Origin of the sequence: Novosphingobium gossypii (assembly GCF_050433305.1) — a bacterium.
GTDB classification, from domain to species: domain Bacteria; phylum Pseudomonadota; class Alphaproteobacteria; order Sphingomonadales; family Sphingomonadaceae; genus Novosphingobium; species Novosphingobium gossypii.
This window is the reverse complement of record NZ_JBNPXM010000006.1, coordinates 229001-321649: the sequence shown is the minus strand read 5'-3', so window position 1 is coordinate 321649 and position 92649 is coordinate 229001. Positions and strand designations below refer to the sequence as shown.

The window sequence follows — 92649 nt, the reverse complement described above, 5'->3', positions numbered from 1 at the left end:
CATCGCTCCCCGCTTTCTTGCGTCAGGGGGAAACCAGCTGTCCGTCCATTCAGGCGACCGCTGCAGAAGCGTGCTTCGCTGCGGTGAAACGGCCTTTAAGCGCCGTTCGTGAGTCGGTCAAACACTAATTTCAAAAATGTTTTCAACAGGGCGAAAGGGCGGCGGCGGCGGCTGCCGCCCCCTCCGGCCGCGTGGGCGGATACGAACGCTGCGGTAGCTCGAACGTGTGGTGCGAGGAGCCGGATGAAAGAAGGGCCGCTGTGCAAGCGGCCCTTTCATGATGATTATTCGGCTTTGTCCGCAGGAGCGGCATTCCGGGGTGCGCGCGCCATGCGCTTGGCCCGTGCCGGCTTGGCCGTAGCTTTGGTCGCGTCTGCATCTGCCGGTGCCGCCGTGGCTTTTGCTTCGTCCTGTTCCGACGCAGGCTTGGCCTCCTTGCCCTTGAACAGGCCGAGCTTGCCGCGGCTCTTGGCTGCAGGCTTTGCCTTGGCTGCATCGGGCGTGCTTGCGGCAGCGGCTACGGGCGCATCGACCTTCTTGGCCGAAGCTTTTGCAGCAGTCGGTTTACCAGTCTTGGCCTTTGCTGCAGTCTTGGAAGGCGTTGCCTTCACCGGCTCGCTAGCAGATGCGGTGCTCGTGGAGGCCGGTGCGTCAGCCTTGGCTGGAGCCTTTGCGGGCTTCGACTTGGTGGGCGCACTGCGCTTTGTCGGTGCGGTAGCGGGAGCGCTCTCCTTGGCGACCTCGGCGTTCGTCGTCTCCTCAGCGGCGGCGGCAGCCTTCCCGGCCAGCTGCTTGCGATTGCCGAGACCGATCTGCTCGGCAATTTCGCGGCGGCGGGCGGTGAAGGTGGGGGCCACCATCGGGTAGCTTGCCGGCAGGCTGTAGCGCTCACGATACTGCTGCGGGGTCAGACCGTTGCTGGCCAGATGCCGCTTTAGCGTCTTGTATGGCTTGCCATCAATCAGGCTGAGAATGTGGTCGGGAGAGGAAAGGCTTTTGCGCACCGAAACCGCGGGCGTGTAGGTCTGCACTTCGGGTTCTGCCGACGCCGGAGCGGCATCTTCGACAAGAGCGGCACGGGTGGTGCGGATCAGCCCTGCAATATCTTCCGCAGCGACCGTGTTGTTCGACAGGTATGCGCTCAGAAGCTGCACGGTCAGACCGGCAATGTCGGAAGTGATTTCGGTTTCAGGCATCGATCGCGCCTCTCTTCTGCGTTGTGTGACCAGGTTCAGCAGTTGCCGGAACGGCAGCTTTCAAGGCATCGCCGCGATTGACCCGCTTTTCAATGAAAAAGATGACAAAACGGCAATGCCTGTTCGTAATATGGACTGAAATTCCGAAAAAAGAGCCGAAGAGCGGTGTCGCGCACATCCGACAGGAGTTGGATGGAACCGCTTTGCGCTATTGCGCTGCTACTTCAGCAAAGCAGCCTGGTGATGCGCTGGCGCATTGCGTCCATCGAGAACGGCTTGGTCAGCACATGCATCCCGGGATCGAGATGGCCGTGGCTGAGCACTGCGTTTTCAGCATAGCCGGTGATGAACAGCACTTTCAGATCGGGCCGGCTCAAACGGGCGGCGTCGGCGACCTGCCGCCCGTTGAGCCCGCCCGGCAGGCCCACGTCGGTGATCAGCAGGTCCACTCGTGCATCGGTCTGTAAAATACGCAGGCCTTCCGCACCATCGCCTGCTTCGACGACGCCGTAACCCAGGCCTTGCAGGATGTCCGCGACGAGCATCCGGATTGCCGGTTCGTCGTCTATCACCAGCACGGTCTCTCCGTCCTTCGCCTGCGGACCGACCGCAGGCTCGGCACTCATCGCTTCAGGCAGAACATCGGCTTCGCCGGCGTGGCGGGGCAGATACATGCAGACCATGGTGCCTTCGCCCAGTTCCGAATAGATCCGGGTCTGACCGCCCGACTGGCGGGTGAAACCATAGATCATCGAAAGCCCCAGACCTGTGCCCATGCCGATCGGTTTGGTCGTGAAGAACGGATCGAAGGCCTTGTCGATCGTGTCCCGGTCCATGCCGGTCCCCGTGTCCGACACGCAGATCGACACGTACTGGCCCGGCTCCATGTCCCGCTCGGCGGCGGTGCGCTCGTCAATCCAACGATTACCAGTTTCGATGGTCAACTGTCCGCCGTCCGGCATCGCGTCGCGCGCGTTGATGCACAAATTGAGCAGGGCATTCTCAAGCTGGTTCGGGTCGACCAGTACCGGCCACAGCCCGGCGGCATTTACGACCTCCACCGCGATGCCGGGCCCCACGGTGCGCTGGACGAGGTCGGTCAATCCATTGACGAGATCCTTCGCGTTGATGGCCTTGGGCGCCAGGGTCTGGCGGCGGGAGAAGGCGAGCAGACGGTGTGTCAGCGCCGCCGCCCGACGCGCCGCCCCGTGCCCGGCCGCCAGGTAGCGCTCGACGTCCGCCACTCTGCCTTGCGCAAGGCGGGTCTGGATCATCTCCAGACTGCCGGTAATGCCCGTGAGCAGATTGTTGAAGTCGTGCGCCAGCCCGCCGGTCAATTGCCCCACCGCTTCCATCTTCTGCGACTGGCGCAGCGCTTCCTCCGTCGCCAGCAGTTCACGGGTGCGTTGTTCGATCTGTCGTTCCAGCGAAGCCGCGAGATCGGCAAGCTCTATCTCGGCACGCCGCCGCTCTGTCGCCACGCGGGTCCGTTCTGCCACTTCGCGAATGAAGGCGAGTTCGTCTTCGGGCCATTCCCGCGCCGTGGCGTGATTGAGGTACAGCAGCGCCACCAGTCCGCCGTGTTCGGTGAGCGGCATGTTGACGACCGCCTGCGCACTGATTGCCTTCAGCGCGGACGCCCCGTTCTTCGTGCGGGGATCGCGTTCGGCGTCAGCGATGATGACGTCTTCACCGCGCTTCAGGTTCTCGATGTAGGAGCCGTAGTCGCGGAAATGGAGCACGCCTGCCAAAGACGCGATACCCTCGGCGTTCCAGTCCCGCTCGATCGTGATGGTTTCGGCGGCAGGATCGATGGAACCGTATCCGGCGCGGCTGACCTCCAGCGCCTCGCCAATGATCCGCGCAGCGGCAAAGGAGATGTCTGCCGGGCTTTCCACGTCCCGGAACACGTCGCTGAGTGCGACGAGCGCCGCGCGCATCCGCTCTGCACGGCGGGCCTCGGTAACATCTGAAGAGACGCCGGCAAGGCGCAGGGGCTTACCCTGCGTGTTCACGAAAGGCTGGCCGCGCGATGACAGCCAGCGCACTTCGCCCGATGGGGTGACGATGCGATAGGTCTGTTCGAAGTCGGCACCGGTGAGCCGCGTTCGCTCGATCGCCTCTGCATTATCGGCCCGGTCGTCCGGGTGAATCGCTGCCATGCGGTCCTGCAGGGAAAACCTCTGGTCGGCATTCAGGCCGAACAGCGTGCGGCAGGCGGGGGAGGATGTGAGTTCGCCCGTCTCGAAATCGATGCTCCAAGTGCCGAACCGCCCTGCCCGCAGCGCAAAATCCAGTTCGCGCTCCTGTTCGCGCTGCCGGTGCAGCCGGTTGGTGAGTTCGGCCATGAGCGCCGCGTTGGATTGCTCCAGCCCGGCAAGCCGTTCACGCTCAAGAGTGACATCGACCTGACTGGCAAAGAAATAGGCCAATGCGCCCGCATCGTCGAAGACCGGCGCCAGCAGCAGGCGGTTCCAGAACGGCTCGCCTGAATTGCGATGGTTACGGATGTCTATCTCGATCGACCTGGCGCCGTGCACCGCGTCGTGGATCGCCCGTACGGCATCGAGGTCGGTTTCCGGCCCCTGCAGGAAGCGGCAGTTGCGGCCGAGGATCGCGTCGCGCTCGTACCCGGTCAGCTTGCAGAAGGAATCGTTGGCAAAGACGACGGGATTGTCGTCCAGACGCGGGTTGGTGATGATCATTGGCATCCGGGTCGCCCGGACGGCTGCGACGAAAGGGTCCGTTCCATTATCGAGGCCAAGCACTTCGGCTTCGATGCGTTCGGCATCCTGGCTTCGGGCGCCGCCGTCTGCGAAGTTCGCCATATAACTCAACCCGGTGGATTATTGTCGTATAGCCGCCAACACGCGGCGTGTGGCGCAAGGAGGGACGATGCGCCGCGTCAATGACCTGAAAAGGTGACACCGGGCCTGCGGATCACCGGGGGCGATCCGCAGGCCAGTTGCCGCCGTCTTTAGCGGACCGAACCACGACGGAAAAGGTTCACGATCGCCAGCAGCACAACGGCTCCCAGGAACGAGACGATCAGCGAACTGAAGCTGTAGTCACCGTTCATGATGTTGCCGCCGCCGATCAGCGGGTTCAGCAGCAGGCCTGCCAGCACTGCACCGACGATGCCGACGACGATGTTCAGGAAGATCCCCTGCTGGGCATCCCTGCGCATGACGAGGCTGGCGAGCCAGCCAAGAACACCGCCAATAATGATCAAGATGATAATGCCCATGATTGTAATCTCCTGTTGACGAGCAGAAAACCTCACTGGGCAAGCAGGGTTCCAGACAAATCTGAGGAAGATTGCTGATGCGACCGGCATCGTCGCCGTTGAGATGGAGGCGGGGCCGTGTTCATTGCGGAATGGACCATGAGATGTGGGAATATTTTACCGCTACGGATCGCTCGCGCATCTTGCCGTAGTGCGTTGTAAAATATGTTAATGTCGAAAAATCGACAATCTGCATGGGGAAATTCCCAGGAGTTTCCAATGCATCCGCCCTTCCATCGTCTTGAAGAATTCGTTCCGTTGTCAGCCCCTGAACTCACCCTTGTCGCCGGGTGGGCGGCGTCTGCGCGGCGGGTCGAGCGGGGCCACAGCATCCGCCGCGAAGGGGATCCGGTGAATGGTGTGTTCTTCCTCATGGAAGGCTGGGTCAGTTCGTCGATGATGCTGCGCGACGGGCGCCGGCAGATCGTCAAGGTTCACCTGCCCGGCGACATGCTCGGCTTTCCCAGCCTCTCGCTGGTGCAGGCCGGGGAAAGCCTTGACGCGATTACCGATGCTCGGGTGTGCACGGTGTCCAATCGGGTGCTCGGCAGGCTGCTTGCCGAGGCGCCGCGCCTCGCCCTCGGCTTGATGCTGAGCACGCAGAAGGAGCGCGTCAATCTCATGCGGCAGCTGTCATGGGTTGGCGCGACGTCGTCCACCGAACGCCTCGCCGCGTTCCTGCTCGACCTGCATGACCGGCTGTCGGCTGCGGGAATGGCGCTGGGCGGAGGCTTCGATTTCCCCCTGACCCAGCAGCAGGTGGGGGAACTTCTGGGCCTCACCCCGGTGCACATCAACCGCACCTTCCGCACGCTCGACGGCACCGGCTATATCAGGCGGTCCAGGGGACGGATCACCATCGCCGATTTTCGTGGGCTGCGAGGCCTGTCCGCCAACGGCACGGCCCCTTTCGCCGGTCAGGCGGCGTGGACCAGGCTGGGGGAACCGGCGCGCTGAAGCGTTTCGGCGTGGCCTGAACGGACACATTGAACAGCCTTCCGGCCATCACGAAAGCAACAGGGTCATGCGGCAGTGAACGCCGGCGGGATCGTACGCGATTGCCGCCTGGCAACCTCGGGCGGCACCCACACCACCTTCGATCAGGCGGCTGCCGAAGCCCCGCCGATCCGGGACGATCACGGCGGGGCCGCCCGCTTCCACCCAGTCCAGATGCAGAGCACCGTCTGGCCCCTCCCGCTTCCACGACACGGTAATGAACCCTTCCTGATTGGAGAGCGCCCCATACTTGATCGCATTCGTGGTCAGTTCGTGGAACGCCATCGTCAGCGCCACCGCCAGCCGGGGGCTGAGCGGCACGTCGTCGCCTCCCACCGCAACACGATCCATCGCCGGCCCCGCCGCCGCCGAGATCGTCTGAAGCACCAGTCCCTTCAGCGACGCCCCTTCCCAGTTGCGCTGGGTCAACAGGTCGTGCGCTCCGGCCAGCGCCATCAGCCGTTCGTCGAAGGACTGCCGCGCCTTGTCCGAGGAAGGCAGCCCGCGGAAAGACTGCGTCGCCAGGCTCTGCACTATGACCAGCGTGTTCTTCACGCGGTGGTGCAGCTCGTTGATCAGCACTTCCTGCTGCTTTTGCGCCTGCACGCCTTCGGTGACGTCGTGCCCCTGCACGAGAATGGCGGTGGCCTGTCCGTCCTCGAAGATCGGCTGATAGATGAAGTCGAGATAGCGCCGCTCCAGCGCAGCGCCGGGCCTGACTTCTAGATCGACCTCGATCGCATGACCGATATAGGCCTGCCCGCTGGTCCGCACGTCGTTCAGCAGGTTGACGAAGCCCTGCCCCACCACTTCGGGCAGCGCCTCGACGATGGGCAGCCCTATCAGGCTCTCGCGCCCGACAAGTTTCAGATAGGCATCGTTCGCCATCTCGAACGTGAAATCGGAGCCGTCCAGAACCGCGATGAAGCCGGGGGCCTGCTTGAACAGGCCGGTCAGCCACGAGCGTTCCGCCTCGAGCGACATGTTGCGCGCCTGCACCGCGCTGGCCCGCCGCACCACGCCCATTTCGTCACGCAACCGGCGCAGGTCGGCTAGTTCGGTGACGTCCACGGTGTGCTGGAGGATGAAGGCAAGGTTGCCCTCTTCGTCGAGCAGCGGGGTATGCGTGGCGCTCCAGTAGCGCTGCTCCATGACACCGTCAGGCGTGCTGATGTCGTAGCGGATCATGGCGATTTCGTCAGGCTGGCGGGTGGCGATCACCCGGTCCAGCGACGCGCGCAGCAGTTCGTGGCTTTCCGAACCCGGCTCGCTGGGGAACGCGTCGAACAGGCGCTGGCCCAGCAGCGCTTTACGATCGCGCATTGTCGACCGCAGATAGGCGTCGTTCGTCCAGACAATCGTCTCGTCCGGTCCAATCACGATGTAGGGACTGGGTGAAAGACCGCACAGTGCGGCAAAATCAATGTTCATGGCGCGGCTTTAACAGCCCTGCCCCCCGTTTGCTCCCTGCAAATACCGGGCGGCTCACATAAGCGAATAACGTGCAGCGGAATGCTCACGCTTCCCAAGCGTCGAGCGCGTCGCGATAGTTTCTTTCTTCCGCCGCGCGCCGCTGCTCCAGCTTGCGCAGGGCAGCATCCCGCTCCTGCCGCAGCGCCTCGCGCTCAGCCCGAAGGGCATCGATCTTCGCTTCGATCGCAGCCAGCCCGGCAGCATACCCTTCGCTCTTGCGCGAGAGGGCAGCCTCGGCGCGGTCCAGGCTGGCCCGGCTGGGCTTCGGCGTCTTCTTCTGCTTCCTCGCCGCAGGAGCGGGAACAGGGGCATTTCGGGCGGACGCATCGGCCCCGCGGCGTGACCTTTTGCCTGCCGCCGCCAGATGTTGTGCGGTGGTCCCGCGCGCGACGCGGATTACCACGCCGGGCTGTGCAAGCGCTGTCTTCGTCAGCTTCGGATCGGTCACCGGCTCGGCGCTGCCGCTGGCGAACAAGTCGGTCGCCGCGCCCCACGCCTCCAGAGCCGCCTTGCGGCTCGTCGCCGCCACGTAGGCATCGTGAAAGCCGATCGCGGTTCGGAACACCTTAAGGGGACGCTTTGCCATCCATCTTCAACGCGCAAAAGGCGGATCGGCGCCCCGTGCGGGAACAAAACCGCGTCTCGCCGGTCCAATCCATCATGCAAACCAAAGCGGACGACGATCGCCCGGACCAGCCGCACGAAGATCTCGACGCGCAGGAAGTGCGCGACGTGGAAGAGCGGAGCGCCGGTTCCTCCCGCGTCGTCCACGAGGTGGTGCGGCTGCAGGGCGAAGAGGAACTGGACCGCCCTGCGCTGGCCCTAACGCTGTCCGGCATCGCGGCGGGGCTGGGCATCGCGCTGTCACTGATGTGCGAGCTGTTCCTGCGTAGCCACCTGCCCGATACGGACTGGGCGCCGCTGGTTTATTTCCTGGGTTATCCAGTGGGCTACCTGATCGTCATCATGGGACGCCTGCAGCTGTTCACCGAAAGCACCGTCACCGCCGTGCTGCCGGTGGCGACCGCGCCCACCGGGGCCAACCTGGCGCGGCTAGCCCGGCTTTGGTCCTGCGTGATCATCGGCAACTTGGCCGGTGTCACCCTGGTCAGCGCGCTGATGGCCGGAGAGGTCATCATAACGCACGAACAACGCCTCATCGCCCTCGACATTCTCGACAAGCTGGAGCTTCAACCCTGGACCCGCACCCTGACGCTGGGCATCCCCGCCGGGTTCATCATGGCCGCAATCGCGTGGGTACTGCCCAATGCCAAAGGCAGCGAGTTCTGGGTGATCTTTGTCCTCACTTACGTCATCGCGCTTGGCGGGTTCGCCCATGTCGTGACCGGATCGTCGCAGGCGACGTTCCTGTGGCTCAGCGGCAGCATCGACGCGCGCGAGGCGTGGCTGGAATTCACCCTGCCCGCCCTTCTCGGCAACATCATCGGTGGCACCGGGCTGTTCGCGGTCCTGGCACATGGCCAGATGCGCAGCGACCTGAGTGGTGATCCATGAGCCTTACGGCAGCATCGAACCTTTTGCGCCCAATCGGCGTTGAGTGAAAAACGACAGGAGAGCGCTCCATGATTTCCCGTTCCCTTCTCCTCATGGCCGTGCTGGGACTTGCCGCGTGTGACGGCCCCCACGAACGCGCCGGAAAGAAGCAGGACGAAGCCGCCGCCACCGCGGCTGGCATGGATTACACAGGCTCAGGCCCGGCCGAGCGTGCGGGCGAAGTCCAGGACAAGGCCGACGCCGCCGCGGCAGAAGCGCGCGACGCCTCTGCAGATGCATTGAAGGCCGACGCCAGGAACCTGGAACGGCAGGCAGACGTCGAAGCCGAAAAGCTGGAAGCCCGCGCAGATCAACTGCGCGACGCCGCCGAAAAGAAAGCTGACGGCCTCAAGCGCGAAGCCGACCAGCTTCGCAAGACCGCCCAGTGACGCAGGAGACGATGGAATGAGCACGATCTCGACAGGCCGGAACAGCGGCGATGGCCAGCCTCCGCACGATGTGGATGCCCATAACGCCAACCAGCGCGATTCGGACAGGGGGCTGGCCGGTGTGGAAGCCAAGCCTTTCGCCGACGCCGCAAAGCGCGCACAGGCGGAGGTGGCCGATGCGGAAGAGAGCGATGCGGCTTCGCAGGAGAACCTGATCTCGGCGCGGCGCAATGCCGGGCGCGACTAGGCTTTCAGCCCTCGCCTTCGATCAGCCCGGCGGCGTACATGCACAACGCGCTTGGCACGGAAAACACCACGGCAGCCGCCAGGAACGGCAGCGCCAGGGCAAATCGCAGTGTCGAAGTCATCGCATCCTCCAGATCATCGTCAGCACGAAACGCGCGCCTGTGCGCAAGGTGCCGAGACTTTGATCCAGTTGGAGAAATTGGCTTTAAGGGCCGAGATTATCAGCTGAGCCGCCGCGCCTCTGCCAGGACCTTGCGGAAATAGACGACGCGCTCGGTCTCTTCAAAATCCAACGCTATGTGCATCGCGTGGGATGCTATGTTTTCCAGCAGGGCGTCGGATGCCAGTTCCATGCATCCCTGGCTGCGTGCCCATGCCTCCACCGCATCGACAAGGCCGCGTCCGATGCCTTGGCGGCGTCGGTCTTCGGCGACATAGAGGCCTTCCAGGAAGGCGACCGGCGATGTCTCGCAGCCGTTTACATAATCGACACGCAGAGCCGCTTCGGCAAAGCCCAACAGCCTGCCGCGCAGGTCTCGCGCCACGAAGCCGACCATACCGTTCGGCTCGGCCAGCAGTTCCAGCAGATCGCTGCGATGGTCAGCCACCGATCCGTCCGGCCACAGTTCCGCACGCAACGTGGCCCATTCATCGACATCTGCGGCGATGCCTGCCGCGATTCTCACGATCATGCGGTTCGATGTCCGGCGCGTGCAGGAGAAGCGGGACGGGGAGCGACGCCGTGGGCGCCGCTCCCCTTTCCACGGTCAGCCGTTGAGCTTGTCCTTCACGCCCTTGGCGGCGGTGAAGGTCAGCTTCTTGGATGCCTTGATGGTCATGGCCTCGCCGGTGGCGGGGTTGCGGCCTTCGCGTTCCGGGCTGTCCTTGACCTTGAACTTGCCGAAGCCGTTGAGCGAGACTTCCTCACCCTTGACTGCGGCGTCGCCGATCGCATCGAAAACGGCGTCGACGATCTTGCGAGCGTCGGTCTTGGTGATGCCATGGTCGGCGGCAATGGCCTCGGCGAGATCGCTGTTGTTCATCAGAAGTTCGTCCTGTCGCTGTGTCTGTCTCTAACACCGCAGCCGGAAAAGACCGAGCTTCGCGGCGTTGGCGTACCATGGATCAACAAAATCAGCGTGCAAGGCCACAAAGCCCGTCACAGGGCCTTGTGCGACGAGTTGTCCACAGCCTGTGGACAGCCTTGGGCCTGATCGGCCGATGGAGGCCACTGCCCAGGCTCCAGAATCGGCATCCGCCCGAACTCGGCGCCCGTCATCAGCACCCGCAGCGCGTGGCAGCCGAACTCGATCCGCTCGTGCGGCACCGCGCGCAACTGTTCGTCGATGCCGGCGAGCCCGCCGGTCGCCACGACGACGTAGCTGACCCGTCCGCTGGCACATTCCAGCAGTGCCTCTACGGCGCGGCCAAGGTCCGTGCCCGACTGGTCCACCACCTTCATCCCGCCGAAGCCGGTGGCAGTGAACAGCGTCGGCGTGGCAGAACGACGACTGGCGGCCTCGGCCGCACGCGCGCCATCCTCATACGCCGACTGCCGGCCCAGCCAGCGCCAGATGCCGATCAGGTTGACCAGCGTCAGGAAGCCGTTGGAGGCCAGCAGATTCATCTGCCCGGACGTGAACCCGACCAGCGACCACGCGACGGAGCCAAGCGTGAACACCACGAAGCCCCAGCCGGTCACGCGGGCGCCCAGGTTGGCTGCCGTCATCATCGCCGCGATCATCGTGGCGGCAGGCGCGACCCAGCCGGCAAGTTCCTCCACGCAACACCTCTTCAACGTTCATCGATGCAGAGCGCAAACGGCGCCGCAGTTCCATGTTCCCGCTCCCGCCCCCAAAGCCGGGCCGGGATTGATCCACATTACGATAGAACCGCGCCCTGCACGACGACGCCGGCAACGTGGACAACATGGATCAGCGCGCCGCGCCCGTGCAGCAACCGGGGAAGGCAGAGCCGGTTGGGCGTCAGAAGTTCACATACCCAGGAGAATGCCCATGAACAGGTTCATCATCGCCGCCGCCGTCAGCCTGACAGCCCTCCCCGCCCATGCCCAGGTCATGAGCGCGCCGGACTACGTCGCTGCCGCAGGTGCCGGCGATCTCTACGAACGCGAATCAAGCCAGATCGTCCTGTCGTCCACCGCCGACCCCAAGCTGAAGCAGTTCGCCCAGACGATGATCGCGCATCATACCAAGAGCACGAAGGACGTCGTGACCGCCGCCAAGGCCGCGAAGATTCCCACCATGCCGCCCAAGCTGACGCCGGCGCAGGCGCAGATGATTGCGCAGCTCAACGCCCAGACCGGCAAGGCCCGCGACATGGCTTACGTGACGCAGCAGAAGACCGCGCACATGCAGGCGCTGACGCTGCATCAGGCTTATGCGAAGGATGGCTCGGCCAAGCCGCTGCGCGATGCGGCAACCACCATCGTGCCGGTCGTCCAGCACCATATCGAGATGCTCAAGACGATGTAAGGTACAGGACAACCGACCGCGCGAGGCGTGCCTTGCGCGGTCGGCCGCCGGATTAGTCTACCAGTGCCGGAGCGTGGGCCGGTGCCAGCCGCATCCCGCCCGCCGGGGCCGACGCAGGCGGCGCCGAATGTTTGGGCAGCACGGTATCGACGGTCACCGGGTCGTCGTTCTTGACTAGCGCCACGGCTTCTGCCTTCGTTTCCACCGCAGGCGGCGATCCGCGCAGTGGCATCCCGGCGGTTTCCTTGACGGTCAGCATCGTAAGGAGGCCGATCGTGGCCGCACCCATCAGGTAATAGGCGGGCATCAGCGGGTCGCCGGTCTTGTCCACCAGCCACGCGGTCAGCAGCGGCGTCGTGCCGCCGAACAGGGATACCGAGACGTTGAAGGCGATCGAAAGCGCGCTGTAGCGCACCGGCGTATAGAACAGGGCGGGAAGCGTCGACGGCATCGAGCTGGTGAAGCAGACCAGCGCAATCCCCAACAGCATCAGGCCCAGGAAGATCAGCATGTCGTTGCCGGTGCCGATCAGCAGCATGCACGGGATAGACAGCACGATCAGCGCGGTGCAGGCGCCGATGATCATCGGACGACGGCCCAGCCTGTCGCTGAACAGCCCGCCGACGATGTTGAGCGGCATCATCACCACCATCACCAGAATGATCAGCAGCAGCCCCTTGCTGGGGGCATATCCCATCGTGACGCTGAGGTAGTTGGGCATGTACGTCAGCAGCATGTAATCGGTGACGTTGAATACCAGCACCAGCCCCACGCACTTCAGAAGCTGGGCGCGGTGAATGCGGAACAGGTCGCTCAGCTTGGAACGGCCCACTTCACGCTTGTCCAGTTCCTCGGAATAGGCGCGGAAGGCGGGCGTTTCTTCCAGCTTCAGACGCATGTAGAGGCCCAGCAGGCCCAGTGGTCCCGCCACCAGGAACGGGATGCGCCAGCCCCACGCCAGCATGTCCGCAGGGGTCAGCAGCATCTGCAGGGCGGTGACCGTGCCCGCGCCCGTGATGTAACCGCCCAGCGTGCCGAATTCCAGCCAGCTGCCCATCAGGCCGCGGCGGCGGTCGGTGGAATATTCAGCGATGAAGGTCGCAGCCCCGCCATATTCGCCGCCGGTTGAAAAGCCCTGAATCAGCCGCGCGGTCAGCAGCAGGATCGGTGCCCAGATGCCGATTTGCGCATAGGACGGGATCAGGCCGATCGCGAACGTGCCTGTCGCCATCATGATCATCGTCAGCGCCAGGATCTTGTGGCGGCCGTAACGGTCCCCCAAGGGGCCGAACACCAGCCCGCCCAACGGCCTGACGAGGAACGCCGCCGTAAAAGTCGCCAAGGTGGCGATCAGCTGCGCAGTCGGGCTGCCCGAGGGGAAGAAGACATGCCCCAGCGTGATTGCGATATAGCCGTAGACGCCGAAATCGAACCACTCCATCGCGTTGCCCAACGCGGCTGCGCCCACGGCACGATTGAGAGTAGAACGATCGACGATGGTGACGTCACTGACGGACAACTGGCTGCTGCGTTTGAACCAGCCGAATTGGGCGCGGAGCGCCTGGCTAGCGGACATATTTTTCTCCGGTTCCGCCGAAAAGCGCGCGCAAGCAATGCACACAGCACATGGCAGATGAGGCCGATTGACGGCCGGGATGGGAAGCGACGCCAAAAAAGGCATCTAGCGGGTCCGAACGCCCTTAGACACATAAGGTTGCAAAAGGGGGAATCTATGGACCAGCCGTGCGCTGGGCGGGACGGACAGAACACCTAGCGCGATTTTGATGGCTTCCGACGACCTCCGTATGTCCTGCCAGGCGCTCCGCCCGGCTTATCCCGGCGCAAGATGTGGGAACGCTTTGCATTCCCCCGGTCTGTCGCAGATAAGCGAAGGAGAACGTATGGACGACGATCGGATCTGGGATTTCGAACGCAGCCTCTGGCTGGGCGACGCGGCGCAGTATCGCGCGCTTGTGGATGACGAATGCGTCATGGTCCTGCCGCAACCGCCTTATGTCTTTACCGGTGCGGCAGCGACCGACCGCGTGAGCGGAACGCCGCACTGGCAGGAAGTCGCCTTTTCCGGCCAGACCGTCATCCGCCCGCAGGAAGGGCTGATTGTCATCGGTTACACCGCACGTGCATCGAGAAAAGAGGGCGAGGACTACGAAGCGCATTGTACGTCCACCCTGCGACGGTTGACCCACGAAAAATGGCGTGTCGTGCAGCACCAGCAGACCCTGTCTGCCGGATCGGTGGGCTGACGACGCATGTTTCCCCCGGGAAACGCGCGTCGCAAAACAGCCTGGTGAAACTGATTCTAGATGTGCTTCGAAAGGTGGGCAGTGTTCTCATCAGCGTATGAGTTGCCGCCAGCGCGCGCTTAACTACCGTTGCGGACCAGCGTCAGGCCGGAGCCGTCGTCTTGTAGACGCAGCCCCGGCTGGCCCGCCACGATATCACGGAAGCTGGCAAAGCGCGGCGGCTTGAGTAGGTAGCCCGCCGCGCCCAGTTCCGCTGAACGGCGCTGGTCGGGTTCGTGGTCCGACCCGCTGCACATGATCACGGTCAGCTCCTCAAGGGCATCGTCGTGCCGGATCTGGTCGAGAAGGCTGAACCCGTCGATGTCCGGCATGTTGATGTCGAGCAGGATCAGGTCGATGTCATTGTCGGGTTCCGACAGGATACGCTGCGCCTCCCGCCCGTCGCGCACGCTGCGCAAGTTGCAGCGCAGGCGGGGGCGGCGAAACAGCGCCATCTCGGTCAGTTCCAGATCGGCTTCGCGATCATCGACGATAAGGACGGTGGCCATTTCATCGTCTTCGGTGGAAGTGCCATCCTCGGTCGCAGCGCCCGCCCTGCCCTGTGTCGCTCCCTGCCCAGATGGTTCGGCATCGGGAAGCGAGAAGTGGAAGGCCGCGCCCCGCCCTGTGTCGGCCCCTGAAGAAGATCGGCAGGCTATCTCGCCGCCGTAGAGCGCGACGATGCGTCGACAGATCGCCAACCCCATCCCGGTGGCCTCGTTGCGGTGAACCAGACGACGGAACGGCTGGAAGATCTGCTCGCGCTGATCCAGCGCAATGCCCACGCCATTATCGCTGACGACAAAGGTGCGCTGTCCATCCGCCATCTCCTGCCTGATGGTGACAGTCACGCCGGGGGCATTGTGCAGAACGGCATTGGTGATCAAATTCTGGAACAGCTGACGCAGATGAACCGGGTCGGCCCTCAGTGACGGCAGGTCGCCATGCACGATCGTAGCCTCCCGCTCGGCGATGATTCGGGCCAAGTTGCCGCGCACGTCGGCCATCACGTCCGCCAGCGGGCACGTGGCATGGTCAAACCGCTCCGGCGCATCGAGGCGCGTATACTGCCCCACCGAATCGATCAGCGCGCCCATCCGTTCGGCAGACTCCCCAATGTAGCGGAGGTACGTGGCCTGCTTCTCCTGCGCCCCTTGCTCTGCTGTTGGCCCTTGCCGCAGCAGTTCGGAGAAGGCGATGAGGGTTCGCACGGGCTCACGCAGGTCATGGGCCAGCGCACGGGTGAAGACGCCCAAGCTGGCGTGCTGTTCGCTGATCCGCAGCTTCTGCTGCTGAAGCGTGTGCACAGCGCCCTGCAGCCGCATGTAAAGCTCGGCGTTCTCCAGCGCCACCGACGTCGTGTCAGCAAGCGCCTGGAGGATCGCCAGTTCCTCCGTAGAGGGTTCGTGATGGTCGGACCAGTAATTGCCGATGGCCCCGATCGGCGCGGTGCGGCGGATCGGGATCATCGCCAGGCTTTTTACGAAAGTGGGCCGATAAGCCTCGACCGGCACGCGCGGGTCGGCGTAGACATCGGGGATCACAACACTGCGCGCATTGAGCATCGCCCACCCGCTGACGCAGGCGCTCATTGGAAAGCGTCGGCCCTTCCACAGCGGCGCGATCGCGTTTTCCTCGACGTAATAGCATTGGTCGCCATCGCGCAGTACGAACGTGGCACCATCAGCCCCGGTCAGCCCTCGCGCTGCATCGCGCGCGACCGCGCTGACGGCGTCGAGATCACGAGCGCGCGAAAGGTCCTGCACGACGCTTACGAGGCTCTCCATCGCTGCCACGTAGAATGTGGAATACGTGACTGAGCTGACATGCGGGGGTGTCGGCGTCCATCGGCGTGTCCTTCGATCTCGCGGAAATGCTCCCAACAGTAGGTCTAGGCTCGGGATCTTGCCCCGGGTTTAATCGCTACTAGGCATTCATGCGGAAGGCTGGCCGCGGACATCTTCCCTTTTCATGAAATGCCAAAGGCTTCCAGCAGGTTAGAATGGTTTTAGGGAATCTGTTACAAAGGTTAGAGCGCTGCGACCTATTGCGACTCGGCACGGATCCTGCGAGTCGCACAATCCTGCTGTTCCCGGAATGTCGAAAGTATGTTCCCGAAAGATCGGCGGTATCGTTCCCGATATGTCGATGCGGTGTTCCCGATAGGTCGACGGCTACGATCGCGGCGTTCCCGAAGTGTCTAAGCGGCAAATTGAAGCCGAATATTTGAATCACTTTTAGCGCCCTCCCGCCCGACGATGTTCAATTGTCGTTCGGGAGGATGGTGATCGAGCAGACGATAGGATGACACGCGACACTTCGGGAACGCCTTCAACCCCGCAACTGGTGGCGATGTTTTGCGTGATGACGTTTCACCCAACCGACGAAAGCACGCTGCCAGTCGGCAGGGGTGCGATCCTGATCGGCGCCTACCCAGCGTTCGAATTCGGCATGGAGCGCGTAAAGATCCCAGCCTGGACATTCGCGGCGCAGGAAGTCGATGGTCTCGTCCGTCATGAACCCGCGCGTCGCATTGTCCGACAGACCTGCGACGGTGGAACGGACCAGCCCGCGGACATCGACGGCGCTGTCCGCTGAGACACCGGACGTCCCGTCATGCCCCTGTGCCTGCCGCCTGACTGCCGAAGGGCGTTTGCGAGCCCCCAAAGCGACCCGCTCTTCGCCCCTTTCGTCGTCCTCCACGTGCGTCTTCGGAGCGGCAGGCAAGGCAATCTCGGCACCCCCCTTCCCGTCCACCCGGCGCATTCGGATCATCGGTTCGCCATCCTTGGCCGTCTCGACGCTCAGCGCGTAGCCGGGCAGGTCATCCTTTTCGGCCAGCTTGAGCATCTCGAACTTGAAACGACGGTATTGTCCTTCCGCCCCGGACTTTTCGAACAGCACGGGCATGGTGATGGCGAAGCCGCCCTCCCCTGCCCCGCCGGCGTGTTTGCGTGCCACGCGGTAGAGCCAGCGTTCGCGCCCACCGGTGATGTCGAAATAGGCGCGGTCGATCGACAGCACGCCGCCCTTCATCATCACGCCTTCCCAGAACCAGTTGGACAGCTCGATGGTCATCCCGCGCGATCGTTCGGTCTTTTCATCGACCAGCTGGGTCCAGCCATCCAGCCACGAGAACGTTGCCTCGCGCCGATTCTCCGCCCGAAGGTTGGTCTTGATCGTGGTGGCGACCAGCCGGTCCAACGCCTGGCCGAGCAATTCGTAAGCCCGTCCGGTAGTTGGCCGACCGATGGCGCGCAGCAGATCATAAGGCATCAGGTGCAGCTTGCGCGGCACATCGTTGACGCCCCGGCGCGCCATATCGGCCAGCACGCTGGCGCAGTAGATCAGGATGTCGGCATCCCAGATCGTCGCCATGCCATAGTCCGGGTTGGCGCTGACATGGACATGCACCTTGCCGTCAGGGCTCGTGTAGTCGATCGGCTTGGCGCGCTTCGTCTTCGCAAGGCTGAAGAACGGCCGCTCCATCATCTCGCGCTGATCGCGCAGAGGCAGGTCGGCTATGTAGGGGAGGAAAAGGTCGAACTGTTCGCTGACCGTCGTCTTCTTGGCGCGGGTCACGCAAGGATGCCTTCAAAGTGTTTCCCCGGGGAAACTTTATTGAAGGCGGCGGGGGAAAATACCGAAGCCATCATCGCAGACCCAGTCACCGTCGCCTTTGCGCGTCCAGAAGCGCTGGTTGCGCATGGCGATGATGAAGGCCCATGGCACCCTGGCGGAACGCTGCGGCGCGCGCGACGTCGCGAGCGGAGGGAGCTCGGAGGCAGCGGCCCTCGCATTACCACTTCCGCTTTCTTCGTCCCGGTCACGCCCGCAATCCCCTGCCTTCGGACTCAAGCTGAGCCAGCAGTTCCCGCACGGCATTGACGGTTTCCTCAAATGTTGCCCCAGACCCCGCGTGCAGGCGCAAGGTCAGCCCCTGCCGGTTTTGCGACTGGAGCGATGCTACCGGCCGACCCGAGCCTTTGTGCGGAATGGAGTGCATCACCGGCTTCTCCTGCTCAGCCTCAGGCGCGGCAAGCAGCGCACGCAGGACATCCGCGGCGGGGAGGGCAGGGCGCATAGCCTCACGGCGGGCAGCCTGTTCCCGGGCGAGGCGCGCGGCTTCCTTGCGAATCGCAGGAGCCTTGTCCTTGTCGTCCAGCGCCTGCGCCAGTGTATAGGCGGGCTTGAGCTGCACGTCAGCGGGGGAGGCGAAGGCGGCGACAACGGCATCGGGAATCGCGGCGACCTTCAGCATCTTGGACAGCCAGCCCTTCGACAGCTTGAGCCGTTCTGCCATGCGGGTGAGATGGTTGCCATAGTGCAGCTTCATTGCATCGGCATAGTTGCGCGCACGTTCGAGGTCGGAGACGTCCTTGCGCGCACGATTTTCTATGTCGGCAATCCGAAAGGCGGCTTCGTCGTCCAACTGCGCCACCTGAGCCACGAACTGCATATCCGGGTAGGAATGCGCCCGCAGCCAGCTGATCGCCCAGTGACGGCGGGTTCCTGCGATTACCTCGTAGTCATATGTGGGATCACCTTCGATCCGCCGCACGATGGCGGGCACCTTCTGGCCGTTTTCCGCGACGATGGACTCGATCAGTTCGCGGCAAGACTCTTCCGAAAGGTGGGCATAGCTGCGCGCGTTGCCGCTCCACGGGCGAACCCGCGCAGGATCGAGCAGCAGCTGGGTTACCTGCCGCACTTCACCGCTGGCGACGCGGGCGAGGGCGCTTTCGCGGCCCAGCAGAGTGGTGCCCCGGGCGCGCTCGGCGCGTTCGATGCGTTCGGGCTCGGCACCAGCACCTGGAGCCACGACGGCGGTGGGAGCTTCCTCTTCTTCGGAGAGCAGGGCGGCGAGATAATCGGATTGCTTGCGGGCCATGACTTTACCTCGGGCGGGGAGATGTGGAGCGGAGGATTTCCCGGCCGCGTTGCGCGCAGGAAGGTGAAAGTTTCGCCGTTTCCAGGAATGTTTCCCCGGGGAAACGCGCGGGGCCGATGGCAGGAACAAGGTCAGCCATTGACCAGCAGCTCCTCGTCTACCTTCTGGCTGCGGCCCCATCCGGTACGAACCAGCTGTTCGATCTGGCCAAGCGCTTCGTCCAGGTTGGCACGGCAGCGTTTGTGCGTGCGGGGCGTACCGATCGGTTTTTCCAGCTCGTAGATCGTCATCATGCGGAGCGCCGCGTGGCTGATCTCGGCGCTTTCCAGAATTGGTACCGGCAGCAGGGCAGGGCCGAACGTCTGCTCCATGATTGCGCGAACCATTTCGTGGCTGGGGTCGTTGCCGTCGAACTTGGAGCAGAGCAGGCGCACAAAGGAATAATCGACCGAGATTCCCGCGCCGGTCAGCTGCTCCAGCACCTGGTCCATCATCGAGAGGAACTGCACGGTCGAGCAGAAATCCGGTGTGGTCGCCGCCAGCGGCACCAGCAGGGCGTTGGCAGCCTGCATCACGGCCAGGCTGATCGTGCCCAATGCGGGTGGTGGATCCAGGATTACCACGTCGTAGTCCCGCGCGAGATCGGTCAGGCCCTGCTTCAGCTTGCGAAAGCGCGCGGCCAGCACCGATTGCCCGTCTGCCCCGGCAGCCGCTAGTTCGTATTCGACGTCAAACAGTTCCAGGTTGGAAGGGATGAGGTCGACGTTCGGCCAAGGCGTGCGCTTTACCGCGTAGAGCAGGTCGGCCTGGGTGGGATCGATGGAGAGATAGGGATAGAGCGTCTCTTCGCGCGTGATGTTGAAGTGCGGGTTGAAGCCGAACAGCGTCGTAGTGGTTGCCTGGCTGTCGCAGTCCACCACCAGCACGCGGTATCCCTGCACCGCGAAGTAATGCGCAAGGTGGGTGGTGACAGTGGATTTGCCAACGCCGCCCTTGAAGTTCTGTACCGCAATCATCGCTGGCACGTCCAACGGTGCGCGGGCAGGGGAAGCGCCCAGCACTTCGCGCATATTCAGCAGCTCCTCCACCGAATATCCAATGCGCCGGCCAGTACCGCTCGCCGGTGGAGGCGGCAGGCGGCCGTCATCCTCGGCCATGCGGATGCGGTTGGTCGAGCAACCGAGCAGCTGCGCAGCCTCGGCGATGCCGAAACGGACGTTGAGCCCCTTGCGACTTTCAGGCAGGAATGCCCGCTTGCGCAGGCGCTCGATCATCTTCTCACCTGCTTGAGCGAGATCACCGATTTGAGACAGGATGGGATGCGAATCCGACAAGACCGGCTCCATTGAATGTTTATGTATTTAATCATTGCATAATACCTTCAAGCGAGCAAGGTGGAGCGTATTTCTTTGCGCATTGAGCCTTACCTGAGCGGTACGTGTGGCCGAGCTAAATGCCGGCCCGAGATATTCGTGAAAGAAGCAGTAGCTGTTCGTGCTTGATGTGTCGTCGTTGGTCGACCAATCCGTACAGAGCGCAAGATGGAAAGGTTTCGAAGGGCGAGTTTGCGGCGGCCGGCGGAGTCAGCCTGCGCTTCATGGTCGAGCTAGCGCGCGGCAAGAGCGACGGTGTAACTACTCAGGTTTCTGGCAGTGGCAGGGGCGCTGGGCTATTCGCTGGACATCGCGCAGCCCGGCTGGTCGAAAGCATATGAGCCTTGCAGTGCATGGTCGCCTAGCGATCTGGCGTACCCACTGCGTGATCGTAAATCTGGCCGTCGATCAAGGCGGGGCCGTGCATGTCGCTTGTTCCCCGGAATAGCAGGCGGACGCCGCCGCGCTGCCGCTTGTGTTCCAGGCCTCGTCGAAGTTAGATGCGCATATCCCGATGCCGTGTTCGACGGCCTGCTGCCCGAAGGGGGCAGCGCACCGCAGTAGAGGCATGGTCAGGTGTGCCGGGCAACAATTTCGTCCACCCGCTTAAAACTCTTGGGGGGACGTTGCAGGTGCGCTATCGTTTTTCCCGATTGGGGAGGTGCCGCCCGCCCCCTGTGAATCACTCTACGCCGGCCATGGACAAGGGCGCGTCTGCCCCGGTGTTGGAGCATCCACGGCGCGCACCTATGTTGGCCTGCGGTTGGACCGTTGCGGCTGCGCAAGATAAGTTGTCCGTGGTGGCGGTGGCGGTGGCGCGCGCCGGCAAGGTATCTATCCGGCTGATTAAGCCAGACTTTTTGCGCTTTCCCGATCCTGCTGCCAAAGAGGCGGCTCGCCCGGCACCGCTTGCGCGGTCAGGCGGGGGGCGGTGCAGGCGGAATAGCGCGCCGCCGGGGGCAAGAGCGCCTGACCCGCTGGTACAACGCCTCACAACCGCTTATCCCGGAATCGCGGGTCGAGCGCCTCCATCAGGAGGATTTTGCCCAAGGCTCTGCGTGCCATGCAACTGCAAGTATGCGACGGAGGTCAACCCGCGTTTCGCAATGCCATCCTTCGCTGCGCTGCGCCATTACCCGTCGAACGTGGGAGGTGCCGGGGCCGGCGAAGTAGTGCTGGCCCCGCTCCACGATACGGTCACAACGCGCGTATGGGATGGACTGTCGCCGCGCCTCGCGAGACGTTTCGGCGGCGCGGGCGGTCGATGAGGAGTGTGCCGGGCCTTGCACGAGAAGTCGCAGCCGACCTCGTCATTACGGCGGTGCGGTAAAGCGCGGTGCTGAAGGCGCATGCTAACGTTGGTCAAGCAGAAGGTCGGCACATTTCCCGACGGGCTGCCGGAAAATTTTTGGCTTGGGAGGCTATCTCAGGCCCAGTCGGCGACGGGTGTGAGTTAGACTATGCTGAACATTCTCAACGCGCTCCAAGGGCTTCTGACGGCATTTTTGCTCTTTGATCTTAGAAAAGCATTTGTGCAGAGGCCGCGTTAGGCTTGCCGAAAGCGCGTGGGAGGAAGAAAGAGGAACTTGCCGTCATCCTGAATGCGCGGCGTGGCAAGGTGGGCGTCACGGGGTCGCAGAACAGGTCGGCCCTGTGATTTTCGACCTCTGCGGCCCAAGGGCATGCCCCGGTTCAGCGTGCCGAAGTTGCCGTATTTGCGACAAAGACTATCGAGCCGTTCTATCCCACGCGTGGGATAATGGTTCAACAATATGTAATGAAACAGGAAATCGTGAATATCAGGTTTGCACGAGGTCCGGCAGCTGCGCCTAGCGCGCGAGTTTCTTCCGGATTTTCGCATCCTCAATCAATGGGCGTAGGGCCGCAAGAATCTCGTCAGTTGAAATATCTGTCGGGTTGAGCGTGAAAGTCAGCCCGCGAGCCTGATTGCGGTCGATCTGGCCGATGCGCGTGCCGTGGGCTTCGATGATGGCCTTCTGCACGCGACCCCGCGACGGGGCGGTGGTCGCCTGGATCAACCGAGCGACGACTTCCGCGCCGGGGATCGGCTCTTCGTCGGCAGACTGGCGGGCCTGCTGCTCCTCGGCGATACAGGTCGCGGCGTCCTCCAAGAGGGGGAGCGCGGCGGGATTTCGTACCAGCGGCAGCAGCTTGTCGCCGTGGCGTACCTGCAGGTCCATCGGTGAGTGGAACGCGCCCACCACGACCGCCGGCAGGTCCGTCAGCCCTATGTAGCGGGCCAGACTGGACTTCGACAGCTTCACCCGCTCTGCCATGCGCGACTGAACCCCATCATAATAGGCATCGACCGCCGCCTTGTAGTTGATGCCCCGTTCGAGGTCGGAGATGTCCTCGCGCTCGCGGTTCTCGATGTCGGCGAGGCGGAAGGCCGCTTCGTCATCGATGTCCTCGATGATGGCGACCAGTTCGATGTCGGGATAATGGTGCGCGTTTAGCCAGCTAACGGCCCAGTGGCGGCGGGTTCCGATCACCAGCTCGTAAGGCAGCGCAGCTTTGGGCGTGCGACGAACGACCACAGGGATGCGGTTGCCGTTTTCCGCCAGGATGGAATCTATGAGGCTGCGCAGGCGGTCTTCATTGAGCAGGGCGTAATCGCGTGCATTCCCCGCCCAGACCGAGCATTCCGCCGGTTTCAGCCTGATCGAGGGTTTCTTGACCATGCGCGATGCCTCCCCGAAAGCGTCGAGGCGCTTGGCGGTAAAGGTCGAGCGCGGCTCTGCTCGGGGGGTATCCTCAGGCACGAGCACCGGCTCTGCCGTGGTGGACGCCAGAGCTTCAGTGATGAGTGAACGCCGGCTCATGCCGCGGCACTCGCATGTTCGGCGACGGGGGCGCCGATGCCGGTGGAGGGCCACTGTTGCCGGATCTGCTGCAGCACTTCGCCGAACACGAGATCGAGATTCTCGCGGCAGCGGTTGTACGTCGCGTGCGAAGCCGAGGGCCTGCTTTCGTAAACCGACCGGAACGCCTGCGTGGCGTTCTTGATCTCTTCGGAGGCCAGGATAGGTTGGCTGAGCAGGAAGTTCGCGTACGTGGCCTGCATCATCCTCCACATGTCATGCTCTCCGGGTTTGCTGGGCGTGTAGGCCGAACAGACGATGCGGATGAAGCCGTAATCGACCGGCGTTCCATGCGCTTCAAGAACCTCGATGTTTTCTGCGATCGTCTCCATGAAATGGATGGTCGACAGATAGTCCAGCTGGCGCGCGGGGACCGGCACCAGCAGGCCAGTGGCGGCCGCCATCACGTTGAGGCCGAGGAAGCCCATCGCCGGCGGCGGATCGAGCAGGATGACGTCGAAGTCCTTTATGACGTCGGACATGCCGATACGCAGCCTTTGCAGCCCTTCGCGCACAGCCTGCCCGCCTTCGCGCAGTGTAGCGGTCAGATCCCACTCGGCGTCCTGCAGGCCAAGGCTGGAGGGAATGATCTTGATCGTCGGCCACGCGGTGTCGCGAATGGACCGACCGAAATCGTCGAAGGTGCTGCGCGGCGACAGGTAGTTGCCCAGCGTCTGCTCGTCGTCGATCAAAGATTCGGGCTGAATGTCGAACATCGTGGTGGTCGACGCCTGCGGGTCGCAGTCCACCACAAGTACCTTGTAGCCATGTAGCGCGAGGTAATCGGCAAAGTGCTTGGTGATCGTCGACTTGCCAACGCCGCCCTTGAAGTTCTGCACGGCAACCACGACGGCGTCCTCGTCCTGAGCCTTTCCGGGCCGGATGCCCAGGGCGTCGCGGATGATCGTGAGGTCTTCGAGGGTGTAATACCGCCTGCCGTTGGCCAGCTGCTTGGGCGGGGCAAGGCGACCTTCCTTCTCCGCCTTGGCCAGCGCTTCAGGTGTGCGACCGACGAGGTCCGCCGCCACGCCGGGACCGAGAGTCAGATCCAGGACCTTGCGATCTTCCGGCTTGAAGACGATCTGCTTCACCCGGTCGCGCATCGCCTCGCACGAGCGGGTGATGGCCCGCAATTTGTTGACGGTGTAGGACATTGCTGCAGCGTACCCTTGAGCGGTCACGAACCGGGGCTTTGGTCCCGGATGGTTCGTGTTCCATGCACCGGATGGAGCGCCGAAGTCAAACTGCAGGTATAGCGCGCGGTCACTCGTCATGCACAGGCCGCGCGCGACAGTCGGCTGCCGGGCCGGCCATATCCGGACGGCCCCGGCCCGGCAGCATTGTCAGTCTCCAGGGGAACCCGAGTTCACGTTGCCGTCCGGCTTCACCTTCCGGTCGCCCAGACGACCGCTGCCGTGATAACCGATGGTGGACTGGCCGCCGTGACCCAGCACAGTGTTGCCCATGTCCTCGCGTTCGGCGTCGGATTTGCCGGTATGGGGATTGGGGTAGGGCGCTCCGGCGTCGCTGCCGTCGGTGGCGTTGAACTGCGCCTGCGTGTTCACGCCGTCAGGCGCGCCGGGGCGACCATCGCGGGGCATCGCCTGGGTCTGGTGCGTATCGGCGGGAAGGGCGGCATCGATGTTCGGCTGATCGGATACCGTCCGGGGCGAAGGAGCAGCAGACGGCTCCTGCGCGCCGTTGCGGTAACGGTCGTACTCCTCGGCGTAGCGGGCCGCGATGCGCTGCTTTTCCTCTTCCGGCAGAGCTTGCGACAGGGCTGGGAGCCAGCTCTTTTCCTCCTGGTACATGTGCTGCTGGAGGGCGCCTTCGATGTGGCGCAGCTTTTCCTGCCACTCCTCGCTCATCGGGTTGATCTTCTCCAGCTTCGCCAGCTGCACCTTGGTCATGGCGTGTTCTTCATAGGCCATGGCAGCATAGGTCTTGGTGTCAAACTCGGAAATATCCGGGTAGACCACTGCTTCTTCCGCCGTCGAATGTGCGGTGAGCACGACGGCAAGCTGGCGCATGCCCTCGGTGCGCGCCTCAGCCGTGTTGGCGTTGATCGCTTCCAGCACCAGGCTTTCGATCTGCTTGTGCTGGTCGACGATGGGGGCGAGCCACGGCTCGGCGGAGGCCAGTTGCTGCACATGGCGGCGCGCTTCTCCGCGCGCTTCGTCGGATGCGGCGGGGGCCACCGCGGCTGCTATCCTGTCGAGGAACGACATGGGAATACTCCATTCTCAAAAGGTTCGAACCGTCCTTGCCGACGGCCGCTCAACCCTTTTTCAATGGGTGGCCGGCGATGCGGGTTTCCCTGACAGCGCGGATCTTGACCGAGATCAGGTTCCGGTACGCGGCGAACACGCGGTGCCCTTTTTTCGCAGTATGGTTGCTTCCGGGTTTGACGTTCAAAGGTCCACATATTACGCTCTGAGGCCATAAAATGGGAGAGGCCTCGCGTACTGACATGCTCCACCAGCGATCCGTTTTTGCACGTTTCGTCCTTGCGTTGCTGGCGGCCGCATTGACGCTGGCTCCTCTGGGCGTAGCGGCCAACGAAGAAGCCGTTGCCGTCGATGCGCCGCTGCTGCTTCCGCAGATGCCGCTGCACGACCCCTGGATCGTCGCGGATCCGCAAAGCCGGACCTACCTGCTCTTCACCCGCAACGAACAAGCGATGACCGGCGATGCGCGGCTGGGCATCATGGCTTATCGCAGCCGCGACCTGAAACACTGGAGCAAGCCCGCCGTCGTCTTCGCGCTGCCACAGGGGACATGGGCGCGCGACGGCGCTTGGGCGCCGGAAGTCCATCGCTGGAAGGGGCGCTGGTACCTCTTCGCCACGTTCCACAACGAAGGCGCGGCGCTGCCGTCCACGGGTGCGCGACAGCTCTACCGCCGTTCCACCGTTCTGGCGGTGGCGGACAGCCCCGCCGGCCCCTTCCGCCTGGAAAAGGGCGGCAAGCCGGTCGCCCCGGCAGAGCGGATGACGCTGGATGGCACGCTCTACGTCAGCCCCGCAGGCAAGCCGTGGATGGTCTATGCGCACGAATGGCTGCAGACCACCGTCGGCACGATGGAAGCGGTGCCGCTGGACGATACGCTGGCCGCCGCAGGACCGCCAGTGGAACTGTTCCGTGCCGACCGGGCCGACTGGGTAAAGGGCCAGAAGCAGCCGGACGGAAGCACCGTCTACGTCACCGATGGTCCGGAGCTTTACCGCACGCGCGCCGGCACGCTGCTGATGATCTGGTCCAGCTATGGCCAGGGCGGCTACGTTCAGGCACAGGCGCGTTCGAAATCCGGCACCATCGAAGGTCCGTGGGAACAGCTTGGCCCGCTGGTTATGCGTGACAGCGGCCACGGCATGCTGTTTCGCACGTTCGAGGGCAAGCTGATGATGGTGCTGCACCGCCCCTTCAACAACGCGCTCGGCAAGCTTTACGAGATGCGTGACGCGGGCGATCGGCTGGAAGTGGTGCGCGAAGCGACCGAACTCGATCTGGAAGCCTATCCCACTCACCCCTGCGCGGTGTCGCGCGGGCCTACGGGGACGCCGATACCGGGCTGTTGAAGGCGCCCAAAGCACGCTCAACGATAACAAGGGAGATCTGGATGTCGAACAAAGCGCTGTTCCTGCCTGCCTGCGCGCTGGCAGCCCTGCTTCCCGGTGCCGCGTGGGCGCAGGCCCCTGTTTCCCAGACCCGCGCGGAAGCGGCCATTCCCGAGCCAAGGCAGGTTCTGGCCCTGCTGGACCGAACGGCGGCGGCGCAGATCGCCATCCTGCGTGCCCGGCAGATGGGCCTCGGCCCCAGTGCGATCGAGGATCCGACCGTCAACTGGGTCTCTGCTGCGTTCTACACCGGGCTGGGCCGACTGACCCGCGTGTCCGATGCATCGGACGGTACGGCGTTCCTGCGCGCGGTGGCGGATCATTACAACTATGGCCTGCGCGGCGATGCGCTGGACCATGCCCGCCTCGACGCCGACAACATCGCCATCGGCGAGATGTACGAGGAACTCTATAGCCGGTCGGCAGAGCCGGGCGCGATCGCGCCGCTGCGCCAGCGGCTGGACTGGACGCTGCCGTACCTGACGGTGGAGCCGGCGCCCAAACGACTGGTCTGGTGGTGGTCCGATGCGCTCTTCATGGCGCCGCCGGTCATGGCGCGCATGTCTGCGCAGACGGGCGATCTGGCCTATCTCGACGCAGCCGACACCCAGTGGTGGCGCGCGCACGACCGGCTCTGGTCGCAGGCGGACGGGCTGTATTTCCGGGACGCGCGCTTCATCGAAAGGCGCTCGCGCAATGGCGCCAAGGTGTTCTGGGCGCGCGGCAATGGCTGGGTCATGGGTGCGCTGCCGCGCATGCTTGAGGCAATGCCTGCCGAGTACCGGTCGCGCGGCCGCTATATCGAAACGCTGCGCACGATGGCCGCCAGCCTTGCCCGGCTGCAACAGGCGGACGGATTGTGGACCGCCAGCCTGCTCGACCCGCGCGATCCTGCCGGGCCGGAAAGTTCGGGCTCGGCGTTCTTCGTCTACGGCATGGCCTGGGGCATCAACCACGGCGTGCTTGACCGCAATACCTACCTGCCGGTGGTCCTGCGCGGCTGGCGGGCGCTGGAAGGCGCGGTCCAGCCGAGCGGCCTGCTTGGCTACGCCCAGAAGACCGGCGACCAGCCTTGGCCCACACAGGCGGCGGACCATGCGCTTTATGGCACCGGCGCGCTGCTGCTGGCCGGGCTGGAGGTGATGAAGCTGGGCCAGCCTGTGCAGGGCTTTCCCGTGGCCGAACCGGCGCTGCCGTCGCGCCGTGGCTGGGGGCCGCCGGTTCAGCAGCCGCCGCGCCCCGGCATGACCGAGGCCGAACTGGCGAACCACCGACGCGGCTTTGCAGAGCGGCAGGCCGTCTACGACCTGGCGTTCGAGCCGGCGCGCGACATGGCAGGGCAGGTCCGGGCTGACGGCGTGGTCAACCCGCGCGTATCGCTGCCACTTACCCCGCCCGCCGATCGCACGGGGCGGGCCAAGGTCAGCTTCGCGCCCTATCGCTACGACGACATCCTGTGGGAGAACGACCGCACGGCCCACCGCATCTACGGACCGGCGCTGGAGGCGTTCGAGCCGCCGTCGACCTCGGGCATCGACGCCTGGGGCAAGAACGTGGTCTGGCCGTTCATGGAGCGCCAGTTGAAGACCGGCAAGCAGCACGACTTCCATGGCGAGGGGATCGACTTCTTCAACGCCGGCACCACGCGCGGGGCAGGGGGCCTTGGCGTGTGGCAGGACCACAAGCTGTGGACGTCGCGCAACTGGGCGAAATATCGCATCCTCAAGGACGGGCCGGACGCGGCGGACTTCACCGTCGACTACGCGCCGTGGCCGGTGGGCACGCAGCGCAAGGTGTGGGAGACGCGGCGCTTCACCCTGCCGCTGGGCACCAACTTCACGCGCATGGTCTCCACGTTCGGGTCTGACGCGAAGAGGCCGCTGCTGGTCACCGTTGGCCTGCAGAAGGCACCGACCGAGCAGGGCAAGGCGACTTTCGTGGCCGACCGCACCAGTGGCCGCTTCACCATCTGGACGCCGGAAGATCCGGACAAGGGCGCAATGGGCGTGGCACTGCTGGTGGACCCGGCGATGATCGCCGACGTCGTCGACGACTTCGACAACCATCTGGTGATCCTGCGCGTCGAGCCGGGCAAGCCCTTCGTCTATTACATGGGCGCGACGTGGAGCAAGAGCCGCGACTTCCACGACCGCGCGGCGTGGGAGGCGTATGTCGCGAAGGAAAAGCCCAGCTTCAAGGCGCCGTGATGAGAGTTCGTCGTCCCGGATCAAGTCCGGGACGACAGAATGCCTTACGGCCTCGGCAACTGCGTGACCGTTTGCCGGTCCACTTCCAGCCGACCTCCGTTCAGCCGCAACTCGGCGATCTGCAGCACTGATCGCCTGCCCCATTCGGGATCGGTTTTCGCTTCGGCTTCGCCAGACTGGTGGACGAAGTAGACGATCCAGGCGCGGTTGCCGGATACCACTACGTCGGGATGCTGGCCCTTCGCGAGGTCGGTAGGCCGCTTGCCCGGTTCGGCCAGAATGTGACCCTCCTGCCGCACCCACGCTTTGCCATCGTGTGAGGACAGGACCAGCAGCCCCTTCCACGCATCGGACACCAGCCACCAGCGGCCTTTCCAGCGAAACGCCTTGGGGCCTTCGCCCGGCGTGGTGGTCAGTTGCGGGCCGGGGGTCCAGTGGACCAGATCGGTGCTGTCGGCCTGAAGGATCGCCTTGTTGCGCCGTTCGTCGTTGAAGTAGAGCCGCCAGCCGCCGCCGGGCCGTGCGATCACGCTGGCATCGATCACCCGGTCCGAGCCGAGATCCAGCCGTTCTGCGCATTGCCATGTCTTCAGGTTGTCACTGGTGAGATGGACGATGAAACGCGGGGCGTTCCAATCGCGAAAGACGCCCGGTACCACCGTCAGCCACATGTGCCAGCGGCCCGCAAAGTGCTGCACTTCGGGTGCCCACAAGGTGTCGCCGGTGCAGGCGCGGGGGATTGCGGCTGTTCCTTCGTAGCGCCAGTGCGTGCCGTCGGTGGATCGCGCGACGCCGATCTGGGTGCCGTGGACCCAGCGCACGTCGCGCTCGTTTTCACGCGGCAGGTCGGCGCGGCGGTTGGTGTAGAACATCACCCATTCGTGCCCCTGCCGTACGATCACCGGATCGGCGGCGCCGTCATGCACCGGGTCGCGATAGAACGGCTGCGCATCGGCAAGGCCCGAGCAGCACAGGGCAAGGAGAGGTAGCAGAAGTCTCATCGGCTGGTCGCCACGCCGTTGGCGCCCCATAGCTGGTCGTAGCGCCAGCCGGAGAGGTCTTCGACCACGGCCTTGGCTTCGGGGGAGGTGGGCTGGCGCTTTCCGGCACGCAAGTGCTCGATCTCGTGCATCAGCACCGCGTGCGTCGCCGGGCCAAGGCGAAAGCGCGTGGAAACCAGCACTCCCAGCGCCAGCATGATGACGGTGCCCAGACCCAGGATCAGGGCGATCACCTGCACGGCATCGGCGCTCTGCACTTTTGCGCCCGAGACGAAGCCGCCCGCCTGCATTAGCCAGCCCACGCCCGCCACGGCGGCGGCCTGGGTGGCCTTGCGGATGAAGGTCATGACGCCTGCGAACGCGCCTTCGCGACGGCGGCCGGTGACGATCTCGTCCACGTCGGCCATGTAGTTGTAGGTCGCCCAGGGAATGTAGTTGATCGCGCCCCGGCCCAGCCCGGCCAGTGCCACCGGCAACCAGATCCATGCGCTGGTGGCGGACAGCCCGGCGCTCCACAGAGCCAGCAGCACCAGCGTACCCACGGCAAAACATCCCGCCGCCGCCTGATAGGCGCGTGCGGGCAGGGTCCGCAGCGAGGCGTTGATCGCCAGCATCACCGCAAAGAACTGGACGATGTACATCGTGCCCAGCAGGCCGGACGCCACCGCCGTCGTCCCCGCCAGCGCAAAGATCACGAAGAAGGTGAAGGCCGCGTTGAACACGTCCTGCGCGATGTAGCCGCCCAGATAGATGCCCAAATGCAGCCGGAACGCGCGGATGCGCAGGGTGGAGAACAGGTTGCGGTAGAGGGCCTTCAGCGCCTGTCCCGCGCTGGATGCTCCGCTGGATCGCGCTGCGTCCAGCGCTTCGGGCGATCCGGGCACGAAGCGTTCCCAGCTGAACGCCCACAGGATAAAGGCGGTGACCATGAACAGCACCGCGAAGATGCAGCCCATGTAGAAGAACGTATCGGCATTGTCCCGGCCCAGCGCGGTGATGAGCCACAGCGGCAGGAACCCGGCCAGGATCGCCGATGCCTGCCCGAACAGGATGCGTGATCCGGCGAACTTGGCCTTGGTGCGGTAATCGGTCGACATTTCTGCGGCCAGCGTTTCAAACGGGATAATCTCCATCGCGTAGACCAGCTCGAACAGGACGTAGCTGACGAGATAGAACCAGAACTCCTGCCCCGGCAGCCACATCAGCGCGAAACTGGGCAGCAGCGGGATTGCGGCAAGGATGAAGAACCGCCGCCGCCCGAACCTGCGGCCCAGAGCGGTGGCGCCGAAGTGATCGGACACGAAGCCGATGATCGGCGATGCAAAGGCGTCCAGAATGCGCGCCACGGCAAAGATCAATGCCGCCTGCCCCGCCGAAAGACCGCAGAACTGCGTGTAGAAGATCAGTACCCAGCCCGAGATGACTGCCATCGACCCCGCGCCCAGCACGTCGTTGGACCCATAGGCCAGATAGTGGCGCAAATGGACCGGTCTTGGGGAAGGGCCTTCGTTCACCGTGTCACTCTCCGGCAGCCTTTTGCGGCTGCATTATCGTTGTTCCGGCTTGTGCCGAAGGGTTCATCCAATCAGATATACGTCCGCAGGAACTCCGCCAGCGCACAGACCGCCAGGCTCTGGCCGTAAGGCATCGAGGTCAGCGCGATGTCCTTGTAGAACTGCAGGGTGTCTCCCATTGCGGTGCCGAAGGACACCTGCTTCAGCTCGCCCGCCGCGTCGATGTTGGCCAGAACGCCTTCGACAGCCTTGATCCCAACGGCCTCGTAGTGGCGCGGCAGATAGCCCTTTCGCACGGCCTTGAGGATACCATAGGCAAAGCCCGCCGTGGCGGACGCTTCCAGATAGCTCGTGGGATCGACGATCAGCGTATGCCACAGGCCGGTTTCGGCATCCTGCGTCTCGGCCAGCGTCTTTACCTGTGCGCCCAGCGTGTCGATCAGAAAGGTGCGGAAAGCATCGCCCGGCTGCAGGTCCAGGATCTCGATGATCTCGGGGATCGCGATCGTCACCCAGCAGTTGCCGCGCGCCCACAGCGCTTCGGCGAAGTTGTGCCGGCCGGTGAAGTCCCAGCCATGGAACCACAGGCCGGTCTTCCTGTCGAACAGGTACTTGATGTGCACCAGGAACTGGCGCTTGGCTTCCTCCACATAGTGCGGGCGATTCAGCAGCAGGCCGATCTTGGCCAGCGGCAGCACGCTCATCATCAGCGTGTCGTCCCAAAGCTCGCCGGGGTTCACGTCGTTGTAGACGATGTGCTGGAAGCCGCCGTCCTCGGTCTTGGGCAGGCCGTCCGGCGCCATGAGCCACTCGGCCCAGGTGTCCAGATAAGGGATATAGCGCGGGTCCGGTTCGTGTTCGTAGAGGTAGGCCAGCGTGATGAAGGGGGCCATGGTATTGATGTTCTTGGTCGGCGTGCCTTCGGCGAAGCGGTCCTCGAACCACTGCTTGATGATGGCGAGCGCGGCCTTGTCGCCGGTTTGCTCGTAATAGCGCCACATGCCGAACAGGCCGATACCGTGAGTCCATTCCCACCCAGCCCAGCCCTTGGTGTCGATCACCCGGCCGTCTTCGAGGCGGAGCAGGAACTCCCCGGTTTCGTCCTTGATATTGACGAGGTTGTCCATGAGCAGCGCGATCGCGCCGGTCACGTCTGCGCGCGGAATGTCATGGGTGAGAGCGGCCAAGGGTATCTCCTGTGTCGGTTATCGGGCGGCTGGCGCGGGCACGAGCCCGTAGTCGCGCGCCATCGTTCGGTAGAGGTCGATGAAATGCGGGTCGGCGTCGTAGCGGCCCCCGTGGTCTTCCGGGGGACGAGGGGCGGGCGGTGCAGCCGAAGGAATGCCTCCCGGAGCCTCGGCCCCGTTTGCGCCCTGTGACAGCAGGTCGGGCTTGGCGCCTTCGCCCGCGTTGACCCCGTTCCTGGTAAAGATCGCCTCCTGGTGGCGGGTCGGCTCCCAGATGAAGCTGCCCCAGCCGTTCGCATGGCCGTGCACCAGATCGTTGAGGTAGCGTTTGCGCGAACTGTATTCGATGGCGAAGAAGCCATGCTCTGGGTAGCGCATCTCGAACTCCGAGAACGTGCGCGCCCAGTCCCCTTGTGCCGCCTGCTGGTAGCAGGAAAAGCCGGTGGCATCGAACGTCACTCCGCGCGACAGCAGGTTGTCCATCCAGTTGCGCACGATCGGCCAGTGGCGACCAAGGTGGTTGTGCAGCGCCAGCTTCGCCTGCGGAGCGCCTTCGCGCGCACCGGCGAGCCCGGCCTTGAGCAGCAGGGCGAACTTGTCGAAACCGCCCGCTCCGGCGACCTTCATGTGGGTTTCGTCCGTCACCGGATTGCCGGTGGGAATGGTCAGCGGCACCCGCCCGTCCGGCCAGAGCATGCCGAAGGTCGTCTCGTTGCCGATTACCACAAGATCGGGCGAGACCCCGGCGCGCGCCATCGCCGCTAGGCTTTCACGCGTGTGGCGGTGCACCGCGTCGACCAGTTTGGCAAAGGGCAGGGCGGCCCATGCCGCCGGCTTGCCCTGCTTTTGCGGATCGGCCCAGGTGTCCGAATAGTGCAGGGTCAGCGACAGGTGCAGCCCCGCCGCCCGGATCCGCTTCGCAAAGCCGATGACGTCCTCTATCCCGCACCACGGCCCGCCAGGCTTGCCTTTTGAATAGCCGTTGGCGGGATCGACGAAAAGGCGCAGCTTGACCGCGTTGAAGCCCGCGCCCTTGAAGATGGCCAGCGGATCGCGACGCACGCCATCCTCGAAATAGGTGGCGCCTGCGGCTTCGTCCTCGGGCACCCAGCTGATGTCGGCGCCGAGCAGATAGGGCCAGGGGCGCGCGCCGCGCTTTGCCGCAAAAGCGGGGGTCGCAAGCCCGCTCAGCAGCAGCCCGGCGGTCCCAGCGCCTAGCGCGCGGCGGGTCAGGCCCGCCCTCACTTCAACTGCCCCGGCGTAGACAGCGCGGCGACGGTGTTGACCGGCAGGCCTCCGCGCACATTGCGCAAGGTGACCAGCTTCACCGCCTCCAGCGCATCGCCCGGCGCGCCATCGGATGTGACGGCCAGCGCCACGCTGTTGCGGCCATGGTGGTTGAGGATGCCTTCTGGCACGGGGAACACGCGCTGCGGGCCGATATGGGCAATGAACTGCCCCATGTTCCAGCCATTGACGAAGACTAGCACGCGATACTGCGCGGCGGACCGGGGTTTCGTGGTGTCGCCGAAGGCCAGTCCGATCGTGGCGTCCTGCCCCTTGGGCACGGCAAGGTCGAAGCTGGTGCGGTACCACGTCGTTCCGGCCTGTGCAGAGCCGGCAGGCAAGGTCGCGCCCTGCCACTTGCGGTCGTCGAAGCCGGGGAGGTGCCAGCCAAGCCGCTCGCCCGCAAGGCCACCGTTGTTGGCGGGGCCGCGTGCGGGATCGGGCAGGTCCTCTCCGCCGCGCGCACCCTGGATCTTCCAGCGCACCGGCACGGCAAAGCTTGGCCCGTCGGGCGCTGCGATGGACGCCTGGATGAGGCCGCGCGCCTCCTTGTGGAAGTCGTCGGCATCCAGATCCCAGTTGTGGCCGCTGCTGCGCACCATCACCGAGACGACATGCTCACCGGGCGCGCGGGCGGCGTCGGGCAGCGGGAACTGCGCCGAACCCAGCGTGATAGGACGTGGCAGGCCGGCGGGCAGTTCGTTCTGGCCGACGAACTGGCCGTCCACCCAGACCTGCACCAGCCCTGCACCGCCGCCGCCGTAGGACAGGCTAAGCTGGCGGGCGGAGGGCGATCCGGTGAATCGTCCGCGGTACCAGACGTCGCCGTCGTGGAAGCCATAGGCGTCCATGCCCATGTCCGGCTGCCCATCGGCCCGCGCGGTCGGGCTGGCGCCCTTGCGGCTGCCGACAATCTGCCAGTCGCCATCGTCGAACGCGGGGTCGGCCTCGGGCGATCCGGCGGCGCTGCGCCAGGCGGCAAGCTGCGGCAGCGCCACCTCCGCAGGAGCGGGCAGGGCAGCGGTGGCCAGCAGCGACCCGGCGCTGCCCTTGCGCGTAGCGACAGCCGCGCCGTTCCAGCTCAAGGAGCGGATCCGGGCGGGGGCCCAGACTTCCAGTGGCTCGGCGGCGGCGGTGTCGCCTATCAGGGCCAGCCTGTCCGCCTTCATCGTGGCCCCTCGCACCAGCGCCGGGCCACGGACCAGAACGTCTTCGGCAGGCCGCCAGTAGCGCGTACCTTCGGCTTCGTCGGCAAGGATCAGGGTCAGCGCCGGGCGCCCGCCGCCTTCCACCCGCACGACGACACGTCCGGCATGGACATAGCGCAGCCTGAGATCACCCCTGGCCCCGTCGAAGGCTGTATCGGCCCTGCCCTCCACAACCGTCACGCGCGGCTGGGACGCATAGCGCAGCACCGTCTCGCCCGGTTCCCCGGCGCGGCCATAAAGCAGCAGCAGCGCGTGGCCGTCGATCGTCTGCGCCGATTGCAGTTCGGACGTGGAATAGACCAGCCTCTGCCCCGCCAGATTGACGCCCGCGACCAGCCATTTGGCGTCGAACCCGTTCAGACGCAGTGGCAGGCTATAGCGACCGTCCGGTAGGTCTGCCGTCACCGTGAAGCTGTCGTCGGACTGGGCGTTGGACGGCTTGTGCGTCACCAGCAGGAACCGCGTATCGGTTTCGGGATTGCGGTTGTGATAGACCTGAATGTTGGGCGAGGAGATCGTCGGCACGCCCGCGGGGATCATGCCTGCCAGATCCGGCACCGACGCGATCAGGCCGCCCAGCTGCTTCATCTCCAGCGCCTTTTCACGCACCTCGCGCGGTTCGGAGATAGCAGCGCCGTAATCGTAGCTTGTGAACACAACCGGAGCCGGCTGCCAGCCCCAGCTGGTGCCGCCATAGGTCATGTAGAAGCTCTGGATACCGATGCCGTTGGCCAGGTTGGTGCCGTAGAACACGCGCTGGAACCGCTTGCCGCGCTGCACCGCGTTGCATTCGTAACCGCCGTTCGATCCCCAGTAATCGAACCATCCGCCGCCGAACTCCGCCAGAAAACCGGGCGTATCGGGAGAAGCGGAGGCTCCGCCTTTCGCGCCGCCCGGGCCGTAGAAGCCCCAATCCGGCGCAGCGACCTCGCGAGTGGGCTTGCCTTCCACGGTGCAAGTGCCGCCGGGATAGCCGTCGAACGCGTACATGTCGTTGGGGCCCTGGACAACGCGGTCCACCTTGGACCCGTCGGGCACCCAGTAGCCGTTGCGACCCTGATCGTTGTGGAAGATCGGCACGGTGATGCCGTCGGCGCGCGCCTTGGCGTAGAGGTGGTCCATGTAGCGCCGCTGCGATGCAGTGGTCTGCGACAGCTCGTTCTCGATCTGGTGAAGGATCACGGTGCCCCGATGGCCCGTTGCACCGCTCTGGCCATCGCCGTTGATCTGGTGGCGCGCGATGATGGCGTTGACCCTGGTCAGCCACTCGTCGGCGGCGGCGAGGTATTCGGGATCGTCCGTGCGCGCGCGCGCCTTCTGGTTGACCAGCCAGCCGGGAAAGCCCCCGCGCGACAGTTCCGCGTTCACGTAAGGCCCGGCGCGGGTGATGACGTAGAGGCCTTCCTCTTCCGCCATCGTCAGCAGGCGGTCGATGTCGCGGATGCCGGAAAAGTCGTAGACGCCCTGCTTGGGGCTGTGGAACCCCCAGTCGAAATAGAAGGCCACGGTGTTGAATCCGGTCGCCTTCATCTTTTGCAGGACATCGCGCCACAGATCGGGCGACGGCAGCCGGAACGCGTGGAATTCACCCGACCAGATGACCTGCCGCTTGCCATCGATGGTCAAAGACCGTGCATCGAAGCCCACGCGGCCGAACTGGCGGGCCGGGGCATCGAAGTTGGCGGTCTGGCGCGCCTGCTGGGCCAGCGCAGGCAGGGGCGCCAGCGCCGTTGCAGCGAGCAGGAGCGCGGCGGTGGAATGAACGGGGCGCATCGGCAAACTCACGCGAGGTGGAACATGGGGACGAGCGGCCATTCGCGCGGGCGATTGTCCGGCTCCACTTCCATCAGCGGGGCCATGTGGTCCCACCAGCGCTTCATCACCGGATGGTCGGGCAGGGCGGCGCGGGTATTGTCCGACGTCAGTTTGAGGACGGCGAACAGCGCCAGCGTTTCCTCGTCGAGGAAAATGGAATAGTCGCGGATGCCCGATGCGGTCAGCAGTTCGGAAAGTTCAGGCCAGATGGCGTCGTGGCGGCGGCGGTATTCTTCCACCGTGCCGGGCCGCAGCTGCATCCTGAATGCCTGAGTCGTCATCCTCAAGGTTTCCTTCCCAATGCGATAATCCATTATGTGGATTTATTGCGCACAATATGGGTATCAAGCCCCGCGTTCGGCGTCAACCGCTGCGTCCTGGGCATAGCATCAATTTCCGGCGGGCGGCGGCGTATCCTGTGTGCGGCTCGGAACGATCGCGACGTCGTTCGAAGACGGCGGATGTCCGGGGTCGAAAGGCGCCGCGATGACATGCCCCGCCAGAGTGGGCACCTTCTCCCGCAGTTCCCGGGCGATCGCGCTGGCCATCAGCCAGGCACCGTAGTTGTCATGGTGCGTACGGTCCTTGCCGTCCATGGCGAAGGCTTCCGGCGCGCGCTGGGGGCCAAGCGCCTGGTAGATCGCGACGCTGGCGCGGTTGAGGTCCAGCACCGGCACCTGCTGCTCTGCGCCAATCTTGCGCACGGCATCTGCATAAGCGCCCAGCGTGTCCGTGATGCGGCCATTGGCATCGAAGTTGCGCCGCTCCGGCGACGTGACGAGCACGGGCACCGCGCCCCGGCGTCGCGCTTCGGCGATATAAGTGCGCAAGTAGGCCGGGTAGGTCCACTGCGGGTCTACATAAGTCTGCGGCCAGTCCGCCTTCTGGTCATTGTGGCCGAACTGGATGAGCAGCCAGTCCCCGGGCCTGATCCCCGCCAGCACCTTGTCGAGGCGCAGGCTGACCAGGAACGATTTCAGCGACGCGCCCGACTTGGCGTGATTGGCAACCAGCACCTTATCGTCCAGCATCGCGGGCAGCATCTGGCCCCAGCTGGCAAAGGGTTCGGCGTATTGATCGGCGACGGTCGAATCGCCCACGATGTAGATCGTCGGCGCCTGTACTGGTTCGATGCGCAGATGAGACACTGCCGGGGCCCCGGAAAATTCCAGTGTCAGCCGGTCGTCCCAGGTCCGCTCGGCACGGTCGCGTGCATCGAGACGGACTTCGGCATTGCTGGGCGCATTGGACGCCGCGTTGGCAGCTGGCGACGGCAGGCCGGGGCGGCGGACATCGACAAGGAAGCTGCGCTCAATCGTCTGTCCCTTGCGCGTTGCCACGTTGCGCAGGACGAGCCGGCGCGCCTCGGCCTTGACGGTTGTGCTGGCCGGAGCCTTGCTGCCGATCCGAAGCGTCACCCGATATTTGCCTTCCCGCAACGGCATTGACAGAATTGCGTCGGAAGCGGTGCTGCCGGGCTCAAACCCGAGTGTCGTACCTGCGTCCTCCTGGCTCGACCCCGGCAAGGCGATGTCCGCATCGACGATGGCTGTACCGGCGGATGTTCCAGCAATGGCCAGACACAGCAAACTTCCCAGCACGGACATCACGAAACCCCCTTCCATTCACCGCGGCCTGCACGACCATAGGGAACGCACATTATTACCACTTGGTGGGCAATGAAATCATATTGTGAGAAAATTGCAGGTCAATGCGATCATTTTGCTTCACATCCGATCGCATCCGCATATAGTCCAACCAAGGTCCACTATATAGGACGATGCTGTGAGAGGGATAAGATACATCAGAACGATGTGCGCCGCTGCAGTGGTGTTGGCGCCATGCTCAGGCATTGCCGCACACGGAGCCGCAGCCACCGTATCCGACGCCATCACCGGTCCCGTGCGGCGCTGGACCGATGCATCAACCGGACGCGAGGTGGTGCAGATCAGCCGCGAGCCGGGCAGCATATCGCTCTATTTCAATTACAACAGCTTTACACCCCAGGCAGACGTCATGGTCATGTCCACCCCCCGCGGGATCGCCGCCGTGCGGCTTTCGGACTGGAGCACGCGGCTGATCGTGCCCGATCGCAAGGCGAAGCTGCTGTTTGCCGGTCGCCGGACCCGCACGGCCTACTTCAGTCATGCCGAACCCGGCGGCGGCTCTACGGTCTTTGCCGCCAGCATCGACACCGGCGCAGTCAGGCGCATCGCGCGTTTGGCGCGCGGTTCGGTGGGCAGCATCAATGCCGACGAAACCCTGCTGGGCGGCACGGTGGCAGAGCGTGACATGCCGCTGCAGCCCGGCGGCGAAGGATCGCGCCCCGGAGAGACCGCCTTCGCAGCGACCGGCCCGGATGGGAAGCCGCTGACGTATGCCGAAGCAAAGGAACTGCGGCTGGACCAGCGGCTGGAGGCGCGCATACCGATGCGCATCTTCACCATCGACGTGCGCAGCGGCGAACAGCGAACCGTGATCGCCTCCACCGACTGGCTCAACCATGTCCAGTTCTCTCCGACCGATCCGACCCTGCTGATGTATTGCCACGAAGGCCCGTGGCACAAGGTGGATCGCATATGGACCGTGCGCACCGACGGCAGCGACATGCGTTCGATCCATCCGCGCACGATGAACATGGAGATTGCGGGCCATGAATTCTTTTCGCCCGATGGAAAGTGGATCTGGTACGATCTGCAGACCCCTCGCGGTGAAGTATTCTGGCTTGCTGGTTACGAAGTCGCCACCGGCAAGCGGCGCTGGCTGCACGTAGATCGCAACTTGTGGTCCGTTCACTACAACCAGTCGCCGGACGGCAGCCTCTTTGCCGGGGACGGATCCGACGCCGAGATGGTCGCCCGTGCGCCGGATGCCAAGTATCTGTACCTGTTCCAGGCCCAGGCCATTCCCGACGTGGCGGGGATCAGGGCAGAAGGTGCCGACAAGTTGATTGTGCCGGGCGTGCTTCAGGCTGAGAAACTCGTGGATCTTCGCCAGCACGACTACCGGCTCGAACCCAATGCAGTATTCACTCCGGACGGCCAGTGGCTGGTGTTCCGCTCCAACATGGACGGGACGACGCAAGTCTATGCGGTGTCCCTGAAGCCGAAGGGCAGGGCCACGACGGTGTCGCACAGGACGAACTGATGAATTTGCGATTGGCAGGTGCCAACGCGATCTATATGTTAGCTCATAAGTCCACAATATGGACATTCATGAAATGGGAGGCAGTGTCATGGAAGGTATTGGGAACCACAAGTTTCTTCTGCGGTTTTGCGCTTCGGCGCTGGCGATAGCCGTATCCGGGGCAAGCGGCGGGGCAGCGCTGGCGCAGGATGCGCAGGGCGGCGCGACCGATTCGTCGGCTGACGCGCCGACGGCGCAGGAGATCATCGTCACCGGTTTCCGTGCATCGCTGCAGGCTGCACTGGCGGACAAGCGCGCCGAGACCGCCGCGATCGACACGATCAAGGCCGAGGACATCGGCAAGTTCCCCGACTCCAACCTGGCCGAATCGATGCAGCGCGTTCCGGGTGTCGCCCTCGCGCGCGGCGACGGTGGCGAGGGCAAGAACATCTCGGTTCGCGGTCTCGGCGCCCAGTTCACGCGCGTGCGGATCAACGGCATGGAAGGCACCGCACAGACCGGCGGCTCCGATATCTATGGCGCCGGCAACACCGGCCGCAGCTTCGACTTCAACGTCTTCCCGACCGAAATCTTCTCGGCCCTGACCGTGCGCAAGACGCCGTCCGCCGATGTAGAGGAAGGCTCGCTTGGTGCCACCGTGGACCTGCAGGCCCCCCGACCGTTCGACAATCCGGACGACCTCGTCATTTCGGGCACCGCGCGCGGCGTCTACAATGAATTGGGCAAGAAGTTCGATCCGCGCCTGTCGGGCCTTGTATCTTACAAGTTCGGCGACAGCGGCTTCGGCATCCTGGCATCGGGCGCCTACCAGAAGCGCCACTTGCGCGAAGTGGGCTATTCCGCGGTGGACATCCTGTCGTCGAATACCAACGGCCTTGATCCCGACGGTGCCGCAGGTGTCGCGCCGGTGATGCCGTTCTGTACGCCTGTCGGCTACCCCATCCAGAGCCCGCCGACCAGCGCGGCCACCGGCGCTAATGCGCTCAACTGCTCCACCGGCAATCCGCGCACCAGTTCGACAGAGGCGTTCAACACGATCTTCAACGCACGCCGTGACGATCTGCCCAATACGCCCGGATCGGGTGCGTTCTTCCCGCGTATTCCGCGTTACCTGAACTCGACCCAGACGCAGGAGCGCATCGGCGGTACCTTGTCGCTGCAATACAAGCCTGATGACGATACCGACATCTCGCTCGACCTGCTCTATTCCCGCTTCAACGTGACGCGTGACGACAATTATCTGGGCGCGATCTCCTTCGCCCGGTCCGCATCGAACCAGGGTCAGCCGATGATGTCGATCCGCGACGTCGAACTAAGCGAAGCCGGTTCCGCCCGTTACGCATTGCTGGACGGCGTGGACGTGCGCTCCGAGGGGCTGCATGCCGAATTCGCCTCCACGTTCAAGCAGGCCAACTTCAACTTCTCGCACCAGTTCAGCGACCGGCTGCGGATTTCGACGAAGTTTGGCCTCAACCGTTCGGTATTCGACGACAGGGTGCGTCTGCAATACTTCATGGACGCGCTCGACACCGACAACTTCAGCATCGACTATGCGGGCAAGTCCACTCCCGCGCTTGGTTTCGGATTCGACGTCAGCAACCCGGCGAATTTCCTCTACGGTCCGACGCCCGGCGCAGGCGTGGTCACCGGCGGCTTCAGCCTGCAGTCCAAGCCCGGCAAGACCACGGTCGACGGCCTGACGGCAGAGTTCAACGCCGACTACGAACTGGCCGATGCGGTCAAGCTGCGCTTCGGCGGCCAGTATCGCCGCAGCCGGCAGGAAGGTATCGACGTCCGCTACTTCACCGCCGATACGCTGGTTCGGCCGTTGCCGGCAGGCACTTCGCTTGCCAGCATCACCAAGCAGATCAGCGGGCTCGACACATTGTGGGGCAACGGCGCACCCGAAAGCTGGGCGTCGCTGGACTGGAGCAAGCTGGCCGATACGTACGACCTGTTCAGTTCGCGCAGTTGTTCGATCCAGTGCGGCAGCACCAATCCGATCGTGCGCGAGGAAGAGTTCGGCGCCTATGGCATGGCCAACTTCGACCTGACCGATGCGGTGGGCTTCGGGCTGCGCGGCGATGTGGGCGTGCGGTACGTGCGCACCAACCAGTTCTCGTCCGGCTACGTCAATCTTTCCAGTGCCGCGTCGCCCACCGGCGTGACCGGGCAGTACAACTCGGTGACGCGCAGCTACGACGACTGGCTGCCATCGGCCAACATCGTCATCGAGCCGGTGGACTCGGTGTTGCTGCGCTTCTCGGCGGCCAAGGTCATGTCGCGCCCCGAACTGGGCGTGCTGACGCCAACCAGCGGCGTCAACCCGGTGACGCGCAGCGGATCGATCAACAACCCGCTGCTCGATCCGATCCGCGCAAAGACCTTCGACGCTGCTGTGGAGTGGTACTTCCGCCCCGGATCGCTTCTGTCGGCCGCGTTCTTCTACAAGGACATCGGCACGTACATCCAGAACGTCACCTCGCAGATCCCGTTCAACCAGCTGGGCCTGCCCGTGGAACTGCTGGAGGGCAGCAATACCCAGCCCGACGAACTTTTCACCATTTCGCGCCCCACGAACACGCCGGGTGGCAAGCTGAAGGGCGTGGAGCTCAACGCGCAGATCCCGTTCAACTTCCTCGACGGGGTATTCAGCCACTTCGGCGTGCTGGGCAACGTGACCTTCGTGACTTCGAAGATCAACTACTGCCTTGCGAGCGTAGGCGGAACCTGCACGGTGACCACGAAGGACGATCTGGTCGGTCTGTCCAAGAAGACCGCATCGGGCACGTTGTACTACGAAGACGCCAAGTTCTCGATCCGAGGCACGGTGAACTATCGCGGGCCGTTCATCCGTGGCATCCCCGCTTCGCCGGGCAGCGACGTGCAGGGCAATGCCTCCACGATCTACGTCGATGCATCGGCATCCTATGCAGTCACGCCCAACGTAAAGCTGATCGTCGAAGGTACCAACCTGACCGACGAGCAGAACCGCCTTTACATCGACAGCACCCGCAAGGACACGCTGTACCAGACGCGCGTTGGCCGCACCTTCACTGTCGGCGTCAACGCTCGCTTCTGACTTTGCGGCGCGCCTTCCTCCACGCGCCCGGCCAGGGCCCACGGCGACTCTCCCGTCGTGGGCCCTGCGGTCTGGCAACCCTGGCGGCGTGCCTGCTGGCCGTGCCGCACGGGGGTGCCCGGGCCGATGACGCAGCCTTGTGGCAGCAGTTCCGCCAGCCTCCAGCGCAAGCACGACCGCTGGTCCGCTGGTGGTGGTTCGGCCCCTCCGTCACCGACGCAGAGCTTGATCGGGAGATCGCGCAAATGCGCGCGGGCGGGTTCGGCGGGTTCGAGGTACAGCCGGTCTACCCCCTTGCGGTGGACGGCACGCCGGGCATTGCGGCCAATGAGCGGTACTTGTCGGAAGGCTTCATTTCGCATCTGCGCCACGCCGCAAGGACAGGGCGTGAGCAGGGGCTGCGGGTGGAGGTGACGTTGGGCAGCGGCTGGCCATTCGGCGGTCCGCACATTCCGCTGCAGCAGGCGTCCGGGCTGGTCCGCATGGAACGCGTACCAGTAGTGCGGGGCGACCCCGTGTCGATCCCCACGCTGAAACCGGGGGAGACCCTGCTGGCGGCGGCTGCATCGGGCAAGTCCATGCTGCGCAGCATAACGCCTGCTGCAGATGCCAGCGTGGTGCCTGCCCAATGGTTGCGCGGCGCCGATGAAGCGCTGTTCTTCATCGCCGGACATACCGGCCAGCAGGTCAAGCGCGCGGCTTTCGGCGCCGAAGGCAACGTCATCGACCATGCCAGCCAGACGGCGGTACAGAGCCATCTCGCCACCGTTGGCGATCGGCTGATGCAGGCTTTCGCGGGGACGCCCCCGCCCGATGCGGTATTCTCCGACAGCCTCGAAGCCTATGGCGCCAGCTGGACGCCTGACCTGCCGGAGCAGTTCCGCCGCCGGCGTGGCTACGACCTGCTGGCGCATCTGCCCGCGTTGTTCCTCGACCTGCCCGACAGCGGCGCGGTGCGCTACGACTGGGCCCACACGCTGTCCGAGCTGGTGGAGGAGCGGTATCTGGCGCCGATCGATGCTTGGGCCAGGGCGCGGGGCACCCGTTTCCGCGCGCAGGTCTATGGTTTCCCGCCGCCGACGCTGTCCAGCAACCGCCTTGTCGCGGTGCCGGAAGGGGAAGGTGCCAACTGGCGCGAGTTCACGTCCACTCGCTGGGCCACTTCGGGCGCGCATCTTTACGGCAAGCCGGTGGCCTCCTCGGAAGTCTGGACCTGGCTGCATTCCCCGGCCTGGGCGGCCACGCCGCTCGACATGAAGGTGGAGGCCGACCGGCATTTTCTGCAGGGCGTGAACCAGTTGGTCGGCCATGGCTGGCCGTACAGCCCGCCTGGCGTGCCCGAACCCGGCTGGGCGTTCTATGCAGCGGCGGCACTGAACGATCACAACCCGTGGTATGCGGCGATGCCCGCGGTCACCGCTTATCTGTCACGCGTGTCGTGGATGCTGCGGCAGGGGCAGGCGGCGAACGGGGTGGCGATCTACCTGCCTGTCGAGGACGCGATGGCAGCGATGACGCCAAGGGAAACGTCCATCAACGAAGCGCTGCATCGACACCTGCCGGACGCCCTGACCCCGGCAGTGCTGGATGCAGGGTATGGTTTCGATTACGTGGACGCAGGCGCGCTGTCGTCGCGGCCCCTGCCTTACAAGGTGCTGGTCCTGCCGCACATGGAGCGCATGGATGCTGCCGCCATGGAGGCGCTGGAGCGCTGGGCCGGGCAAGGCGGAAAGGTGATCGCGATCGGTGCACTTCCAGACCATTCGGGCGGCCTGCAGGACAGCGAAGCCGTGACGCGTCTGCGTGCCGCTGCGGCGCGGTTGCAGCGCACGGATGCTTTGCGCGTGGTTCCGGACGTGGCCGCGCTGCCCGCGGCACTGCATGCCGCCGCGCCGCCGGACGTGACGGTGGAGGGTGCCCATCCGGCGCTCGGCTTCGTGCACCGCCGGACACAGCAGGGGCACATCTACTTCTTCGCCAACACCGGGAACACGCCGCTGCGCACCAAGGTAAGGCCCGGCGACGGGCCGGACGCAGCGCAGTGGTGGGATCCGGTCGAAGGAAAGCGATGGGCTGCGGGGCAGGGCACGTTCGATCTCGATCTGGCGCCATATGAATCCCGCTTCCTCGTGTTCGGGGAGGCGGGCGGAGACGCTGCGGCTCTCGAAGTGTCCGCCCCGCGCGAACTGCCCTTGCACGGCTGGACCATCGCCGCGCCGGGGCAGGCAGCCCGCAAGCTGGACCGGTTTGTGTCGTGGAGCGAAGGCGCCGCGCTGCGTCGGGTGTCCGGGACCGCCGTCTACACCGCACACTTTGAAGTACCGCAGGCGCGCGGTTGCTGGATGCTCGATTTCGGGACTGCTCGCCCGCAGGTTCCGGCTGACGCGACCGTGACCGAGGCGCGTCCCGTTGCGCAACTGGAACCGCCGCTGCGCGAAGCTGCAGTGGTGCGGGTCAACGGCACGCAGGTGGGCACGGTATGGGCGCCGCCCTATCGCTTGGACATCGCCGCGGCGCTTCGCCCGGGTGAAAACAGGCTGGAGATTTCCGTGCCGAACTCTGCCCTGAACAGTTTGAGCGGCAGGCCGCAACCCGATCGCAGCGCGCTGGTCCGCCAGTTCGGAGATCGGTTTACCGATCAGGACGTCCACCGCATCGCGCCGCGCTCATCGGGACTTTTGCAGCCCGTCAGGCTTGTCCGCGGACCGTGCCGCTGATCGGACTGAATGGGTGGTCATGCATCGACGATTGCCTTTTGCTTGCTATTGCCAGCGCTGGCACAATGTGAAACACAAAGACACAATATGCGCAGGAGGGTGATTGAGCCGATGGGCATCAAGGGGGTCATGATCGTCAAGGCATGGCGCATGCTGCCCACGCTCTGGTCTGCAGCGCGGACGATGGCATGGGTCGTCGGCATCGGCGCTTTCTCCTCGCTCACCCTGGCAGCCGACCCGGCACTTGTGCCACAGACCGAAAAGCTGATGCTTTCCGGCACCGGGCCTGATGATGCCGTCCCGTGGGACTTTCACATCGACGGTGGCCAAAAGGCGGGTGAAAACGCCAGGATTTCGGTCCCATCCAACTGGCAGCAGCAGGGCTTCGGCCACTACCAGTACGGGTATGACAAGGGGCCGCGCGCCGCCGACCATGGCAGCTACCGGCGCAGCTTCACCGTCCCCGCCGCATGGAAGGGCCGCACGATCCGCATCGTGTTCGACGCGGTGATGACCGATGCTCTGGTCAAGGTGAACGGCACTCAGGCGGGGCCGCTGCACCAAGGCGGGTTCAACCGCTTCAGCTACGACGTGACTGCGCTGGTCAAGCCGGGCGAGCCGAACACCGTCGAAGTGGAGGTGAGCGAAGCCTCTGCCGCGACCGACACCGACGTGGCCGAGCGGCGCGGCGATTACTGGGTTTTCGGCGGCATTTATCGCCCCGTGTGGCTGGAAGCGGCGCCCGCGCAGTCGATCGCGCAGGTATCCATCGATGCGCGCGCCAGTGGAGCGATCGTTGCCGACGTGGCGCTCGCCGCGCCGCGCACGGTGACGCAGGTGGTGGCGCAAGTGCGCGACGGAGCAGGCAGGTCCGTGGGGGCACCCTTCGCCGGTGTACTCCCGGCGGGCGGGGAAGGTCGGGTGCGGCTTCAGGGGCAGGTCGTCGATCCGGCGCTGTGGTCTGCCGAGACGCCCAGCCTCTATACCCTCGACGTCATGCTGCTGGAGGGGGACAGGCCGGTCCACAAGGTGACCCGCCGCTTCGGTTTCCGCACGTTCGAGGTGCGCGACGGACAGGGCCTGTTCCTTAATGGCCGGCGCATCTTTCTGAAGGGCGTGAACCGGCACAGCTTCACGCCCGAAACCGGGCGCGCCATTTCGCGCGCGCAGGCCTACAAGGATGTGCGCGACATTCGCGCGCTGAACATGAACGCGGTGCGCATGTCGCACTATTCGCCCGAGGAAGCGTTTCTGGAGGCGGCGGACGAGATCGGCCTTTACGTCATCGATGAACTGAGCGGCTGGCAGCATGCCCACGATACCGACGTGGGCCGCAAGCTGGTTCGCGAACTGGTGGAACGCGACGTCAATCATCCCAGCATCCTGTTCTGGACCAACGGCAACGAGGGCGGGTGGAACCGCGAACTGGACGGCGATTTCGCGCTCTACGATCCGCAGCAGCGCCGCGTGCTGCATCCGTGGGAAGAGTTCGGCGGGATCGATACCAAGCACTACCCGCGCTACCCCGACCTGCAGCGCCGCCTTGCCGGAAAGGCGCTGGTGATGCCCACCGAGTTTCTGCACGGCCTGTATGACGGCGGCGGCGGATCGGGCCTCGACGATTACTGGAAGGCAATCACCCAGTCGCCGCGGGGGGCGGGCGGCTTCCTGTGGAACTATGCGGACGAGGGGATCGCGCGGACGGATCAGGGCGGGCGCATCGATACTTACGCCGCCTATGCGCCGGACGGCATCATCGGACCCCACGGCGAAAAGGAGCCGAGCTGGTGGACGGTGAAGGACGTCTGGTCCCCTGTGCAGATCGCTGCGCCCCGTCTCGACGATCGCTTCGACGGATCGCTGGCGATCCGCAACCTCCATGATTTCACCACGCTCGATGCGGTGAAGTTCCGCTGGGAGTGGGTGAAATTTCCCCGGCCGGACGCGCGTACCACCGCCGCCACGATACTGGCCGCCGGTGAACTGTCTGGTCCGCCTGTCGCACCGCAAGGGGAAGGCAAGATCAGCCTTCCCCTTGCGCCCGACAGGGCCGACGCCGATGCGCTGCGCCTGACGGCGCGGCGGGGGGCGGAGACGCTGTGGACCTGGGTCTGGCCCACGCAGCGCCCTGTGGCGCTGCCGACCTCCCGCACGCTGGGCCAGCCGAAGGTGGAGGCTGATGTGCAGGCCATCCGGTTGAAGGTGGGGACCGTCAGCGCCTCTTTCGACCCGGCAACCGGCTTGCTGACGCAATTGCGCCATGGTGCCCGCGCAGAAACCTTCGATGCCGGTCCCCGGCTGGTGCTGGCCCGGCCCAAGGGCAAGGCCGATTCGGCATGGATCGCCGCCGCTGCCCGCGAGGGCGGCATCTACGAACTGGCCACGCCGGTCTTCGCGGACGTCGCGTCGGTCGATCTGGGCACGGCGATAGAGGACGGCTGGGGCGGCTTTGCGCTGGACGTCTCTGCCGACGGTCAGCGGTGGGAGCGGGTCTACGAAGGCGCGCGTACATCCAAGGACGGGCAGGACTATGCCTTTACCCCGCGCATGATCCGGGCGCTTCGCATCAGCGGGCTGAAGGGCGTGCGCGCCACGCCGCAGGTGCGCTCGGTCAGGGTAGCCGGATCGCCAGAACGCTATGCTTCGCCCGCTTTGGGAGCCGTGACGGTGACAACCGGCAGTGGCCGCGATCCCGAAACCGGCCGTCCCGTCGCGTGGGTGGAAAGCCGCAATGCCGCAGGGCTGGAAAGTGCCCGCTGGACCTTGCGCGAAGACGGGCGGCTAACGCTGGATTATCGTTACACGCTATCAGGCCCTTACCTGTACCATGGCATCGGCTTTTCCGGGCGCGACCTTGGGATAGCCTCGGCGCGGGCGCTGGTACGCGGACCATCGCCGGTATGGCAGAACCGCCTGCGCGGCACCGAGCCGGGCGTCTATGACATTGCTGCGAAGGGCGATGGCGCACTGCCTGATACTGCCGTCGCGGGCTACTTCGCGGACCCGCGCTGGGTCAGGCTGACGACCGCCGCCGGGCCGCTGACCGTCGCCAGCGAAGGCGCCCGCTTCCTGCAACTGGGCGCACGGTTGGCCGACTTTCCCACCACCACGGTGGCGTTCCCGACGGCGGACTTCGGGTTCATGGCCGCCATTCCGGCTATGGGGGCCAAAGGGCAGGCCGCCGAGCTCACCGGGCCTGCGGGCGAACCCGCGACTGCCGAGGGCGCCTATTCGGGCCGCCTCACGTTCTCTTTTTGATGAAGGGCAAGCGCATGATCACCGACCCGTCCCGCCGCAGCGTCATGACCGGAGCCCTCGCGCTGGCCGCCGTCGCATCGGCCCGCCCGGCGCTCGCGGCGGCAGGGGACGATTTCGACCGCAAGGCCCGTGCCATCGCCGAGGGCATCAAGCCGCCCCGCATCCCGCGCCGGACCTTCGCGGTAAAGTCCTTTGGGGGGGTCGCGGATGGCCGCACTGACGACAGCGCAGCGATCGCCCGCGCCATCGACGCCTGCCACAAGGCGGGCGGCGGGCGGATCGTGCTGCCTGCCGGGGTCACGCTCAGCGGCCCAATCCGCCTGCGCTCCGCCATGGAACTGCATGTGCCCAAGGACGCCCGGCTAAAATTCGTCACCGATCCGGCGCGCTATCTGCCGCCGGTCCACACCCGGTGGGAAGGGGTGGAGCTGATGGGCTATCATCCCCTTATCTACGCCTTCGAGGAAGAGGACGTGGCCCTGACCGGCGGCGGTGTGATCGATGGTTCGGCCGACGATCGCACGTGGTGGCCCTGGAAAGGCCCGTGGGCCGATCGTTATCGTGATATCCCTGAAAAGGAACGTCAGGCTACCGATCGCGCGCGCCTGTTCGACATGGCGGAGCGCGGTGTACCCGTGGCCCAGCGCGTGTTTGGGCAGGGCAGCCGCCTGCGCCCCGCCTTCTTCCAGCCCTACCGCTGCAATCGCGTGCTGATGGAAGGGCTGACCGTGGAGGCATCACCCTTCTGGCAGGTTCATCCGGTGGACTGCGCTGACGTGACGATCCGGGGCGTCACCTGTTCCAGCCACGGTCCGAACAACGACGGCATCGACCCGGAATCATGCAACGGCGTCCTCATAGAGAACTGCACGTTCGACACCGGCGACGATTGCATCGCCATCAAGTCCGCGCGCAACGCAGACGGTCGGCGGCTGAACAGGCCGTGCGAAAACGTGGTCATCCGCAACTGCCTGATGAAGGACGGCCATGCCGGGGTCGCCATCGGCAGCGAGTTGACGGGCGGGGTGCGCAACGTCTTCGTCCATGATTGCCGAATGGACAGCCCGAACCTGACGCGGGTGCTCATCATCAAGTCCAACAGCTATCGCGGCGGGACGATGGAGGACATCCACTTGCGCCGGATCCGTGCGGGGGCGGTGGACAAGGCCTTCATCCAGATCTGGATGCTGTACGAAGAAGGCGACAGCGGCGGCTTCACGCCCCACGTAGCGCGCGTATCGGCGCAGGACTGCACGGTGGGATCGACCGAGCGGGTGCTGATCGTGCGCGGCCTGCCCCGTGCCCCGGTGCGCGACCTGCGGCTGGCGAACATCAGGGTCGGCACGGAAACCCGGCCCTCCGTCACCGTCGATGTCGATCCGCTGGTGCTGGACGACGTGGTGGTCGGCGGTCGGACGTGGACGCACGATTATCTGCGCAGTCTGCCCGGCGCGGACAGCATCCAATGCGACAAATGGGCGGTGTGCCGATGACCCGTGCTCTTGACCGGAAAGGCACTACGCACATGCGCTTCCTTATGCTGATGCTCGCCACTCTTTCCGCCCTCGTCGGCGCGGCTGCTCAGGCAAAGATCGTGCTACCGGGCGTGTTCTCCGACCATGCCGTGCTGCAACGGGGCAAGCCGATCCGCGTTTGGGGCGCGGCCCGCCCCGGCGAAGCGATCCGCGTGATGTTCCGGGGCCAAATGGCGCAGGCAACGGCCAATTCCATCGGCTACTGGGAGACGCACCTGCAGCCGGAGAAGGCGGGCGGTCCCTTCACGCTGACGGTGGAAAGCCCCGCCACGGGCGAGCGGGTGGAGCGCACCGACATCCTCGTTGGCGACGTGTGGTTCGCGTCCGGCCAGTCCAATATGGAAATGCCGCTGGAAGGCTTTCCCAAGAGCGCCAGCCCGGTGAACGGCGGGGAGCAGGCGATCGCCTCGGCCAGCAACCCCAAGTTGCGGCTGTTGCTGCAGACCCGGCGGGTAGGCATGGCGCCGATGTGGGACACGCAGGATCGCTGGGCCGTCACTTCGCCGCAGTCCGCGCGAGACTTTTCCGCGGTCGCCTACAGTTTCGGGCAGCGGCTGGTGGAGGAGAACAGCGTGCCGGTCGGCCTGATAGAGGCGACCTGGGGCGGCACACCCGCACATGCATGGATCAGCGCCGAGGGGATCGGATGGGCCGGATTGTCCTCCGTCGCCGTCGATGCGGGCGTCGTTGCACGGCAACAGGCGCTGGTGGACCGCGCGCGGGAGAATCGTGCGGTGAACCCCGAGGTGCCCGCAAACACGCCCGCGATCCGCGATCACGCCTATTCCTACATCCCGGCCTCGCTCTACAACGCGATGATCGCGCCTTATGCGGGCTATACGATTTCGGGATGGCTCTGGTATCAGGGGGAGACGGACGCCAACGAGTTGCGGCCGCCTTACTATTCGCGGGTCTTTCCGGCGCTGATCCAGGACTGGCGCAAGCAATGGGGGCAGGGCGCGCTGCCGTTTCTTTATGTGCAGCTTTCCAGTTTCGGTCGGGGCAACGACGCCTGGGGGACGGTGCGCGATGCACAGCGGCGCACGCAGGAACTGGTGAATACCGGGATGGCGGTGACGCTGGACCTTGGTGCTCCGGACAATATCCATCCGCCTGAAAAGTTCACCATCGGGCGGCGGCTGGCATCGATCGCGCAGTCGATGCGACCGGGCGCGAAGAACGCCGGGGAAGGGCTGTCCCCCGTGTTCCTGCAGGCTTCGACCGAAGGCCCCGCAATCCGCGCGTGGTTCGACAATGCGCGCGGGCTGCGCGCGTCCGGTGACGGTGTGGGCGCCTTCGAGGTTGCCGGTGAGGATCGCCGCTTCGTCGCGGCCACCGCCCGGATCGAGCAGGTGGACGGCAGAACGACGGTGCTGGCCCGGTCGCCCGACGTACCCTCGCCCCGCTATGTGCGCTATGGTTGGGCGGCATTCGTGAGCGACTACCTCTACAACGCAGGTGGCGCTCCGCTGGGTACCTTCACGTCCGACAGCGACGCGCGGGCGGACTGAGGATAAGATTGATATGACAAGGCGGTGCAATTGCGCCTGACCGTTTCCTCACCCATGTTATGGCAGCACCTGCGTTCGTGAAAGACCACCCATGGCAAAAGCCGCCTCCCTTGCTGATGAGCTTTACGGCAAACTGAAGGCCGACATCATGTCCGGCGCCATCCTGCCCGGCTCCAAGCTGCCGTCGCAGAAGGATATCGCCGACAGTGAGGATGTCAGCCGCACAGTCGTGCGCGAAGCGGTGGCCCGGCTGGAGGCACAGGGCTATGCCGTGTCGCGGCAGGGGTCCGGCGTCTACGTCTCCGAAGGCGCGCGCTATCGCGCCTTCCAGGTCACGCGCGAGGAATTGACCGAACTGTCGGACATCATCAAGCTGCTGGAGATGCGGCTGGCCATAGAAACCGAGATGGCAGGCCTGGCAGCGGCCCGGCGCGATCAGGACGACGTCGTCGCCATGCGCCTCGCCCTCAAGCGAATGCGCGACGCCAGCGACGACTCCGCCGCCTCTGCGCTGGCGGACACGCAGTTCCACATGGCCGTCGCGCGGGCGACCAAGAACGACTACTTCGTGCGTTTCATAGACTTTCTCGGCGTCCGGCTGGTGCCGCCGCGCAGCCTCTACCTGCGCGACCAGCCCGAACTCGCCCACGCCGACTACGCCTGCAAGGTCCACGGCGAACACGAGGCGGTACTCTCTGCGATAGTGCGCATGGACATCGCCGGGGCGAGAGAGGCGGCGCGGCAGCACATGATGGAAAGCCTGATGCGGCACTCGGAGCTGAGCGACGCTATTGGCACTGCCGACGCTGCGGGCTGAAGCACGGGAATCTATATGACGAATTGACGGGTGCTCCTGCAAGGCACCCGCCGGGTCGTCCGTTTTGCGCCGTTTAACGCGCGGTGACGGCGCGCACGATCACATCGTCCAGCTTGCGCGGATCGATGGAGAGCACCACGTGCGCCTTCTGCTCGCCCAGCCCCGGCTGATAGTGTTCGCGCCAGCTGAGGGTGTCGCCGTAAGTGGCGCCGAACTGGGTGTCGTAATCGACGTAGAGGTCTTCGGCTGACGTTACCACCGAGGGGTCGAGCAGCACTGCGGCGACGATCTCATCCCACAGCGGGAAGCCCGCCTCGAAACTGGAGATGTGCTTGCCCAGCTGCGGCCCGGCTGCCTTTGCGGCGCGGCCCAGAAGCTTGCGGCTCAGCTGGGTGGAGGTGGAGGGATCGACCGGAATAACGGTGATCTGTTTCCACGGCGCGCGGCTGACGATGCTCGCTGCTTCGGGGTCGAGCCGGATGTTGAATTCGCGGCGCGGCGAATTCGCGAACTCGCGGGCGAATTCCACGGCGGAGCGATCGTCCAGCACGCGATGCGGGTTGAAGCTGCCGCCCATGTAGATGAGCCCCCTGGCCAGCTTCGCGAATTCCGGGTCCAGCCGCTGCGCCAGCGCGAGGTTGGTCATCGGCCCACCTGCGACGATGATGATCTGGCCGGGATATTTGCGCACCATCTCGATCATGAAGACGGCCGCCATCTGGGCAGACGCCTTGGTGGTCGGTGCGCCCCAGGGCAGGTTGGTGAGGTCGTCGGGGCCGTAGTAGGGTGGCGTCGACTGCTGGGTGGGCTCGGCCCACTGCTTCATCCATACGCCTTTCCAGGTCAGCTTGCCATACAGAGCTTCCCAGCGCTCGGTCGCCTTTTCGGTGTTGAGCAGCGGATTGATCGCGCCCTGCGCGACCGGCACGTCCGTGCGGCCCATGATCTCCAGTCCGCGCAGCTGCATCGCGGCCCCACGCGGCGCCCACCAGTTGCCGGTGACACTGGTGACGCCCACCACGTCGACCTGCGGTGAATTCAGCAGCATCACGTGCATGAGGGAAAAGCCCTCGTCGTCGATGATGATCTTCTGCGGGGCAGGCCTGGTCACTGGCTCGGCCTGGGCCGGCAGGGCGAGCAGCACCGCCGCCGCCGTCAGCAGCGAAGCGACGGCACGGATAACGGCATTCACGGAGGGCATTGGATTTCCTTGGTCGTCTATGCTGGAAGGGGCGCCGGTTCCAGACCGGCGCCCCTTCGCATGGGTCAGAAGTCGAAGCGGACTTCGCCGCCGATGATGCGCGGTTCGTTCATCATCGCGGTCAGGTTGTTGAAGTCGATCGCGCCGACGATGCGGACCTGGTTGGTGATGTTGCGGGCGAACGCCGCAACTTCGTAACCGCGGCTGTTGTCGCGGTAGCCCACGCGCGCACCGCCTTCGAGATAGGACTTCCCGGTGAACTCGATCGAGTCATACAGGAACAGGTTGATCTTCGAACGATACGACCAGTCGGTGTAGGCGAAGACCTCGTTGTCGTTGCCCAGCGGCACGGCGTAGCGCAGGGTCGCGCTGCCGATCCAGCGGGGTGCCTGCGGCAGGCGGTTGCCGTCGATCGAGGCCAGCGTGGTGCCGCCCACGGTCACCAGCGGATCGGTGACCGTGCAGCCACCGCCGCAGGGCGCGACGAACAGGCTCTTGTCCTTCAGCTCGGTGAAGTTGTAGCTGCCGCCCAGCGTCACCACCAGGTTCTCGACCGGGGTTGCCGACAGTTCGGTCTCGACGCCATAGCCGATCGCCTTGCGGGCGTTCATCAGCTGGGTGACGTTGGAACCGCCACCGACCGCGGTAAGCTGGATATTCTTCGTGTCGAAGTAGTAGCCGTCGATCGAGAAGTTGAACAGGCCCGGCTGCTCGGTCTTGAAGCCCGCCTCGTAGGAGATCGTCGTCTGCGGACGGGCCGTGGTGGCGACGCCGGCGATGGTGTCGTTCTTCAGCGCCGCGCCCAGATAGCCGGAGGCCACGCGGGCATAGAAGCTGGCGAAAGGCGAGACCTTGTAAGTCGCACTCGCATCCCACGACCACTTCGAGCCGCTGGTCGAACCGGTCGAGAAACCGGCGGCGGTGTCGTTCACGTCGTCGCCGTTGACGAGAATCGCATAGCGCTTGTCATGCGACCAGCGCACGCCGCCGCGCAGGATGAGCGAATCGACCGGGGTATATTCCACTGAGCCGAACGCCGCGTAAGTCTCGTTGTCGAGGTGCGAGGCGCTGCTGGGCGTGTAGGCATTGGTGTTCGACCACGAACCGCTGGCGCTCTCCAGGTTCTGGTTGAAGAAGTACCCGCCGGCCTGGAAGCTCACGTTGCCGAACTTCTTCGAGGCGAATCGCAGTTCCTGCGAAAATTCCTTGGGCGTGGTGGTGCCGCCGGTCTGGACCTGGAAAGGCACGATGCCGGGGTAGCCGCCGTCGATGTCCCCGCGTGAGAAGACGCTGGCGCGTTCCCATGCCGTGATCGAGTAGAGCGATCCGAGGCCGTCGAACTCGTAGCTGGCCTGGATATTGGCGCCCCAGCTTTCCAGCGTCTGCGGGTTGGACCCGTTCTGGGCGGTACGCTCGATGTCGAAGCCATCGACCAGGTCATTCGTGCCCGGCTTGATGGCGTTGGCGCGGAACAGGCGCGCGGTGCCCTTCAGCGAACGGGCATGCGCATTGAAGAGGATGTCGAGCGGGCCATCTTCATACTCCAGTTGGAAGCGGCCGGCGTAGTCCTGGTAACCCTCGAACTTCTTTTCGTTGATGGTCTGGGCGTAGTCGTTCTTCACCCAGTCGTCACGGCGCTGAACGAGACCGGCGACGCGGAAGCGCAGCTTGTCTGTCAGCGGGGCGCCGACGGCGGCTTCGAGGTTGACGGTGTTGTAGGTGGCCCACGAAGCGCTGACGTGGCCGTCCAGTTCCTCGGTCGGGCGCTTGGAGGTCAGCTTGACCACGCCTGCAGGGGTGTTGCGGCCGAACAGTGTGCCCTGCGGACCTTTCAGCACTTCGACGTTTTCAAGGTCGAACGCCGGGAACGCCTTGAGCATCGGGCTTTCTAGCGCGACGTTGTCGTAGACCACCGAAACGGGCTGCGCGGCGTCTGCGCTGAAGTCCGTGTTACCAAGGCCGCGCACGTAGAAGCGCGGGAAGGTACGACCGAACGAGGATTCGATCTGCAGGCTGGGCACGCGTGCCGACAGGAAGCGGATGTCCTGGCCGCTGGAATTCAGAACGTCCAGCTTCTCCCCGGCAAGTGCCGACACCGCGACGGGCACGTCCAGCGCGCGTTCCGCACGGCGGGTGGCGGTGACGACGATGCTGCCGTCCGCGCCTTCGTCAGCGGCGGGTGCCGTGGACTGCGCATGGGCCGGCGCGCCGAAGGACGCTGCAACCGCGAATACCGAAACCGCCGTCAGCCGGCGCAGGCGAGAAGAAACCAAGTTTACCCCCTGAGGTAGCCATTTTATGGAATGCGAGCGCCGATAGGCGGCACTTTGCTTTCATTCAACAGCAATGATTCGGACGCGGCGTTGCGAAAAAAAGCGCGGCAATTTTGCAACGCAGCATCCGTTAGAGGGTACCAGGGAGGGCCTAGCCGCGTCCTGCCTGCATCAAGGTGGCGTCGGACGGCAGCAGTTGATCCAGAAACGGCAGGATCGCGGCGCCGATGGCGGCGGCGTCCTCCGCCATGGCGGCGCGCAGAATCGGTGCTCCTGCGCTGCCTGCGCTTGTCGCGGGGAGCCGCATCGCCGCCAGCCGTTCGCCAAGGCGCGCGATCAGCATGTCGACCAGCGCATCGGGCAGCCGTCCGCCGACGATGATCGCGTGCGGGTCGATCAGGTAGTTGATGTTCACCAGCGGCGGCAGCAGCGTGCGGGTTGCATCGTCCAGCCACCGGTCGAGCACCGGGCGGACCTGCGCGTCGGCAATGTCGAGTTCGGACAGGCGCTCCACTGTCAGCCCCGCCGTCGCCAGATAGTGCCGCAGCGCGGAAAGCGAGACGACGTCCTGCACCAGCGCGCCGGGCGTACCACTGGTGTGATCGGGCAGAAGCCCCAGTTCGGCGCTGCGCCGATTGGCCCCTTCCACATAGTGCCGGTCGATCATCAGGCCGCCGCCCAGGCCCGAACTGATGAAGATGTAGAAGAAGCTGGGCAGGGTCAGTCCGGTGCCGGACTGCGCTTCACCGACGGCGGCGGCGGCGGCGTCGTTGTCCACGAGCACTGGCCAGGGCAGCGCTGGCGCCAGAAGGTCGGTAACGGACAGCCCGGCCCACTTTTCAAACGGTTGCGGCCGGCCCGGCAGGGCGATGGCGCCCAGATCGTCCGGTAGCGCCACCCCTACGCCCAGAACCCGCTCGCGGCCGACGCTCGCATCGCGCAGCAGGTCGTCTAGCGCGCCGGAAACGAACGCGACCACTTCGTCGGGAGAGGCATATTCGGTTTCGCGCGTGGCGCGTGCGCGCACCTGCCCTGCCAGGTCGATGGCGACCATGGTGACGTGGTCACGGTCGATGTTGAGGCCGATGGCAACGCATCCCAGCGGTTCGATCGTCAGCTGGATCGCCGGTTGCCCCCGCGCACCCTGAAGGCGGCCGATCTCCTTGACCAGTCCGGCGTCGATCAGGCGGCGGGTGATGTTGGCGATGGTCGGCGCGGTCAACCCGGTGGTGCGGCACAGTTCGGCGCGCGTCGCTTCGCCGATGGTGCGTATGGCCTGCAGAACGACGCGCTGGTTGTAATCCCCCGCGCGCGCCAGGTTGGTGCCGGACAAGGTGACCGACAGCCGGTGGCTGCGCTTTTCGGGAATTACGTCGACTGTCATCGTTCACCTTTCGACACAGGGATAGCAGTTTTGCCGGGTGTGGGCAGCCCTTCAGGGCAGTGCCCTCGCGCCGGCCAGGCCTGCTATCCAGAAGGCAGCGCGGAAGTGTGCTGCCGGTCCTTAGTGTGGCACGGTGCATGCGCAGCATCATAACAAAAAATAATTTAATTTATTGCCTTGTTCATGCCTGTGCAGTGTCATAGCGTTACAAGTGCACGATCAGCCCGAAAGCGGCGTAGCAGGAGAGAAGCCGGGTGGGAAATCCGAAGGATGGTTGCGGTATGAAGGAGGTTGGCCCCGCGCGCCTCTCTGTGTCGCGGCGTGGCCTGCTGGCAGGCGGCTTTGCGGTTGCAGCGCTGGCGAGCGCGCCTGCGGCGTTCGCGGCAGCGTCCGGCAAGGCCCCGGCAAGCCTGCGGCCTGTCGTAGGCAAGCGCGCCTTCACCAGCGTCGCCGTGGAGCGGGAGATCGCCCGCGTCACCCGCCGCATCGCCGACCCCGAGATCGCCTGGCTGTTCGAGAACTGCTACCCCAATACGCTCGACACGACCGTTCGCACCGGCACGCTGGACGGCAAGGCGGACACGTTCGTCATCACCGGCGACATCGACGCGATGTGGCTGCGCGACAGTTCGGCACAGTTGCAGACCTACGTCCACCTCGCGCCCAGAGATGAAGCACTGCGCCAGCTGTTTCGCGGCGCGATCCGGCGGCAGGCACGCTGCATTCTGATCGATTCCTACGCCAACGCCTTCATGCACGACACCGCCGCCCGCTCCAACCTTGGCGCCATCGACGACATGACCGAGATGAAGCCCGGTGTCGCGGAGCGCAAGTGGGAGCTGGATTCGCTGTGCTATCCGCTGCGCATGGCCCATGCCTACTGGCAGGCGACGGCGGACAGGACGCCGTTCCAGGACGAGGAATGGCTGCGCGCGATGCAGCGCGTGGTAGCCACGATGCGCGAACAGCAGCGCAAGACCGGCGACGGCCCCTATCGTTTCGAGCGGGTCAACCGCCACGCCACGGAAACGCTGATGCTCAAGGGCGTTGGCGCGCCCACGCGCAAGGTGGGGCTGATCCATTCGATGTTCCGCCCGTCGGACGATGCCTGCACGCTGCCGTTCCTGATCCCGTCGAACCTCTTCGCGGTGTCGGCGCTGCGCATGCTGGCCACGATCCACACCGAAGCGCGCGGCGATGCTGCCGCGGCGGCGGACTGCACCGCGCTGGCGGACGAAGTGGACGCCGCCCTGCAGGCCTACGGCCTGATGGACGACGGCCATGGAGGCAAGGTCTGGGCGTTCGAAACCGACGGGTTCGGCAATGCCTTCTTCATGGACGACGCGAACGTGCCCAGCCTCTCGGCGCTGCCGCTGCTGGGCGTGTGCAACGTGGCCGATCCGATCTACCAGCGCACCCGCGCGCTGGCGTGGAGCGAGCGCAACCCGTATTTCTTCCGGGGCAGCGCTGCCGAAGGGATCGGCGGCCCGCACAAGGGCCTCGGCATGATCTGGCCGATGTCGATCATCGTGCGCGCCATGACCACCGAGAACGACGATGAGATCCGCCAGTGCCTGCGCTGGCTGAAGTCAACGCATGCCGGGACCGGCTTCATGCACGAATCCTTCAACAAGGACGATCCGTCGCGCTTTTCTCGGTCATGGTTTGCATGGGCCAACGGTCTGTTCGGGGAACTGATCCTCGATCTGGAACGACGCCGCCCGGCGCTGCTGGCCGAACATTACTAAGAACGATCAGGGAGATTACCGCGTGACCCGAACCACCCGACGCCGACTGCTGGCCGGATCGACCCTAGCCGCGCTGGGCATGGGTGCCTTGCCCGCCGCCGCGCGCGCCGCCGGCAAGGCCGCTGCCCCGCAGGCCGCTGCGCCGGACCTGTTCGTCGGCACCGGCGGGCACGGCCACACCTTCCCCGGCGCGACGCTGCCGTTCGGCATGGTGCAGCTTTCGCCCGATACCAACAACTACGGCTGGGACGCCTGTTCGGGCTATCACCAGTCCGACCGCTCGATCATGGGCTTTTCGCACACGCACCTGTCGGGCACCGGCATCGGCGACATGCTGGACGTGCTGGTGGTGCCCACGCGCGACACGCTGAAGCTGGTGCCCGGCACACCGCAGGATCCCGCTGCCGGTTATCGCCAGACTTACACGAACGAACACGCGGAGCCGGGCTACTACCGCGTCCAGCTTGAATCGGGCGTGCTGGCCGAACTGACCGCGACCGAGCGCACCGGCCTGCACCGCTATACCTTCGCCAGGGGCACGGACGGGCGCACCGATGCGCATATCCTGATCGACTTCGCGCACTGCAAGCAGGAAACCGCCGACGAGAAGATCCGCATCGAGGATGCCTCGCTGGCGCTGGGTGACGACGGCGTACTCACCGGCAGCCGTCAGGTGTTCCGCTGGGCCGAGGGGCGGCGCATCCACTTCGCCATGGAACTATCGCGCAAGCCCGACCGCGTGCAGTTCTTCGGAGACGACGATGCCCCAGCAGAAAAGGGCGCGAAGGGCGTCAGCGGGCATCGCCTGAAAGTCGCGCTGTTCTTTGACGACGCGAGTTCCGCCCCGATCGAGATCAAGACCGGCATTTCCGCCGTCGACGTTGCAGGCGCGCGCGCCGCGCTGGAAGAAGCGCCGGGCTGGGCCTTCGACCGAGTGGCCACGGCGGCACGCCGCACCTGGGCGCAGCAGCGCGACGCGGTGCGCGTCAGTGGCGGCACCCCGGCGCAGCGCACCATCATGGCCAGCGCACTCTACCACATCATGATGGGCCCGACGCTGTTCAGCGACCGTGACGGGCGTTATGTCGGCCTCGACCAGAAAGTCCGCACCCTGCCCGCGGGCGAACGGACGTACAGCGCCTACTCGCTGTGGGACACCTATCGCGGGTTCCATCCATTGATGACGCTGATCCGCCCGGACATGGCGCAGCGCTTCGTCAAGGATCTGATCCGCCAGACGCAGGAAAGCCCGTTCGGCCCACCCACCTGGCCGCTGCAGGGGGTGGAGACCGGCTGCATGAACGGCTGGCATTCGGTCGTCGTGCTTGCCGATGCCCATGCCAAGGGGATCGAGGCCGACTATGCCGCCGCCTGGCCCAACATCCGCCGCCGCTCCTTCGATGCCGCCTATCCCGACACGCTCGCCACCAAGGGGCGCGACCACTACATGAAGCTGGGCTACATCCCGGCGGACAAGGTCAAGGAATCGGTCAGCCGCACCCAGGAATACGCGTATGACGACCATGCTTCCGCCGTGATCGCCCAGATCGCGGGGGCGCACGAAGACGCCGCCGCGCTGCGCAAGCGCAGCGGCAACTGGCGCAACGTGATCGACCCGCAGATCGGCTTTGCCCGTGCCCGGTTTTCCGACGGTACATGGTGGAAGGATTACGATCCGGTGCCGCTGGGCCACATGCCGCAGCCGCGCTGGCGCGACTATACCGAGGCGAACGGCTGGCAGGCGACGTTCCTGGTCCAGCATGACCTTTACGGCCTGATCGCGCACTTCGGCGGCGAAGCCGCTTACGAGGCGAAGCTGGACTCGTTCTTCAACGCGCCCTCCACCCTGCCGGACAACGCCCCGCCCGACATTGCCGGGCTTGTCGGCCAGTACGCCCACGGCAATGAGCCGGGCCACCATGTGCCCTACCTCTATGCCTATGTCGGCGCGCCGTGGAAGACGCAGGCGATGGTGCGCCGCCTGTGCACCGAGATGTACAAGGACGACCCGGACGGCGTCATCGGCAACGACGACTGCGGCCAGATGAGCGCATGGTTCATCCTGTCCTCGCTGGGCTTCTACCCGGTCGATCCGACGACGGGCGTATATGTCCTCGGCTCCCCCCTGTTCGACCGCGCCGAGATGAAGCTGGGTGCGGGCAAGACCCTGCGCGTCACCGCGATCGGCAACGCACCCGACCGCCCCTATGTCCAGTCGGTGCGCTGGAACGGGCGGCCCTGGACGCGTAACTGGATTGCCCACCGCGATCTGGCGCAGGGCGGCGAGCTGGAGTTCACGATGGGCGCATCGCCGTCGCGCTTCGGTACTGCCAAGGAAGACCGCCCGCCTTCGCCCGCCGGGGTCTGAACGTACCGCACACTTGCCACGCGGCGCCCGCCTCAACAGAAGGGATCTTCTGATTTGAAGCGGGCGTCGCGGGGAGTGGGCCGGGTGAAGGATTGCAGTTTCCGGCGTGAAGACCGGCAGGTGCGGGCATGATCGATCCGCGCGGCATGAAGGTGTTCCTGGCGGTATGCCGGGCCAACTCGATCAGTGGCGGCGCCAGGCTGCTGAATATCTCGCAGCCTTCGGTGTCGAGCGCGATCGCGCTGCTGGAAAAGGCCGTGGGCGCGGTCCTGTTCGCCCGCACGCATCAGGGAATCGTGCTGACCAAGGAAGGCGAGGTGCTGCACCGCCGGGCGCAGGCGCTGGACCAGCTGCTGTCCGATGCCGCCGAGGAACTGCGCCTGACGCGCAGCGGGGTGGCGGGTCCGCTGCGGATCGGCGGCACGCCGGGCGCGCTGGTCAGCCTGCTGCCCGACGCGGTGGAGCGGCTTGGCGCGCGCATCGGCCGGCTGGATCTGCGCGTCGTGGAGCGGCCCGACCATGACCTGACGCAGATGCTGCGATCGGGCGAGATCGAACTGGCCTTCGTGACTACGGCGCTGGGCGAAGTGCCGGACGACATTGAGGAGATGACGTTCTCGCAGGACCCCTTCGCGCTGGTCGTGGGGCGGCAGAACGATTACCTGCCGGCCAGCCTTTCGCTGCGGGACATCACCGGCATGGGCTGGGTGCTGCCCGAGGCGCAGGGCGCCTTCCGTCGCCAGATCGACGCGCTGTTCGTGGCGTCCGACATTGCCGCGCCGCAGGACGTCATCCGCTGCGATTCGCTGCTGACCACCAAGGCCATCGTGCGCGGCGGCGCGCGCGTCACGATCCTGCCGATGAAGGTCGCCTCCGCCGAGCTGTCGATCGGCGTCCTGCGCGCGATCACCATCCGCGAGGCGACGTTCCCGCGCAGCATCGGCGTGCGCCGCCTTGCGGGCGCGCGCATGTCGCTGGTGGGCCAGGGTCTGCTGGACGCGCTGGCCCATAGGGACAGCCTATGGAGATCCTAAAAACCAATATTATCCTTGAGGGCCGGGCTACGTCATAGATGCCGTAACGAATAGACATGGGAGACGGACCATGCGGACACTGATCCGCCAGGTATCCATATTCGACGGCACCGGATCGTCGCCACAGACCGGCTCGGTGCTGGTGGAGGGCGAGACGATCGCTCGTATCGCATTCGGCGACGATGCCCCTTTCGCCAAGGAGGCCGCTCAAGACACTGACGTCGTGATCGACGGGCGCGGGCTGACGCTGATGCCCGGCATGGTCGATGCGCACACGCACCTGACCTGGGCTTCCTCGCTGGAGAAGGTCTATCACCAGTTCATCCTCCCGCATGACGAGCTGAAAGTGGCTGCCTGGCGCAATGCGCGGGTGCTGCTGGATCACGGCTTCACCAGCCTCTATTCCGCCGGCGCGCTGGGCGACCTGATCGAGCCCGAACTGGCCCGCGCCATCGCATCGGGCGAAACCCCCGGCCCCCGGCTGGTGCCCTCCACCCTGGAGCGCAGCCCCGAGGGAGAGGACGGCACCGACACCGGCGGCGTCTTCAACGGGCGCGGTCCCGATGCGATGCGCGCCTTCGTGGCCTATTGCGCGGACGAAGGCGTCCAGTCGATCAAGCTGGTCGTTTCGGGCGAGGATGCGCTGAAACCGAACAGTGCGATGGACGTGCTCTATACCCGCGAAGAGATGATGGCAGCCGGCGAGGCAACCCGCGCGGCGGGGCTCTGGATAGCCTGCCATACCTATTCGCCCGAGGCGATCGGCCTGGCGCTGGATGCCGGCGCGCGCATCCTCTACCACTGTTCCTTCGCTGACGAAGCGACGGTTGAGCGCATGGCGGCGGAGAAGGACAGGTTCTTCTACGCTCCGGGGCCGGGCGTATCGGTCGCCGCGCTCGAGGCCAGTCCGCCGCCGCATGTCGACATGACGCACATGAAGGCGAGCGCACGGGTCCGTCTGGAGCTGGAAGCGAAGCTGATCCCGCAGCTGAAGGCGCGTGGCGTGCGGGTGCTGATCGGCGGCGACTATGGCTTCCCGTTCAATCCCCATGGCCGCAACGCGCGCGACCTCCAGCACTTTGTGGACCATTTCGGCTACACCCCCGCAGAGGCGCTGCGCGCCGCCACCCAGTATGGGGGCGAACTGATGGGGCTGGAGACAGGAGTGGTGCGCGAAGGCTGGCTCGCCGACCTGCTGCTGGTTGATGGCGATCCGACACAGGACGTGTCGATCCTGCAGGACAAGGATCGCCTGAAGATGATCATGAAGGGCGGCAAACTCCACAAGGCCCCGGTACAGGTCGCCGCCGCGCACTGAGTTTCAACAGGGTAGACAAGTCATGTCGTACGACGTCGTTGTCGTAGGCTGCGGCCCTGTGGGCGCGCTGGCTGCGAACCTTCTTGGCCTGAAAGGGCTGCGCGTTCTCGTCCTCGAACGGGAGGTGGAGCACTATCCGCTGCCGCGCGCGGTGCATCTGGATCACGAGATGATGCGCCTCTTCCAGTCTGCGGGCGTGATCGACCGTGTGGCCGGCGACATGATCGCAACCGACGGGCACCTGCATGTCGGCGCCGATCATGGCGTGATCCGCTACATGGGCACCGTGGGCAAGCCGCGCCCGTTCGGATGGGCGAACGACTACTTCTTCTACCAGCCGGAACTGGAGGCGCACTTGCGCGAGGGGTTCGCGGTGCTGGACGGCGTGACGTTCACGCCCCGCGCCACTGTGACCGGGCTGGAGCAGGATGGCGAGGACGTCCGCGTGTTCTATGACACCGCCGAAGGATCGCATTGCGCCACCGCGCGCTGGGTCATCGCCTGCGACGGCGCGCGCAGCACCGTGCGTAAGACGCTGGGCGTCACGCTGGACGACCTCGATTTCGAGGAGCCGTGGCTGGTGGTCGATGCCGAAGTGCACGGGCCGGTCAGCTTTCCGCCGATTGCAGGCGTGCCTGAAGACGCGGACCTGCAGCGGCTGTCGGTGATGATGTGCGATCCCGCGCGCCCCGCCACGGTCGTGCCGGGCCGCCGCGACCATCGCCGTTGGGAATTCATGCTGCTTCCCGGAGAGGACGACAAGGCGATGTCAGCGCCTGAAAAGGTGGCCGAACTGGTCGGGGCATGGATGGCCGATGTGCCGCACCGGATCGTGCGCGCGGCGACGTATCGCTTCCACGGGCTGGTGGCGCATCGCTGGCAGGTGGGCAACGTGTTCCTGGCGGGCGACGCCGCGCACCAGACGCCGCCGTTCTTCGGGCAGGGCATGTGCCACGGCCTGCGCGATGTCGCCAATCTTGCCTGGAAGATGGACGCGGTGAAGAACCACGGCGCGGACCCGGCGATCCTGTCCACTTATCAGGCTGAGCGCGATCCCCATGTCCGCGCGGTGATCGGTGCGGCGGTCAACGCCGGCCGCTATATCTGCGAACTCGATCCCGCGCTGGCCGCCGCGCGCGATGCCCGCATCCGCGCCGAAGCGGCGGCCCGTACCGGCGAGACAGCGCACGACCTGATCCCGGCCATCGCCACCGGGCTGGTCCTTGCCGGAACGCCCGGCGCGGGGCACCGCTTCGTGCAGCCGGTGCTGGCCGACGGCAGCAAGCTGGACGATGCGACCGGCGACGGCTGGCGCCTGTTCGTGCGCGACAGCTCGGTTCCGGGCTGCGCCCCCGGCGTGACCCGCATCGTCGCGGCGGCGCTGGAGGACAACGGCGCGATCGCAATGTGGCTGGACGGGCATGGCGTGGACGCCGTGCTCGTGCGGCCCGACCACTACGTCTTCGGAACCGGGACGGACAGCGCCGAGGATCTCCTTGCCGCCCGCGCCGCCGGGCTGTTCAGCCATAAGGAACTTGCCGCATGACCCTTTCTCTCGCCCATGCGCAGGCGATCGTCGCCGGGGCGCTGGCCGAAGCGCGCGCCTGCGCAGCGAAACCGCTGGCCGTCGTCGTGCTGGACGCCGGCGCGCACCCGATTGCCTTCGCACGGGAGGACGGCGCCAGCCTCTACCGCTTCGACATCGCCCGCGCCAAGGCACAGGGCGCGGTAGGAATGGACGCGGACACGGCGACGCTGGCCGAACGCGCACGCGGCAACCCGGTGTTCTTCCAGAGCGTCAGCGCGGCCGTCGGCGGGCGCATCGCCTTTTCGCCGGGCGGCGTGGTGATCCGGGACGGGCAGGGCATCGCGATCGGCGCAGTGGGCATCAGCGGCGACACCGGCGAATGCGACGCCGCCTGCGCGCTCGCAGGAATCCGGGCGGCCGGGCTTGCAAGGGAGATCGCGGCATGAAGCTGCGCAGCATCGAACTGGCCCTGCCTGATCCGGCGGCGGCAGCCGCGTTCATGACCGACGTGTGGGGCATGGCGCCTGCCGATGTGATCGGCACCACCCATTATCTGCGTGGCTCCGGCACTTACCCTTATCTCGTCGCGTTCGAGCAGTCCGCCGAAGAGTTCGTGCGATCCACCACGTTCCTGTGCTCTGCGCCGGAGCTGGATGGCATCGCCGCGCGCGTGGCGGCCGCGGGCTGGCCTGCGCGCGCCACGATCAGCAAAGATCCGGGGGGCGGCAGGGGCCTGCTGGTAGAACTGCCCGAAGGCGAACTGCTGCGCTTCCTTGTCGATGCGCAAGATGCCGCGCCGATCGCGGGCCGCGACCTTCCGGTCAGGCTGACGCACGTCGTCTTCAATTCCGCCGATGCCGAAGCATCGGGCCTTGCGGTGGAGGACGTGCTGGGGTTCCGCGTCTCCGACCGGACCAGGGGCATGGTCTTCGTGCGCTGCAACGACAGCCATCATACCACCGCCTTCGCCCGCGCCGGGATCAGTTCGCTTAACCATATCGCCTTTGAAATGGAGGATCTGGACGCGGTGATGCGCGGTATCGGGCGCCTGCGCGACCATGCGCTGGCCCCGGCGTGGGGACCGGGTCGGCACGGCCCCGGAGCCAACGTCTACGCCTATTACATCGCCCCGTTCGGCCCGGTCATCGAATTTTCCACCGCCGTCGAGAAAGTGCCCGAGGATTACCGGGTCGGTACGCCGGAAGACTGGATCTGGCCGGAAAACCGGATCGACCAGTGGGGCATCTCGGACAAGGATTTCGCGGGGCTGCGCCGGGCGGAGGAACGCTTTCGCTTCCGCCGTGACTGGCAGCCGGCACCGCTTGCGTTCAACGAAGGAAAAGCCTGATGCGTTACGTGAGTTTCCGCCGCCCGGACGGCACTTCCAGCTTCGGTCGCCTTGACGGGCAGGACATCGTGGAACTGGCGGCTGCAACGGGGCCGCACAGCCTGAAGGAGGCGATCGCGCGGGGTACGCTGTCCACACTTGCCGATGGCGCGCGGATCGCGCTGGCCGACGTGGTGCTGCTGCCGGTGATCCCCGATCCCGCCAAGATCCTGTGCGTTGGCCTCAACTATGACGAGCATGTCAGGGAAACCGGGCGCGAGCAGAAGGAGCATCCGGCGATCTTCACACGCTATGCCGACAGCCTAGTGGCGGACGGGCAGCCGCTGGTGAAGCCTGCCGTCACCGAACGGTTCGACTACGAAGGCGAACTGGCGGTGGTGATCGGCAAGCCTGCATGGCGCGTCGCCCGCGCTGATGCCGCCGCCTACATCGCGGGCTATGCGCCGTTCAACGACGGCTCGGCACGCGACTGGCAGCGGCACAACATCCAGTTCACGCCGGGCAAGACGTTCCCCGGCACGGGCGGTTTCGGCCCCGCGCTGGTCACCCCGGATGAAGTGGAAGATCTTGCCGCCATCCGCGTCCAGACCCGCCTCAACGGGCAGCTGGTGCAGGATCAGCCGGTGTCGGACATGATCTGGGACATTCCCACGGTCATTGAATACGTCAGCGCCTTCACGCCGCTGGCGCCCGGCGACGTGATCGTCACCGGCACGCCCGGCGGTGTCGGGGACAAGCGCAAGCCGCCGCTCTACATGGTCGCGGGCGACAGGGTGGAGGTGTCGGTCGGTGCGATCGGCACGCTGACCAACCGGATCATCGACGAAAACTAAAACCTGAAACTACAGGGAGAGGAACAATCATGCACATCATCAGGTTCTCCGCCTCGGCCCTTGCCGGAGCAAGCATGCTGGCGCTTTGCGGCGCGGCCCAGGCGCAGGATGCAGCGTCCGCGCCGCAGACCGAGGCATCGAACAGCGACATCATCGTCACCGCCCAGCGCCGGCAGGAAAAGGTGACCGACGTGCCGATCTCCATCACCGTCGCCAGCGCGGCGCAGCTGGAGCGTCAGCAGGTGAACACCGTCAACGATCTGGCCCGCATCGCGCCCAGCCTGGAAATCCAGGCGGCACCGGGGCAGAACACCGGCGGCGGCGGATCGATCCGCGGTATCGGCACGATGACCTTCTCGCCGGGCGCGGTCGCATCGGTCGGCGTCGTCGTCGATCAGGTCAGCCAGGGCAATGCCAATATCTCCGACCTGTTCGACATCGCCCGCGTCGAAGTGCTGAAAGGCCCGCAGGGCACGCTGTTCGGCCTGACCACATCGGCGGGCGTCATCAACATCTCCACCAATGCGCCGGTATTCGGAGAGTTTTCCGGGCGGGCGCGCACAGAACTGTCCGATGCGGGCACGGCAGGCGCGAAGTACGGCAACCAGGTGGTGCAGGGCGTGGTCAACATCCCTCTGGCATCGAACGCCGCTGCGCGCATTTCGGGCGTCGCCAACCTGCGACAGGGCGTGAACCGCAACGCCATCGACGGCGACCGCAATGACACCAACCGCTACGGCGTGCGCGGCCGCTTGCTGTGGGAGCCGACCGACCGGCTGACCGTCAACCTCATCGGCGATTATTCGCAGACCAGGATCACCAATGGCGGCGATTTCTTCACGTTCGTGAAGGCCACGCCCGACATCGTCGCGGAACTGGCCAGCTGCGGCGCGACCGTGGGCGAAGGCAACCAGAACTACTGCACGGATGACAGCTATGTCGGCAAGGCGAAGAACTATGGCGGCTCTGTCCAGATCGACTATGCTGCCGACCCGTTCACGCTGACGTCGATCACGTCGATGCGCAAGTCGTCCGAGTTCGGCTTCGGCGCCGCGTCCAACGTGTTCCGGGGCGATACGCTGCCGATCTCGGTTGCGAACGCCGCGATCGACCGCGACATCAGCCTGTTCACGCAGGAATTCCGCGTCAGTTCGGCAGCGGGATCGCCGATCGAGTACACCGCGGGCGCGTTCTATTCCAACCAGAAGCAGACCCGTGACGCAGAGACGGTGCAGGTCACTCTGTTCGGCAATTCGCTGCCCCCCTCCATCACCCCTGCGCTGGTGATCCGCGATGAATCGCTGGCCTTCTTCGGGCAGGCCACCGGCCATGTGACCGACAGCTTCCGCCTGATCGGCGGCGTGCGCTATACCACGGACCGCCTGTCTCTGGACAGCGCGGGCTCGGATACGGACACCGTGCTGGACGTGGCCAAGTGGTCGTGGCGGCTTGGCGCGCAGTACGACCTGATGCCCGGCACGATGGCCTACGGCACCGTGTCGCGCGGGTTCAAGGGCGGCCAGATCGCGGTTCCGGCCAACGCCAGCCCCTACGTCGTCAATCCGGAGATCCCCACGTCCTACGAACTGGGCCTGAAGTCGACGCTGTTCGGCGGGTGGGTGCTGGATGCCAGCCTGTTCTACATGAAGATCAACAACTTCCAGGCGCAGAGCTGCATCATCGATGCCTCCAGCATCATCTCTTGCGACCAGAAGAACGTGGACGGCGTGAAGACGCGCGGCGCGGAGATCAACCTGTTCGGCAAGGTGTTCGACGGGTTGTCGCTCAACACCGGCTTCATCTACGCCAAGGCGACTTATCCCAAGACCTACATCGGCGCTGACGGCACCGACATCGGCGGCAGCCAGCTGGCCTATTCGCCGCGCTACAAGTTCACCCTTTCGGGTGAATACCAGCAGGACTTCGGCGACCGTTTCGCCGGGTTCCTGGCGGTGGACACGGTATGGAAATCGCGCGTGCGGTATGAAGAGAATTCGTATCGCGACACGACGTTCAGGCCGCACTGGGTCGTCGGCGGGCGCGTGGGCCTGCGCACGCAGGATGAACGCTATTCGGTGGCCGTGTTCGTGCGCAACCTGTTCAACGTGCACGAACCCTCGCTGATGCAAAGCTCGTTCCCGTTCGGTGGCGCTGCCAACGTCGGCGCGATCTATGGGCCGCAGTCGTACCGCAATGTCGGCATCAGCCTGGACGCCAAATTCTGACGACGATGATGGGCGGGGCGCGTCTTCGTGCCCCGCCGCCATGCTTGCAACGGGAGAAACATGGTGCCCCCAATCGACCTGTCATCTCTCCTGCGCTGCGAACAGGCGGTCAGCGCAGCGATCAATGCCGTACTGAGCGCGCTGTTCTTCGCCGTGGTCTTCGGCCTTGCCCCGCGGGAGCTGGCGATGGGCGCGCCTGACGGCTTCGCGCTGGATTTCCTGCCGCAGGGCCTGATGGTCTCGCTGATGGCGTCGCTGGTGCCGACCCTGCTGGTGCGCGCCCGGCTGCGCAGGGAAGGGGGGGCGAGCGGCGGCCGGCTGCTTCCCATCGTCGCCCGCGGCGTTCTTGCTGGGCTGGCCAGCGCGGTGCTGCTGGCGGTGTTGGCGCTGTTCGGGCCGGTGGCGCAAGTGCCTGCCTATCCAGCGCTGGCGTTCAAGATCGTCTACGGAGCGCTGTTGGGGCTTGCCTGCACCCGCGTTGCCGTGTCCTCCCTGTTCGCAGCCGCCATCGAGGAGAAGACCGCATGACCGATCCCATCGCCGCCTTCGGCACCCGCCTTGGTCCTGACGTGGTGGCGGCGATGCGTGCGCTGTATCAGGACGAACAGGCAGGCCATGCCGCCGCGTCAAAGCCGGTGGCGGCCGACTGCGCTTATGGCCCACATGGCCGCAACAGTCTGGACCTGTACAGACAGGGGAAGGGTGCAGGGCTGCTGCCGGTGCTGCTGTTCGTCCACGGCGGCGGCTTTCTGGTGGGCGACAAGGGTTCGCATGCCGATGAGCAGGACGGCTGGGTCAATGCTCACGTCGGTCGCTGGGCTGCCGCGAACGGCATGCTGGGCGCGGTGATGAACTATCGGCTTGCCCCCGCAGAAACCTGGCCTGCCGGTGCCGAGGACGTGTCCGCCGCCGTCGACTGGCTGCGCGCTCATGCCTCCGCGTATGGGGGCGATCCCGATCGCATCGTGCTGGTGGGCACATCGGCGGGGGCAGTGCATGTGTCGGGCTTTCTCAAGCTGCGCCCCGATCATGGCGCGATGGTGCGCGGTGCCGTGCTGCTGTCCGGCCTTTACGGGTTCACCCCGCTGGATGAACGGGACGTGCTCTATTACGGGCCGCCGGACACATATGCCGATCGCATGCCGATGGCAGCCGCCGTGCAGACCGCGCTGCCGCTTCTGGTCGCCTGCGCTCAGTTCGACCCGCCGCGCTTTCAGGCAGAATGGACGGGTCTGCTGCAGGCCCGGCTGGACCGTCATGGCAGCCTGCCGCGCGCGCATTATGCCAGCGGGCACAATCACTATTCGCTGGCCATGCACCTGGGCACCCGTGACCATCGGCTGGCAGACGAAATCCGCGCCTTCGTGCGCCAACACACGCTTTGAAACATACCGGGAGAGACAACAGATGCTGGACCGCAGAACCCTGATCGCAACGGGCATCGCCACGGGCGCTGCAATAATGGCGACGCCTTCGCTGGCCGCGCGCACTGCCGCCCGTGGCGGCGCGTTCCCCTCCGGCTTCCTGTGGGGCGCCGCGACTGCCCCGCACCAGATCGAGGGCAACAATACCGCGAGCGACCTGTGGTTTCTGGAAAACCAGCAGCCGACGATTTTCGCGACCCCATCGGGCGATGCCTGCAACAGTTTCGAACTTTGGGAAACCGACCTGGATCTGGCCCGGAACATGGGCCTCAACAGCTATCGCTTCGGGATCGAGTGGGCGCGCATTGAGCCGGAGAAGGGCCTGTTCTCGACCGCGATGCTGGCCCATTACAGGGCGCTGATCGAAGGCTGCCGCGCACGCGGCCTCGCCCCTATCGTGACTTTCAGCCATTTCACTGCCCCGCGCTGGTTCAGCGCTCAGGGCGGCTGGACCAATGCCGAGGCGCCGCAGCTTTTCGCACGGTACTGCGACAAAGCCATGCGCGCGCTGGGGCAGGGCATTGCCAGCGCCATCACCCTCAACGAGCCCAACATCCTGCTGCTCCTCAAGCCGATGCTGCCGCCGCAGGTATGGGACATGCAGAAACTGACGCTCGAAACGGCGGCAAAGCGGCTGGGCGTTCCCAAATTCGTCAGCGCCAACGTGGCAGGCTTCGATGACCTGCCCGCATTGCAGAAGGGGCTGCTCGCCGCGCATCAGGCAGGCAAGGCAGCGATCAAAGCGGTGCGCCCCGATCTGCCGGTGGGCTTTTCGCTGGCGATGATGGACGATCAGGCGGTCGGCAAGGCGTCCGTGCGCGACCGGATGCGCGAGGAGCTTTACGGCGCCTGGCTGGACGTGGCGAAGCACGACGACTTCATCGGCGTGCAGAACTACGAACGTGCGCTGTGGGGCGACAAGGGACGGCTTCCCGCGCCGGTGGGATCGGTCGTCAACTGGTCCGGTACCGAAGTATGGGCGCCGTCGCTGGCTGGCGCGGTGCGCTATGCCCATGCCGCCACGAAGGTGCCGATCCTGGTGTCGGAGCACGGCGTCGGCACCGAGGACGATGCGATCCGCGCCCGCTTCATTCCCGCCGCGCTGGCGGACCTCAGGCAGACCATCGAGGAAGGCGTACCGGTGCTGGGCTATTGCCACTGGTCGCTGCTCGACAATTTCGAGTGGATCTTCGGATACAAGCCCAGGTTCGGCCTGCACACCGTCGATCCTGTGACCTTCGCGCGCACGCCCAAGCCCAGCGCGGCGGTCTATGGCGCCATCGCGCGCCGCAACGCCGTCTGACCCGCCCATAGCCGCAGGAGCCTCGATGATGCCCCCCCGCAAACCCTTGCGCATTGCCCTTGCTCTTGCCTGCACGGCGCTGTCGGCGCCCCTGCTGGCAGACGAACTGGCGGATGGCTTCCAGAACCCGCCGCAAAGTGCCCGCCCGCGGGTCTGGTGGCACTGGATGAACGGCAACGTCACCAAAGACGGCATCGACAAGGATCTGGACTGGTTGGCCCGCATCGGCATCGGCGGCGTCCAGAACTTCGATGCCAGCCTGCAGACGCCGCAGATCGTGGACAAGCGGCTCGTCTACATGGACGATGGCTGGAAGGACGCCTTTCGCCACGCGGTGCAGGTGGCTGATGCCAAAGGGCTGGAATTCGCCATCGCGTCCTCGCCGGGGTGGAGCGAAACGGGTGGTCCCTGCGTAAAGCCGCAGGACGCGATGAAGAAGCTGGTCTGGTCCGAGACGGCAGTGAAGGGCGGGCAGCGTCCTGCCGCCCCGCTGGCGCCGCCGCCGTCGGTGACCGGCGCATTCCAGTCGGCCCGGTTCCACGATCCGCTGGAGAACCAGCCCGATCCGAACAAGTCCAGCTTCTATGCCGACGCGCTGGTACTGGCTTATCCCATGCAGCCCGTCGCCCTGCCGCAGCCCCGTGTCGCGCAGGGCAACGGCAAGGCAGTGGACCTTGCGTGGCTGACGGATGGCGATCTGGACAGCGCGGTTGCGATCGACCGGGGGACGGCGCAGGATCCCGGCTCCATCGTCTTCGACTATGGCGGGCCGGTCACCCTGCGCGCGGCCAGCCTGTTCATCCCTCATGCGCGCCCGCCGTTCGGCGACGCGGAGTACCTGCCCGCATTCGAAGTCGAGACGGCGCAGGGGTGGCAGCGGCTGGGCCGGTTCCCACTGTCCGAAGCGGAAAGCACGATCGCCTTTGTGGCGACGACCGCGCGCCGGTTCCGCATGGTGCTGGCGGCGAATGACGGCCCGAAGTCTCCCAGCCTTGGGGACGGCGCGCCGGGCGCGGAAACCTTCGACATCTTTGCCCGGCCAAAGTCCGATACCATCGCCATCAGCGACCTCAGGCTTTCCGCCGAACCGCGCGTGGACCAGTTCGAAATGAAGGCGGGCTTCGCCGTGGCGACGGACTACAACGCCCTGAGCGAGGGCGCGGTCACCGATGCCTCTGCCATCGACCCTGCTCGGGTGATCGACCTGACCGGCCGGCTGCGCTCAGACGGGACGCTGGACTGGACCGCGCCCAGGGGCAGCGACTGGCGCGTGCTGCGGCTGGGCTATTCGCTGACCGGCAAGACCAACCATCCCGCCACGCCCGAGGCGACCGGGCTGGAAGTGGACAAATACGATGCCGGGGCAGTGCGCCGCTACATCGAGCATTATCTGGGCATGTACCGCGATGCCGTGGGCGCGGAATGGATGGGTGCCAGGGGCATCCGAGCGCTGCTCAACGACAGCATCGAAGTCGGCCCCTCCAACTGGACGCCCGATATCGTCGCCCGTTTCAAGGCCCTGCGAGGCTACGATCCGACCCCTTACCTGCCCGCCCTGACCGGCGCAGTGGTCGGTTCCGCGCTGCAGAGCGACGGCTTCCTCAACGATTACCGCCAGACGCTCGCGGACCTGCTGGCCGAGGCGCATTACGGCACGATCGCCAGGGTCGCGCATGAAAACGGCCTGACGCTCTACGGGGAAGCGCTGGAAAACGGGCGCCCGGTGCTGGGCGACGATCTGGCCATGCGATCGCAAACCGACGTGCCGATGGCGGCGATGTGGACGTGGAACCGGGGCGCGCAACCGCGCTGGACCCTGCTGGGGGACATGAAGGGCGCGGCTTCGGTAGCGCATATCTATGGGCAGAACGTGGTGTCCGCGGAATCGATGACATCGGCGATGTCGCCCTGGGCCTATGCGCCGTCGGATCTCAAGCGGGTGATCGACCTGGAATTCGTGTCGGGCATAAACCGGCCCATCGTCCACACATCGGTGCACCAGCCGGTCGACGACAAGCTGCCGGGCCTCAGCCTGATGATCTTCGGGCAGTATTTCAACCGGCACGAAACCTGGGCCGACATGGCGAAGCCCTGGGTCGATTACATGGCGCGCACCGGCTACATGCTGCAACAGGGCCGCGACAGCGCCGACATAGCGTGGTTCTACGGCGAGGATCAGCCTATCACCTCGCTGTTCATGCAGGGCGTGCCCGGCGGCATCCCCACGCGCTACGGCTACGATTTCGTCAACGCCGACATCCTGGCCAACCGCCTGAAGGTGGAGGACGGCGAACTCGTCGCGCCGGGCGGGGCGCGGTACAAGGCGCTGTACCTGTCCCAAGCCAGCCGGGTCATAACCCTGCCGACGCTACGCCGCATCGCCGCACTGGTCGAACAGGGCGCGACCGTGATCGGCACACCGCCCAAACGCAGCCCCGCGCTGCACGACGATCCGGCGGCGTTCAGGGCGCTTGCCGCCCGGTTGTGGAGCGGCAACCCGGTCGGCAAGGGCCGTGTGATCGCCGGTCGCGATGCCGAAGACGCGCTGGCGAAGGTCGGTCTTTCGCCGGACTTCTCGGTCAGCGGCGGCACGCCCGGCGACTATGCCTTCCTCCATCGCAAGCTGGCGGACGGCGACCTGTATTTCGTGCGCTACGGCGGAACTGCGCCGCAGAAGGTGGAGGCGCGCTTTCGCGTGACCGGCAGGGCGCCCGAAATCTGGCGTGCGATTGACGGCACGGCCACGCCCGTATCCTACCGCATCGAGGGCGACGGGACCATGGTGCCGCTTGACGTCGGGCCGGAGGATGCGTTCTTCATCGTCTTTCGAAAGCCCACGCAGGGACAGACACATACCGTCGCGCCGCAGGTGTCTGCGGTCGTGCAGACGCTGGATCGGCCTTGGACGGTGCAGTTCCAGCCCGGACGCGGCGCTCCGGCGCAGATCGTGCTGCCGAAACTGCAACCTCTGGATCGCAATGCCGACAAGGGCGTGCGCTACTTTTCCGGCACCGCCACGTACCGCAGCACGTTCACCTTGCCGCGTTCCGCCCGAGCGGGTCAGCCGCTGTGGCTCGATCTCGGCGCGGTCGGCGACGTGGCGCAAGTCGCGGTCAACGGCAAGCCAGCCGGCACTGCATGGTACGCGCCCTATCGGCTGGACGTGGGCAAGCTGGTGAAGGCGGGGCGCAACACCGTGGAAGTGAAGGTCGCCAACCTGTGGGTGAACCGGCTGATCGGCGACAAGCAGCCCGGCGCACAGAAGGTGACCTTCACCGCCGCCCCTACCTACAAGCCCGAGGCGCCGCTGCGCGCGTCGGGGCTGATCGGGCCGGTGACGCTGCAGGCACCGTCGAACTGAAGGTATGGCGTCCTGTTCGTTACAGCATTGACCCGGGAGACTGCGCCTGTGCCCACCGACCTCAATCGCCGCACCTTCCTGTATGGATCGGCGTTCGCCGTGCTGGCTGCCACGGCAGACAAGGCGCTGGCGCAAGTGAAACGCACGCCCCAGTGCCGGGTCATCGTCGACAACGATTTCGCCGGCGACCCGGATGGACTTGTGGCGCTGGCGCATCAGCTTGCGTCCAAAGCCAGCCGCTGCGTGGGCGTCACCACATCGACGCTGGACCCCGGCCTTGCCGCCGCAGGAGGGCTGAAGCCGGGCGCGACCGCTGCCGCAGGCGCGGAGGCCGCGCGTGAACTGATCGGGCTGATGGGCATCGATCCGCGCGATTGCCCGGTCGCCGCAGGCAGCGAAACCATCGGGCCAGACGCGGCACAACCATCGGCGGCGGTGAAGCTGATCGTCGCCGAGGCGCTGCGCGACGATCCGCTTCCGCTGGTCTTCGCCTGTGGTGGGCCGCTGACCAATCTGGCGCAGGCGCTGCGTATCCGGCCCGACATCGCTCGGCGGATGAAGCTGATCTGGATCGGCGGCGGCGCCTACCCGGCGGGTGGGCACGAATACAACCTCGCCACCGATGCGAAGGCGGCACAGGCTGTCTTCGGCCACCGCGATCTGCCGATCTGGCAGGTGCCGCTGCCCGCCTACGAACGGTGCCTCATTTCCATCGAGGATTTCGAAGCCAACCTGCGGCCCATCTCCGCGACGACGCAGTGGCTGTACCGCCGCTACACCCAGCTTCCTCCGTTCGTGAAGCTGGGGGGTGTCATTGGCTTCGGGGACAGCGCCCTGGTGCTGCTGACCGCCCTTTCGGACAAGAGCAGCCCCGCTCACGACCGCACCGCGCGAGCGATCCTGGACGACGGCCGATATGGTGAAGAGATCGCAGGCCGCTTTGTGAAGGTCTTCGACGGGCTTGATGTGCGTCTGCTGCTGTCCGATTTCATGACGGCGATGCGGGCGCACGGATGAAGGCGCGACCGGCCGTGTCCTGAAACTGTAAGACAGCCCGTCTAGGCGCCTGCTCGGATTTCTGGAGCGTGCGTTGAGTTGGCTGCGTGACATCGACCGCTGGTTCATGGCCGAGGTGCTGCCCTATGCGGCAGCCTATCGGGCAAGGGCGGCGCATTTCTGCGGGCGCGACGATGCCGACGATCTGGTGCAGGAGGCCTACGCCCGCGTCCTGAACACGCCCGATTGCCGCAACATCCTGCAGCCGCGCGCCTTCATGCTGACGGTGATCCGCAATCTGGCGCTGGAGCGGCTGCGTCGCGCCAAGGTGGTGCGGATCGAACTGCTGGCATCGATGGACGTGCTCGACATCGTCGATCCCTCGCCCGATGCCTTCGCAGTGGCGTCGGGCCGGTCCGAGTTGCAGCGGCTGCTGCGCTCCATCGAAGCCCTGCCGCCGCAGTGCGCGCGCGTCATGCACATGCGCAAGGTTCAGGGCATGTCCCCTGCAGCGATCGCGCAGGCCCTTTCAATATCTGTCTCGACCGTGGAAAAGCATATCGCTAAGGGGCTTGCCCTCGTCACGAAGGCGCATCGTGACAGTGAAACCCAGGTGGAGGAAGTTTGTCCGGCCGTTTCGTCCCCCCGCAGCATCACGCTGACCTGACCGAGGAAGCCGCCGCATGGCTGGCTGCGCTCGATGCCGGGTCGGCTGACGTTGCGGAGTTCGAAGCCTGGCGCGACAGGGATGTCCGGCATGCCATCGCCTTTGCGCAAGTGGCCGATACCTGGCGCGACATGGACGGCTTGCGGGTCACGCAGGACGACCTGAACCGCAGGCTGCCCAGCGAAGCGGGAACCGGTGGAGCGGAAACCGTCGAGCAGCCGGCAAGGCGCCACATGCTGAAGGCGGCGGCCTCGATCGCGGCCATGGCGGTCATCGGCGGCGGCTTCGGCTATCGCGCTTATGCCCGCAACAAGGCGACGACAGCGGTCGGACAGCGGCAGACGGTTGCAGCCACGCCGGCGATGAAGCTCGATCTCAATACCGACAGCTGCGTCTACTGGAAGGACGGCGCTCCGGCGCGGCTGTGGCTGGAACGGGGCGAAGTGGCGATCGGGCTCGCAAGGGGGCAGCGGCTGGACCTGATCGCGGCGGACGGCACGTTCCGGCTTGAACCGGGCGCCTATAACGTGCGCCTGCGCGAGACCGGCTGCGAACTGGCGGTGCTGGCCGGCGCCATCACCCATGGTGCCTCGACGCGCATCGGCCCCGGCGAAACGGCGCTGGCAGCGGCGGGCCGCGTGAACGTCCACTCGCGCGACGGTGCAGACCTGTCGCGCATCACCGCCTGGCAGCAGGACACGCTGGTGCTGAGCGGGGAGAGCCTGGACTATGCGCTGGCGGAAATGAACCGCTACCTGCCCCGCAAGATCGTCATCGGCGATCCGGCATTGTCCCGCCTGCGGCTGGGCGGGACGTTCTCCACCACCAACCCCGACGAATTTCTGCAGGCGCTGCGCAGTTCGTTCGGTGTGAAGGCCCGTGCCGGTGCCAATGGCGGAACGGTCCTGACGCGCACCTGAAACTTTTTTCCGGGGCGACTGGCGGTTTTCCCGACGCCGTTCGTCCTTGCACCGATATTTGCACCTAGCGGGGATTTCCATGCACAAGTTTCTGACGACGACCGCCATCGTGGCGGCCGTGCTGCCGGCTGCCGCCCATGCGCAGGGCCAGACGGCACAGGTCCGGTTCGACATCGCGGCCAACGATACGGCCACCGCGCTCAACCAGTTTGCCCGTCAGGCAGGCGTCCACGTCATCTTCCCTTACGATGCCGTCGCCGGTCGCCGCACCACGGCACTGCGCGGCCGCTTCACGCGCGGTGAAGCGCTGCGCCGGCTGATCGCCGGACAGAGGCTGGTCATCGCCGACGAAACCCAGTCCATGATCTCGCTCAAGGCGGCAGCGGCAGAGCCGCACGATGCCGTGAAGGATGTCGCAAGCGCCGCGAGCGAGGACATCGTGGTGCTCGGGCAGGGACAGTCGCGCCAGGTGCAGACTGTTTCGACCCGCGCCATGGAGAAGGCCACGCCCGGTTCCTCGCCGCTGCGCACTCTGGGCCGCCTGCCGGGCGTGAACTTCGATTCCTCGGACGCGCGCGGCACGTACGAAGCGGCGACGCAGCTGTCGATCCGCGGCTTCCTGTCCGACCAGATGGGCTATACGCTGGACGGGGTTCCGCTGGGCAACTTTCAGTATCGCAACAACAACGGTCTTTCGATCAACCGCGCGCTGCTGACCGAGAACAACGGCCCGGCGACCCTGTCGCAGGGCAGCGGTGCGCTGGGGACGGCGTCCACCAGCAACATCGGTGGCACGGTGGATTTCACCTCGATCGACCCCACCGCAAAGTTCGGCCTCGATCTTGAGCAGAGCTACGGCAGCGCCGATTCCTGGCGCTCGTTCGTGCGCATGAACAGCGGCGACCTGCCATGGGGCGGGCGGCTGGCCATTTCCTATGCCCACGATCGGCAGGGCAAGTGGCGCGGCTGGGGCAAGCAGGAGCAGGACCAGCTCAACGCCAAGTACGTGCAGCCGCTGGGCGACAATGTCACCTCCACCACCTTTCTCGACATGATCCACCGCCGCGAAGACGACTACAACGACGTGTCGCTGTCGCGCCTGAAGATGTACGGCTGGAAGTTCGACAACGTGCCCACCTATGCGCTGGCCGAGCAGCTGGCCACGATCGTGCAGAACGGTGGCACCCCGCCCGCGCCTTACGTCAACGCCGACGACGCCGTCTATCAGGGTGGCGGGGTGCGCCGCGACCTGCTGGCCTACGAGAAGCTGGATTATCGGATCGGCGATCGCCTTTCGGGCTTCACCACCGGCTACATCCATCTCGACAAGGGCATCGGCACGTGGGCCAGCCCTTACGATCCGACGCCCGCAGCATACGGTGGTTCGCCGATCTCGGTGTCGGCGCTGCGGTACGACATCAACCGCAAGGGCGTGATCTCGCGCCTGAAGTTCAAGGCGGGCAGCCACACGATCGAGGCCGGGATCTGGTACGAACGCAATGCCTTCAATCAGGGCTCCTACCTCTACGGCCTGCAGGCGGGGGAGGCTCCGGACGATTTCCAGCAGTTCTACAGCAACCCGTTCAAGACCACGTTCTACAACGAGTACCGGACCGACACCCTGCAGCTGGACATCAGCGACACCTGGCAGGCAACCGATCGCCTGCGTATCAACGCGGGGGTGAAGGGCGTGGTATCGACGAACAAGGCGAACAGCGTCATCAGCACCAAGCCGATCGACGGGTCCATTCAGGCAAAGAACTGGTTCCTGCCCACCGCAGGCGGGCTCTACAAGCTGGACGACAGCAACGAACTGTTCGCCGACTATACGCGCAACATGTCCGCATTCGTCGCCTCTACGTCCAGCGGGCCGTTCTCCAGCAGTTCTCAGGCAGGGTTCGACTATATCCGCTCCGACCTGAAGCCGGAAATGACGAATACGTTCGAAGGCGGCTATCGTTTCCACAACCGCGACCTGCAGCTTTCGCTGACCGGCTACTACGTGAAGTTCACCAATCGCCTGCTCGCATCGTCGATCAGCGCGACGGTGGTGGGCAACCAGAACGTCCTGCAGAACGTGGGCAGCGTGTCCTCGCGCGGCGTGGAAGCGGCGGTGAACTGGAAGTTCGCGCCTCACTGGACGATCTACGGCAGCTGGGCCTACAACGATGCGACCTATGACGACGACGTGCAGCCACTCGGCGGAACCCTCGTCGCCACAAAGGGCAAGCAGGTCGTCGCTTCGCCCAAGCATGTCGGCACCGTGGAACTGACCTATGACGACGGAAAGCTGTGGGGCGGCGTCAACGCGCATTACCGCAGCAGGCGCTACTACAGCTACCTCAACGACACGGTGCTGCCGGGCGCGGTCAACGTCAACCTGTCCGCCGGTTATCGCTTCAGCGAAACCATCGACGTCCAGTTCAATCTGACGAACGCCTTCGACAAGCGCTACATCGCATCGACCGGAACCGCCGGCTTCGTCACGTCGGACCCGAACGGCACCTATACGACGCTGCAGACTGCTGCGCCGCGCCAGATCTTCGGCACGATCCGCGTCCACTTCTGATCCTGAACCGGGCGGCTTTCCCCTGCGAGTGCCGCCCCTTCCTCTGCCGATGGTGTTACCTATGGAACGACGCAATCTTCTGAAACTCGCGATGGGCGCACCGTTGCTTCCGCTGGCCGCGCAGGCTTCGGAAGCGGTGGGCAGGCCTGCTGATGCAGAGTTCACGTTCGCTTTCATGGGCGATTGCCACATCCGCCCGGAACTGGATGCAGAGCGCGGCTGCGCGATGTGCTTCGAACAGATCTCCGCGTCGCCGGTCGATTTCGTGATCCAGGGCGGCGACCATATCGAGGACGCAATGGAAGTCGGGCGGGAGCGTGCGACGGCGCTGATGGACCTTTACCAGCGCACGGAGCGCAAGCACCTACGCAAGCCGGTGCGCCACGTTCTGGGCAACCACGATTGCCTGGGCGTTTTCGCGAAGAGCGGCATCGATCCTTCGGCGCCGGACTATGGCAAGCAGTTCTACATCGACCGTTTCGGCCCTCGATATTACGCCTTCGATCACAAGGGCGTGCATTTCGTCGTGCTGGATTCGATGGGCATCACCCCCGACCGCAATTACGAAGGCCGCGTCGATGCCGAACAGCTGGCATGGCTGCGCGCCGATCTGGCGGCGCAACCCAGCGGCGCGCGCATCATCGTCGTCACGCACATTCCGCTGGTCACGGCGATGCAGTGCTACGAACCGGAATCGTGGCTGAACACGCCGCATAACTGGACTTTCGTGGTCAATGGCCGCGAAGTGCTGCGCATCCTTCGCGAATACGACGTGCTAGCCGTGCTGCAGGCCCACAGTCACGTCTATGAAAGGATCGAGCTGAACGGCATGTCCTTCATCAGCACCGGTGCCGTTGCCGGGGCGGACTGGCGCGGCTCGTTCCTCGGCACGCCCGAGGGCTATACCGAAATCACGGTTTCCGGGCGACTGGTGGGGAGCCGCTATCGGACTTACGGTTTCCGCAGCGTCGATCGGGAAGACGTGCCGATCTGACGACCCTTCGTTGCCGATGCACTGGAGCCGACCGGAGCGCGCTAACCCGGTCCTGTTTGCGATCAGGTCCAGAACCGCTTTGCGTCGATCAGCGTTTCGTAATGGTCCGCCGCATGTTCCAACATCGCCGGCTTGCGTTCGGGGACGTGGGTTTCGGTGTCCGCGATGCCAAGGCGGCGCAACGTGTCCGACGCGGCTGACAGGTCGTTCAGTTCGCCCAGACTTTCCTGCAGGTCTTCCAGACCCGACAGGAACCGCTTGTAGCGCTTGCGTTCCTGCTTTGCACCATACAGCGCCGCGAAGAACTCGGTGGCGTAGCGCAGCTTCTTGGCCGATTTTCGCAGTTCGTGGCGGCTTTCGTCATCCAGCGCCTCAAGGTTCAGGCCCTGCCGCTTCACCTTCTTCCGCAGCTTGCGCAGCGTCCTTGCCGCGAAGGCCGACGCCGGCATCGACCTGGCGTCTTCGTTGGCGGCGCTGCGCAGCCACTCGCCCATCGTCAGCCATTCGATGAGGTCGATCATCAGCGCCCGCGCGCGTGAAGATTGCAGCGCCGCAGCCACCTCGTCGTAGGCAGCCGTCCGGGCATCGAGCAGTTGCGCCCGAGCCGGTTCCTGCCCGAAGCGCTTGAGCAGAACGTCGATGTCGCGGGCCTTGCCCAGTTCCGCCGCCAGCCAGCGCAGTTCGGCATTTAGCCTTGGAACGGCGTCATCCACGAACACGCCCTTGTGGATCGTCAGCGCCGACCGCAGCCGCCGGATCGCCACGCGGGCCTGATGCAGCGCGCCTGCGTCCCGGTTATCCAGCACGGCCGGCACGTTCAGGCGATGGTGGCGCAGGCAGGCAAAGCCGATCGCCTGGAACGCGGTTGCCGCGGTCATCTCCTCGCTCAGCGCAACGCGGTGCGCCTTGGTGACGGTGAGGGCCGGGCCAAGCAGCCTGTACCCGCGTTCCGCCTTGCTCTGAACACCCAGCTGAACCGGCGCGATCGCGTCGATCCCGCGCGCCAGGGCAAAGATCGCTGCAGGGTCACCGTCCTTGTGCTCCAGCTCAACTTCGGCGAACGGCGTCTCTCGATCACCCGCGATCGCGCGGCCACGGTCGAGCGAGACCTCGATGCCGTCCACAGCCCACTGGCGGCGCTCGTTCTCCACCGTAAAGGCGGGGGCTATCTCGGCGATGCGCTCTGCCATCCAGGCGGTTACCGGGATCGTGTGGTCCAGAACGGGGCGGTCGTCCGGTACTTCGAATTCCCACTCGGGACGGACGAACAGGCCGGCGGTTGTCCCCGAAGCCTTGACCGTCTGCACCCGGCGATCTCCTTCGCGCCGGATGCGCAGCGACAGACCGCCTTCGAGCAGTGCCCGGTCGGGTGTGTCGAAGTAGATGGCGCGCTGGGCGGCGGGGGCGGGCACCCCGCTCAGCAGGTCCGAAGCCAGCAGCGCGTCCATGCCCACCGGGGTCAGTTCCAGCTTGAGCTCCATTTCCAGGCTCATGGCGGCCTTGGTCGTCATCGTCTCGCCTCTTGTCCTGCATTACAGTCTGTCAACGTGCGAGAGGCTCGATCGTGACACGACGCAGGCACGCGCGCCGCATTTTTTGCGACCGCTCACCTCATGCAGGGACGATTTCGATGTTCGGGTGGTCCGCAAATACCTGCATCACGACGTCGAAATAGGTGGTGCCGCCGCCTTTCTCCAGCGCGTCCAACTGGTCGACGATGGGCGATCCGTTGAACATCGTGCGCGTGCCCAGCCTTTCGCGCAGAAACGCCCATGTTGCATCGCGGCCCAGCGCAGCGCGGGTTGCGGCCATGTCGCGCCAGATCATGCGAACCCGCTCCGCGCCATCGATGGCGCCATAGCCGCCGTACAGCGCGTCGTTCAGGGCATCGAGGCTTTCGCCCAGCTCCCAGGATTCCCCCGCCATCAGCAGGCGGTTCATCTGCGCGTAGAAGGAAGCGATGCCGGTTATCGCGCGTCCGTCGATCTCGAACTCTTTATGCGGCATCGATCCCGGTTCGCCTCCATCTCGACGGATAGACGTACCGTGGGCCTAGTAGTTCCACTGCACCTGAGTTCGGATCAGGTTGCCTTCGGCCCGTCCCGCACGCCGTTCGTCCGCCTCGCGCCGCTTCATGTTGGCGTAGGCGAGGGTAAGTTCGAGCGCATCGAAGATCTGCCATTCGACACCCACTTCGATCTCGTCCGTTTCCAGACGCGGCGAATTGGTGCTGGCCTTCCAGCCGCCACGATAGTGTTGCCAGCGACCGTAAGGCATGAGCCGGCCAAGGCCGACATCACCCACGTCGTACATCGCCTGGACGTAGCCGCCACTGGCGTCGGTCACCCGGATCGCCCTCAGCGCATCGTTGTATTGCGGGCTGCGACCCTTGGTCCATTCCGCCTGCAGGCCGAACGGCTGCGGATAGAGGATGGCATGCACGCCGAAATGGTTGTCGGTGAAATCGGCATCGCTGACCCCGCCCGTGCGCAGTTCAGGCCGGATCTTGTTGAGCATCGCCGTGCCGCCCACTTCCAGCACCTGCCCGCGGAATGCGCCGCCCAGCCCGTCAAGCTCGAACGGCCACGTCGCCATGGCGTATGTCGCCAGCCCCTTGTTCTGTTCGGTCCGGTTGACGCCCTGACCATTGTACGCCGCAAGCGCGAAGGCGCCGTAGTTGCCGAAGGTCTTCTGCTTGGCCTTGAGCAGCCGGGCCCAGATGCGCTGGACCCGCGTCGGCGTGTAGAACAGCACGACGCCCAGATCGCGTTCGCTTGGAACCGCGCTGTTGATCGCGTCCGACCGGTCAAGCGTCAGGCGGTTGGACGAAGACTGCAGGTTCTCCCACCCGAACGGCACCTTGGACTGGCCAAGCCGCACCTTCAGCGTGTGGTCGCCGGTCAGGAACACGTCGGCATAGGCGTCGCGCAACTGCACGTAGTGTTCGCGCCGTTCCCCGTTCGACTGTGCATTCACTGCCGATGCGAAATCGCTCTGAAAATAGAGCGAGACGTGGTCCGACAGGTCACCTTGCAGGATAAGGCGCGCGCGGCGCAGCGAAAAGCCGCCGTTCTCGTTGATCGAACTGTCGTGCACCGAGCGCAGGCGCGACCGGCCGCTGGGCGCGGTGTCGTCACCGTCGATGAAGGCGTTGTAGCGCATCTGCGTATACCCGCGGAGCTTGAGCCGATCGTACCAGTGATCGCCGTTCTTCGGCTTCTCCTTGGAAGAGGCCGCAGTCGCCAGCTGCGGCGGCGAAGATTGCCCGACCGGTGCCAAGGTGGCCGGCGCTTGCGCTGCAGGAGCCGAGGCGACCGCGGATGGCGGGGCGGCGGGCGCGGCGCCGGGGCGCGCCGTGGCCAGTTCGGCATTGCGCTCTGCCCGCAGCGCCTCGACCTGTGCCTTCAGTTCCAGGATTTGCCGCTGAAGGTCTTCGACAGTCTGCGCCGAGGCTGGCGCCGCCAGGAACAGCCCACTGCAGCTAACGGCAATTGCGGTAGAACTACGCATCAAGGCCCCCGAACGACAATGTCGCCATGATGTATGCTTGCATTGCGGCAGTTTGATTGCGCCGATTAGCTATCGCGCTTTCATTTAAATCGGGATGGTCATCCCCGTGTCATCGGCCCCCTTCAGGTTCGGCGGCGTTTCAACGAGGAATGACCCCATGTCGCTGACTGATGCTTTCGAGATGGACCGGATCAAGGACGAGATCGCTGACAGCTTCGACGAAGAGCTGGAAATGGAGATCGACGAAAGCCGCCTCGAAGCACTTCTGGGCGACATGGCGGACCACCCTGACCGGGCCCAGATCGAACGGCGCACCTATTTTCGCGAACTTTTCCGCCTGCAGCATGAACTGGTCCGCCTGCAGGAATGGGTCCAGCACAAGGGGCTCAAAGTCGTCATCCTTTTCGAGGGCCGCGATTCGGCGGGCAAGGGCGGCGCCATCAAGCGCATCACGCAGCGGCTGAACCCGCGCGTGTGCCGCGTGGCCGCGCTGCCCGCCCCCAACGAGCGCGAGCGTACCCAGTGGTACTTCCAGCGCTATGTGCAGCACTTGCCCGCCGCCGGGGAGATCGTGCTGTTCGACCGCAGCTGGTACAACAGGGCGGGCGTGGAACGCGTGATGGGCTTCTGCACCGAGGACGAGGTGGAAGAGTTCTTCCGCTCTGTGCCCGAGTTCGAGCGGATGCTGGTGCGCTCCGGGATCATCCTCCTGAAGTACTGGTTCTCGATCACCGACGAGGAACAGCAGTTCCGCTTCAACATGCGCATCCACGATCCGCTCAAGCAGTGGAAGCTGTCGCCCATGGACGTGGAATCGCGCCGCCGCTGGGAAGACTATACCCGCGCCAAGGAAGCGATGCTGGAGCATACGCACATTCCCGAGGCGCCGTGGTGGGTGGTCGAGGCGGTCGACAAGAAGCGTGCGCGCCTCAACTGCATCGCGCATCTGCTGGACCAGATTCCTTACGACGACGTGCCGCGCAGCGCCGTCATCCTGCCCGATCGCGTGCGCAATGCCGATTACATCCGCCACCCGGTTCCGCCCGAAATGATCGTGCCGCAAGCTTTCTGACGGGGCACGGCCCTTAGCGGAAGAACCCCTTGGAGCGCAGGAACAGGTACGTCGCCAGCGCCGTACCGCCTGCGACCAGCGTTGCCGCCAGGGTACCATGCGCGCCGGTGAAGGGCAGGCCGCCGGTGTTCATGCCGAACAGGCCGGTCACCAGCGTGGCGGGCAGCAGCAGCGCCGTCATGACTGACAGCAGGTAGAGGTTCTGGTTGGTGCGCTGGTCCTGTTGCAGATCCAGTTCGTCACGCAGCAGCCGCAGCTGACCCTGCACGGCCAGCGCATCGGCATCCAGGCCCTGCATGCGCTGGGACAGCTTTTCGACGGTGGCGTGAAGGTTGTCGGGCAGATCATCGTCCTGCTCAAGCCGACGGAAGACGCGCTGCGTGCCGTCCAGCATGCGGTGGATTTGCGCCAGCCGACGCCGGATGCCGAGCAGTTGCTGGCTGGTCGGCGGCCTGTGCCCTTCAAGAAACGTGTCTTCGGCCGCCTGGACGTCCGCCGACAGGCGGCGGATCACCGCATCGATGTTCTGGCTGAGGCCGCCTGCCAACAGATCCAGCGCGCTGGCCGGGCCGACGATACGTGCGCCGCCCTCGATCTTCTGGCGCACGATGTCCGCGGAGCCGAGCGGATGGCGGCGCGCGGTGATGATGAGGTCCGGCATCACCATGACCCGCAGCGCGCCTACGCGGGCGGTATCACCCACGTCGAAGTCCCGCTCAAGGTCGTGCAGGATGCAGCATACCGCCGCGCCGTCCACCAGCGCGCGCTGGTGGGAATCGGGCGACAGCAGCAGTTCGCGCGTGGCGGGTGAAAGCGCCGGCGCGTTCTCTATCCAGGTGCGGGTGCCCTGATCGGCAAGATTCAGGTGCAGCCAGCGGAACACTCCGCGATCGGCGCTGTCGCACGACGCAACCTCGCGCATGCCATGAACGGCGAAGTCCAGGCCCCATATGAGGCCTGGACCGACGTTGAATTCAGGCGCAATCCCCGCAGGGCGGGGATCGCCGGGCAGGATGTCGCCCATCAGAAGACCATCGAGAATACCGCATAGAGCCCACCGGCAAGCAGGATGGAACAGGGCAGCGTGAGCACCCAGGCCATCAGCAGGTTACGCACGGTGCTCATCTGCAGGCCCGACTTGTTGGCGGCCATCGTGCCCGCGACGCCCGAAGACAGGACGTGCGTGGTCGACACCGGAAGGCCAAGGTGGTCGGCAGCGAAGATCGTCCCCATCGCGACCAGTTCGGCCGAAGCGCCCTGCGCATAGGTAAGGTGCGACTTGCCGATCTTCTCACCCACCGTCACGACGATGCGCTTCCACCCGACCATGGTGCCGAGGCCCAGCGCAAAGGCGACCGCCACCTTGACCCAGGTGGGGATGAAGCGGGTGCCGGCATCGAGTGACTTCTTGAAGCCGTTCACCGCCTCTACCCGCGTGTCGTCCAGATTGGCGGCCTCGTCCTTGGCCAGGCGCTTGATGCCCTCGGAAGCCAGGTACATGTCGTTGCGCACGTTTTCGGTAGCGGCGGCAGGCACCTTCGCCAGCGAGCCGTATTCGTCGACCTGACGATCGATGTGCTGCACCAGCGCAGCTAGGGCAGGCGCCGTTTCGGGTTTGTAGGTCTTGTCGGCGATGTAGCTGGTGACGGTGCGGCGGGCATCGTCTGGGCGAATGGCAGCCGCGGCGGCTCCGTTGGTCAGCGCGGCATAGGCTTTATCGGCGCCGATGTGGAATTCCTGCGTGTAGCTTTCCGGCACAGCGCGGTTCAGCGCATAGGCGGTGGGCACGGTGCCGATCAGGATCAGCATGATGAGGCCCATGCCCTTCTGCCCGTCGTTCGATCCGTGCGCAAAGCTGACGCCGGTGCAGGTGAAGATCAGCAGGGTGCGGATCCACAGGGGCGGCGGAGTATCGCCCTTGGGTTCCTGATAAAGCGCTTCGTTGCGGATCAGCACCTTCATCGCCAGGAACAGCAGCGCGGCGACGCCGAACCCGATGAGCGGCGAAACCAGCAGCGCCTGGCCGATTTCAGTCGCCTTGGTCCAGTCCACGCCTGCGGTGCCGCTCTTGCCGTGCATCATCGCGTTGGCCACGCCGACACCGATGATCGAACCGATCAGCGTATGCGAGCTGGACGAGGGGATGCCCAGCCACCAGGTGGCAAGGTTCCACACGATGGCGGCGATCAGCAGCGCGAAAACCATCGCGAAACCGGCGCTGGAGCCGACCTGCAGGATCAGTTCGACCGGCAGCAGCGAGACGATCCCGAACGCCACCGCGCCGCTGGAGAGCAGGACACCCAGGAAGTTGAAGAAGCCCGACCATACCACCGCGACATTGGCTGGCATGGCGTTGGTGTAGATCACCGTAGCCACCGCGTTGGCGGTGTCGTGGAAGCCGTTGACGAACTCGAACCCCAGCGCGATGAGCAGGGCGATGAAGAGCAGCAGGAAAGGAAGCAGGGCGATGGCGCCCATGCCCGAAGCGGCGGCATCGGCGTAGACGCTGTAGGCGACATACCCGATAGCCGCCAGGATCGCTGCGCCGAAGCCCAGCTGCCCTGCCATTCCCAGGCCTTTTTCAAGATTGGGCCGGGCGTACTCGCCAGCCGTCACGGTTGCATTCACGGAGCTATCTCCTAGCAGGATAGCTACCCGGTTAACGTGTTTCCATTACATCGTTGTTGCAGTTCATTGCCCGACGATCTGTCCGTGGTAGATGTCAGCGGCGCGATGCTTCTGCCCGCAGGGGTTCTGCTAGTTCAGCTGGGCGTTGCGGTCACCAACGCGACTGATCGTAGCGGACCTGCGGGCAACACGCATCCACACCACACGATGGTGCCAATGCTGGCGACCATGAGCTCGACGGTCACCCGGCGTCGTCGATCGTCAGCCGTTCTTCCGGCTGGTCAGCTGCCGCGCCATCATGGTGTCGGCGTGGTGCAGCGGCATCGTCATCGGGAAGCTGGCGCCCATGGTCGGCACCCAGTAACACTGTATCAGCCATAGGATCGACGATCGGTCTATTCGCAGCGATTGCGACCGTTGCGTTTCGCTGTGTACAAGGCAGCGTCGGCCTTGGCGAACATCTGCGAAGCATCGGTCAGGATCGTCCCGGCCCCGGCGACGGCACCGGTCCATGCGATGCCGACGCTGACGGTGATCTGGCCGTACGAGCTTTCCGGATGCGGAATTGCCAGCGCTTCGACCGCCTGCCGGCAGTTCGCGGCGACTGCAGAGGCGCCGTCCTCATCGGTTTCCGGCAGGATGACCGCGAACTCCTCGCCTCCATAGCGGCACGCAAGATCACCTGCGCGTCGCAGGCAACCGCCCAGTGCGTCGGCGACGAGGCCTAGGCAGCGGTCGCCTGCCTGGTGTCCCAAGCTATCGTTGTAGGCCTTGAACCAGTCTATATCGATGATGAGCAGCGAGAGCGGCGTGGCAGCCCGCCGCGCCCGCCGAACTTCGCGGTGGAACGCGGCGTCGAAGCCTCGCCGGTTCAGCAATCCGGTAAGGTGGTCCTGTTGCGAAGCGGTCAGCAGCCGGCGGCGCGACGTGCGCAGCACCCGTTCGATCCGCAGGCTGCGGGTCATGTCCAGCGCGATGACCAGCAGCGCACCTGCGCCCGTCTGCGGGTCTATCAAGGTGTGGAACGTAACCGCATAGTCGCGCCCGTCCGCCATGAAGCGGTGATCGGGCAGCGGTTCATCAAGATCGGCCAGATCGAAGTACCGCTGCAGGATCAGCGCCGCGCCTGGAACGAGGTCGCCTGCACGCAGCCCCAATAGCGAGTCGAGGCCGAACATCGCGGCAGCTGCCTTGCTGGCCTTGCAGATCGTGAGATCGCGATCGACCATACACGCTGCCAGCGTTGTCGATCCGAACAGGTGCTCCACGATCCTCCGGGGTGCTTGCCATGGAAACGGCGCTGCGCTTCCGGCAGTCGCAACACTCATCACATTGTTCTCTAGGGAGTTTTCCCAATAGGAGGGCCTTAAGCGGCGATCGTCCGGGCTGTCATGTAAAGGAGTGCAAAATCGAAATGTGCCCACCTTCGAGACACCCCCTGTAAAACATTGCAAAGCCGGGTCTTGCCGCCTCGCAATCAGCAGGGGCGCTGCTATGGCAACCGTTCAGGCCTGTGCAGGGCAACGAAGGGTAGCCGTGCGAATAGCGATACTTGAGGACGATGTGGCCCTGGCCGGCTTGGTGGAGAAGACGCTCGCCGAAGCGGGCCATTCATGCGATGTGTTCGTCGATGGCCAGACGCTTGTGCGCGCCTTGCATCGCGCGACTTTCGATGTCCTCATTCTCGACTGGAACGTGCCGGGCCTGTCCGGGCTGGAGGTCATCTCGTGGGGCCGGGACAATCTGGAGATCGTTCCGCCTTCGCTGATGCTGACCAGCAGGTCGGCGGAGGAGGACATCGTTGCCGGGCTGACCGCCGGTGCGGACGATTATGTCATAAAGCCGGTGGCGCCCATCGTGCTCAAGGCAAGGATCGACGCGCTGGCCCGCCGCGCCTATCCCGCGCCCCTTTCCGGGTTCGAGCATTACGGCAGCTACTGCTTCGACACACGGGCCGAGACGGTCGAGCTGGTCGGGCAGCCGATCGCCTTGACGGCCAAGGAATTCGCGCTGGCGCTGTTGCTGTTCAGGAACATGCACCGGGCTTTGGCGCGGGCCTATATCTTCGAAGCGGTCTGGGGGCGGAACCCGAACCTGCCGACCCGAACGCTCGACGTGCATATCTCCAATGTCAGGACCAAGCTCCACCTGCGCCCAGACAACGGTGTCAAGCTTGTTCCGATCTATTCCTATGGATACCGACTTGAAGCCCTGGCATCGTAGAGCGCGGGCGGCGGCAGTCGCCGGCCTTTTCCTGCTGACGGCGATTGCCGATGGCGTGGCTGTGGCCCGTCCGGACGCGGCGGCGCCCGATATCGCGCGCTCGGACGCTCGTTATGTCGTCCGACCGGGAGACAATCTGTTCCGGCTGGCCGCCACCTACTTTATCCGTACCGAGGATTATCGCATCGTCCAGCGGCTGAACCGGGTGGCGGACCCATTGCGGCTGCCGATCGGCATGGTCCTTGTCATTCCGCGCGCGCTGCTGCGGCATGAGCAGGTCAGGGGCACCGTTCACAGCGTGCGCGGTGCGGTGCGGATCGGCGGAACGCCTGCCGCCCCCGGCATGACCGTGGGTGAAGGCACGCTGATCGAGACGGGGCAGAAATCCTTCGTCACGCTCACCCTGCCCGATGCGACGACCATTGCCCTGCCTTCGCAATCGGCAGTGCGGGTGCAGCGCTTGCGCCGTGTGGTGTTCGACAGCCATGTGGAGCGGCTGTTCGGCATCGAGCGGGGCGGAGCAAGCGCCACCGTCACGCCGATGACCGATCCGCTGAGCGATTTTCGCTTCTCGACGCCAAGGGCCATCACTTCGGTGCGTGGCACTAAGTTCCGGATGGGCTACGATGCCGACACGGGCGTTGCGACGAGCGAGGTGCTGGAAGGCAAGGTCGGCTTCGATGCCGATGCGCATGAGACACAGGCGCTACCCGCCGGTTTCGGAACCACCAGCGAA

Annotated in this window: 69 protein-coding genes (1 of these 69 running past the window's edge); 36 read left to right on the top strand and 33 right to left on the bottom strand. The window is 65.2% G+C overall.

The features are described 5' to 3' along the window. Positions 1-284: 284 nt before the first annotated feature. The 3 genes from GGR40_RS13730 to GGR40_RS13720 form a co-directional block, all read right to left on the bottom strand. Positions 285-1196, bottom strand: coding sequence for a Ros/MucR family transcriptional regulator (locus GGR40_RS13730; RefSeq protein WP_429276802.1), 912 nt, complete (start codon positions 1194-1196; stop codon positions 285-287). A gap of 224 nt (positions 1197-1420) precedes the next feature. Next, positions 1421-4024 (bottom strand): PAS domain-containing protein, encoded by a 2604-nt coding sequence (locus GGR40_RS13725; RefSeq protein ID WP_429276801.1) that lies wholly within the window; start codon positions 4022-4024, stop codon positions 1421-1423. A 149-nt stretch (positions 4025-4173) separates the two neighbouring features. Continuing rightward, positions 4174-4443, bottom strand: coding sequence for a GlsB/YeaQ/YmgE family stress response membrane protein (locus GGR40_RS13720; protein ID WP_429276800.1), 270 nt, complete (start codon positions 4441-4443; stop codon positions 4174-4176). A 258-nt stretch (positions 4444-4701) separates the two neighbouring features. On the opposite strand from GGR40_RS13720, the gene GGR40_RS13715 reads away from it, so the two are divergent. Then, the gene (locus tag GGR40_RS13715; protein WP_429276799.1) at positions 4702-5439 is read left to right on the top strand and encodes a Crp/Fnr family transcriptional regulator; all 738 of its coding nucleotides are present in this window, start codon (positions 4702-4704) and stop codon (positions 5437-5439) included. Positions 5440-5487: 48 nt separating this feature from the next. On the opposite strand, the gene GGR40_RS13710 is transcribed toward GGR40_RS13715, so the two are convergent. Together GGR40_RS13710 and GGR40_RS13705 are read right to left on the bottom strand one after the other, a co-directional pair. Then, complete coding sequence (locus tag GGR40_RS13710; protein WP_429276798.1) at positions 5488-6909, bottom strand: sensor histidine kinase; 1422 nt, start codon at positions 6907-6909, stop codon at positions 5488-5490. An 85-nt stretch (positions 6910-6994) separates the two neighbouring features. Then, positions 6995-7537, bottom strand: a complete 543-nt coding sequence (locus GGR40_RS13705) for a hypothetical protein (protein WP_429276797.1) — start codon at positions 7535-7537, stop codon at positions 6995-6997. A gap of 74 nt (positions 7538-7611) precedes the next feature. Between GGR40_RS13705 and GGR40_RS13700 the strand changes: the two genes are divergently transcribed. From GGR40_RS13700 to GGR40_RS13690, 3 genes are all read left to right on the top strand, one after another. Beyond that, a complete protein-coding gene (locus GGR40_RS13700) occupies positions 7612-8466 on the top strand; it encodes a formate/nitrite transporter family protein (protein ID WP_429276796.1) in 855 nt (284 codons plus the stop codon). A 68-nt stretch (positions 8467-8534) separates the two neighbouring features. Then, positions 8535-8894: a hypothetical protein gene (locus GGR40_RS13695; RefSeq protein WP_429276795.1), complete on the top strand. Its 360-nt coding sequence runs from the start codon at positions 8535-8537 to the stop codon at positions 8892-8894. Positions 8895-8910: 16 nt separating this feature from the next. Continuing rightward, positions 8911-9141 (top strand): hypothetical protein, encoded by a 231-nt coding sequence (locus GGR40_RS13690; protein WP_429276794.1) that lies wholly within the window; start codon positions 8911-8913, stop codon positions 9139-9141. Positions 9142-9361: 220 nt separating this feature from the next. On the opposite strand, the gene aac(6') is transcribed toward GGR40_RS13690, so the two are convergent. From aac(6') to GGR40_RS13675, 3 genes are all read right to left on the bottom strand, one after another. Next, positions 9362-9832 carry an aminoglycoside 6'-N-acetyltransferase gene (gene aac(6') / locus GGR40_RS13685; RefSeq protein ID WP_429276793.1) on the bottom strand — a complete coding sequence of 157 codons (471 nt, stop codon included), beginning with the start codon at positions 9830-9832 and terminating at the stop codon, positions 9362-9364. Positions 9833-9907: 75 nt separating this feature from the next. Beyond that, positions 9908-10183 (bottom strand): HU family DNA-binding protein, encoded by a 276-nt coding sequence (locus GGR40_RS13680; RefSeq protein WP_429276792.1) that lies wholly within the window; start codon positions 10181-10183, stop codon positions 9908-9910. 116 nt (positions 10184-10299) lie between these two features. Continuing rightward, positions 10300-10884 carry a PRC-barrel domain-containing protein gene (locus GGR40_RS13675; RefSeq protein WP_429276814.1) on the bottom strand — a complete coding sequence of 195 codons (585 nt, stop codon included), beginning with the start codon at positions 10882-10884 and terminating at the stop codon, positions 10300-10302. Positions 10885-11155: 271 nt separating this feature from the next. On the opposite strand from GGR40_RS13675, the gene GGR40_RS13670 reads away from it, so the two are divergent. Further along, complete coding sequence (locus GGR40_RS13670) at positions 11156-11635, top strand: DUF4142 domain-containing protein (protein WP_429276791.1); 480 nt, start codon at positions 11156-11158, stop codon at positions 11633-11635. Positions 11636-11687: 52 nt separating this feature from the next. On the opposite strand, the gene proP is transcribed toward GGR40_RS13670, so the two are convergent. After that, positions 11688-13211, bottom strand: coding sequence for a glycine betaine/L-proline transporter ProP (gene proP, locus GGR40_RS13665; RefSeq protein WP_429276790.1), 1524 nt, complete (start codon positions 13209-13211; stop codon positions 11688-11690). Positions 13212-13536: 325 nt separating this feature from the next. Between proP and GGR40_RS13660 the strand changes: the two genes are divergently transcribed. Then, the gene (locus GGR40_RS13660) at positions 13537-13899 is read left to right on the top strand and encodes a DUF4440 domain-containing protein (protein ID WP_429276789.1); all 363 of its coding nucleotides are present in this window, start codon (positions 13537-13539) and stop codon (positions 13897-13899) included. A gap of 119 nt (positions 13900-14018) precedes the next feature. On the opposite strand, the gene GGR40_RS13655 is transcribed toward GGR40_RS13660, so the two are convergent. From GGR40_RS13655 to GGR40_RS13625, 7 genes are all read right to left on the bottom strand, one after another. Continuing rightward, positions 14019-15725 (bottom strand): ATP-binding protein, encoded by a 1707-nt coding sequence (locus GGR40_RS13655; protein ID WP_429276788.1) that lies wholly within the window; start codon positions 15723-15725, stop codon positions 14019-14021. A gap of 544 nt (positions 15726-16269) precedes the next feature. Further along, positions 16270-17520: a replication initiator protein A gene (locus GGR40_RS13650; RefSeq protein WP_429276787.1), complete on the bottom strand. Its 1251-nt coding sequence runs from the start codon at positions 17518-17520 to the stop codon at positions 16270-16272. A 244-nt stretch (positions 17521-17764) separates the two neighbouring features. After that, entirely contained in the window at positions 17765-18829 is a 1065-nt protein-coding gene (locus GGR40_RS13645; protein ID WP_429276786.1) for a ParB/RepB/Spo0J family partition protein, read from the bottom strand. A gap of 131 nt (positions 18830-18960) precedes the next feature. Next, positions 18961-20175 carry an AAA family ATPase gene (locus GGR40_RS13640; protein ID WP_429276785.1) on the bottom strand — a complete coding sequence of 405 codons (1215 nt, stop codon included), beginning with the start codon at positions 20173-20175 and terminating at the stop codon, positions 18961-18963. Between the two features lie 1856 nt (positions 20176-22031). Then, on the bottom strand, positions 22032-23045 hold the full coding sequence (locus GGR40_RS13635; protein ID WP_429276784.1) for a ParB/RepB/Spo0J family partition protein: 1014 nt from the start codon (positions 23043-23045) through the stop codon (positions 22032-22034). Further along, complete coding sequence (locus GGR40_RS13630) at positions 23042-24265, bottom strand: AAA family ATPase (RefSeq protein ID WP_429276783.1); 1224 nt, start codon at positions 24263-24265, stop codon at positions 23042-23044. Before GGR40_RS13630 ends, GGR40_RS13635 begins: the two co-directional genes overlap by 4 nt. A 162-nt stretch (positions 24266-24427) precedes the next feature. Beyond that, the gene (locus tag GGR40_RS13625) at positions 24428-25312 is read right to left on the bottom strand and encodes a hemerythrin domain-containing protein (RefSeq protein ID WP_429276782.1); all 885 of its coding nucleotides are present in this window, start codon (positions 25310-25312) and stop codon (positions 24428-24430) included. Positions 25313-25611: 299 nt separating this feature from the next. Here GGR40_RS13625 and GGR40_RS13620 point away from each other — a divergent pair, with 299 nt between their 5' ends. Both GGR40_RS13620 and GGR40_RS13615 read left to right on the top strand, forming a co-directional pair. Beyond that, entirely contained in the window at positions 25612-26661 is a 1050-nt protein-coding gene (locus GGR40_RS13620) for a glycoside hydrolase family 43 protein (RefSeq protein ID WP_429276781.1), read from the top strand. Positions 26662-26702: 41 nt separating this feature from the next. Continuing rightward, the gene (locus tag GGR40_RS13615) at positions 26703-28907 is read left to right on the top strand and encodes a glycoside hydrolase family 88 protein (RefSeq protein ID WP_429276780.1); all 2205 of its coding nucleotides are present in this window, start codon (positions 26703-26705) and stop codon (positions 28905-28907) included. Between the two features lie 44 nt (positions 28908-28951). Here GGR40_RS13615 and GGR40_RS13610 read toward each other — a convergent pair whose 3' ends face one another. From GGR40_RS13610 to GGR40_RS13580, 7 genes are all read right to left on the bottom strand, one after another. Further along, on the bottom strand, positions 28952-29908 hold the full coding sequence (locus GGR40_RS13610) for a family 43 glycosylhydrolase (protein ID WP_429276779.1): 957 nt from the start codon (positions 29906-29908) through the stop codon (positions 28952-28954). Further along, positions 29905-31422, bottom strand: coding sequence for an MFS transporter (locus GGR40_RS13605; RefSeq protein WP_429276778.1), 1518 nt, complete (start codon positions 31420-31422; stop codon positions 29905-29907). Before GGR40_RS13605 ends, GGR40_RS13610 begins: the two co-directional genes overlap by 4 nt. A gap of 71 nt (positions 31423-31493) precedes the next feature. Next, a complete protein-coding gene (gene bglB, locus GGR40_RS13600) occupies positions 31494-32609 on the bottom strand; it encodes a beta-galactosidase BglB (RefSeq protein WP_429276777.1) in 1116 nt (371 codons plus the stop codon). A gap of 18 nt (positions 32610-32627) precedes the next feature. Continuing rightward, positions 32628-33854, bottom strand: a complete 1227-nt coding sequence (locus GGR40_RS13595) for a glycosyl hydrolase 53 family protein (RefSeq protein ID WP_429276776.1) — start codon at positions 33852-33854, stop codon at positions 32628-32630. Next, the gene (locus GGR40_RS13590) at positions 33851-36877 is read right to left on the bottom strand and encodes a beta-galactosidase (RefSeq protein ID WP_429276813.1); all 3027 of its coding nucleotides are present in this window, start codon (positions 36875-36877) and stop codon (positions 33851-33853) included. The genes GGR40_RS13595 and GGR40_RS13590 overlap by 4 nt, the downstream gene beginning before the upstream one ends. A gap of 8 nt (positions 36878-36885) precedes the next feature. Next, on the bottom strand, positions 36886-37200 hold the full coding sequence (locus GGR40_RS13585; protein WP_429276775.1) for an L-rhamnose mutarotase: 315 nt from the start codon (positions 37198-37200) through the stop codon (positions 36886-36888). A 108-nt stretch (positions 37201-37308) separates the two neighbouring features. Next, positions 37309-38337, bottom strand: a complete 1029-nt coding sequence (locus GGR40_RS13580) for a rhamnogalacturonan acetylesterase (protein WP_429276774.1) — start codon at positions 38335-38337, stop codon at positions 37309-37311. Between the two features lie 394 nt (positions 38338-38731). Between GGR40_RS13580 and GGR40_RS13575 the strand changes: the two genes are divergently transcribed. The 7 genes from GGR40_RS13575 to GGR40_RS13545 all read left to right on the top strand — a co-directional run bounded on the left by GGR40_RS13575 (position 38732) and on the right by GGR40_RS13545 (position 52986). Next, positions 38732-40066: an oligogalacturonate lyase family protein gene (locus tag GGR40_RS13575; RefSeq protein ID WP_429276773.1), complete on the top strand. Its 1335-nt coding sequence runs from the start codon at positions 38732-38734 to the stop codon at positions 40064-40066. Between the two features lie 88 nt (positions 40067-40154). Continuing rightward, positions 40155-43148 carry a TonB-dependent receptor gene (locus GGR40_RS13570; RefSeq protein ID WP_429276772.1) on the top strand — a complete coding sequence of 998 codons (2994 nt, stop codon included), beginning with the start codon at positions 40155-40157 and terminating at the stop codon, positions 43146-43148. Positions 43149-43285: 137 nt separating this feature from the next. Further along, entirely contained in the window at positions 43286-45865 is a 2580-nt protein-coding gene (locus tag GGR40_RS13565; RefSeq protein WP_429276771.1) for a glycosyl hydrolase, read from the top strand. 111 nt (positions 45866-45976) lie between these two features. Beyond that, positions 45977-49123, top strand: coding sequence for a glycoside hydrolase family 2 TIM barrel-domain containing protein (locus tag GGR40_RS13560; RefSeq protein ID WP_429276770.1), 3147 nt, complete (start codon positions 45977-45979; stop codon positions 49121-49123). A gap of 14 nt (positions 49124-49137) precedes the next feature. After that, positions 49138-50616, top strand: a complete 1479-nt coding sequence (locus tag GGR40_RS13555) for a glycoside hydrolase family 28 protein (RefSeq protein ID WP_429276769.1) — start codon at positions 49138-49140, stop codon at positions 50614-50616. A 32-nt stretch (positions 50617-50648) separates the two neighbouring features. Continuing rightward, positions 50649-52169 (top strand): sialate O-acetylesterase, encoded by a 1521-nt coding sequence (locus tag GGR40_RS13550; RefSeq protein WP_429276768.1) that lies wholly within the window; start codon positions 50649-50651, stop codon positions 52167-52169. Between the two features lie 91 nt (positions 52170-52260). Beyond that, positions 52261-52986: a FadR/GntR family transcriptional regulator gene (locus GGR40_RS13545; protein ID WP_429276767.1), complete on the top strand. Its 726-nt coding sequence runs from the start codon at positions 52261-52263 to the stop codon at positions 52984-52986. 73 nt (positions 52987-53059) lie between these two features. Here the strand turns inward: GGR40_RS13545 and GGR40_RS13540 are convergent, their stop codons facing one another. From GGR40_RS13540 to GGR40_RS13530, 3 genes are all read right to left on the bottom strand, one after another. Next, positions 53060-54187, bottom strand: coding sequence for a nucleoside hydrolase (locus GGR40_RS13540; RefSeq protein ID WP_429276766.1), 1128 nt, complete (start codon positions 54185-54187; stop codon positions 53060-53062). A 65-nt stretch (positions 54188-54252) separates the two neighbouring features. Further along, positions 54253-56460, bottom strand: coding sequence for a TonB-dependent receptor (locus tag GGR40_RS13535; protein ID WP_429276765.1), 2208 nt, complete (start codon positions 56458-56460; stop codon positions 54253-54255). Positions 56461-56611: 151 nt separating this feature from the next. Further along, a complete protein-coding gene (locus GGR40_RS13530) occupies positions 56612-57844 on the bottom strand; it encodes an ROK family transcriptional regulator (RefSeq protein WP_429276764.1) in 1233 nt (410 codons plus the stop codon). Positions 57845-58125: 281 nt separating this feature from the next. On the opposite strand from GGR40_RS13530, the gene GGR40_RS13525 reads away from it, so the two are divergent. The 18 genes from GGR40_RS13525 (at position 58126) to GGR40_RS13440 (ending at position 82480) form a co-directional block, all read left to right on the top strand. Continuing rightward, a complete protein-coding gene (locus GGR40_RS13525; protein ID WP_429276763.1) occupies positions 58126-59592 on the top strand; it encodes a glycoside hydrolase family 125 protein in 1467 nt (488 codons plus the stop codon). 79 nt (positions 59593-59671) lie between these two features. Beyond that, positions 59672-61960 carry a GH92 family glycosyl hydrolase gene (locus tag GGR40_RS13520; RefSeq protein WP_429276812.1) on the top strand — a complete coding sequence of 763 codons (2289 nt, stop codon included), beginning with the start codon at positions 59672-59674 and terminating at the stop codon, positions 61958-61960. 128 nt (positions 61961-62088) lie between these two features. Beyond that, positions 62089-62994 (top strand): LysR family transcriptional regulator, encoded by a 906-nt coding sequence (locus GGR40_RS13515; protein WP_429276762.1) that lies wholly within the window; start codon positions 62089-62091, stop codon positions 62992-62994. A 70-nt stretch (positions 62995-63064) separates the two neighbouring features. Next, entirely contained in the window at positions 63065-64312 is a 1248-nt protein-coding gene (locus GGR40_RS13510; protein WP_429276761.1) for an amidohydrolase family protein, read from the top strand. 22 nt (positions 64313-64334) lie between these two features. Next, positions 64335-65858 (top strand): bifunctional 3-(3-hydroxy-phenyl)propionate/3-hydroxycinnamic acid hydroxylase, encoded by a 1524-nt coding sequence (locus GGR40_RS13505; RefSeq protein WP_429276760.1) that lies wholly within the window; start codon positions 64335-64337, stop codon positions 65856-65858. Beyond that, the gene (locus tag GGR40_RS13500; protein WP_429276759.1) at positions 65855-66286 is read left to right on the top strand and encodes a GlcG/HbpS family heme-binding protein; all 432 of its coding nucleotides are present in this window, start codon (positions 65855-65857) and stop codon (positions 66284-66286) included. Before GGR40_RS13505 ends, GGR40_RS13500 begins: the two co-directional genes overlap by 4 nt. Continuing rightward, positions 66283-67188: a VOC family protein gene (locus GGR40_RS13495; protein ID WP_429276758.1), complete on the top strand. Its 906-nt coding sequence runs from the start codon at positions 66283-66285 to the stop codon at positions 67186-67188. Before GGR40_RS13500 ends, GGR40_RS13495 begins: the two co-directional genes overlap by 4 nt. After that, positions 67188-68021 carry a fumarylacetoacetate hydrolase family protein gene (locus GGR40_RS13490; RefSeq protein WP_429276757.1) on the top strand — a complete coding sequence of 278 codons (834 nt, stop codon included), beginning with the start codon at positions 67188-67190 and terminating at the stop codon, positions 68019-68021. Before GGR40_RS13495 ends, GGR40_RS13490 begins: the two co-directional genes overlap by 1 nt. A gap of 29 nt (positions 68022-68050) precedes the next feature. Next, complete coding sequence (locus tag GGR40_RS13485; RefSeq protein WP_429276756.1) at positions 68051-70246, top strand: TonB-dependent receptor; 2196 nt, start codon at positions 68051-68053, stop codon at positions 70244-70246. A 60-nt stretch (positions 70247-70306) separates the two neighbouring features. Then, positions 70307-70774 (top strand): hypothetical protein, encoded by a 468-nt coding sequence (locus tag GGR40_RS13480; protein WP_429276755.1) that lies wholly within the window; start codon positions 70307-70309, stop codon positions 70772-70774. Beyond that, positions 70771-71631: an alpha/beta hydrolase gene (locus GGR40_RS13475; protein ID WP_429276754.1), complete on the top strand. Its 861-nt coding sequence runs from the start codon at positions 70771-70773 to the stop codon at positions 71629-71631. Before GGR40_RS13480 ends, GGR40_RS13475 begins: the two co-directional genes overlap by 4 nt. 22 nt (positions 71632-71653) lie before the next feature. Next, positions 71654-72973, top strand: coding sequence for a family 1 glycosylhydrolase (locus tag GGR40_RS13470; RefSeq protein ID WP_429276753.1), 1320 nt, complete (start codon positions 71654-71656; stop codon positions 72971-72973). Between the two features lie 25 nt (positions 72974-72998). Continuing rightward, positions 72999-76334 (top strand): glycosyl hydrolase, encoded by a 3336-nt coding sequence (locus GGR40_RS13465; protein ID WP_429276752.1) that lies wholly within the window; start codon positions 72999-73001, stop codon positions 76332-76334. A 48-nt stretch (positions 76335-76382) separates the two neighbouring features. After that, entirely contained in the window at positions 76383-77351 is a 969-nt protein-coding gene (locus GGR40_RS13460; protein WP_429276751.1) for a nucleoside hydrolase, read from the top strand. A 73-nt stretch (positions 77352-77424) separates the two neighbouring features. Next, entirely contained in the window at positions 77425-77997 is a 573-nt protein-coding gene (locus GGR40_RS13455) for an RNA polymerase sigma factor (protein WP_429276750.1), read from the top strand. Further along, a complete protein-coding gene (locus GGR40_RS13450) occupies positions 77955-78917 on the top strand; it encodes a FecR family protein (RefSeq protein ID WP_429276749.1) in 963 nt (320 codons plus the stop codon). The genes GGR40_RS13455 and GGR40_RS13450 overlap by 43 nt, the downstream gene beginning before the upstream one ends. Positions 78918-78996: 79 nt before the next feature. Then, positions 78997-81486 (top strand): TonB-dependent receptor, encoded by a 2490-nt coding sequence (locus GGR40_RS13445; protein WP_429276748.1) that lies wholly within the window; start codon positions 78997-78999, stop codon positions 81484-81486. 91 nt (positions 81487-81577) lie between these two features. After that, a complete protein-coding gene (locus GGR40_RS13440) occupies positions 81578-82480 on the top strand; it encodes a metallophosphoesterase family protein (RefSeq protein ID WP_429276747.1) in 903 nt (300 codons plus the stop codon). A 62-nt stretch (positions 82481-82542) separates the two neighbouring features. Here the strand turns inward: GGR40_RS13440 and GGR40_RS13435 are convergent, their stop codons facing one another. The 3 genes from GGR40_RS13435 to GGR40_RS13425 all read right to left on the bottom strand — a co-directional run bounded on the left by GGR40_RS13435 (position 82543) and on the right by GGR40_RS13425 (position 85990). Continuing rightward, positions 82543-83991, bottom strand: a complete 1449-nt coding sequence (locus tag GGR40_RS13435; protein ID WP_429276746.1) for a CYTH and CHAD domain-containing protein — start codon at positions 83989-83991, stop codon at positions 82543-82545. Between the two features lie 100 nt (positions 83992-84091). After that, the gene (locus GGR40_RS13430) at positions 84092-84487 is read right to left on the bottom strand and encodes a barstar family protein (protein WP_429276745.1); all 396 of its coding nucleotides are present in this window, start codon (positions 84485-84487) and stop codon (positions 84092-84094) included. Positions 84488-84532: 45 nt separating this feature from the next. Then, positions 84533-85990, bottom strand: a complete 1458-nt coding sequence (locus GGR40_RS13425) for a porin (protein ID WP_429276744.1) — start codon at positions 85988-85990, stop codon at positions 84533-84535. A gap of 157 nt (positions 85991-86147) precedes the next feature. Here GGR40_RS13425 and ppk2 point away from each other — a divergent pair, with 157 nt between their 5' ends. After that, on the top strand, positions 86148-87062 hold the full coding sequence (gene ppk2, locus GGR40_RS13420) for a polyphosphate kinase 2 (RefSeq protein ID WP_429276743.1): 915 nt from the start codon (positions 86148-86150) through the stop codon (positions 87060-87062). Positions 87063-87075: 13 nt separating this feature from the next. Here ppk2 and GGR40_RS13415 read toward each other — a convergent pair whose 3' ends face one another. The 4 genes from GGR40_RS13415 to GGR40_RS13400 form a co-directional block, all read right to left on the bottom strand. Continuing rightward, the gene (locus tag GGR40_RS13415; RefSeq protein WP_429276742.1) at positions 87076-88086 is read right to left on the bottom strand and encodes a CorA family divalent cation transporter; all 1011 of its coding nucleotides are present in this window, start codon (positions 88084-88086) and stop codon (positions 87076-87078) included. After that, entirely contained in the window at positions 88086-89630 is a 1545-nt protein-coding gene (locus GGR40_RS13410) for an inorganic phosphate transporter (RefSeq protein ID WP_429276811.1), read from the bottom strand. The genes GGR40_RS13415 and GGR40_RS13410 overlap by 1 nt, the downstream gene beginning before the upstream one ends. Before the next feature lie 301 nt (positions 89631-89931). After that, on the bottom strand, positions 89932-90069 hold the full coding sequence (locus GGR40_RS13405; RefSeq protein ID WP_429276741.1) for a hypothetical protein: 138 nt from the start codon (positions 90067-90069) through the stop codon (positions 89932-89934). Positions 90070-90085: 16 nt separating this feature from the next. After that, positions 90086-90958 (bottom strand): GGDEF domain-containing protein, encoded by an 873-nt coding sequence (locus tag GGR40_RS13400; protein ID WP_429276740.1) that lies wholly within the window; start codon positions 90956-90958, stop codon positions 90086-90088. A gap of 268 nt (positions 90959-91226) precedes the next feature. Between GGR40_RS13400 and GGR40_RS13395 the strand changes: the two genes are divergently transcribed. Both GGR40_RS13395 and GGR40_RS13390 read left to right on the top strand, forming a co-directional pair. Beyond that, positions 91227-91913 carry a response regulator transcription factor gene (locus tag GGR40_RS13395; RefSeq protein ID WP_429276739.1) on the top strand — a complete coding sequence of 229 codons (687 nt, stop codon included), beginning with the start codon at positions 91227-91229 and terminating at the stop codon, positions 91911-91913. Then, positions 91894-92649 carry the 5' portion of a FecR family protein gene (locus GGR40_RS13390; RefSeq protein ID WP_429276738.1) on the top strand. It continues 585 nt past the right edge of the window, so only the first 756 of its 1341 coding nucleotides appear in the window; it begins with the start codon at positions 91894-91896; its stop codon lies off the right edge, out of view. Before GGR40_RS13395 ends, GGR40_RS13390 begins: the two co-directional genes overlap by 20 nt.

Excerpts from the sequence above, each read along its gene's own strand:
- GGR40_RS13655 (WP_429276788.1), bottom strand. The coding sequence starts at position 15,725 with ATGGAGAGCCTCGTAAGCGTCGTGCAGGACCTTTCGCGCGCTCGTGAT.
- GGR40_RS13485 (WP_429276756.1), top strand. The coding sequence starts at position 68,051 with ATGCACATCATCAGGTTCTCCGCCTCGGCCCTTGCCGGAGCAAGCATG.
- GGR40_RS13440 (WP_429276747.1), top strand. The coding sequence starts at position 81,578 with ATGGGCGCACCGTTGCTTCCGCTGGCCGCGCAGGCTTCGGAAGCGGTG.
- GGR40_RS13490 (WP_429276757.1), top strand. The coding sequence starts at position 67,188 with ATGCGTTACGTGAGTTTCCGCCGCCCGGACGGCACTTCCAGCTTCGGT.
- GGR40_RS13425 (WP_429276744.1), bottom strand. The coding sequence starts at position 85,990 with ATGCGTAGTTCTACCGCAATTGCCGTTAGCTGCAGTGGGCTGTTCCTG.
- GGR40_RS13530 (WP_429276764.1), bottom strand. The coding sequence starts at position 57,844 with ATGACAGTCGACGTAATTCCCGAAAAGCGCAGCCACCGGCTGTCGGTC.
- GGR40_RS13435 (WP_429276746.1), bottom strand. The coding sequence starts at position 83,991 with ATGACGACCAAGGCCGCCATGAGCCTGGAAATGGAGCTCAAGCTGGAA.
- GGR40_RS13680 (WP_429276792.1), bottom strand. The coding sequence starts at position 10,183 with ATGAACAACAGCGATCTCGCCGAGGCCATTGCCGCCGACCATGGCATC.
- GGR40_RS13705 (WP_429276797.1), bottom strand. The coding sequence starts at position 7,537 with ATGGCAAAGCGTCCCCTTAAGGTGTTCCGAACCGCGATCGGCTTTCAC.
- GGR40_RS13720 (WP_429276800.1), bottom strand. The coding sequence starts at position 4,443 with ATGGGCATTATCATCTTGATCATTATTGGCGGTGTTCTTGGCTGGCTC.
- GGR40_RS13560 (WP_429276770.1), top strand. The coding sequence starts at position 45,977 with ATGGGCATCAAGGGGGTCATGATCGTCAAGGCATGGCGCATGCTGCCC.
- GGR40_RS13465 (WP_429276752.1), top strand. The coding sequence starts at position 72,999 with ATGATGCCCCCCCGCAAACCCTTGCGCATTGCCCTTGCTCTTGCCTGC.
- GGR40_RS13585 (WP_429276775.1), bottom strand. The coding sequence starts at position 37,200 with ATGACGACTCAGGCATTCAGGATGCAGCTGCGGCCCGGCACGGTGGAA.
- GGR40_RS13545 (WP_429276767.1), top strand. The coding sequence starts at position 52,261 with ATGGCAAAAGCCGCCTCCCTTGCTGATGAGCTTTACGGCAAACTGAAG.
- GGR40_RS13495 (WP_429276758.1), top strand. The coding sequence starts at position 66,283 with ATGAAGCTGCGCAGCATCGAACTGGCCCTGCCTGATCCGGCGGCGGCA.
- GGR40_RS13645 (WP_429276786.1), bottom strand. The coding sequence starts at position 18,829 with ATGGCCCGCAAGCAATCCGATTATCTCGCCGCCCTGCTCTCCGAAGAA.
- proP (WP_429276790.1), bottom strand. The coding sequence starts at position 13,211 with ATGTCCGCTAGCCAGGCGCTCCGCGCCCAATTCGGCTGGTTCAAACGC.
- GGR40_RS13695 (WP_429276795.1), top strand. The coding sequence starts at position 8,535 with ATGATTTCCCGTTCCCTTCTCCTCATGGCCGTGCTGGGACTTGCCGCG.
- GGR40_RS13550 (WP_429276768.1), top strand. The coding sequence starts at position 50,649 with ATGCGCTTCCTTATGCTGATGCTCGCCACTCTTTCCGCCCTCGTCGGC.
- GGR40_RS13715 (WP_429276799.1), top strand. The coding sequence starts at position 4,702 with ATGCATCCGCCCTTCCATCGTCTTGAAGAATTCGTTCCGTTGTCAGCC.
- GGR40_RS13670 (WP_429276791.1), top strand. The coding sequence starts at position 11,156 with ATGAACAGGTTCATCATCGCCGCCGCCGTCAGCCTGACAGCCCTCCCC.
- GGR40_RS13510 (WP_429276761.1), top strand. The coding sequence starts at position 63,065 with ATGCGGACACTGATCCGCCAGGTATCCATATTCGACGGCACCGGATCG.
- GGR40_RS13540 (WP_429276766.1), bottom strand. The coding sequence starts at position 54,187 with ATGCCCTCCGTGAATGCCGTTATCCGTGCCGTCGCTTCGCTGCTGACG.
- GGR40_RS13730 (WP_429276802.1), bottom strand. The coding sequence starts at position 1,196 with ATGCCTGAAACCGAAATCACTTCCGACATTGCCGGTCTGACCGTGCAG.
- GGR40_RS13710 (WP_429276798.1), bottom strand. The coding sequence starts at position 6,909 with ATGAACATTGATTTTGCCGCACTGTGCGGTCTTTCACCCAGTCCCTAC.
- GGR40_RS13555 (WP_429276769.1), top strand. The coding sequence starts at position 49,138 with ATGATCACCGACCCGTCCCGCCGCAGCGTCATGACCGGAGCCCTCGCG.
- GGR40_RS13660 (WP_429276789.1), top strand. The coding sequence starts at position 13,537 with ATGGACGACGATCGGATCTGGGATTTCGAACGCAGCCTCTGGCTGGGC.
- GGR40_RS13690 (WP_429276794.1), top strand. The coding sequence starts at position 8,911 with ATGAGCACGATCTCGACAGGCCGGAACAGCGGCGATGGCCAGCCTCCG.
- GGR40_RS13470 (WP_429276753.1), top strand. The coding sequence starts at position 71,654 with ATGCTGGACCGCAGAACCCTGATCGCAACGGGCATCGCCACGGGCGCT.
- GGR40_RS13500 (WP_429276759.1), top strand. The coding sequence starts at position 65,855 with ATGACCCTTTCTCTCGCCCATGCGCAGGCGATCGTCGCCGGGGCGCTG.
- GGR40_RS13405 (WP_429276741.1), bottom strand. The coding sequence starts at position 90,069 with ATGGCTGATACAGTGTTACTGGGTGCCGACCATGGGCGCCAGCTTCCC.
- GGR40_RS13635 (WP_429276784.1), bottom strand. The coding sequence starts at position 23,045 with ATGAGCCGGCGTTCACTCATCACTGAAGCTCTGGCGTCCACCACGGCA.
- GGR40_RS13480 (WP_429276755.1), top strand. The coding sequence starts at position 70,307 with ATGGTGCCCCCAATCGACCTGTCATCTCTCCTGCGCTGCGAACAGGCG.
- GGR40_RS13515 (WP_429276762.1), top strand. The coding sequence starts at position 62,089 with ATGATCGATCCGCGCGGCATGAAGGTGTTCCTGGCGGTATGCCGGGCC.
- GGR40_RS13445 (WP_429276748.1), top strand. The coding sequence starts at position 78,997 with ATGCACAAGTTTCTGACGACGACCGCCATCGTGGCGGCCGTGCTGCCG.
- GGR40_RS13410 (WP_429276811.1), bottom strand. The coding sequence starts at position 89,630 with ATGGCAGGGCAGCTGGGCTTCGGCGCAGCGATCCTGGCGGCTATCGGG.
- GGR40_RS13475 (WP_429276754.1), top strand. The coding sequence starts at position 70,771 with ATGACCGATCCCATCGCCGCCTTCGGCACCCGCCTTGGTCCTGACGTG.
- GGR40_RS13610 (WP_429276779.1), bottom strand. The coding sequence starts at position 29,908 with ATGAGACTTCTGCTACCTCTCCTTGCCCTGTGCTGCTCGGGCCTTGCC.
- GGR40_RS13505 (WP_429276760.1), top strand. The coding sequence starts at position 64,335 with ATGTCGTACGACGTCGTTGTCGTAGGCTGCGGCCCTGTGGGCGCGCTG.
- ppk2 (WP_429276743.1), top strand. The coding sequence starts at position 86,148 with ATGTCGCTGACTGATGCTTTCGAGATGGACCGGATCAAGGACGAGATC.
- GGR40_RS13625 (WP_429276782.1), bottom strand. The coding sequence starts at position 25,312 with ATGTCGTTCCTCGACAGGATAGCAGCCGCGGTGGCCCCCGCCGCATCC.
- GGR40_RS13590 (WP_429276813.1), bottom strand. The coding sequence starts at position 36,877 with ATGCGCCCCGTTCATTCCACCGCCGCGCTCCTGCTCGCTGCAACGGCG.
- GGR40_RS13725 (WP_429276801.1), bottom strand. The coding sequence starts at position 4,024 with ATGGCGAACTTCGCAGACGGCGGCGCCCGAAGCCAGGATGCCGAACGC.
- GGR40_RS13700 (WP_429276796.1), top strand. The coding sequence starts at position 7,612 with ATGCAAACCAAAGCGGACGACGATCGCCCGGACCAGCCGCACGAAGAT.
- GGR40_RS13525 (WP_429276763.1), top strand. The coding sequence starts at position 58,126 with ATGAAGGAGGTTGGCCCCGCGCGCCTCTCTGTGTCGCGGCGTGGCCTG.
- GGR40_RS13675 (WP_429276814.1), bottom strand. The coding sequence starts at position 10,884 with ATGATCGCGGCGATGATGACGGCAGCCAACCTGGGCGCCCGCGTGACC.
- GGR40_RS13615 (WP_429276780.1), top strand. The coding sequence starts at position 26,703 with ATGTCGAACAAAGCGCTGTTCCTGCCTGCCTGCGCGCTGGCAGCCCTG.
- GGR40_RS13520 (WP_429276812.1), top strand. The coding sequence starts at position 59,672 with ATGGGTGCCTTGCCCGCCGCCGCGCGCGCCGCCGGCAAGGCCGCTGCC.
- GGR40_RS13430 (WP_429276745.1), bottom strand. The coding sequence starts at position 84,487 with ATGCCGCATAAAGAGTTCGAGATCGACGGACGCGCGATAACCGGCATC.
- GGR40_RS13570 (WP_429276772.1), top strand. The coding sequence starts at position 40,155 with ATGGAAGGTATTGGGAACCACAAGTTTCTTCTGCGGTTTTGCGCTTCG.
- GGR40_RS13575 (WP_429276773.1), top strand. The coding sequence starts at position 38,732 with ATGTGCGCCGCTGCAGTGGTGTTGGCGCCATGCTCAGGCATTGCCGCA.
- GGR40_RS13415 (WP_429276742.1), bottom strand. The coding sequence starts at position 88,086 with ATGGGCGACATCCTGCCCGGCGATCCCCGCCCTGCGGGGATTGCGCCT.
- GGR40_RS13640 (WP_429276785.1), bottom strand. The coding sequence starts at position 20,175 with ATGGAGCCGGTCTTGTCGGATTCGCATCCCATCCTGTCTCAAATCGGT.